This is a genomic window from Roseicyclus marinus (assembly GCF_036322625.1).
GTDB classification, from domain to species: domain Bacteria; phylum Pseudomonadota; class Alphaproteobacteria; order Rhodobacterales; family Rhodobacteraceae; genus Roseicyclus; species Roseicyclus marinus_A.
Genome location: NZ_AP027266.1, coordinates 2,376,882 through 2,486,078, shown reverse-complemented (window position 1 = coordinate 2,486,078; position 109,197 = coordinate 2,376,882). Strand labels below are relative to the sequence as shown.

115 protein-coding genes (2 of these 115 running past the window's edge) are annotated in these 109,197 nt (G+C 66.7%); 58 read left to right on the top strand and 57 right to left on the bottom strand.

What is annotated here, in order from left to right:
* The 8 genes from AABA51_RS11860 to AABA51_RS11825 form a co-directional block, all read right to left on the bottom strand.
* A protein-coding gene (locus tag AABA51_RS11860; protein WP_338272102.1) for a type II secretion system F family protein crosses the window boundary here: on the bottom strand, positions 1–278 show its 5' end (the start). 706 nt of this gene lie to the left of the window's left edge; only the first 278 of its 984 coding nucleotides appear in the window; its start codon is at positions 276–278; its stop codon lies off the left edge, out of view.
* 16 nt (positions 279–294) lie between these two features.
* Positions 295–1,260: a type II secretion system F family protein gene (locus tag AABA51_RS11855; RefSeq protein ID WP_338272100.1), complete on the bottom strand. Its 966-nt coding sequence runs from the start codon at positions 1,258–1,260 to the stop codon at positions 295–297.
* Between the two features lie 8 nt (positions 1,261–1,268).
* A complete protein-coding gene (locus AABA51_RS11850; RefSeq protein WP_338272099.1) occupies positions 1,269–2,723 on the bottom strand; it encodes a CpaF family protein in 1,455 nt (484 codons plus the stop codon).
* A 17-nt stretch (positions 2,724–2,740) separates the two neighbouring features.
* On the bottom strand, positions 2,741–4,105 hold the full coding sequence (locus AABA51_RS11845) for an AAA family ATPase (RefSeq protein WP_338272097.1): 1,365 nt from the start codon (positions 4,103–4,105) through the stop codon (positions 2,741–2,743).
* A 242-nt stretch (positions 4,106–4,347) separates the two neighbouring features.
* On the bottom strand, positions 4,348–4,992 hold the full coding sequence (locus AABA51_RS11840; RefSeq protein WP_338272095.1) for an OmpA family protein: 645 nt from the start codon (positions 4,990–4,992) through the stop codon (positions 4,348–4,350).
* A 1-nt stretch (position 4,993) separates the two neighbouring features.
* A complete protein-coding gene (locus AABA51_RS11835; RefSeq protein WP_425328808.1) occupies positions 4,994–6,367 on the bottom strand; it encodes a type II and III secretion system protein family protein in 1,374 nt (457 codons plus the stop codon).
* A 208-nt stretch (positions 6,368–6,575) separates the two neighbouring features.
* Positions 6,576–7,406 carry a Flp pilus assembly protein CpaB gene (gene cpaB, locus AABA51_RS11830; protein ID WP_338272094.1) on the bottom strand — a complete coding sequence of 277 codons (831 nt, stop codon included), beginning with the start codon at positions 7,404–7,406 and terminating at the stop codon, positions 6,576–6,578.
* Positions 7,407–7,625: 219 nt separating this feature from the next.
* Positions 7,626–7,865 carry a hypothetical protein gene (locus AABA51_RS11825; protein WP_338272093.1) on the bottom strand — a complete coding sequence of 80 codons (240 nt, stop codon included), beginning with the start codon at positions 7,863–7,865 and terminating at the stop codon, positions 7,626–7,628.
* 291 nt (positions 7,866–8,156) lie between these two features.
* Between AABA51_RS11825 and AABA51_RS11820 the strand changes: the two genes are divergently transcribed.
* Positions 8,157–8,963 carry a lytic transglycosylase domain-containing protein gene (locus tag AABA51_RS11820; RefSeq protein ID WP_338272091.1) on the top strand — a complete coding sequence of 269 codons (807 nt, stop codon included), beginning with the start codon at positions 8,157–8,159 and terminating at the stop codon, positions 8,961–8,963.
* Between the two features lie 7 nt (positions 8,964–8,970).
* Here the strand turns inward: AABA51_RS11820 and AABA51_RS11815 are convergent, their stop codons facing one another.
* From AABA51_RS11815 to AABA51_RS11780, 8 genes are all read right to left on the bottom strand, one after another.
* A complete protein-coding gene (locus AABA51_RS11815; RefSeq protein ID WP_338272090.1) occupies positions 8,971–9,381 on the bottom strand; it encodes an acyl-CoA thioesterase in 411 nt (136 codons plus the stop codon).
* Complete coding sequence (locus AABA51_RS11810; RefSeq protein WP_338272088.1) at positions 9,374–9,997, bottom strand: 3-oxoacid CoA-transferase subunit B; 624 nt, start codon at positions 9,995–9,997, stop codon at positions 9,374–9,376. Before AABA51_RS11810 ends, AABA51_RS11815 begins: the two co-directional genes overlap by 8 nt.
* A gap of 5 nt (positions 9,998–10,002) precedes the next feature.
* Positions 10,003–10,812 (bottom strand): hypothetical protein, encoded by an 810-nt coding sequence (locus AABA51_RS11805; RefSeq protein WP_338272087.1) that lies wholly within the window; start codon positions 10,810–10,812, stop codon positions 10,003–10,005.
* Entirely contained in the window at positions 10,809–11,852 is a 1,044-nt protein-coding gene (locus tag AABA51_RS11800; protein ID WP_338272086.1) for a GSCFA domain-containing protein, read from the bottom strand. The genes AABA51_RS11805 and AABA51_RS11800 overlap by 4 nt, the downstream gene beginning before the upstream one ends.
* A 7-nt stretch (positions 11,853–11,859) precedes the next feature.
* Entirely contained in the window at positions 11,860–12,561 is a 702-nt protein-coding gene (locus AABA51_RS11795; RefSeq protein ID WP_338272084.1) for a CoA transferase subunit A, read from the bottom strand.
* Between the two features lie 69 nt (positions 12,562–12,630).
* Positions 12,631–13,737 carry a class II histone deacetylase gene (locus tag AABA51_RS11790; protein WP_338272083.1) on the bottom strand — a complete coding sequence of 369 codons (1,107 nt, stop codon included), beginning with the start codon at positions 13,735–13,737 and terminating at the stop codon, positions 12,631–12,633.
* A 189-nt stretch (positions 13,738–13,926) separates the two neighbouring features.
* Positions 13,927–14,166: a hypothetical protein gene (locus AABA51_RS11785; protein ID WP_338272081.1), complete on the bottom strand. Its 240-nt coding sequence runs from the start codon at positions 14,164–14,166 to the stop codon at positions 13,927–13,929.
* Positions 14,167–14,175: 9 nt separating this feature from the next.
* Positions 14,176–14,568, bottom strand: coding sequence for a thiol-disulfide oxidoreductase DCC family protein (locus tag AABA51_RS11780; protein WP_338272079.1), 393 nt, complete (start codon positions 14,566–14,568; stop codon positions 14,176–14,178).
* Positions 14,569–14,693: 125 nt separating this feature from the next.
* Here AABA51_RS11780 and AABA51_RS11775 point away from each other — a divergent pair, with 125 nt between their 5' ends.
* Genes AABA51_RS11775 through AABA51_RS11765 form a run of 3 tightly spaced genes read left to right on the top strand, consistent with a single transcriptional unit; the run spans position 14,694 to position 16,051 of the window.
* On the top strand, positions 14,694–15,401 hold the full coding sequence (locus tag AABA51_RS11775; protein WP_338272077.1) for a M48 family metallopeptidase: 708 nt from the start codon (positions 14,694–14,696) through the stop codon (positions 15,399–15,401).
* A 45-nt stretch (positions 15,402–15,446) separates the two neighbouring features.
* A complete protein-coding gene (locus AABA51_RS11770; protein ID WP_338272076.1) occupies positions 15,447–15,740 on the top strand; it encodes a DUF6455 family protein in 294 nt (97 codons plus the stop codon).
* 26 nt (positions 15,741–15,766) lie between these two features.
* Positions 15,767–16,051 (top strand): DUF6455 family protein, encoded by a 285-nt coding sequence (locus tag AABA51_RS11765; RefSeq protein ID WP_338272075.1) that lies wholly within the window; start codon positions 15,767–15,769, stop codon positions 16,049–16,051.
* Here the strand turns inward: AABA51_RS11765 and cutA are convergent, their stop codons facing one another.
* Together cutA and rimO are read right to left on the bottom strand one after the other, a co-directional pair.
* Complete coding sequence (gene cutA, locus AABA51_RS11760; RefSeq protein ID WP_338272074.1) at positions 16,052–16,357, bottom strand: divalent-cation tolerance protein CutA; 306 nt, start codon at positions 16,355–16,357, stop codon at positions 16,052–16,054. It lies immediately after the preceding gene.
* A gap of 32 nt (positions 16,358–16,389) precedes the next feature.
* Entirely contained in the window at positions 16,390–17,757 is a 1,368-nt protein-coding gene (gene rimO / locus AABA51_RS11755; protein ID WP_338272073.1) for a 30S ribosomal protein S12 methylthiotransferase RimO, read from the bottom strand.
* 130 nt (positions 17,758–17,887) lie between these two features.
* Between rimO and AABA51_RS11750 the strand changes: the two genes are divergently transcribed.
* The 4 genes from AABA51_RS11750 to AABA51_RS11735 all read left to right on the top strand — a co-directional run bounded on the left by AABA51_RS11750 (position 17,888) and on the right by AABA51_RS11735 (position 22,596).
* Positions 17,888–19,975 carry an AsmA family protein gene (locus AABA51_RS11750; RefSeq protein WP_338272072.1) on the top strand — a complete coding sequence of 696 codons (2,088 nt, stop codon included), beginning with the start codon at positions 17,888–17,890 and terminating at the stop codon, positions 19,973–19,975.
* 13 nt (positions 19,976–19,988) lie between these two features.
* Positions 19,989–20,483, top strand: a complete 495-nt coding sequence (locus AABA51_RS11745; RefSeq protein ID WP_338276559.1) for a transglycosylase SLT domain-containing protein — start codon at positions 19,989–19,991, stop codon at positions 20,481–20,483.
* A gap of 211 nt (positions 20,484–20,694) precedes the next feature.
* Entirely contained in the window at positions 20,695–21,819 is a 1,125-nt protein-coding gene (locus tag AABA51_RS11740; protein ID WP_338272070.1) for an iron-containing alcohol dehydrogenase, read from the top strand.
* Positions 21,820–21,855: 36 nt separating this feature from the next.
* Positions 21,856–22,596, top strand: a complete 741-nt coding sequence (locus tag AABA51_RS11735; protein ID WP_338272068.1) for a transporter substrate-binding domain-containing protein — start codon at positions 21,856–21,858, stop codon at positions 22,594–22,596.
* Between the two features lie 15 nt (positions 22,597–22,611).
* On the opposite strand, the gene AABA51_RS11730 is transcribed toward AABA51_RS11735, so the two are convergent.
* Positions 22,612–23,829, bottom strand: coding sequence for an amidase (locus AABA51_RS11730; protein WP_338272066.1), 1,218 nt, complete (start codon positions 23,827–23,829; stop codon positions 22,612–22,614).
* Between the two features lie 216 nt (positions 23,830–24,045).
* On the opposite strand from AABA51_RS11730, the gene AABA51_RS11725 reads away from it, so the two are divergent.
* A complete protein-coding gene (locus AABA51_RS11725; protein ID WP_338272065.1) occupies positions 24,046–25,008 on the top strand; it encodes a Gfo/Idh/MocA family protein in 963 nt (320 codons plus the stop codon).
* A gap of 84 nt (positions 25,009–25,092) precedes the next feature.
* Here AABA51_RS11725 and AABA51_RS11720 read toward each other — a convergent pair whose 3' ends face one another.
* Complete coding sequence (locus AABA51_RS11720) at positions 25,093–25,710, bottom strand: GcrA family cell cycle regulator (RefSeq protein ID WP_338272064.1); 618 nt, start codon at positions 25,708–25,710, stop codon at positions 25,093–25,095.
* A gap of 123 nt (positions 25,711–25,833) precedes the next feature.
* Positions 25,834–26,760 carry a DMT family transporter gene (locus AABA51_RS11715; RefSeq protein WP_425328807.1) on the bottom strand — a complete coding sequence of 309 codons (927 nt, stop codon included), beginning with the start codon at positions 26,758–26,760 and terminating at the stop codon, positions 25,834–25,836.
* A gap of 88 nt (positions 26,761–26,848) precedes the next feature.
* Here AABA51_RS11715 and AABA51_RS11710 point away from each other — a divergent pair, with 88 nt between their 5' ends.
* Positions 26,849–28,033: a DUF2235 domain-containing protein gene (locus tag AABA51_RS11710; protein ID WP_338272063.1), complete on the top strand. Its 1,185-nt coding sequence runs from the start codon at positions 26,849–26,851 to the stop codon at positions 28,031–28,033.
* 15 nt (positions 28,034–28,048) lie between these two features.
* Here the strand turns inward: AABA51_RS11710 and argF are convergent, their stop codons facing one another.
* From argF to metF, 3 genes are all read right to left on the bottom strand, one after another.
* Positions 28,049–28,975 carry an ornithine carbamoyltransferase gene (gene argF / locus AABA51_RS11705; RefSeq protein ID WP_338272062.1) on the bottom strand — a complete coding sequence of 309 codons (927 nt, stop codon included), beginning with the start codon at positions 28,973–28,975 and terminating at the stop codon, positions 28,049–28,051.
* 81 nt (positions 28,976–29,056) lie between these two features.
* A complete protein-coding gene (locus tag AABA51_RS11700) occupies positions 29,057–30,247 on the bottom strand; it encodes an aspartate aminotransferase family protein (protein WP_338272060.1) in 1,191 nt (396 codons plus the stop codon).
* A gap of 165 nt (positions 30,248–30,412) precedes the next feature.
* Positions 30,413–31,285, bottom strand: a complete 873-nt coding sequence (gene metF / locus AABA51_RS11695; protein ID WP_338272059.1) for a methylenetetrahydrofolate reductase [NAD(P)H] — start codon at positions 31,283–31,285, stop codon at positions 30,413–30,415.
* Positions 31,286–31,378: 93 nt separating this feature from the next.
* Between metF and AABA51_RS11690 the strand changes: the two genes are divergently transcribed.
* The 3 genes from AABA51_RS11690 to AABA51_RS11680 all read left to right on the top strand — a co-directional run bounded on the left by AABA51_RS11690 (position 31,379) and on the right by AABA51_RS11680 (position 33,931).
* A complete protein-coding gene (locus AABA51_RS11690) occupies positions 31,379–32,284 on the top strand; it encodes a LysR family transcriptional regulator (protein WP_338272057.1) in 906 nt (301 codons plus the stop codon).
* Positions 32,281–33,051 (top strand): glycerophosphodiester phosphodiesterase, encoded by a 771-nt coding sequence (locus AABA51_RS11685; RefSeq protein WP_338272055.1) that lies wholly within the window; start codon positions 32,281–32,283, stop codon positions 33,049–33,051. The genes AABA51_RS11690 and AABA51_RS11685 overlap by 4 nt, the downstream gene beginning before the upstream one ends.
* 82 nt (positions 33,052–33,133) lie before the next feature.
* Positions 33,134–33,931, top strand: a complete 798-nt coding sequence (locus tag AABA51_RS11680) for an inositol monophosphatase family protein (RefSeq protein ID WP_338272053.1) — start codon at positions 33,134–33,136, stop codon at positions 33,929–33,931.
* Here AABA51_RS11680 and AABA51_RS11675 read toward each other — a convergent pair.
* From AABA51_RS11675 to fsa, 4 genes are all read right to left on the bottom strand, one after another.
* Positions 33,928–34,614, bottom strand: coding sequence for a CDP-alcohol phosphatidyltransferase family protein (locus AABA51_RS11675; protein WP_338272051.1), 687 nt, complete (start codon positions 34,612–34,614; stop codon positions 33,928–33,930). The two genes, AABA51_RS11680 and AABA51_RS11675, sit on opposite strands and share 4 nt — an antisense overlap.
* Before the next feature lie 60 nt (positions 34,615–34,674).
* Positions 34,675–35,598: a tyrosine recombinase XerC gene (locus AABA51_RS11670; protein ID WP_338272050.1), complete on the bottom strand. Its 924-nt coding sequence runs from the start codon at positions 35,596–35,598 to the stop codon at positions 34,675–34,677.
* A gap of 1 nt (position 35,599) precedes the next feature.
* Positions 35,600–36,331, bottom strand: coding sequence for a DUF484 family protein (locus AABA51_RS11665; RefSeq protein ID WP_338272049.1), 732 nt, complete (start codon positions 36,329–36,331; stop codon positions 35,600–35,602).
* Between the two features lie 68 nt (positions 36,332–36,399).
* Positions 36,400–37,056, bottom strand: a complete 657-nt coding sequence (gene fsa, locus AABA51_RS11660; RefSeq protein ID WP_338272047.1) for a fructose-6-phosphate aldolase — start codon at positions 37,054–37,056, stop codon at positions 36,400–36,402.
* Between the two features lie 75 nt (positions 37,057–37,131).
* On the opposite strand from fsa, the gene AABA51_RS11655 reads away from it, so the two are divergent.
* The 4 genes from AABA51_RS11655 (at position 37,132) to AABA51_RS11640 (ending at position 42,408) form a co-directional block, all read left to right on the top strand.
* Positions 37,132–39,336, top strand: a complete 2,205-nt coding sequence (locus tag AABA51_RS11655) for a primosomal protein N' (RefSeq protein WP_425328806.1) — start codon at positions 37,132–37,134, stop codon at positions 39,334–39,336.
* 68 nt (positions 39,337–39,404) lie between these two features.
* Positions 39,405–40,490, top strand: a complete 1,086-nt coding sequence (hisC, locus tag AABA51_RS11650; RefSeq protein WP_338272046.1) for a histidinol-phosphate transaminase — start codon at positions 39,405–39,407, stop codon at positions 40,488–40,490.
* On the top strand, positions 40,487–41,422 hold the full coding sequence (locus AABA51_RS11645; RefSeq protein ID WP_338272044.1) for a prephenate/arogenate dehydrogenase family protein: 936 nt from the start codon (positions 40,487–40,489) through the stop codon (positions 41,420–41,422). Before hisC ends, AABA51_RS11645 begins: the two co-directional genes overlap by 4 nt.
* A complete protein-coding gene (locus AABA51_RS11640; protein WP_338272043.1) occupies positions 41,419–42,408 on the top strand; it encodes an extensin family protein in 990 nt (329 codons plus the stop codon). Before AABA51_RS11645 ends, AABA51_RS11640 begins: the two co-directional genes overlap by 4 nt.
* A gap of 16 nt (positions 42,409–42,424) precedes the next feature.
* On the opposite strand, the gene AABA51_RS11635 is transcribed toward AABA51_RS11640, so the two are convergent.
* Complete coding sequence (locus AABA51_RS11635) at positions 42,425–43,426, bottom strand: DUF2125 domain-containing protein (protein WP_338272042.1); 1,002 nt, start codon at positions 43,424–43,426, stop codon at positions 42,425–42,427.
* 80 nt (positions 43,427–43,506) lie between these two features.
* Between AABA51_RS11635 and AABA51_RS11630 the strand changes: the two genes are divergently transcribed.
* From AABA51_RS11630 to AABA51_RS11620, 3 genes are all read left to right on the top strand, one after another.
* A complete protein-coding gene (locus AABA51_RS11630; RefSeq protein ID WP_338272041.1) occupies positions 43,507–44,043 on the top strand; it encodes a gamma-glutamylcyclotransferase in 537 nt (178 codons plus the stop codon).
* 82 nt (positions 44,044–44,125) lie between these two features.
* Positions 44,126–45,388, top strand: a complete 1,263-nt coding sequence (locus AABA51_RS11625) for a biopolymer transporter ExbB (RefSeq protein ID WP_338272039.1) — start codon at positions 44,126–44,128, stop codon at positions 45,386–45,388.
* A 6-nt stretch (positions 45,389–45,394) separates the two neighbouring features.
* The gene (locus tag AABA51_RS11620; RefSeq protein ID WP_338272038.1) at positions 45,395–47,122 is read left to right on the top strand and encodes a peptidoglycan -binding protein; all 1,728 of its coding nucleotides are present in this window, start codon (positions 45,395–45,397) and stop codon (positions 47,120–47,122) included.
* A gap of 86 nt (positions 47,123–47,208) precedes the next feature.
* On the opposite strand, the gene AABA51_RS11615 is transcribed toward AABA51_RS11620, so the two are convergent.
* The 3 genes from AABA51_RS11615 to gloB form a co-directional block, all read right to left on the bottom strand.
* Positions 47,209–48,198 carry a M23 family metallopeptidase gene (locus AABA51_RS11615; protein ID WP_338272037.1) on the bottom strand — a complete coding sequence of 330 codons (990 nt, stop codon included), beginning with the start codon at positions 48,196–48,198 and terminating at the stop codon, positions 47,209–47,211.
* A gap of 79 nt (positions 48,199–48,277) precedes the next feature.
* Positions 48,278–50,614 carry an ATP-dependent Clp protease ATP-binding subunit ClpA gene (gene clpA / locus AABA51_RS11610; RefSeq protein ID WP_338272036.1) on the bottom strand — a complete coding sequence of 779 codons (2,337 nt, stop codon included), beginning with the start codon at positions 50,612–50,614 and terminating at the stop codon, positions 48,278–48,280.
* A 196-nt stretch (positions 50,615–50,810) separates the two neighbouring features.
* Positions 50,811–51,593, bottom strand: a complete 783-nt coding sequence (gene gloB / locus AABA51_RS11605) for a hydroxyacylglutathione hydrolase (protein WP_338272035.1) — start codon at positions 51,591–51,593, stop codon at positions 50,811–50,813.
* 67 nt (positions 51,594–51,660) lie between these two features.
* On the opposite strand from gloB, the gene AABA51_RS11600 reads away from it, so the two are divergent.
* The 7 genes from AABA51_RS11600 (at position 51,661) to AABA51_RS11570 (ending at position 58,378) form a co-directional block, all read left to right on the top strand.
* Positions 51,661–52,428, top strand: coding sequence for a methyltransferase domain-containing protein (locus tag AABA51_RS11600; protein ID WP_338272033.1), 768 nt, complete (start codon positions 51,661–51,663; stop codon positions 52,426–52,428).
* A gap of 300 nt (positions 52,429–52,728) precedes the next feature.
* On the top strand, positions 52,729–53,289 hold the full coding sequence (locus tag AABA51_RS11595) for a F0F1 ATP synthase subunit delta (protein ID WP_338272031.1): 561 nt from the start codon (positions 52,729–52,731) through the stop codon (positions 53,287–53,289).
* Position 53,290: 1 nt separating this feature from the next.
* Complete coding sequence (atpA, locus tag AABA51_RS11590; protein ID WP_338272030.1) at positions 53,291–54,829, top strand: F0F1 ATP synthase subunit alpha; 1,539 nt, start codon at positions 53,291–53,293, stop codon at positions 54,827–54,829.
* A 12-nt stretch (positions 54,830–54,841) separates the two neighbouring features.
* Positions 54,842–55,720 (top strand): F0F1 ATP synthase subunit gamma, encoded by an 879-nt coding sequence (locus AABA51_RS11585; RefSeq protein ID WP_338272029.1) that lies wholly within the window; start codon positions 54,842–54,844, stop codon positions 55,718–55,720.
* Positions 55,721–55,736: 16 nt separating this feature from the next.
* Entirely contained in the window at positions 55,737–57,161 is a 1,425-nt protein-coding gene (gene atpD, locus AABA51_RS11580; protein ID WP_338272027.1) for a F0F1 ATP synthase subunit beta, read from the top strand.
* A 280-nt stretch (positions 57,162–57,441) separates the two neighbouring features.
* Entirely contained in the window at positions 57,442–57,858 is a 417-nt protein-coding gene (locus tag AABA51_RS11575) for a F0F1 ATP synthase subunit epsilon (RefSeq protein WP_338272026.1), read from the top strand.
* Between the two features lie 169 nt (positions 57,859–58,027).
* Positions 58,028–58,378: an H-type lectin domain-containing protein gene (locus AABA51_RS11570; RefSeq protein ID WP_338272024.1), complete on the top strand. Its 351-nt coding sequence runs from the start codon at positions 58,028–58,030 to the stop codon at positions 58,376–58,378.
* A 203-nt stretch (positions 58,379–58,581) separates the two neighbouring features.
* Here AABA51_RS11570 and AABA51_RS11565 read toward each other — a convergent pair whose 3' ends face one another.
* A complete protein-coding gene (locus AABA51_RS11565; protein WP_338272023.1) occupies positions 58,582–59,610 on the bottom strand; it encodes a ribose-phosphate pyrophosphokinase in 1,029 nt (342 codons plus the stop codon).
* Between the two features lie 113 nt (positions 59,611–59,723).
* On the opposite strand from AABA51_RS11565, the gene AABA51_RS11560 reads away from it, so the two are divergent.
* Both AABA51_RS11560 and AABA51_RS11555 read left to right on the top strand, forming a co-directional pair.
* Complete coding sequence (locus tag AABA51_RS11560; protein ID WP_338272022.1) at positions 59,724–60,326, top strand: 2-hydroxychromene-2-carboxylate isomerase; 603 nt, start codon at positions 59,724–59,726, stop codon at positions 60,324–60,326.
* A complete protein-coding gene (locus AABA51_RS11555; protein WP_338272020.1) occupies positions 60,323–61,090 on the top strand; it encodes an alpha/beta hydrolase in 768 nt (255 codons plus the stop codon). Before AABA51_RS11560 ends, AABA51_RS11555 begins: the two co-directional genes overlap by 4 nt.
* A gap of 70 nt (positions 61,091–61,160) precedes the next feature.
* On the opposite strand, the gene AABA51_RS11550 is transcribed toward AABA51_RS11555, so the two are convergent.
* The 6 genes from AABA51_RS11550 to AABA51_RS11525 all read right to left on the bottom strand — a co-directional run bounded on the left by AABA51_RS11550 (position 61,161) and on the right by AABA51_RS11525 (position 66,561).
* A complete protein-coding gene (locus AABA51_RS11550; RefSeq protein WP_338272019.1) occupies positions 61,161–62,207 on the bottom strand; it encodes a threonine aldolase family protein in 1,047 nt (348 codons plus the stop codon).
* Positions 62,204–62,650, bottom strand: a complete 447-nt coding sequence (locus AABA51_RS11545) for a YcgN family cysteine cluster protein (RefSeq protein WP_277826952.1) — start codon at positions 62,648–62,650, stop codon at positions 62,204–62,206. The genes AABA51_RS11550 and AABA51_RS11545 overlap by 4 nt, the downstream gene beginning before the upstream one ends.
* Positions 62,647–63,573, bottom strand: coding sequence for a bifunctional riboflavin kinase/FAD synthetase (locus AABA51_RS11540; RefSeq protein WP_338272018.1), 927 nt, complete (start codon positions 63,571–63,573; stop codon positions 62,647–62,649). Before AABA51_RS11540 ends, AABA51_RS11545 begins: the two co-directional genes overlap by 4 nt.
* 122 nt (positions 63,574–63,695) lie before the next feature.
* Positions 63,696–64,139, bottom strand: coding sequence for a MaoC family dehydratase (locus tag AABA51_RS11535; RefSeq protein ID WP_338276553.1), 444 nt, complete (start codon positions 64,137–64,139; stop codon positions 63,696–63,698).
* 378 nt (positions 64,140–64,517) lie between these two features.
* The gene (locus tag AABA51_RS11530) at positions 64,518–65,390 is read right to left on the bottom strand and encodes a TIGR01459 family HAD-type hydrolase (protein WP_338272017.1); all 873 of its coding nucleotides are present in this window, start codon (positions 65,388–65,390) and stop codon (positions 64,518–64,520) included.
* A 247-nt stretch (positions 65,391–65,637) separates the two neighbouring features.
* Entirely contained in the window at positions 65,638–66,561 is a 924-nt protein-coding gene (locus AABA51_RS11525) for a manganese-dependent inorganic pyrophosphatase (protein ID WP_338272015.1), read from the bottom strand.
* Positions 66,562–66,792: 231 nt separating this feature from the next.
* Here AABA51_RS11525 and AABA51_RS11520 point away from each other — a divergent pair, with 231 nt between their 5' ends.
* From AABA51_RS11520 to AABA51_RS11500, 5 genes are all read left to right on the top strand, one after another.
* Entirely contained in the window at positions 66,793–67,104 is a 312-nt protein-coding gene (locus tag AABA51_RS11520; protein ID WP_277826960.1) for a co-chaperone GroES, read from the top strand.
* 45 nt (positions 67,105–67,149) lie between these two features.
* A complete protein-coding gene (gene groL / locus AABA51_RS11515) occupies positions 67,150–68,781 on the top strand; it encodes a chaperonin GroEL (protein ID WP_338272013.1) in 1,632 nt (543 codons plus the stop codon).
* A 335-nt stretch (positions 68,782–69,116) separates the two neighbouring features.
* Positions 69,117–69,962 (top strand): NAD(P)-dependent oxidoreductase, encoded by an 846-nt coding sequence (locus AABA51_RS11510; protein ID WP_338272012.1) that lies wholly within the window; start codon positions 69,117–69,119, stop codon positions 69,960–69,962.
* Positions 69,955–71,088 (top strand): alpha-D-ribose 1-methylphosphonate 5-triphosphate diphosphatase, encoded by a 1,134-nt coding sequence (locus tag AABA51_RS11505; protein ID WP_338272011.1) that lies wholly within the window; start codon positions 69,955–69,957, stop codon positions 71,086–71,088. The genes AABA51_RS11510 and AABA51_RS11505 overlap by 8 nt, the downstream gene beginning before the upstream one ends.
* Complete coding sequence (locus AABA51_RS11500; protein WP_338272009.1) at positions 71,085–71,951, top strand: DMT family transporter; 867 nt, start codon at positions 71,085–71,087, stop codon at positions 71,949–71,951. The genes AABA51_RS11505 and AABA51_RS11500 overlap by 4 nt, the downstream gene beginning before the upstream one ends.
* Here the strand turns inward: AABA51_RS11500 and AABA51_RS11495 are convergent.
* Positions 71,921–72,370 carry an NUDIX domain-containing protein gene (locus tag AABA51_RS11495; protein WP_338272008.1) on the bottom strand — a complete coding sequence of 150 codons (450 nt, stop codon included), beginning with the start codon at positions 72,368–72,370 and terminating at the stop codon, positions 71,921–71,923. The two genes, AABA51_RS11500 and AABA51_RS11495, sit on opposite strands and share 31 nt — an antisense overlap.
* Before the next feature lie 77 nt (positions 72,371–72,447).
* On the opposite strand from AABA51_RS11495, the gene AABA51_RS11490 reads away from it, so the two are divergent.
* A complete protein-coding gene (locus AABA51_RS11490) occupies positions 72,448–73,212 on the top strand; it encodes an alpha/beta fold hydrolase (RefSeq protein ID WP_338272007.1) in 765 nt (254 codons plus the stop codon).
* A 66-nt stretch (positions 73,213–73,278) separates the two neighbouring features.
* On the opposite strand, the gene AABA51_RS11485 is transcribed toward AABA51_RS11490, so the two are convergent.
* The 3 genes from AABA51_RS11485 to AABA51_RS11475 form a co-directional block, all read right to left on the bottom strand.
* Positions 73,279–74,349, bottom strand: coding sequence for a 5-(carboxyamino)imidazole ribonucleotide synthase (locus tag AABA51_RS11485; protein WP_338272006.1), 1,071 nt, complete (start codon positions 74,347–74,349; stop codon positions 73,279–73,281).
* Positions 74,342–74,830 carry a 5-(carboxyamino)imidazole ribonucleotide mutase gene (gene purE / locus AABA51_RS11480; protein WP_338272005.1) on the bottom strand — a complete coding sequence of 163 codons (489 nt, stop codon included), beginning with the start codon at positions 74,828–74,830 and terminating at the stop codon, positions 74,342–74,344. The genes AABA51_RS11485 and purE overlap by 8 nt, the downstream gene beginning before the upstream one ends.
* A gap of 79 nt (positions 74,831–74,909) precedes the next feature.
* Positions 74,910–75,137, bottom strand: coding sequence for a YdcH family protein (locus tag AABA51_RS11475; RefSeq protein WP_338272004.1), 228 nt, complete (start codon positions 75,135–75,137; stop codon positions 74,910–74,912).
* Positions 75,138–75,350: 213 nt separating this feature from the next.
* Here AABA51_RS11475 and AABA51_RS11470 point away from each other — a divergent pair, with 213 nt between their 5' ends.
* A complete protein-coding gene (locus AABA51_RS11470; RefSeq protein ID WP_338272002.1) occupies positions 75,351–75,785 on the top strand; it encodes an Hsp20 family protein in 435 nt (144 codons plus the stop codon).
* A gap of 4 nt (positions 75,786–75,789) precedes the next feature.
* Positions 75,790–76,017, top strand: a complete 228-nt coding sequence (locus AABA51_RS11465) for a DUF1150 family protein (protein ID WP_338272000.1) — start codon at positions 75,790–75,792, stop codon at positions 76,015–76,017.
* 287 nt (positions 76,018–76,304) lie between these two features.
* On the opposite strand, the gene AABA51_RS11460 is transcribed toward AABA51_RS11465, so the two are convergent.
* Positions 76,305–77,963: an NAD+ synthase gene (locus AABA51_RS11460; RefSeq protein WP_338271999.1), complete on the bottom strand. Its 1,659-nt coding sequence runs from the start codon at positions 77,961–77,963 to the stop codon at positions 76,305–76,307.
* Positions 77,964–78,201: 238 nt separating this feature from the next.
* Here AABA51_RS11460 and AABA51_RS11455 point away from each other — a divergent pair, with 238 nt between their 5' ends.
* The gene (locus tag AABA51_RS11455; RefSeq protein WP_338271998.1) at positions 78,202–79,722 is read left to right on the top strand and encodes an MORN repeat-containing protein; all 1,521 of its coding nucleotides are present in this window, start codon (positions 78,202–78,204) and stop codon (positions 79,720–79,722) included.
* 95 nt (positions 79,723–79,817) lie between these two features.
* On the opposite strand, the gene AABA51_RS11450 is transcribed toward AABA51_RS11455, so the two are convergent.
* The gene (locus AABA51_RS11450) at positions 79,818–80,699 is read right to left on the bottom strand and encodes an NAD(P)H-binding protein (RefSeq protein ID WP_338271997.1); all 882 of its coding nucleotides are present in this window, start codon (positions 80,697–80,699) and stop codon (positions 79,818–79,820) included.
* Positions 80,700–80,804: 105 nt separating this feature from the next.
* On the opposite strand from AABA51_RS11450, the gene AABA51_RS11445 reads away from it, so the two are divergent.
* Positions 80,805–81,185 carry a winged helix-turn-helix transcriptional regulator gene (locus AABA51_RS11445; RefSeq protein ID WP_338271996.1) on the top strand — a complete coding sequence of 127 codons (381 nt, stop codon included), beginning with the start codon at positions 80,805–80,807 and terminating at the stop codon, positions 81,183–81,185.
* A 4-nt stretch (positions 81,186–81,189) separates the two neighbouring features.
* Here AABA51_RS11445 and AABA51_RS11440 read toward each other — a convergent pair whose 3' ends face one another.
* Positions 81,190–83,253: a bifunctional sulfate adenylyltransferase/adenylylsulfate kinase gene (locus AABA51_RS11440; RefSeq protein ID WP_338271995.1), complete on the bottom strand. Its 2,064-nt coding sequence runs from the start codon at positions 83,251–83,253 to the stop codon at positions 81,190–81,192.
* A 158-nt stretch (positions 83,254–83,411) separates the two neighbouring features.
* On the bottom strand, positions 83,412–84,383 hold the full coding sequence (trxB, locus tag AABA51_RS11435; protein ID WP_338271994.1) for a thioredoxin-disulfide reductase: 972 nt from the start codon (positions 84,381–84,383) through the stop codon (positions 83,412–83,414).
* A gap of 200 nt (positions 84,384–84,583) precedes the next feature.
* On the opposite strand from trxB, the gene AABA51_RS11430 reads away from it, so the two are divergent.
* Positions 84,584–85,084 carry an Lrp/AsnC family transcriptional regulator gene (locus AABA51_RS11430; protein WP_338271992.1) on the top strand — a complete coding sequence of 167 codons (501 nt, stop codon included), beginning with the start codon at positions 84,584–84,586 and terminating at the stop codon, positions 85,082–85,084.
* Positions 85,081–86,745, top strand: coding sequence for a tetratricopeptide repeat-containing sulfotransferase family protein (locus tag AABA51_RS11425; protein WP_338271990.1), 1,665 nt, complete (start codon positions 85,081–85,083; stop codon positions 86,743–86,745). Before AABA51_RS11430 ends, AABA51_RS11425 begins: the two co-directional genes overlap by 4 nt.
* A gap of 90 nt (positions 86,746–86,835) precedes the next feature.
* Here AABA51_RS11425 and AABA51_RS11420 read toward each other — a convergent pair whose 3' ends face one another.
* From AABA51_RS11420 to lgt, 4 genes are all read right to left on the bottom strand, one after another.
* Positions 86,836–86,967: a hypothetical protein gene (locus AABA51_RS11420; RefSeq protein WP_338271989.1), complete on the bottom strand. Its 132-nt coding sequence runs from the start codon at positions 86,965–86,967 to the stop codon at positions 86,836–86,838.
* A gap of 293 nt (positions 86,968–87,260) precedes the next feature.
* A complete protein-coding gene (pgeF, locus tag AABA51_RS11415; RefSeq protein ID WP_338271988.1) occupies positions 87,261–88,028 on the bottom strand; it encodes a peptidoglycan editing factor PgeF in 768 nt (255 codons plus the stop codon).
* On the bottom strand, positions 88,019–89,110 hold the full coding sequence (locus AABA51_RS11410; RefSeq protein WP_338271987.1) for a class I SAM-dependent methyltransferase: 1,092 nt from the start codon (positions 89,108–89,110) through the stop codon (positions 88,019–88,021). The genes pgeF and AABA51_RS11410 overlap by 10 nt, the downstream gene beginning before the upstream one ends.
* Positions 89,107–90,018: a prolipoprotein diacylglyceryl transferase gene (gene lgt, locus AABA51_RS11405; protein ID WP_338271986.1), complete on the bottom strand. Its 912-nt coding sequence runs from the start codon at positions 90,016–90,018 to the stop codon at positions 89,107–89,109. Before lgt ends, AABA51_RS11410 begins: the two co-directional genes overlap by 4 nt.
* A 123-nt stretch (positions 90,019–90,141) precedes the next feature.
* On the opposite strand from lgt, the gene AABA51_RS11400 reads away from it, so the two are divergent.
* Positions 90,142–90,384, top strand: coding sequence for an accessory factor UbiK family protein (locus tag AABA51_RS11400; RefSeq protein WP_338271985.1), 243 nt, complete (start codon positions 90,142–90,144; stop codon positions 90,382–90,384).
* 351 nt (positions 90,385–90,735) lie between these two features.
* Here AABA51_RS11400 and AABA51_RS11395 read toward each other — a convergent pair whose 3' ends face one another.
* The gene (locus AABA51_RS11395) at positions 90,736–91,266 is read right to left on the bottom strand and encodes an REP-associated tyrosine transposase (RefSeq protein WP_338271984.1); all 531 of its coding nucleotides are present in this window, start codon (positions 91,264–91,266) and stop codon (positions 90,736–90,738) included.
* Positions 91,267–91,562: 296 nt separating this feature from the next.
* Between AABA51_RS11395 and AABA51_RS11390 the strand changes: the two genes are divergently transcribed.
* The 5 genes from AABA51_RS11390 to AABA51_RS11370 all read left to right on the top strand — a co-directional run bounded on the left by AABA51_RS11390 (position 91,563) and on the right by AABA51_RS11370 (position 94,917).
* Positions 91,563–92,066 carry a YbjN domain-containing protein gene (locus AABA51_RS11390; RefSeq protein WP_338271983.1) on the top strand — a complete coding sequence of 168 codons (504 nt, stop codon included), beginning with the start codon at positions 91,563–91,565 and terminating at the stop codon, positions 92,064–92,066.
* A 29-nt stretch (positions 92,067–92,095) separates the two neighbouring features.
* Positions 92,096–92,908 (top strand): pyrroline-5-carboxylate reductase, encoded by an 813-nt coding sequence (proC, locus tag AABA51_RS11385; RefSeq protein ID WP_338271982.1) that lies wholly within the window; start codon positions 92,096–92,098, stop codon positions 92,906–92,908.
* On the top strand, positions 92,905–93,246 hold the full coding sequence (locus AABA51_RS11380; protein WP_338271981.1) for a tRNA-binding protein: 342 nt from the start codon (positions 92,905–92,907) through the stop codon (positions 93,244–93,246). Before proC ends, AABA51_RS11380 begins: the two co-directional genes overlap by 4 nt.
* Positions 93,243–94,190: a D-glycerate dehydrogenase gene (locus AABA51_RS11375; RefSeq protein WP_338276552.1), complete on the top strand. Its 948-nt coding sequence runs from the start codon at positions 93,243–93,245 to the stop codon at positions 94,188–94,190. Before AABA51_RS11380 ends, AABA51_RS11375 begins: the two co-directional genes overlap by 4 nt.
* Positions 94,191–94,365: 175 nt before the next feature.
* Complete coding sequence (locus tag AABA51_RS11370; RefSeq protein WP_338271980.1) at positions 94,366–94,917, top strand: class I SAM-dependent methyltransferase; 552 nt, start codon at positions 94,366–94,368, stop codon at positions 94,915–94,917.
* A gap of 40 nt (positions 94,918–94,957) precedes the next feature.
* On the opposite strand, the gene AABA51_RS11365 is transcribed toward AABA51_RS11370, so the two are convergent.
* Entirely contained in the window at positions 94,958–95,560 is a 603-nt protein-coding gene (locus AABA51_RS11365; RefSeq protein ID WP_338271979.1) for a thymidine kinase, read from the bottom strand.
* Positions 95,561–95,771: 211 nt separating this feature from the next.
* On the bottom strand, positions 95,772–96,908 hold the full coding sequence (locus AABA51_RS11360; RefSeq protein ID WP_338271978.1) for a beta-ketoacyl-ACP synthase III: 1,137 nt from the start codon (positions 96,906–96,908) through the stop codon (positions 95,772–95,774).
* A gap of 138 nt (positions 96,909–97,046) precedes the next feature.
* Here AABA51_RS11360 and AABA51_RS11355 point away from each other — a divergent pair, with 138 nt between their 5' ends.
* On the top strand, positions 97,047–98,336 hold the full coding sequence (locus AABA51_RS11355; RefSeq protein ID WP_338271977.1) for a lipoprotein-releasing ABC transporter permease subunit: 1,290 nt from the start codon (positions 97,047–97,049) through the stop codon (positions 98,334–98,336).
* Positions 98,329–99,012: an ABC transporter ATP-binding protein gene (locus tag AABA51_RS11350; RefSeq protein ID WP_338271976.1), complete on the top strand. Its 684-nt coding sequence runs from the start codon at positions 98,329–98,331 to the stop codon at positions 99,010–99,012. The genes AABA51_RS11355 and AABA51_RS11350 overlap by 8 nt, the downstream gene beginning before the upstream one ends.
* On the opposite strand, the gene AABA51_RS11345 is transcribed toward AABA51_RS11350, so the two are convergent.
* Together AABA51_RS11345 and AABA51_RS11340 are read right to left on the bottom strand one after the other, a co-directional pair.
* Positions 99,009–99,959: an alpha/beta fold hydrolase gene (locus tag AABA51_RS11345; RefSeq protein WP_338271975.1), complete on the bottom strand. Its 951-nt coding sequence runs from the start codon at positions 99,957–99,959 to the stop codon at positions 99,009–99,011. The genes AABA51_RS11350 and AABA51_RS11345 overlap by 4 nt on opposite strands.
* Entirely contained in the window at positions 99,959–100,249 is a 291-nt protein-coding gene (locus AABA51_RS11340) for an SCP2 sterol-binding domain-containing protein (protein ID WP_338271974.1), read from the bottom strand. The genes AABA51_RS11345 and AABA51_RS11340 overlap by 1 nt, the downstream gene beginning before the upstream one ends.
* Before the next feature lie 80 nt (positions 100,250–100,329).
* Here AABA51_RS11340 and AABA51_RS11335 point away from each other — a divergent pair, with 80 nt between their 5' ends.
* The 7 genes from AABA51_RS11335 (at position 100,330) to AABA51_RS11305 (ending at position 106,760) form a co-directional block, all read left to right on the top strand.
* The gene (locus tag AABA51_RS11335) at positions 100,330–100,887 is read left to right on the top strand and encodes a tetratricopeptide repeat protein (RefSeq protein ID WP_338271972.1); all 558 of its coding nucleotides are present in this window, start codon (positions 100,330–100,332) and stop codon (positions 100,885–100,887) included.
* Between the two features lie 46 nt (positions 100,888–100,933).
* Positions 100,934–103,927, top strand: coding sequence for a helicase-related protein (locus AABA51_RS11330; RefSeq protein ID WP_425328842.1), 2,994 nt, complete (start codon positions 100,934–100,936; stop codon positions 103,925–103,927).
* Positions 103,924–104,298: an RNA-binding S4 domain-containing protein gene (locus tag AABA51_RS11325; protein WP_338276550.1), complete on the top strand. Its 375-nt coding sequence runs from the start codon at positions 103,924–103,926 to the stop codon at positions 104,296–104,298. Before AABA51_RS11330 ends, AABA51_RS11325 begins: the two co-directional genes overlap by 4 nt.
* A gap of 144 nt (positions 104,299–104,442) precedes the next feature.
* Entirely contained in the window at positions 104,443–104,778 is a 336-nt protein-coding gene (fdxA, locus tag AABA51_RS11320; protein WP_338271970.1) for a ferredoxin FdxA, read from the top strand.
* A 279-nt stretch (positions 104,779–105,057) separates the two neighbouring features.
* Positions 105,058–105,570, top strand: coding sequence for a CarD family transcriptional regulator (locus tag AABA51_RS11315; protein ID WP_277827037.1), 513 nt, complete (start codon positions 105,058–105,060; stop codon positions 105,568–105,570).
* Between the two features lie 119 nt (positions 105,571–105,689).
* Entirely contained in the window at positions 105,690–105,959 is a 270-nt protein-coding gene (locus AABA51_RS11310) for a glucose-6-phosphate isomerase (RefSeq protein ID WP_338271969.1), read from the top strand.
* 114 nt (positions 105,960–106,073) lie between these two features.
* Complete coding sequence (locus AABA51_RS11305; protein ID WP_338271968.1) at positions 106,074–106,760, top strand: D-lyxose/D-mannose family sugar isomerase; 687 nt, start codon at positions 106,074–106,076, stop codon at positions 106,758–106,760.
* Between the two features lie 54 nt (positions 106,761–106,814).
* Here AABA51_RS11305 and purD read toward each other — a convergent pair whose 3' ends face one another.
* Positions 106,815–108,077, bottom strand: a complete 1,263-nt coding sequence (purD, locus tag AABA51_RS11300) for a phosphoribosylamine--glycine ligase (RefSeq protein WP_338271966.1) — start codon at positions 108,075–108,077, stop codon at positions 106,815–106,817.
* Between the two features lie 60 nt (positions 108,078–108,137).
* On the opposite strand from purD, the gene AABA51_RS11295 reads away from it, so the two are divergent.
* A complete protein-coding gene (locus AABA51_RS11295) occupies positions 108,138–108,374 on the top strand; it encodes a hypothetical protein (RefSeq protein WP_338271964.1) in 237 nt (78 codons plus the stop codon).
* Positions 108,375–108,377: 3 nt separating this feature from the next.
* On the top strand, positions 108,378–109,197 hold the 5' portion of the coding sequence (gene xseA / locus AABA51_RS11290; RefSeq protein ID WP_338271962.1) for an exodeoxyribonuclease VII large subunit. It continues 749 nt past the right edge of the window; the window shows 820 of its 1,569 coding nt (coding positions 1–820); the start codon lies at positions 108,378–108,380; its stop codon lies beyond the right edge, outside the window.

Below are 109,197 nucleotides of genomic sequence, written 5' to 3'. Positions count from 1 at the left end.
TGGTCCTGCGGTTCGAGATATTGGGCGAACCGGTCGAGCCGGGCATCGGACCCACCCGCGCGGCGCAGACTGGCGGCATCGACCCCGCTGCCGCTCTCCTCCAGCCGCAACGCCTTGAGCTTGTCGAGCGGGTCCTTGCGCTTCATCAGCATCGGCGGCAAGGCCATCAGCACCAGAAGCACACCAAGCGCCCCCGCCGCGATCAGCGGTCCCAGATCGCCCAATTGCGCGACAAGAAAGGCGTTGAGGCTGTCGAACAGCGCCTGGATGGTGGACATCGCGCAATCTCCGGGTTCAGACCTTGATGTTCACGAGCATCTTCATGAAGATCATGTTCATCAGAAGCATGACCCCGACCACGATGCAGGCGGGCAGAAAGACGGGCGTTCCCATCACGTCGTCGTAATAGTCGGGCTGCATCACGTTGATCCCCACAAGCGCCAGCAGCGGAAAGACCGACAGAAAGGTGCCGGACCATTTCGCTTCGCCCGTGATGGCCTTGACCTTGCGGATCAGCTTGAAGCGCGCGCGGATCACCTCGGACAGACCCTGAAGGATCTCGGCAAGATTGCCGCCCGCGGTCTGCTGGATGCCCACGGCGACGGCCATGAAGCGCAGATCCTGGCTGTCGAGCCGTTCGGCCAGGGCGCGGATCGATTCCGACACGTCGCGGCCATAAGCGGCTTCATCCGCGATGATGCCCAGCTCGGAGGCCAGCGGATCGGCGATTTCGCGCGAGACGGTGTTGATCGCCGACACGAACGGATGCCCCACCCGCAGGCTGCGCACCATCAATTCGATGGCATCGGGCAATTGCTCGTCGATCATCGCAAGGCGTTTCTTGGCCTTGGAATTGACCCAGTAGAACACGCCTCCCACGCCCATCCCGACCGAGATCAGAAGCCGCAGGGGCAACGCGGTCGCGGTCAGAATGCTCATGCCCACGAAAGCGGCCACCGACAGGGCGACCATCACAAGGATCAGCTGCCCCGGCGAAAAGGCGATATTCGCCTTTTGCGCCTTGTCCGCGATGAGGGCGTAAAAGGGGATCGGCGATGCGCCCTTGTGCAGGTCCAGCTCCTTGCGCAGCTTGGCCAGAACGTCTTCGCGCGACGATCCCTTTTCCAGCATCGCAAGCCGGCGGTTGACCCGCGCATTCAGGCTGATCGATTTGCCGAAGATCGCAAGGTAGATACCTTCGACCAGCATCACGATGCCGACGAAGATACCGATATAGATAAGCGGTTCGGGGGACAGCATCTTGGGGCCTACTCCGGCATCTTCGGATCGTAGATCGTCGCGGGCAGGTCATAGCCCCATTGCCGGAACCGTTCGGCATAATGGGACCGCACACCGCAGGCCGTGAAATGCCCGATGATCGTGCCATCGGGCTTGAGCCCCGTGCGCTGGAAGCGAAAGATCTCCTGCATCGACACCACCTCGCCCTCCATGCCGGTCAGCTCGGTGATCGACACCATCCGCCGCGACCCGTCCTGCAGGCGGCTGGCCTGCACGATCAGGTTGACGGCGCTCGCGATCTGGGACCGGACGGCCTTGAGCGGCATCTCGATCCCGGCCATGGCGACCATGTTCTCCAGGCGCGAAACCGCGTCGCGGGCATTGTTGGCGTGGATCGTGGTCATCGACCCGTCATGGCCCGTGTTCATGGCCTGCAGCATGTCGATCACTTCCTCGCCGCGGGTTTCGCCGACGATGATCCGGTCGGGCCGCATCCTCAGCGCGTTGCGCAGACAATCGCGCTGGGTCACGGCGCCCTTGCCCTCCACGTTGGGGGGGCGGCTTTCCATCCGGCCCACATGCAGCTGCTGCAGCTGCAATTCGGCCGTATCCTCGATCGTCAGCACCCGTTCGCGGTTGTCGATGAAAGACGACAGCGCGTTCAGCGTCGTGGTCTTGCCCGAGCCGGTTCCGCCCGACACGATCACGTTGAGCCGGGTGGCCACCGCCGCTTGCAGATAGGCGGCCATCTCCTCGGAAAAGGCGCCGAAACGCACCAGGTCGTCGATCCCGAGCTTTTCCTTCTTGAACTTGCGGATCGACACCAGCGACCCGTCGACGGCCACGGGTGGCACCATCGCGTTGAACCGCGACCCGTCCTTGAGACGGGCGTCGACATAGGGGTTGGATTCGTCCACCCGGCGGCCCACGGCCGACACGATCTTGTCGATGATCCTGAGCAGGTGGCGCTCGTCCTTGAACCGCACCTCGCTCAGCGACAGCTTGCCCGCGCGTTCCACGAAGACCCGGTTCGGCCCGTTCACGAGGATGTCGTTGACATCCGGGTCCTTCAGCAGCGGCTCCAGCGGCCCCAGACCCGTCACCTCGTCGAACAATTCGGTATTCAGCGTCTGGCGGTCCTCGCGGTTCAGGACCACGCCCATCTCGTTGAGCTGTTCGGACACGATGGCGGTGATCTCGGCCCGCAGCTCGGCTTCCTTGGCGGTTTCAAGCGCCGACAGGTTCAGGTTGTCCAGAAGCCGCGAATGCATCTCGGTCTTGATCTCGTCCAGACGCTTGCGCCGCTTGAAATCCTTGTCGCCGTCGCTCACCTGCGCGGGCGTGCGCGGGGCCTCGGCCACGGGGCTGGGCTTGCGCAACACGGTGCTGGCCGGGGCGGTCGGCATGGCGACCGGGATCGGCCGTGTGGCCTGCACGCCGGGCGTGGCGTCGGATTGCGCGCCTTTCTTGTACTTGGCAAACATCTGTCAGCCCCCCGTCCTTACCGGCCCACCTTGGCCCCGCCGAGCATGGCCTTGTGCAGGCCCTTGGCGAGTTTCCCGATCTCCTTGCGCAGGGCATTCCGCTTGGCGCTGAGCGCCAGCGGCTGCCCGTGGTCGCCCGCCTGCGCCACCTGCTTGCCGCCATCCGGCAGCCAGGTGGTGATCTTCACCCCAAGACTTTCGCCAAGCTTCCGGGCGCGGCTCTTGCCGTTCAGATCGGTCAGGCCCGGTGCCCTGTTCAGCACGAAATTCAGCTTTTCGACCGGCAGCCCTTCGCCCCGCAGCGCCTTGAGGAAGCGCATCGCGTTCTGCGCCGAGCGCATGTCGAGCTCGAGGGTCGCGAAATAGACATCGGCCCGGTTCAGCACCGTCTCGGTCCACATCACCATCGTATGGGGCATGTCGACGATCACGATGTCGAAACACTGCGTCGCAAGGTTCAGCAGCGCCTCCATCTCCTCCGGGCCGATCAGGTCCAGCGGCAAAAGCTCGGGCGGGGCGGGAAAGACGGAAATCTTGCCCTCGTATCCCAGAAGGGCTTGCTTGAACCCCTCCACATCCATGCTCTGGGCCTCTTGCAGCAGCTCGATGACCAGATCGCGGCGCGGCAGGTCCAGAAAGGTCGACACGCTGCCCGCCTGCAGGTCGAAATCCATCAGGCAGACGCTCGGAGCCTTGTCCTTGGTGGCGGTCGCCAGTTCCCAGGCCAGGTTCACGGCCAGCGTGGATGCACCCGTGCCGCCCGCCAGACCCTGCACGGCAAAGACGGCGGCCTGACCCTCCAGACGCGGCCCGATGACGGCAGGTGTGATCGCGGCCGCGGTGTCTTTCTGCGGCTCGGCGGGGGGTGTTGCGATCTCGGGGGTGGCTTCGGGCTCCGGGGTCGCGGCGTCTGTTTCCGTCGCGGCATCGGTCTTTGCATCCGCCAGCCGCAGCACGGTCGGGGCCGGGGGCTTGGGGGCGCGGATCTTGTCGATCGCATCGCGCAACGCCCCCTCGGCCAGGGGATAGGGCACGAAATCATCCGCCCCCAGCCGCAGCAATTCCCGAAGCGCCGCCGGGGTCAGCTCGTGGGCGATCAGCACGATACGGATGCCGCGCGCCTTGGCCGCAACGATCAATTCCCCGACATGCCCCAGGTCCCGAACCTCGTCCGGGGTCACGGCCAGGGCCAGGAATTCAAGCCTTTCGGCATCGGGCTGATCCAGAAACGACCGCGCCTCCTCGAAGCTCAGGTCACCCCAGGCTTCGCCCAACTCCGTCTCCATATCCTCGATCAGAAGCGCGAAACGGTGCACGTCCCGCGACACCGTGCAGGCGATGATGAGGGCTGGTTCCGATCGCAAGGCAAGTCCGCTGCTCATTCCCGTTGTCCTCTGCTGCCCGGTTTTCCCGGGACCTCTTGATCACCGACCGCTCGAAGCTCCGGCGATTCTCCGCATCAGTGCGTGATGGGGACCTCGACGCGGTTCTCGATGCTTGGACAATCACCGCGAAAAGAGGCAACAATGGGACCAAAAAGCGGGTTTTCGTTTGCATTTGCGGGCTTATCGATCCGCTTTTGGAAACGGCACCCTGCCGTTTTCCGACCGCGTGACCCGGCCCGCTATTGCGCGGCGCTGCCGCCCACGTAGCTGCGATAGGCGATCTGGGCGTAGCGGCCATCCAGCACTGCCGGGTGCCTTTCGACGAAACCCGTGACCTCGGTGACCGTGCGCCGGTTGCGCCGTTCCTCGGTCTGGGTCGCGACGATGGGCTGGGTTTCGCCCAGCGACACCAGCGCGTCGAGGCGTGATCGTTCAACCCCAAGCGCCACCAGATGGTGGACAACCGCCCGCGCGCGCCGCTGCCCGAGCCTCTGGTTGTAGCCCGCGCTGCCCACAAGATCGGTATGCCCGTAGACCGAGAAACGGACCTCGGGGAATTGCCGCATGAACGCCGCCTGATGGCGCAAGACCGCCTCTGCCTCCGCATCCAGCCTGGCCGAGTTGAAGGCAAAGGTGACGGTGGTCGGAACCTCCTGGGCAAAGCGCTGGCTCAGCACCTGCGCATAGTGCAGCTGCCCGCTGTGGTAGAGCGCATTGTTCGTGGTCGGGCTGCCAAAGCCCGCGTCGCGGATCTGCGCCCCGGCTTCGCGGTTCCAATCCCCGCCGGTCCCGGGCCCGCAGGCGGCAAGCGCCGTCAGCACAGGCAGGGCAAGGCCGATGGCGCGGACCCTTTGAGCGGTGAGCGTTCTGGCGACCAGTTTCATCTCAATCCAACACATAGCCATAGGAGCCGGTGAAATCCTGCCGCGCCACATCGCCTGCGGCGGTGCCCGCGCGCGGTGCGCCGGCCGTGCGGCCCAGCAGGAACAACTCCCGCTCGGTGGGGATCGTCACCCGGTCCGTCGGCAGCGCCAGCGCCTCGCCCCGCACCGGGCGCACCAGATGGGCGGTCACGATGATGACCAGTTCGGATTGCTCGCGCTGATAGCTCGACGACCGGAACAGGGCCCCAAGGATCGGGATGTCGCCCAGCCATGGCACCTGGCCGATCTGGTCGCGGAAATCGTCCTGCAACAGGCCCGCGATGGCAAAGCTTTCGCCGTCCCGCAGCTCCACCGTGGTCGAAGCTTCGCGCGTGCGCAGCCCCGGCACGGCCCCGGTGCCCGGAATGGTCGTGTCGATCGAACTGACCGTGCTCGCCATGGACAGGTTGATGATGTCGTCATCGACCACGGTCGGCGTGAATTGCAGGTTGATCCCGAATGGCTGGAACTGGACGCTCACCTCGCCGCGTTCGTCGCGGACCGGAACCGGGAATTGCCCCCCGGCAAGAAAATCGGCGGTCTGGCCCGACAGGGCGGTCAGGTTGGGCTCGGCCAGCGTCCGCACCAGCCCCTCGGTCTCCAGCGCCTCGAGCAAGATGTTGAACTGGAACCCGCTGCCGTTCAGCCCAAAGCCCAAAAGACCGCCGGGCGCGTTGGGTGTGGGCGGAAAGGTGACCTGGTTTCCGGCATTCAGCGCGGTGATGTTGCCGCCCGACGCGTTCAGGCCCGTCATGTTCAGGCCCAGCTCCTGGCGCACCGTCCGGCTCATCTCGGCAAAGCGCACCTGAAGCATCACCTGCTGGCTGCCCCCCACCACAAGCAGGTTCGACACCCGCCCCGGCGTGTAGCGCTCGGCCAGCTCCATCGCCCGTTCGACCACCCGCCCGGAACTGACCGTGCCCGACAGCACGATGCCGTCATTGGCCGTGCGGACCTCGATCGGCTCTTGGCGCAGGATTTCCCGCAGGCGTTCGCGCAATTCGGCGACATCGGGCACGACCTGCACCTCGACATTCGCGATCAGCGCGCCATCGGCCCCCAAAAGCGTCATCGTCGTCCGCCCCGGCGCGCGGCCCAGCACGTAGATCGAGCGTTCCGTGAGCGTCGCGATATCGGCGATGGCCGGGTTGGCGACGCTGATTTCCGAAAACAGAAGATCGCTTTCCACCACCACGGCGCGGTTCATGGGCACCGACAGCGTGGCCGATGTCTGGCCTTCGACCACCCGCAGGCTTTGGGCCGTCACCATGACGGCAGGTAGCGATGCCAGCGCCGCAGCCAGAAACGCCGCGCGCAGGAGCGTCATCATGCTCATTGTGATCCCGCCTCATTGATCACGTCGTGGACCGGTGTCTTGCGCACCGCATGGCCGGGACCGTGAACCAAAAATTAACTTTAGGCAATATTTCTTAAGTCTTTAGTCGTAAATTTGTGGCGTTGGCGCAATCATGACTGAACGATTAACCAAGGGCCGCAAGGCTCAACGCCCCGCGGCCCCCACCGGTTTTTCGCCATGTTGCCAGTCAGTTGGTGCAAGGCACCCGCGTTTCCACAACCTCCGAACCCCGGCGGTTGCGCACCGTGCAAATCCGCGGCGCGGCCGGTGCTGCGGCGATTTCCTCCCGTTCACCAAGCAATTCATCGCGCGAAACCTCGACCGTTTCGCTGGTCGTGGCATCGTTGATCCCCACAAGGGCAAGGGTCAGCCGCCCCGAGGCCTGCGCCTGCGTCAGGGCCGCGATATCGGTCGGGCGCGCGGCAAAGGTGATCGTGCGCGCGATGATCGGGTTGTTGCGGTCGCTGTCCGCGGTCTGGTCCAGCGCGATGATCTCGAGGCTGGAGCGGATCAGGCGGGTGACCCCATCGCCGTCACGGCCCGTCCCGGTCCAGTAGACATCGACCCGGTCGCCCGGACGCAGGAAGCCCGACACGCCCGCCACCACGTCGATCTGCAGCGTAAACGCCTGCGTTCCTTCCTCGAGGCGCGAGGCGACGCCGGCATCCTCGCCCGGGGCCGTGACCTTCATCGCGAGAAGGGGCTCGTGACGTTCCATCATGCGCAACACGGTGCGCGGGCCCGGATTTCCGGCCGGAAAGATCTGTTCCATGGAGGTGAAGGCGCCGAAGGGCACGTGATCTGCGGGCCACCGCACCGAGGCCACATCCGTGCGCGACAGCCGCTCACCGTAGCGCAGCTGCCGGGTGACGACGAAAACCTCGGTGGTGGGAACGATCGCCTGCCGCTGTTGGGCCAGGGCCGTCTGATATTGGCCGAAGCGGTCCATCGCGACCTTGACCGCAAAGCCCGCAAGCCCGAGGCCCAAGAGCAGCACCAATCCGAAAACGAGTCTCATCTGCGTGATCCTTTCGTCAAACCGTGCGCGGTGGCATCAGATGCGCCTTGGCCCGGTACCTGTCCTTGGGTGTGTCTTTACGGTCAATTTCGGCATTCTTGTGGTCGTGACGCGGAATTCACGCGGCACAGGCTTTCTGTCGCTGCGCGACCCACCGAAAGCAGAACGGCCGCGCCCTGTTTGGCGCGGCCGGTCCGTCAGGCGTGAAGCCGTGAGATATCAGCCTTCGGGCGTCACTTCGGGCTCGGGCGTCACTTCGGGCTCAGCCGTTGCAAAGCTGGTGGTGATGCCCTGACCAGTCAGCTGCGTGCTGATGTCGGTGGACAGGTTCTGGATACCGCCCGAAACAACGCCCATGACGGCGATGCCGAGGCCCACGAGGGCGGCGGTCAGCACGACCCAGTCAACCGTCACGGCACCGGATTCGGACTTGGCGAAATTCTTGATCAGGTTGGTCATCTTCTATCTCCTGCTGAGGTTAGGTCTTGCGTTGCGCCCTTGGCCGTTTGGCCGCTTGGGATGGGCTCTTTTTGCTGGTGAATCGGGGCAGGATTTGGGCCCGTTCTGGCAATGATTTGGGATTCTCTCGGGTGCTTTAAGGGCAGATTCACCCTGCATTTCGTGCTATGTGATCCGCCCAAGGGCAGAAAAAGCCAATGAAACAAGGCAGCCCCGGGCAGTTGAATGGTAGGCAGGTCCAAGATGTGGCACCCGTGTATGTGCGCCCTTTCGCTTGTGTCGGCATTTTTGATGGCCGGCGCGAGCCATGCCCAGAATCCTGCATCCGACCCCGCGCAGGGTGCCGCGATCCGGCGCGTGGCCGCGCCCTCGGAGGGTCAGACCGGACCGCGCATCACGATCCAGATCACCGCCGAGGAACATGCCCGCAATTCGACCGCCCCCGCCCCGGCAGCCAGGCTCGTGCCCCTGATCGAACCGGGCGTGGAGGGCATGGGCACAATCGGCGCGTCAGATTGGTTCTGGCAGGCGATCTCGCCCAGGCTTCCGGCCGATACCGCGCGGTTCTGGGCGGCGCAGGATCTCTTGGCGGCGGCACCGGAGGCGGCGGATCTCGACATCCCGCGCCTGGGCACCTTGCACCGCATCATCGAAAGCCATGGGACTGACATCTTGATGGCGAGCATCGGCACCCAGGTTTCGCCCGCTCTCGTCCTCGCGGTGATGGCGGTCGAATCCTCGGGCCGCCCCGATGCGCGCAGCCCTGCAGGGGCGCAGGGATTGATGCAGCTCATCCCCGATACGGCGGCGCGCTTTGGCGTGACCGATCCCTTCGATCCGCGCCAGAACATCGCGGGCGGTGTCGCCTATCTTGACTGGTTGCTTGCGGAATTCGACGGCGATCCGCTTCTGGCGCTTGCGGGATACAATGCGGGCGAAGGGGCGGTGCAGCGCAACAACGGCGTGCCCCCCTTTGCCGAGACCCGCGATTACGTGCCCAAGGTTCTGGCCACATGGATGGTGGCGCGCAGCCTGTGCCGCACCCCGCCCGAGCTGATCTCGGACGGTTGCGTGTTTCAGCCCATCGCGGTCAACTGATCCGGGCTCAGGCTTCGGGCGGCAAGGGGCGCGTCACCCCCGAGGCGGAAATCGCGACAAAGGTGAAATCGCCCTCTGTCACCAACATGCGTTCGCCGGTCCGCTGGCGCCGCACCCAGGCCTCGATATGCATGGTGATGGAGGTGCGCCCGGTCCGCGTGATCTGGCTGTAGACCGAAAACAGGTCGCCGACGAGAACCGGCGCGTGAAAGCGCAGCGCCTCGATCGCGACCGTCGCGCAGCGCCCCTGTGCGCGGTCCATCGCGGTGGTGCCTGCGGCGATGTCCATCTGGCTGACGACCCAGCCGCCAAAGACATCACCGCCCGAATTGGTGTCGGCGGGCATCGGCACGGTCTGTAGCGTCAGCGTGCCTTGGGGGGTCCGCTCCGCCGTGGATGCGGCAACCGGATCAGACAAGCGTGGCTTCCGTGGCGGCGCGCAGATCGGCCTCGGTCACGCCATCGGCCAGTTCGAGGATCTTCAGCCCACCCTCGACCACCTCCAGCACACCCATGTTCGTGATGATCAGGTCCACGACACCGGTGCCCGTCAGCGGCAGGGTGCATTCCTTGAGCACCTTGCTCTCGCCATGCTTGTTGGCGTGATCCATCACGACGACAACCCGGCCCACGCCCGCGACCAGATCCATCGCGCCGCCCATGCCCTTCACCAGCTTGCCGGGGATCATCCAGTTCGCCAGATCGCCCTTTTCGCTGACTTCCATCGCGCCGAGGATCGCCATGGCGATCTTGCCGCCCCGGATCATGCCAAAGCTTGTCGCGCTGTCGAAATAGGCGGTGTGGGGCAATTCGGTGATGGTCTGTTTCCCCGCATTGATCAGGTCGGCGTCCTCTTCCCCCTCGATGGGGAAGGGGCCCATGCCCAGCATCCCGTTTTCCGATTGCAGGGTCACGGTCATGCCCTCGGGGATGTAGTTCGACACCAGCGTCGGGATGCCGATGCCAAGGTTCACATACATGCCGTCGCGCAGTTCTTTCGCGGCGCGGGCGGCCATCTGGTTCCGGTCCCACATGGGCGTCACTCCTTGATCTGAGGTATCGGGGCGGCCCCGGTCATGTCGGGGCCTAGGGCTAGCGCAAAGGCGCGGAAAAGCGAAGCACCAAACGCGGCATTCATGTGCCGGTGATCGTCCAGCACGCGGCCTGCCGCGCGGAAATCCATCGCCCCTGCACCGAATTCGGGCCGGGTGAGAAACGGAGCGGCGATCGTGTCTTGGGGTTGCGGCACATAGGTCATGCCGCGCGCCGCCAGCGCCTGTTCCAGCGCCTCGTTGTAAAGCGCCTCGATCCGCGCGGCCTCCGGGTGGTTTGCGACCGAGGCGAAGGGTTCCAGCCGCAAGGGTCCCCGCCGTGTCACCACCGTGGTGGGATAGGGTGCCCGCGCGAGGAACAGGGGCGTCACGCCGCGAAACTGTCGCGCCAGATCATCGGCGCGCAGGGCGATCGCCTCTTCCATCGCGGCGCGGAAGCCGGGCAGGGACAAAAGCGGCTTGTCCCGGCGGATCGGCCAATCGACCACGTCGTAATTGCCCGCCACGAACAGCACCGAGGGCAGGCCCATCGTGTCGGCGATCACCAGGGTCGCATCAAAGGTGCTCAGGTCGATCCCTTCTGCCCCGTTGATGCGCCGTGCAAGCTTGCACAGATCGTCATCCCTTTGGGAAGGCTGGAAAATCCCCGCCTCGTTAACCGCACATTCAGCAAATTTTCCGCCCGGAAGCCCCCAGAATGTCACCGCAAGCTCCGGGTGAGCCATGGCAATGGCGGGGCTTGCGTATTTCAGCGCGCCGATGTTGGAGGTTCCGATGACAGCGATCCGGCGCGTCATGGGCGGAACGCGTCCAGAAGCACGTCCTCGCAGATCGGGTCATCTTCGGGATCGGGCGTTTCTGCGGCCGCAGCCTCGGGCTGAGCGGGTAGACCGTGCGATGCAAGGAACAGGCCCATGATCCCCTCGACCACCTCGGGGCGGACGCTGCGCAGGTCCGGGGCGAAGGCACCAGAGGCATGGGCGGGCGACATCACCAATTCGTAGGAGGGGAAATAGTCGATCGCCGCCGAACTGTCGCGCAACAGGTCGCATACCACGCGCAGCACGGATTTCGACCGCATCGTCGCCGCCAACACATGATCGCCGCTCGCCGTGGCCGCCAAGGGCACGGGCGACACGGTCAGGATCCATTGCATGGCGGGATTGATCTCGGCCAGCATCCGTTCCAGCGCCGTGAAATCCTCCAGGATTTCGGCGACACCGTGGTTGCGGAAGGCGAAGACATCAGGGTCGTACTCCCCCGCGATGGTGCCCGGGGCCGTGGGATAGATCGTGCCCGTTTCGCGATGTTCCCAAGCTTCCGTGAGGCCAAGGGTGAACACCATCACCTCGGCCTCTTCGACGGCGCGGGCCAGCGCGATCAGGTGTTGGGCGCGCATCTCTTGCACCTGGTCGCGGCTTGCCAGCCCTTCGGGTTCCACGCCGGGGCGCAGCGCATCCCAGAACCGGCCGTCCCTTTCCCAGATGGGAAGTGCCGGGTTGAAAAGCCCCAGCATCTCTTCGATCAGCTGCCGAAACTGGCGGACCGTGTAGATATTGCCGAAACGCGCCGCATAGACCCCATAGCCAAAGCGTTTCGCCGTCTCGGGCGGCATCCCGCGCAGGGCGGGTTCGCTATCGATCACGCCAAGGCCCGCGCGCTTCATCGCGCCGCCCACATGCTGGGCGAAACACGAGCCCGCGGTGAAGACCCGCGTTTCCGGGGTCAGGGCAGATCGCGGCTTGTAGAGATCGGGCAGATCGAACGGCCCCACCCCCGCGACGCCGCCACGCCAGAAGGCGCGTTGCGGCAGGCCGCTGTAGGGGGAGCGCGCCATTTTGCCCTCAGGCAGCGCGGGGGCGAACGGTCCGCTGCTCGATCCGCTTCTCGTGCTCACCCTGGATCAGGCGATGCACATAGATGCCGGGCAGGTGGATCATGTCGGGGTCAAGCGATCCCGTCGGCACGATCTCCTCCACCTCCATGATGCAGATCTTTCCGCACATCGCAGCAGGCGGGTTGAAGTTGCGGGCCGTCTTGCGGAACACCGCATTGCCCGTCTCATCCGCCTTCCAGGCCTTGACGATCGACAGATCCGCGAAAATCCCGCGTTCCAAGATGTAATCCTGCCCGTCGAAAGTCTTCACCTCCTTGCCCTCGGCGATCACGGTGCCGACGCCCGTCTTGGTGTAGAAACCGGGAATCCCCGCGCCGCCCGCGCGCATGCGCTCGGCCAGCGTCCCTTGGGGGTTGAATTCCAGCTCCAGCTCTCCGCTCAGATACTGGCGCATGAATTCCGCGTTTTCGCCCACGTAGGACGACATCATCTTGCGGATCTGGCGGGTGGCCAACAGCTTGCCCAAGCCGAAATCATCGACGCCCGCGTTGTTCGAGGCCACGGTCAGATCCTTGACGCCCGATGCCACGATCCCGTCGATCAGCAGTTCCGGAATACCGCAGAGGCCAAAGCCCCCCGCCGCGATCAGCATGCCGTCAAACAGAACACCGTCGAGCGCATCCGCCGCGGAAGCGTAGACCTTTTTCATCGTAAGCATCCCCTGATCTGGTGGTCGCCGCGCACCCTGCCGCCGCGTTGCGGCGAAGTCAACTTGGCCTCACGCCTCCAGCGCCGCTTCCATCTCGGCAATCAGGGTCGAACAGTAATGCTCGAACCGGGGGCCGGGCTGCTGGCTGTCGATCCGATCCTTGAGCGGGTCGGGCGCGGTGATCTGGCTTCCCGAAAGCGCCTCCAGCACGGCATGGCCACAGAAGGGCACATGCGCCTCGGAATAGCCGCCTTCATGGGTCAGAACGAGCTTGCCCTCGCACAGTTCCGATGCCGCCTCCATCGTCATCTCGGTCATTGCGCGAAAGGTCTCGGACCCCGCCATCATCCGGCCCAGCGGATCGACCCCCGAAGCGTCGAAACCACAGGCCACCACGATGGCATCGGGCTGGAACGCATGGAGTTGCGGGATCACCAGCCGCTCGAAAGCCTCCAGATAGGTGGCATGGCCACCGCCGGGGGGCAGGGGGATGTTGAGGTTCAGCCCCTCGCCCGCGCCCGCGCCGCGATCTTCGAAATCCCCGGAATCGCGCGGGTAATTGCGTTCCTGGTGGATCGAGATGGTCAGCGTATCGGCGCGTTCGTAATAGATCGCCTCGGTCCCGTTGCCGTGATGCACGTCCCAGTCGATCACGGCGACCCGGTCGGCCAGCCCTGCGGCGCGTGCGGCCTCCAAAGCAATGGCGATATTGTTCAACAGGCAAAAGCCGTTGGGAAAATCGGGCAGGCAGTGGTGGCCCGGCGGGCGCGACAGGGCATAGGCATTGTCGAGCCGCCCCTGCAGCACCTCGAAAAGCGCGGCCTTGGTCAGACCTGCGGACAGCGCCGCGATATCGTAGCCATCCGGGCCAAAGGGTGTTCTCAGGCCCAGTTCGCCGCCCCCCTCCGCGCTTTTGCGGCGGAACATGTCGAGATAGCTTTGCGGATGGATGCGGCGCAAATCCTCCTCGGTCGCGGGGTCGGCATCGGGCGTGGCAAGCGCGCGCATCAGCCCCGTCACCTCGACAAGGTTCTTGAACCGGCGCTTGGTTTCGGGGTTTTCGGGCAATCCGCCCGCTGTCGAAGGCTGCATCAACCCGCCGACCGGGACAAGGAAGCTGTAATTCCCGCCCGAATGCCAAAAGCAGCGTTCATTGACGAAAAATCCGGTGGCCATGGCGTCCCTTCCCCTGTTGCGGGGCAAGTATGGCGGCTGGGTCAGGGGGCTGTCCATGGCGATCTTTGCCTGTGGACAAGGCTGGGGACAGGTCGCGCTGTTGCAAGGCTGATTACGGTTCTCGTCAGGATCGTCAGAAAAGATGTCAGAAAGTCACAAGCGCGCCCGACGAAAACCGGGCTGTGCGTCTCAGCCCTTTTCCAGACGGTAGACCCCTTCGGGCAGGTCCAGCGCCGCAGCCAGGTCGCGCACCTGTGCCAGCGACAGGGTGATCACCTGTTCCCGATCCGTGCGTGGATCGTATTGCGTGACCGTGATGCATTCCGCAAAGGCCGCGATGCTCACGTCTTCTTGCAGCGGTTGGCCCGCCTCGCCGTCATCGACAAGGGTGATCAGCGTCGCGTCGAATTCGTGTTCGATGGTGAACATGGGGACAGCCTAGGCCTGCCCGTCCCTCTGGGCAAGGCCCTGCCTTTCGCGGCGCATCTGGCGGCGATAGAGCCACGGGGCCGCGATCCGGTTATAGGCGAAATCGGCCAATCCTCTTATCCCCGGCATCTGGACCAGCCGCGCCAGCCATCCCATGCCGGGCAGCACGGCCCAGATCGCCGCAAAGGCGGGAATGCCGCTTACGATACGCCCATCGGGCAGTGCAGCATGAAGCCGCCGCTTGGCCTGATCCGCCGTCAGGGCCCAATCGCCCAGATCCGCGCTGTTCAGATCCTCGAAGGACAGGGGCGCGCCAGCCGCCGTCGCGCGCTTGCGGTAATGCGTGATCTCGGCCCGGCAGATCGGGCAGCGATCATTGTAAAGGATGCGTGTCTGCGCCATGGCAGGCCAGCTAGCTGGCATCGCGTCGGGGTCAACCGGCTTACAACCCCGTGAGGGGGGCTGGACCTCGCGGTGCGAACATCTAGGCTTTGGCCTCCTGACCCGTCCTCTGCCCCGAGCCTGCCATGCGCCTGCCGCCCCTCATCGTTCTTGCCGCGCTTTTGGTGTCGGGCTGCGTGCAGGTCATGGTGCCGCCGCCCCCGCCGACGCCCGATATCGCGGCCCGCGCGCGGCAGGCGGTTCTCAATTTCGGCGAGGTGGTGGAGCGTGTGGAACCCGTCGCCGAACAGGTCTGCCGCGAACAGACCCCCGACCAGCCGTGCGATTTCGTCATCTATGTCGACCGCGCCCCCGAAAGCGGCGTCAACGCCTTTCACACGCTCGATCCCACGGGGCGGCCTGCCATCATCTTCACGCTCGGCCTGATCGCGGTGGCGCGCAACACCGATGAACTGGCCTTCATCATGGGGCACGAAGCGGGCCATCACATCGGCCGCCACTTGCCGCAGGCCCGGATGCAGGCGGCCCAGGGCGCGCGGGTGTTTTCCGATCTGGCGCGGGCGCGCGGGGCCACGCAGGTCGAGGTCTCCGAAGCAGCCCAGATCGGGGCCATCGTCGCCTCCCGCGAATTCGGTCAGCGCGCCGAGCTGGAGGCCGATGCCATCGGCACGATCATCGCGGAACGCGCGGGCTATGACGCATGGGTCGGGGCGGGGTTCTTCACCCGCATCCCCGATCCCGCCCGCGACTTTCTGTCGACGCATCCGCCCAACGCGGCCCGGATCGACGTGGTGCGCCGTACCTTGCAGGCGATCCGCGGCCCGGGCGCTTGATCTGGGTCAAGGCGGCAACCCACTCCCGATCTAGTCTTGCTCCGTATGGGGGATTCCCCCGACAGGGCAGGAAAGGGTCCGGCGATGCCGTCCGACAAGACACGAGACCATCACGAAGCTTTGATGGGCCGCATGGCCCGGACACTCGGCGCCGATCTCGACGATGCCGAATTGCGGGGCGATCTGCCGCCCGAGATGCGCGATGACATGCTGTCGGCCTGCACCGGCTGCGCGGATCCCACCGGTTGCGCCCATTGGCTTTCCCGGCGGTCCGAGGCCGAGGCCGCACCCGGCTTTTGCCGCAACCGCGATATCCTTCAGGCCCTCGCCGCCGAATGAATGCCCCCGCCGATGGAGCGCGCCCGGTGAGCGATGCCAACCCCCATCCGCTCGGCCCCGAGAATCGTCACTACTGGCTGGCGGTGACCATGTCCCGCAAGACGGGGGCCGACATGCAGCGCGCGCTGGAGGAGGGGGTGATCGACCACGCGGATTGGGCGGCCTTGGTGCATCGCTGCCGGGGCTGCGGTTGGTCCGACGGGTGCAACACGTGGTTTGCCGCGCAGGGCGACGCGGCGGCCGAGGTCCCGACGACTTGCCCCAACGCACCCGTCTTTGCCCGCGTCCTGGCGGCATTGGCCCCCGCCTGATCAGCGCGTTTCCCGGGCGAGCCAGGCGGCGGCTTCGGGCGTCGTTTCCAGCTTTTCCCAGGTGATGACGGGCAGGTCATAGGGATGCTCGGCCTCGATGAAGGCGACCAGCGCCGCACGCGCCGTTTCCGCCGTCTTGAAGATCACGAGCACCTCGTCATCCTCCGCGATGCCGCCGTCCCAATGATAAAGGCTGCGCAGCCCCGGCATGATATTGACGCAGGCGGCAACGCGTTCCAGCAGGGCCGCGCGGGCCAGACGCTCGGCGCTGGGCGCGTCGGGGCAGGTGGTCGTGACGTGGATCATGCCCGCAGTCTACGCAGCCATGGGCCAGGGTCTCAAGCGCGGATGCGGCCCCAAAGGTCGTATTCCCCGGCCTCTTCCACCTCGACCTCGACCATGTCGCCGGGGGCAAGCCCGTCGAATCCCTCGTCGATGAAAAGGTTCCCGTCGATCTCGGGTGCGTCCGACATGGTCCGGCAGGTCGCGCCGTCCTCGTCCACGGCATCGACCAGCACCGTCAGATTGCGCCCGACCTTGGCCGCGAGCTTTGCTTCGGAAATGGCCTGCGCCTTTTGCATGAAACGGTCCCAGCGATCCTGCTTGACCTCTTCGGGCACATGATCGGGCAGGGCGTTCGACCGGGCACCCGCGACATTCTCGTATTGGAAGCAGCCCACGCGATCGAGCTGCGCCTCCTCCAGCCAGTCGAGCAGGGTCTGGAATTCCGCCTCCGTCTCGCCGGGATAGCCCACGATGAAGGTGGAGCGCAGCGTGATGTCAGGACAGTCGCGCCGCCATGCCGCGATTTCATCCAGCGTGCGCGAGGCAGCGGCGGGCCGCGCCATGCGCCTCAGCGTGTCGGGATGGGCGTGCTGGAACGGGATGTCGAGATAGGGCAAAAGCCCGTTCGAGGGGTCAGCCATCAGCGGGATCAGATCGCGCACATGCGGGTAGGGATAGACATAGTGCAAGCGAATCCAGGCACCCAATGTGGATAAATCTCTGGATAGATCGAGAATTGGAAACTTGCTGTCGCGCCCTTTCCAGTCCGTGCCATAGGCGCTCGTGTCCTGGCTGATCACCAGAAGCTCTTTCACGCCTGCCTCGACCAGCTTTTCGGCCTCGCGCAGAACGGCCTTGGCCGGGCGCGATTGCAGACGGCCACGCATGTCGGGAATGATGCAGAACTTGCACTTGTGATCGCAGCCTTCGGCGATCTTGAGATAGCTGTAATGGCGCGGCGTCAGCTTGACGCCTGCAGGCGGCAAAAGGTCGATGAACGGATCGGGCGCGGGCGGTACGGCGGCATGGACCGCATCGAGCACCTGCTCGTATTGATGCGGGCCCGTCACCGCCAGAACCGAGGGATGCGCGCCGGTGATATACTCCGGCTCGGCGCCCAGGCACCCGGTCACGATCACCCGACCGTTTTCGCGCAGCGCCTCGCCGATCGCCTCGAGGCTTTCGACCTTGGCGCTGTCCAGGAACCCGCAGGTGTTCACGATGACGGCCTCCGCGCCCGCGTAATCGGGCGAGATCGCGTAGCCTTCGGCGCGCAGCCGGGTCAGGATGCGTTCACTGTCCACCAGCGCCTTGGGACAGCCAAGACTGACCATGCCGATCCGGGGTTGTCCGGGGCGGGCGGTGTCGGGCACCTCGGCGCGGGCGAGGTCGGGGCGTAGCTGGGGCGGGTTCTGGCTCATGGAATGCGCAGATAGCGCGGACCGCGTCCTTGCGAAAGAGGGCAGCGCGGACCGGCGCCTGGCCGAGCGAAAGGGGTGCACAAGCCCCGCCGCTTCGCGGTAGGATCGAAGGGATGTGTAAAAGGGGGCGATGATGCGGTGGGTTTTTCGCGCGTTCGGTGGGTTGGTGGTCGTTGCGGTCCTGATGTTCGGGGCCTTGTTCGCAGTGCCCGCCGACAGGATCGCCTCGGTCGCGGCGGACCGGCTGTCGCAGACGCTGGGCCGCGAGGTGCGCCTGTCGGGCGAGGTGCGCCCGACGCTCTGGCCCTATCTGGGTGTCCGGGCCGAAGGACTGCGCGTCGGCAATCCCGATTGGGCGGGCGATGCGCCCTTGATCGCCGCCGAAGCGCTCAGCCTGCGCGTGCCATGGTCCGCGGCGCTGGCCGGTGAGGTTCGGATCGAGGAAATCACGCTGATCGCGCCCGAGATCACGCTGGTCCGGGCCGCCGATGGCCGCGTCAGCTGGAGCTTTGACGCGGCGGGCGTGCCGGAAGGGGTCGCGCCCTCCAGCAGCACGGCAGAGCCCGCGCCCGGCACCACAACCACACCGACCGCCGATGCCGAGCGGGTTCTTGCCGTCACGGCGGCGGAAATCAGCGGTGGCCGGTTCACCTATCTCGATCAGGGGAGCGGGGATCGGCTCAGCATCGACGATCTGGACGCGCGATTGAGCCTGCCCGCCGAGGGCGCGGCCACCATCGCGGGCAGCGCCACGGTCAACGGTACCGCGCTGGATCTCGACGCCCGGATCGGCGATCCGCGCCGCCTGTCCGGGGGCGGAATTTCCGCGATCACGGCTGCGCTGGACTGGGCCGGGGGCGCGGCGCGGTTCGACGGGCAGGCGGGGCTGCACCCCTCCTTTGCGGGTGATCTGGACATCGACGCGACGGATCTGGGGCCATTGCTGGCGATCCTCGGGGCCGCGATGCCCGACCTGCCCCAAGGCTATGGCCGTGATCGGCTTGCGTTTTCCGGCGAGGTCACGCTGACGGCGGAGGGGTCTTTGCACCTGAGGGGGGGCGCGCTCGGGCTTGACGATACCGCCTTGGCGCTGGACCTCGACGTGACGCCGGGGGCCGACCGGCCCATGGTGCGCGGTGCCATCAGCGGCGCGAGGCTCGCCCTGCCCGACGCGGGCGGCGCGGCACCGGCACCGGCGTCCGGCGGTGGCGCCACGGCAAGCGGCTCCGGGACAAGTGGCGCTGGTGCGGCGGCGGCTTCCGCGTCGGGCTGGTCGCGCGCGCCCATCGATGTTTCGGGCCTGTTCGCGGTCGATGCCGAGCTGGTTCTTGCCGTCGAACGGCTGGAAGGCGCGGGCGTGACGCTTGGCCCGGCGCGTCTGCGCGCGGGGTTGAACGCGGGGCGGCTGGTTCTCGATATCGAGCGGATCGGGACCTATGGCGGTGTTCTGGCAGGTCAGTTCGTGGTCAATGGTCGGGGCGGATTGTCGGTGCGGACCGACCTGATCCTTGCCGATGTCGATCTCAATCCCTTGCTTGCGGATCTTGCCGGTTACGACCGGCTCGAGGGGCGCGGGAGCCTTGGTTTACAGGTGCTTGGCGTGGGCAACGACATGGCCACGCTGATGTCGAGCCTTGAGGGCGAAGGCGATTTCGCGCTGGGCACCGGGGCGATCCGGGGGCTGGATCTGGCGGGGATGATCCGCAATTTCGACCCGTCCTTCCGGGGGGAGGGTGCGCGCACGGTCTATGACGGGGTCAGCGCCAATGTCACCTTTTCGCAGGGGGTTATGAGCAATGACGATCTGCGGCTCGACGCGCCATGGGGCGAGGTCACGGGGGCGGGTCGGGTGAACATCGGCGCGCAGACGCTGGATTACCGGCTGACGCCTGCCGTGCTGCGCGCAGAGGCCGGCGCGGCCTTGCGCGTGCCGATCCTGATCACCGGATCCTGGGCCGATCCGAGCATCCGTCCGGACCTGGAATTCCTTGCAGAGCAAGAACTTGCCGAAGAAGCCGCGCGGCTCGAGGCGGAAGCGCGGGCGCGGCTTGACGCGGAGGCTGCGCGGTTGGAGGAAGAGGCGCGCAACCGGATCAACGAGGCGTTGGGAACGCAATTCGACGCGACGACCACCGAGGAGGCGGCGCGCGACGAGTTGGAGCGCCGCTTGCGCGAAGAGGCGGAACAGCAACTTCTGCGCCTGTTGGGGCGCAACTGACCGGGGAATGGCGATGCGTGTCTTGAGGGGTCTTGCGGCGGTTCTGGCCGTATGTGTCGTGGCGGCTTGCGGGGGCGGACAAGAGAGCGGGGGGGCGCAGAGTGGGCCCGCGGGTCTTTATCCCGGCGAGACGCCGCAGATGCGCGCGCTGGTTGAGCGTTACGCGCAAGTCCATGATATTCCAGAGGCTTTGCTGCATCGCGTGATCCAGCGCGAAAGCGATTACCGGGCCGATGCGCGCAATGGTCCCTATTGGGGGCTGATGCAGATCCTGCCGCAGACGGCCAGTTCGATGGGTTTTGAAGGGCCGCCCGAACGGCTGCTCGATCCGGAGGTGAACCTGACCTATGCGGGGCGCTACCTGCGCGGCGCGTGGCTGGTGTCGGATGGCGATATCGACGAGGCGGTGATGTGGTATGCGCGGGGATATTACTTCGAGGCGCGCGACCGCTGCCTTTTGGTCGAGACCGGGTTGAACGACCGCGAGATTGCCCGGCATTGCCGGTGAGGGGCGTCGGTTTTGGGTCGGGATGCCGTAGGGAAAGCGTCGTGCATCCGTAACGACAGCTCTCACACCGCCAAAGCCCGGTGCCCCCGGCCGGGCCCGAGGCGGAAACCGCCATCCCGATGGGATATCCCGCGCGGGGCGGATGGACATTTCCGGCAGGTCCGGCCCTAGATGGCGGCGCGGTCGCAAGCCGGACCATCAAGGGGGGATCATGAGCGTCATCACATATCTGACCGATATCGAATTCGGGCCCGGCGCGATCGCCGAGGTCGCCGGGCGGCTGGAGCGCCTGGGCGTGACACGCCCCTTGCTCGTGTCCGATCACGGCGTGGCGGCGGCGGGTCTGGTGGCGCGCATCCGGCCCTATCTGCCGCAGGAGGTGGCGACATTCCTTGACGTGCCGTCGAACCCGACGGAGGAGGCGGTGCTCGCGGCGCTCGATCTCTACCGCGCGCAGGGCTGTGACGGGGTGGTGGCGCTGGGCGGCGGGTCGCCCATCGATCTGGCCAAGGCCGTGGCCTTGCTGGCGCGCCATGACGGCCCGCTGGCGCAGTTCGCGCTGATCGAAGGCGGCTTGGCCCGGATCACGGCCGCGGTCGCGCCGGTCATCGCGGTGCCGACGACCGCGGGCACCGGGTCGGAGGTGGGGCGCGCGGCGCTGATCACGCTCGCCGATGGCCGCAAGCTGGGGATCGTGAGCCCGCATCTGATCCCCAAGGCCGCGATCTGCGACCCGGAGCTGACGCTGGGGATGCCGCAGGCGCTGACCGCTGCCACGGCGCTCGATGCGCTGTCGCATTGTCTGGAAACCTACCTGTCGCCCCGCGACAACCCGCCGGCCGAAGCCATCGCGCTGGACGGGGCGGCGCGGATCTGGGGGCATGTCCTGCGGGCCTTCGAGGATGGCAGGGATCTGGCGGCGCGGCATGCGTTGATGATGGGGTCCTTGCAGGGCGGTCTGACATTCCAGAAAGGGTTGGGTGCGGTCCATGCGCTGTCCCATGCGCTGGGCGGCTTGAAATCGCCCAACCTGCATCACGGCACGCTCAATGCGATCCTGATGCCTGCGGTCATGCGGATGAACCGCCCCGCCGCGCCGGAGAAATTCGCCCGGATCGAAAAGGCGCTGGATCTGCCGCCCGGCGGGCTGGAGGAGGCGCTGGAGGCGTTGAACCGGCGATTGGGGATACCCGTGGGCCTCAAGACGCTGGGCCTGCGCGAAGAGCAGTTCGAGATCGTCATTCGCGGCGCGCTGGCCGATCACAGCCACCCCACCAACCCCGCCCCCCTGACCGCCGAGGATTATGCCAGCCTGCTTGAGGCGGTCCATGTCTGAGGGCGGGGCGGCGCATATCACGAAGGGACAGGGCAGATGAGCGGACCCCAGATCGATCCGGCCATCATCGCGGAGCTTGCGCCCACGGGCCGGTTGCGCGCGGGCATCAACACCGGGAATTTCCTGCTGGTGAGCGGGCAGGGGGCGGATGGCAGGCCCTATGGCGTGTCGCCCGATGTGGCCGCCGAGATCGCGGGCAGGTTGGGTGTGCCGCTCGATCTGGTGTCCTATCCCGACCCGGGGCTTCTGGCCGATGCGGCGGAGCGCGGGGAATGGGATATCGGCAATATCGGGGCCGAGCCGCAGCGGGCGCGCACCATCGCCTTTACCGCCGCCTATTGCGAGATCGAGGCGACCTACCTGGTGCCTGCGGGGTCGCCCATCACGCGCATCGAGGAGGTCGACCGGCCCGGCCACCGGATCGCCACCAAGGGGCGGGCGGCCTATGGGCTATGGCTGGAAAACAACCTGCGCCACGCGGAGCTGGTGCGGACCGAGAGCATCGACAGCTCGTTCGATGTTTTCGTCGAACAGGGGCTTGAGGCGTTGGCGGGATTGCGGCCCCGGCTGATCGCGGATGTGGCGCGCCTGCCCGGGGCGCGGATCCTCGATGGACAATTCAGCGCCGTGCAGCAATCCGTGGGCACGCCGCGCGGCAATGCGCGGGCGGCAGCCTGGCTGGCCGATGTGGTGGAAGAGCTCAAGGCTTCGGGCTTTATCGCCGCGCGCATCGCCCATCACGGCGTCAAGGGTTTGAGCGTCGCGCCACCGGCCTGACGCGCCGGGGCCGGATCAGGTGAGCGCGGCCTCGAGCCAGGCGGCGGCGCCAAGAAGCCTTTGGTCGCTGCCCGGCCCCCCCACAAGCTGCACCCCGATGGGCAGGCCCAGCGGCCCCGTGCCGGTGGGCAGGTGCAGGGCGGGACCACCAAGCAGCGTCCAGACGCGGTTGAACTGCGGATCGCCCGTGCCGGTGCTGGCCAGGGGCGCTTCGCCCGGGGCGCTGAGGGTGAGGAGGGCATCGAACGGGGCCATCACAGCGTTCAGGGCAGCGCCCAGCGTCTGGCGTGTGTCGAGGGCGGCCAGATAGGTCGCAGCATCCATCGGGGCCGCCGCATCGAGATAGGCGCGCAAGGGATCGCTGAGGAGGTCGGGGTGAACCCGCCGCTCATGGGCGAGCGCGCGGACGCCTTCCCAGGCCATGATGGTTTTCTGCGCGGCCATCAGCGGGTGCCAGCCATGGTCGCCGGTCAGGGTTTCGACCGTCGCGCCGGCCGCAGCGGCGGCCTGGGCCACGCGCTCAAGCTCGGCCAGAACGCAAGGATCGGCGCTTGTCGCATCGGGTGTCGGCCAGAGCGCGAAGCGGGGCGTGCGGGGCATGGGGGGCTGCATCAGGTCGGCGCGGCCTGCCATGACGCCGACGAAAAGCGCGGCATCGGCCACGTTTTTGGCAAAGCCGCCGATCGTGTCGAGCGTTTCGGCAAAGAGCGACAGGCCGCTGCGGCTGATCGTGGCGAAGCTGGGCTTGTAGCCCACGACCCCGCAAAAGGCGGCGGGACGGATGATGGAGCCCGCCGTCTGCGTGCCGGTCGCAAGGCTGGCCCCGCCCGCGGCAACCGTCGCGGCCGACCCGCTGGAGGAGCCGCCGGGCGTATGGGCGGTGTTGCGCGGGTTGCGGGTTGGGCCGGGGGTCAGATGGGCGAATTCCGTGGTCACCGATTTGCCGATGACAAGGCCGCCTGCCGCGCGAATCGCGGCGACCGCCGCCGCATCGCGGGTCGGACGCCTGCCCGCGTGGATCGGGGAGCCGCAGGCGGTGGGCATGTCGCCCGTGTCGAAGATATCCTTGATCGCCACGGTATGGCCGCTGAGGGGGCCATGGGTGCCGGTTCGGTCGAGCCTCTGCGCCTCGGCCAGGGCGATGTCGGGGTCGAGGCAGGCATAGGCGTGAAGCCTGCTCTCGTCTTGGGTGATGCGGTCGAGCGCGGTCTTGGCGAGCATGAGGGTGGACATCGCGATCTCCGGATCAGGGCGGGTGGCCGGGACGATAGAGCATGTCGCGCAGAAGTGGGAACGGGTTTTGCGCTTTCCGGAGATGCGAAATCAACAGGTTGGAGCGCGGCGCGTGACGGCGCACGAAGGCTGTGCGCTGCAACGCCCGGTTTGCCTTTGGGCCAGATCCGGGCGTAAAGCTTTGGGGAAAGACAGGATCAGGAACGGGGTGGGGCAATGAGGGTTGCAACGGCGATCATCGGGTTGGGCATCATGGGACGGCGGATGCTGGAGCATATGCTGCGCCATCCCGGATACGAGGTGGTCGCGATCTGGGACCCGGACCCGCGGGCCTGCGAGGCGGCGCTGGCGCTTGCGCCGGATGTGCCCGTTGCGGCCAGTGCCGAAGCCGCGATGGAGCGGGCGGAGCTGGTCTATCTGGCCTGCCCGCCGGTGCCCCGAAAGGCCCATGCGCTGACAGCGCTTGGTGCGGGCAAGGGGGTGTTTCTCGAAAAGCCGCTGGGCGTCGATCTGGCCGAAAGCGAGGCGCTGGTCGCGGCCTGCCGGGCAAGCGGGCGTCCGGCGGCGGTGAATTTCACCCAAGCCGCCGGTGCCGCCCTGACCGGCGTTTCACAAGCGGCGCGCAGCGGTGCCTTGGGCGATCTTTTGGGGGTGGATATCGTCGTGACCTATGCCGACTGGCCCCGCAGCTGGCAAAAGGCGGCCGATTGGCTGCGGTTCCGCGAGGAAGGCGGGATGACGCGGGAGGTCATCTCGCATTTCCTGTTCTTTTCGGAGCGTATCCTTGGCCCCTTGTCGCTGGTCTGGGCAAGGCCGTCCTATCCGGCGGATGCGCGGCTGTGCGAGACGCATATGCTGGCGCGGCTGGAGACGGCGGAGGGTCTGCCCGTGACGGTCATGGCAAGCGTCGGCGGCGCGCAGCCCGACCGGCAGGAGCTGACCGTCAAGGGAACGCGGAGCAGCCGGCGGGTCACCGATTTCTACGTCGATGCAAGCTCGGATGGCGGCCCGTTCGCGGAGCTGTCCGAACGCCCCGCCGATCCGCGCGCCGTGAGCCTGAGGGCGCAGCTGGACGATCTGTTGCTGTGCATGGCGGGCAAGCCCAACCGGCTGGCCACGCCCGAGGAGGCGCTGCGCGTCCAGACGCTGATCGAGGGCATGCTGCGCGGCGCGGGGTGACGCACCGGGCAAGGCGGTTCTGCCGGGATGAGGTGGGGCGGCGGGATCGGTCGCCGCGCCACGCGCCACGGAGGATAAAGCGCCTTAGCGCCGCCGGTCGCGGCGGGAGGACATCGGCTGGAAGGCCACGCCGACATGCGCCTCGCAATAGGGTTTGCCCTGTTGCACGGGCAGGCCGCAGAAATAGAAATCCTCGGTCGCGGGGTCGCCGATGGGCCATTTGCAGGTGCGTTCGGTCAGTTCCATCAGGCTGATGCGCTTGGCCGATTTCTCGACCTCCTGCACCTTGGCGAGCGCTTCGGGGCTGATTTCATTGGCCGAAGGCTGCGGCGGCAGCGGCTGGCCCGCGGGCACGATGGGCTTGCGCAGCGGCGTCACGTTGGAGGGGCGCGGCGCGGGTTCGGGTTCGCTCACCGCTTCGGGGGTGTCGAGATCGGCGGGCGTGGCGCGCGGCTCGGCCTTGCGGGGCTTGGGGGCTGCGGTCGCGGCCTCGGGTTCGGGGGCTGCGGCCTCGGGCTTGTTGGGGGCGGGGGTCGCGGTCTGGGTGCCGCCGCCCGCGCGGTTCGACAGGCCAAGGCGATGGACCTTGCCGATGACGGCATTGCGCGTCACACCGCCCAGTTCCTTGGCGATCTGGCTGGCCGATTGACCCTCGGTCCACATCTTTTTCAGCAACTCGACCCGTTCGTCGGTCCAGGACATGCCCGTCTCCTGCTTTGTCGGCCATCGCGGCCCGCCCAAGACCCAGCCATATGGCGGCTTTCGGCCCGGAATTGAAGCCCCATTCTATAGGCGTGAGGTCGCGGTGCAAGGGCTGGCAATGCGTCAGTCCCTGCGCCGGTGCACGGTTTCGCGCCAGGCCAGAAGCGCCGCGCCCGCGATGATGGTCGCGGCCCCCCCAAGGCTGAGGGGCGAGGGGATCACGCCAAAGAGCAGCGCATCATAGAGCGCGGCAAAGACCAGCGTCAGATAGGAAAAGGGCGTGATGAAGCTGGCATCGGCACGCGCCAGCGCATTGATGAAGAACCCCTGCGCGCAGGCCATGACAAGCCCGATGCCGACCATGCCCGCCCATTGCGCGGGGGTGGGCGTCTGCCAGACCCAAAGCGCGGCACAGGCGGCGATGGCCAGACCCATGGAATTGTTCACGACAAGGATCTGGAGCGGCTTTTCGCGGCCCGAGAGGCGTTTCATGAAGATCAGCTCCAACCCCAGCGCCAGCGCCGCCCCGAGCGCCAGAAGCGCGCCTGCCTGCATCGCCGACGTGCCGGGACGGATCAGGATCATCGCGCCCGCGATCGCGATGACGGCGGCCAGCCAGCGCCAGGGTCCGACCCGTTCGCCCAGGATCGGGATGGCCAGCAGCATGGCAAAGACCGGGTTCACGAAGGAAATCGCGATCGCATCGGAGAGCGGGATCGCGGCGGCGGCGGCGAACATGAGCGTGACGCCCGACCAGCCGCAGAGCGTGCGGGCGGCATGGGTCTTGAGGTCGGGCCGGGTCAGGCGCGGGCGGCGCAGCGCCAGCACGGTCATGATCGCGATCCAGGCAAAGAGAAAGCGCCCGAAGCTGACCTGCATCGGGTGCAGCGGGGGCCCCAGCGCATCGGTGCCGAGCGCCTTGGCGATCAGCGTGGTGCCCGCCAGAAGCGCCGTGGCGCAGAGCATCAGCGCAACCGCCAGCCCCGGTGCGGGCCGGTGAAGCGCCGGTGGCAGAGCGGCGGGCGGGATCGGTCCGGGAACGGGGGCCATGGAGGTTCTCCGCAGGGGGCGGTGCGCGATCTGTGTGCTATCGTGAGGCCGGGCACAAGCGGTAGAGGCAGGACGGAGGCATCGGGCCATGAAACGCATCGTCATCCTGTGCGATGGCACCTGGAACGGGTCCGAGACGGCGATGCCCACCAACGTGGTGCGGCTCGCGCGGGCGATGAAGCCCGTGGGGGATGACGGCATCGTGCAGGTGCCGATCTACCTGGCGGGTGTCGGCACGGGGCAGGGGGTGACGCGCGCCGCGCGGGTGAGCGACCGGGTGCTGGGCGGGGCCTTTGGCTGGGGGCTGATGGAGAATGTCATCGCGGCCTACCGGCATCTCGTGTTTCTCTACGAGCCGGGCGACGAGATCTACGTTTTCGGCTTTTCGCGGGGGGCCTATACGGCGCGGTCGCTGGTGGGGTTCTTGCGGTCCACGGGCATCATCGACCGCGACCGGATGCATCTGTTGCCCGAGGCCGAGGCGCGCTATCGCAAGCGGCGCGATCCACGCACCCATCCTAATTCCAGCCAGAGCCATGAATTCCGCGCCCGCCTGTCGCTGCGCGTGGTCACCGGGCAGTCCGAGGCCGATTGGCGCCTGATCGAAGGCATGCCCGAAGCGCCCCGGCTGCGTGTCGCCTATCTGGGCGTCTGGGATACGGTCGGCGCGCTGGGCGTGCCCCGGCATCTGGCGGTCGCGCCGCTCTTGAATGGGGAGAGCTACCAGTTTCACGACACCGACCTGTCGAGCCTTGTCGTCAGCGCGCGCCATGCCATCGCGCTCGACGAACGCCGCCGGACGTTCGAGCCTGCGCGCTGGAGCAACCTCGACCGTCTGAACGGGGACCGCCGGGGCGAGGATGCGCCCTACCAGGAGCGGTTCTTTGCCGGCGATCACGGATCGGTCGGGGGTGGGGGCGATATCCTCGATCTGTCGAATATCGCGCTCGAATGGGTCGCGGAGGGGGCGCGGGCGGCGGGTCTCGGCCTTGACGGGCAGGAGATGGCGCAGATCCGCAGGGCGCAGAACCCCCATGGCCCGTTGCGCAATGTCCGGGTGGCGCCCGGGGGCGTCGTCGATTGGCTCACGCGGCGCAACCCCAGGGATCGCGCGGGGCCCGACAGGGTGGAGGAGCTGCACCCGAGCGTCCATCTGCGCTGGGCGGCCGAGGCCAAGGGCGCGGGATTCCGGCCCTATCGTCCCGGCAGCCTTGCGCATCTGGCGGCGGAGCTGGCCGCGATCCATGCCCCGAGGCTGGAGGGGGAGGGGTAGGGGCCGGGTGAGCCCTCAGACCCCGAGGCACCAGCGCATCACGGCCTTTTGCGCGTGAAGCCGGTTTTCCGCCTCGTCGAAGACCACCGATTGCGGGCCGTCCATGACGGCATCGGTCACTTCCTCGTTCCGGTGCGCGGGCAGGCAATGCATGAAGAGCGCATCGGGTTTTGCATGTTTCATCAGCGCCTCGTTCACCTGGTAGGGGCGCAGCTGGTTGTGGCGGCGTTCGCGGGTGGTCTGGCTGTCATGCATCGACACCCAGGTGTCGGTGACGACCAGATCGGCCCCCGCCACGGCGCGGGCCGGGTCGCGGATGATCTCGACATTGGCACCCTTGGCGCGCGCCTCTTCCAGGAAGACCCGTTCGGGGTCGAGCGGTTCGGGGCCGGAAAAGGTCAGGTCGAAGCCGAATTGCCCCGCCGCATGGGCGAAGCTGGCAAAGACATTGTTGCCGTCGCCGCACCAGACGACCTTTTTGCCGGCGATGGGGCCGCGATGTTCCTCGTAGGTGAGGATATCGGCCATGATCTGGCAGGGATGGGTGCGGTTCGTGAGCCCGTTGATCACGGGGACGGTGGCGTGATCGGCCATTTCGAGCAGCACGTCTTCCTCGTAGGTGCGCAGCATGATCATGTCGACATAGCGCGACAGAACCCGGGCCGTGTCGGCGATGGTCTCGCCATGGCCGAGCTGCATCTCGGAGCCGGTGAGGACCATGGTCTGCCCGCCCATCTGCCGCACGCCCATGTCGAAGCTGACGCGGGTGCGGGTGGAGGGTTTCTCGAAGATCAGCGCGACCATGCGCCCGGCCAGCGGCTGGGTGTCGTCGGGCGCGCCCTTGGGCCTGCCTGCGCGCGCGGCTTTCATCGCGGCGGCCTGGTCGATCATGGCGCGCAATTCGGTGGGCGCTGTCTTGTTGATGTCGAGGAAATGGGTCATCGGCGGTGCCTTTCGGCTGGCGGCGGGCGCCGGGGGGCCAGCCCCCCGGACCCCCGGGATATTTGCGAAACGAAGAAGGGATCAGGCCGCCGCGATCTTTCGGCTGACGGCGGTGGCGGCGGCATCGAGACGGTTGATGCCTTGCGCGATTTCCTCTTCGGTGATGGTGAGCGCGGGCAGGATGCGCAGGACATTGTCGGCGGCGGGCACGGTCAGGACGGCCTCGTCATAGCCTGCGGCGACGATATCGGTATTGGGCGCGCGGCATTTGAGGCCGAGCATCAGGCCCGAGCCGCGCACGGCTTCGAAGACATCGGGATGGGCGGCGACGAGCCCCTCGAGTTTCTGGCGCAGGAAGCCCGCTTTCTGGCGCACCTCCTCGAGGAAGCCGGGCTTGGTGATTTCGTCCATCACCGCGACGCCCACCGCGCAGCCCAGGGGATTGCCGCCATAGGTCGAGCCATGGGTGCCCGCCGTCATGCCGCGCGCGGCCTTTTCCGTGGCAAGGAGCGCGCCGAGCGGGTAGCCGCCGCCGATGCCCTTGGCGACCATCATGATATCGGGCGCGATGCCCGCCCATTCATGCGCGAAAAGCCGCCCCGTGCGCCCCACGCCGCACTGGATCTCGTCGAAGATCAGGAGAAGGCCGTATTCGTCGCAGAGATCGCGCAACCCCTTGAGGCAGGCGTCGGGCAGGGTGCGGATGCCGCCCTCGCCCTGCAGCGGTTCGACCATGATCGCGCCCACGTCGGGGGCCTGTGCCGCTTCGCGCAGCGCGTCATGGTCGCCGAAGGGCAGGTGCCGGAAGCCGGGCAGGAGCGGGCCGAACCCCTTGGTCAGTTTCTCCGATCCCGCCGCCGAAATCGCGGCGATCGAGCGGCCGTGGAAGGCACCCTCGAAGGTCAGGATCGTGGTGCGCTCGGGCGTGTCGCTGTCGGCCCAGTATTTGCGCGTCATCTTGACGGCCAGTTCCGTCGCCTCGGTCCCCGAATTGCAGAAAAAGACCGTGTCGGCGAAAGTGTGTTCGACAAGCCGTTCGGCCAGCGCCTCCTGCTGGGGCACAACATAGAGGTTCGACGTGTGCCAGAGCGCGTTCGCCTGATCGGTCAGCGCCTTGACCAGCGCCGGATGCCCGTGGCCGAGCGACATGACCGCGATGCCGGAGGCGAAATCGAGGAACCGTCGCCCATCGGCCTCCACCATCCACGAGCCTTCGCCCTTCACGAAGGACAGCTTGGCGCGGTTGTAGCTGGGCAGGACAGGCGAGATCATCTCCGTCTCCATGACTGGACTGAAAGGCCCTGCATTGCGCAGGGAATGGCCCAAGTCAATTGACGGAAGCTGATGGGGTCAAGTGGGCAACGTGATGGAGGCCAGCTTCTCTGTTTCAAAAATATCCCGGGGGAGCCCCAAGGGGGCGGGGGCAGAGCCCCCTCTTCACGCCACCTCGGAGAGCGCGACCTTGGGGGTCACACCCAGCGCCGCGCAGACATCGCGGGTCAGGTCGGGGGCGTTGAGCGTGTAGAAATGCAGATCCTCCACCCCGCCCGCGATCAGGTCGCTGCAAAGCTCAGTCGCAAGCGCGGTGGCCAGAAGCTGCTCACGCCCGTCGCGGCCCGCCTTGTCGAAGGCTTCGTCGAGCCATGCGGGGATCGGCGTGCCGCACATTTCGGCGAATTTGCGCACGCCCTTCCAGGAATTGATCGGCAAGATGCCGGGGATGATGGGGGCATGGATCCCCGAAGCCGCACAGGCATCGCGGAAGCGGAAGAAGGTTTCGGCCTCGAAGAAGAACTGCGTGATGGCCGAGGAGGCGCCCGCGTCGATCTTGCGCTTCAGGAAATCGACGCAATCCTGCATCGATTGCGCTTCGGGATGCGGGTCGGGATAGGCGCCGACGCGCAGGTGGAACTTGCCGGTCTTGGCCAGCGCCTCGATCAATTCGATGGAATTGGCGAAACCCTCGGCATGGGGGGTGAAGCGGCCCTGGCCTTTGGGCGGGTCGCCGCGGAGCGCCACGATCTGGGTCACGCCGGCCGCCGCATAGCTTTCCGCGATCTCGAGTGTTTCCTCGCGCGTCGCATCTACACAGGTCAGATGCGCCGCGACCTCGACCCCGTAATTGGCATGGATCGTCTTGACCGCGTCATGGGTCAGCGCCCGCGTGGTGCCGCCCGCGCCATAGGTGACCGAGACGAAGGTCGGGGCCAAGGGCGACAGGACGTTCAGCGTGTCCCACAGGCGGAACGAAGCCTCCAGCGATTTGGGCGGGAAGAATTCGAAGGAAACGCGGGGCGTAACGGGGGACATGGCGATTCTGATCCTTGATGTGTCGCCATCGGATGTCGCATAGAGTATGCCTTGCGACAAATTCATAATCTTCAAGATCAATATGAGTTTCACATGCATCTCGAGTTTCGCCACCTGCGCACGATCAAGGCCATCCACGAGGAGGGCGGGCTGGCGCGTGCCGCCGACCGGCTGCACATCACGCAAAGCGCGCTGTCCCACCAGATCAAGGGGTTGGAGGATCAGGCGGGGCTGGAATTGTTCGTGCGCCGCTCCAAGCCCATGAAGCTCTCGGCGGCGGGGATGAAGCTCTTGCGGCTTGCCGAGGAGGTGTTGCCGCGCATTGCAGCGCTGGAGGAGGAATTCGACAGCCTGCGCAAGGGCAAGTCGGGGCGGCTGCATATCGCCATCGAATGCCATGCCTGTTTCGACTGGCTCTTGCCGGTGCTGGAGGCCTTTCGCATCGGCTGGGCCGATATCGATGTCGACATCCGCCCCGGTCTGCAGTTCGAGGCGCTGCCCGCCCTGATGCGGGAGGAGGTGGACCTCGTCGTCTCGTCCGATCCGGAGAAGCTTTCGGGCGTCGATTTCACGCCCTTGTTCGATTACGAGCCGGTCTTTGTCTGTGCCGCCGATCATCCGTTGGCGGCAAAACCCTGGATCGAGGCCGAGGATTTCGTCGATCAGGCGCTGATCACCTATCCGGTGGACCGCGCGCGGCTGGATGTGTTCAGCCAGTTGCTGTTCCCGGCGGGGGTGGAGCCGAAATCGATCCGGCAGGTGGAATTGTCCGCCGTGATCCTGCTTTTGGTCGCGTCCGGGCGCGGGGTTGCTGTTTTGCCCGATTGGGTGGTGCGCGACACGGGCAAGCACCCGTCGCTCGTCACGCGGCGGCTGACGGAAAAGGGCATCACGCGGCGGCTTTACGGGGCGACGCGGTCCGAGGATACGGCCAAGCCCTTCATGGCGCAGATGCTGCGGCTTTGCCGGACCGAGCCGCCCAAGCTGCAACGCGCATGAGGCCCCCGCGTCATCCGTTTCTCGACCATCCGCGCCCCTTGGCGGTGGCCCATCGCGGCGGCTCGCTCGAGGCGGAAGAGAACACGATGGCGGCCTTCGCCCGCGCGGTGGGCCTGGGCTATACCCATGTGGAGACCGATGTGCATGCGACGCGCGACGGTGTGGCGGTGATCCACCATGATGCGACGCTTGCGCGGATGACGGGCGATCCGCGCGCCATCGCCGATCTGGATTGGGCCGACCTGGCGCGGGTCCGCACCCATGGCGGGGCCGCGATCCCGCGGGCGGAGGAGCTTTTGGCCGCCTTTCCGTCGCTTCGGGTCACATTCGAGTTGAAATGCGACCGTGTGGCGGGGCCCTTGGCCGAGGTGATCGGCCGGGCCGATGCCTTGGACAGGGTCTGTGTCGGGTCCTTTTCCGCGGCGCGCACGGCGGCTGTCCGGGCGCTCTTGGGGCCGGGTCTGTGCTGGTCGCCCGCGCAGGGCGGGGTTCTGGCCCTGTGGCTGGCGGGCTGGGGTCTGCCCATCCCGCGCCCCGATTTCGGCCTGGTGCAGGTGCCCCCCGTCCACAAGGGCATCGCGGTCGTCACCCCGCGCCTGATCCGGGCGGCGGTGCGGCGCGGGATCGATGTGCAGGTCTGGACGGTCGATGATGCGGCCGGGATGGAGCGGCTTGTCGACATGGGGGTGGGCGCGATCATGACCGACCGGCCCAGCCTTTTGCGCGAGGTTCTGATCCGGCGCGGGCAATGGTCGGGCGGGGTGTGATCCCGGCCTGTCGGATCAACCCGCTTGGCATTCGCGGGCGCGGCGCTTATACGCGCGCCCTGACCGATCGGAGAGACCAGACATGCAGGGCAGTGCGAACCTCAACATCATGCTCAAGGCCGCCCGCAAGGCGGGGCGCAGCCTGGTCAAGGATTTCCGCGAGGTCGAGAACCTTCAGGTCTCCTCCAAGGGACCGGGCGATTTCGTGAGCCGCGCCGACCGCGCCGCCGAAGAGATCATCAAGACCGAGCTGATGGAAGCACGGCCCAATTACGGGTTCCTCGGCGAGGAAGGCACCGTGATCGAGGGCATCGACCCGACCCGGCGCTGGATCGTCGATCCACTGGATGGGACCACCAATTTCCTGCACGGGATGCCGCATTGGGCGGTGTCCATCGCGCTCGAACACAAGGGCGAGATCGTGGCGGGCGTGGTCTATGACCCGGCCAAGGACGAGATGTTCTATGCCGAAAAGGGCGCGGGCTGCTGGCTGAACGACAGCAAGCGGCTGCGCGTGTCGGGACGGACCAAGATGATCGAGAGCGTTTTTGCGACCGGCGTGCCCTTTGGCGGCGGGCGTTACCTGCCTGCGACCTTGCAGGATCTGGCGCGCTTGATGCCGACCTGCGCGGGTGTGCGGCGCTGGGGGGCGGCGGCGCTGGACCTCGCATACGTGGCGGCGGGCCGCTACGAGGGCTATTGGGAACGCGGGCTGAATGCCTGGGATATCGCGGCGGGCATCTTGCTGGTCCGCGAGGCAGGCGGGCTGGTGCAGCCGATCCGCGAGGGGCAGAGCCTGCTCGAGGATGGCCATATCGTGGCCGGGGCCGAACCGATCTTTGACCAATTCGCCAAGGTGATCCGCGAGCGCGAGGCTTAATCCCGGGCCGGGATCAGCTGCTGCGCGATGCCTGCGAAAAGCAGGTAGATCGAGGTTGCCGTCACGACACCGGTCAGCGCCGGGTTCGCGGCAAATCCCGTCAGGGCCGCATAGGCGATGGCCCCGGTCCAGATCAGCGCCACGGGCAGCGTCACGACCCGCCAGCGCGCCGTGCGCACGGGATGGACGAATTTCAGGTTCAGGAATTGCGCGACGCTCAGCGCGATGACGAGCGTCAGGATGACCTCCCACGCGGGCACGGTCACCAGTAGCGCGAGCGTCACCATGTTCCAGCAGCCGGGAAAGCCGCGAAACGATTTGTCGGCGGTTTTCATCCGCGTATCGGCGAAATAGAGCGCCGAGCCGAAGGGGATGAGCAGCACCACGAGCCAGCCCGACCATCCCGGCAAGAGCCCCGAGCCATAAAGCGCATAGGCGGGGATCATCACATAGGTCAGGAAATCGATGATCAGGTCCAACAGCACGCCATCGATGATCGGCGCGTTTTCGGTCACGCTGTAGCGGCGCGCGAGCGGCCCGTCGATGCCGTCGACGATGAAGGCCACGGTCAGCCAGATCGTCATCATCGCCCAATCGTGCTGGGCTGCCGCCAGAAGCGCCAACATGGCGAGCGAGGCACCGGCGGCGGTGAACAGGTGAACGGAATAAGCTCGAATGCGCATGGAAAGTCTGATGGCCTGTTGTGACGCGCTTGGCAACAGGGGGGTGACGGTTTTGTGACGTCAGGCGCGGGGATGGGCGGCGGCATAGACCTCGAGCAGGCGGGCGGTATCGACCGCCGTATAGGCCTGTGTCGTCGACAAGGAGGCATGGCCCAGCAATTCCTGGATCGCGCGCAGATCGCCGCCCGCGTTCAACAGATGCGTCGCGAAACTGTGGCGGAGCGCATGGGGCGTGGCGGTGGCGGGCAGGCCAAGCTGCATGCGCGCCTGTTCCATCACCTTGGCCACCAGCCGCCCGTTGAGCGGCCCGCCGCGAATGCCGCGAAAGACGGGCGTTCCGGGGGCCAGGTCATGGGGGCAAAGCGCGGCATAGCGCGCCACGGCCTCGCGGGCGGCGGGGAGGACCGGCACCTCCCGGTCCTTGCCGCCCTTGCCGCGGATGCGCAGCACCTCGCCCAGGGGCAGAATGCGGGCATCGAGCGCCAAGGCCTCCGACCGGCGCAGGCCGCAGCCATAGAGCAGCGTCACGATCGCGGTGTCGCGGGCCGAAACCCAATCGCGGGCGTCTTGGCTTGCGATGGTGTCGATCATGTCGCGCGCGCCCTCGACACTGAGCGGGCGGGGCAGGCGGCGGCCATGCTTGGGGGCGCGCATCGACAGGATGGGCGTCGCGTCGAACCCGTCGCGGTCCGCCCACCAGCGGTAGAAGGATTTCACCGCCGACAGGCGCCGCGCAAGCGAGCGTGACCCGACCCCGCGCCCGCGCTGCGCGGCCATCCAGGCCCGCAGGTCCGACGCGGTCAGCCCGCGCAGGGCGGCCGGACCGGGGATGCCGCCCAGGTGCTGCGCCTGGAATGTCAGGAAATCGGTGAGGTCGCGGGCATAGGCATCGGTCGTGGCCTGCGAGGCCGCGCGCAGGCTGCCCAGATCGGTCAGCCAGCCCGCCATCAGATCGCGGGTGCCGGGGCTGAGCGCGAGGCTCATCTCAATCCAGCCAGCGCCGCATCAACCGTTCGAAGACACCGGCGAAAAAGGTCAGAAGATCGGTGCCCTGGCTGGGGCGGAACTGGTGCGGATCCTCGGATCCCATGACCAGCATCGCGGGCAGACGGCCGGGGCCGAGATCGAGCATCATCAGCGCCTCGGATTTGATCCAGGCCGCATCCGCGCCAAAGATCGCCGCGCTGCCGTCGCCCACCTGCCGCAGCGTGACCTGCCGATGCGGCACGGCCCGACCGGCGGTGATGTAGCTTTCGACGAAACCGGGGGCCACGATGGTCAGCACATCCTCGAGCTTTTGCACATGGGGGGCGGCTGTGGCCGTCGCCTCGGGGCTTTCGAGCACCAGCCGCACGCGGTCGATCCGCAGGGTCGCGGCCACGTCGGTGGCCAGCGTCGTCAGAAAGGCGGTGAACTCCGTCTGGTCCAGCAGCGACAGGATCGCCCGGTGCATCTGGTTCGTGCCGGCAAGGTTTTCATAGGCGGCGGCGATGACGGAGCGGTGGGTGTCTTCGAGCCGGTCGAGCCGGTTCTCCAGCCGCTCCATCGCGATGCCGCGCATGTCGACGATATTGCCGCCCATCTGCCGGTCATTGGCCGCGATGAGCGCGCGCATCAGGTCACGGTCATCGAGAACGAGGTCGGGATCCGCGATGATGCGGTCCCGCCAATCGTCATCGGCATAGGTCGACAGATGCTCGGGTTCGACGCTGCTCACGGGTGCTGCCCCTCGGATTTTCTTGTTCGTTGCCCGCGACCTTACAGCAAGATCGCGGGCCAAGAAAGTCAAAGGATGGTCTGGCCCGTCTTGGCCCAATCCTTGAGGAAGGCGTCGAGCCCCTTGTCGGTCAGGACATGGGAGGCCATCGCCTTGATCACGGCGGGCGGTGCGGTGGCGACATCCGCGCCGATCAGCGCGGCCTGTTTCATGTGGTTCGCGGTGCGGACCGAGGCTGTGAGGATCTCTGTGGAGAAATCGTAATTGTCATAGATCTGGCGGATTTCCCCGATCAATTCCATGCCGTCGAGGTTGAGATCGTCCAAGCGCCCGACAAAGGGCGAGATGAAGGTCGCGCCCGCCTTGGCCGCCAGAAGCGCCTGGTTGGCCGAGAAGCAGAGCGTGACATTGACCATCCGGCCCTCGCCCGTCAGCACCTTGCAGGCCTTGAGCCCGTCCCAGGTCAGCGGGACCTTGATCGTGATGTTGTCGGCGATCTTGGCCAGCTCGCGGCCTTCGGCGATCATGCCGTCCGCATCGAGCGCCACGGTTTCCGCCGAGACGGGACGGCCGGGGATCATCGCGCAGATCTCGGCGGTCACTTCCTTGATGTCGCGACCGGATTTGGCGATCAGCGAGGGGTTCGTGGTGACGCCGTCCACCATCCCCAGATCGTTCAGCTCGCGGATGGCGTCCACATCGGCGGTATCCACAAAGAATTTCATCTGGCCGGTTCCTTTCGATCCGAATACGTGATGGTTTGGCGGCCTTCTAGCCTAGGGGAGCGCTAACGGAAAGCCATGTATCGGGGTGCCATGGTCGAACATTTCGAGGAGGGCGCGCTGATCGGTGTGCTGACGCCCGAACCGATCGACCGGGTGCTGGATTACCGCGCGCCCGAGGGGGGGTGCTGGCTGGGCGCTTTCGTCGAGGTGCCGCTGGGGCCGCGCCGGGTCCTGGGCGTGGTCTGGGGGCCGGGGCAGGGCGACTACGACGCGGCCAAGGTGCGTGCCGCCGGCCGGGTGCTCGATGCCGCCCCCATGCGCGAGGAATTGCGCGTGTTTCTTGAAAAGGCCGGGGCCTATACGCTGACGCCGCTGTCGCAGATGCTGCGGCTGGCCACCCGCGCGCCGGGCCTGTCCGATCCGCCCTCGATGCGCAAGATCTACCGGCTGGGGCAGGGCACGCCCGCCCGCATGACCGATGCGCGCGCCCGCGTCATCGCCACCCTGGTCGACTATGGGGGGCTGGGGTTCACGCTCAAGGAACTGGCCGACATGGCCGGTGTCACGTCTTCGGTCGTCAAGGGTCTGGCGGCGCAAGGCGCGGTGGAAGAGGTCGACACGCCCCGCGATGCGCCCTTTTTGCCGCTCGACCCCGATCTGCCGGGCAAACCCCTGACCGAGGATCAGGTGGCGGCGGCCGATGCGCTTCGCACAGGCATCCGAAGCGGTCGCTACGCCACGACGCTCCTCAAGGGGGTCACCGGCTCGGGCAAGACCGAGGTCTATCTTGAAGCGGTCGCTGAATGCCTGCGGCAGGGGCGGCAGGCGCTGGTTCTCTTGCCCGAGATCGCGCTGACGAGCGAATTCCTGACGCGGGTGCAGGACCGCTTCGGGGCGAAACCCGCCGAATGGCATTCGGGCGTCACCATGACCGAACGCCGCCGGGCGTGGCGGATGGTGGGACAGGGTGGCGCGCAATTGGTGGTGGGGGCGCGCTCGGCGCTGTTTCTGCCCTTCCGCGATCTGGGGCTGATCGTCGTGGATGAGGAACACGACACCTCCTACAAGCAGGAGGAGGGCGCGCTCTACAACGCCCGTGACATGGCGGTGCTGCGCGCCTCGCTCAATGACGCGCAGGTGGTGCTGGCCTCGGCCACGCCCTCGCTCGAGACATGGGCCAATGCACAGGCCGGGAAATACGCGCGCCTTGACCTGAAGGCGCGCTTCGGCACCGCCGTTCTGCCCGACATGCGCGCCATCGACATGCGCACCGAGGATCTGCCGGGGCAGGCGTGGATTTCGCCCAGCCTGCAATCGGAGGTCGGCAAGCGGTTGCAGGCGGGCGAACAATCGCTTCTTTTCCTCAACCGTCGTGGCTATGCGCCGGTGACGCTCTGCCGGGCCTGCGGGGCGCAGGTGGGCTGCGATCATTGCGATGCGCGGATGGTGGAACACCGGTTCCAGAAACGGCTGGTCTGCCACCAATGCGGCGAGACGAAACCGCTGCCCGAAACCTGTCCCGCCTGTGGCGTCACGGGCAAGATGGCCGCCGTGGGGCCGGGGGTGGAACGCATCGCCGAAGAAGCGGCGCGGGTGTTCCCCGATGCGAGGCTCGCGATCCTGTCCTCCGACCTCTTCGGGTCGGCCCGCGCGCTCAAGGCCCAGATCGAGGAGATCGCATCGGGCGAGACCGACATCATCATCGGCACGCAGCTGGTGGCCAAGGGGCACAATTTCCCCCGGCTCACGCTGGTGGGCGTGATCGATGCGGATCTCGGCCTGCAAGGCTCCGACCTGCGCGCGGCGGAACGCACCTTCCAGCTGATGCGGCAGGTCTCGGGCCGGGCGGGGCGGGCGGAGGCGCCGGGTCTGGCGCTGTTGCAGACATTTCAGCCCGAACACCCGGTGATCCGCGCGATCCTGAGTGGCGACGAAGAAGGCTTCTGGCGCGCCGAGGCCGCCGAGCGCGAGGCGGCGGGCATGCCGCCCTATGGGCGTCTGGCGGGCATCATCATCTCGGCCGAGGATGCGGCGGCGGCCTTTGACCTTGGCACGCGGCTGGCGCGCAGCGACGGGCCGATCCGCGATATCGGCGGCATGGTCTATGGTCCCGCGCCCGCGCCCATCGCCCGTGTCCGGGGCCGCCACCGTGTGCGGCTTCTGGTCAAGGCCCCCAAGGGCGCGGCCGTGCAATCGGCCATCGCGCGCTGGATTTCGCCGATCCGGCTTTCGGCCAAGCTGCGGCTATCGGTCGATATCGACCCGCAAAGCTTCTACTGATAGCGGTTTTCTTGGGGCTGGAAGCCCGCTAGAGAAACCCGACCACGCCCAATTCACCGGTGCATCCCATGACCGCCCCGATCCGCCCGCAACCCGGCATTCTCGACATCGCGCTCTATCAGGGCGGGCAATCCGCGCTGCCGGGCCATGACGCGCCGCTGAAACTCAGCTCGAACGAGAACCCGTTCGGGCCGTCGCCCGCCGCCCTGACGGCGATGGCAAGTGCGCTGGGCGAGAGCCACCGCTACCCCTCCACCGATCACGCGGGCCTGCGCGCGGCGATCGCGGAGGTGCACGGCCTTGACCCTGACCGCATCGTCTGCGGCGTGGGCTCGGACGAGATCATCCATTTCCTGTGCCAGGCCTATGTCGGGCCGGGGCTGGAGGTGATGCATACCGAACATGGGTTCGCCATGTATCGCATCAGCGCGCTGGCCGCAGGGGCCACGCCCGTCGAGGTGCCCGAGCGTGACCGCCGCGTCGATGTCGAGGCGATCCTTGCCCGGGCGACGGATGCCACGCGGCTTGTCTTCATCGCCAATCCGGCCAATCCCACCGCGACATTCCTGCCGATGGAGGATCTGACGCGGCTGGCCCATGGCCTGCCCGCGACCTGTATCCTTGTCCTGGACGGGGCCTATGCCGAATTCGTGGATGGCTATGACGGCGGCAAGGCGCTGGTCGAGGCGCGCGAGAATGTCGTGATGATGCGCACCTTTTCCAAGGCCTATGGTCTGGGCGGCCTGCGCGTCGGCTATGGCTATGCGCCCCGCGCGATCGTGGATGTCCTGAACCGCATTCGCGGGCCGTTCAACCTGTCGGGCGTGGCGCTGGCCGGGGCCGAGGCTGCGGTGCGCGATCTGGATTGGGTCGCGGAATGCCTGCGGGTGAATGCCACTGAGCGCGCGCGGCTGACCGGTGGGCTGCGCCAGCTTGGCCTCGGCTGCGACGAGAGTTTCGCCAATTTCGTCCTTGTCCGCTTTGCCGACGAGGCCGAGGCGCTGGCCGCCGACGCCCATCTCAAGCAGGCGGGCATCATCGTGCGCCACCCGAAAAACTACGGCTTCCCGCAGGCTTTGCGCATCACCGTGGGCAAGCCCGAGGATAATTCCCGCGTGCTGGGCGCGCTGGCAGACTTCAAGGGGGCGGCATGAGCGTGATCTACAATCGCGTTGCGCTGATCGGTCTGGGGCTGATCGCGGGCTCGATGGCCCATGCGATGCGGCGGGCCGGATTGGCGGGCGAGATCGTGGGGACGGCGCGGTCCGCCGAAACCCGTGCCGTGGCGCGCGAGATCGGGCTGTGCGACCGCGTGACCGATAGCGCGGCCGAGGCCGTGGCGGGCGCCGATCTGGTCGTCCTGTGCGTGCCGCCCGGCGCCATGGGGGCCGTGATGACCGAGATCGCGCCGCATCTGGCCCAGGGTGCCACCGTCACCGATGTCGGGTCGGTCAAGCGCGATGTGATCGCGCAGGTCGCCCCGCATATCCCCCAGGGCGTGCATTTCGTGCCGGGCCATCCGCTGGCGGGCACCGAACATTCCGGGCCGCGCGCAGGCTTTGCCGAGCTTTTCGACAACCGCTACGTGCTTTTGACCCCGGAACCGGGGACAGAGGCGCAGGCCATTGCGCGCCTCCGCGCGCTCTGGGAAGGCTGCGGTGCCAAGGTCGAGGAGATGGACGCCGACCACCATGATCTGGTTCTGGCCGTCACCAGCCATACGCCCCACCTGATCGCCTATACGATGGTGGGCGTGGCCGATGACCTGCGGCGCGTCACCGACAGCGAGGTGATCAAGTATTCCGCCGCCGGTTTCCGCGATTTCACCCGTATCGCGGCCAGCGACCCCACCATGTGGCGCGATGTCTTCCTGACCAACAAGGATGCGACGCTGGAAATCCTTGGCCGTTTCACCGAAGAGCTGTTCGCCCTGCAACGCGCGATCCGGCGCGGCGATGGTGATCATCTGCATGCCTATTTCACCCGGACCCGCGCGATCCGGCGGGGCATCATCGAGGCGGGACAAGATACCGACGCCCCAGATTTCGGCCGGTCCAAGGCGAAACGCGAGGTGTCCGGCACGTGATCAGGCGCGGCGCGCCATACCTCGCCGCGCTTGTGTCGCTGGCGCTCGGGGGGGCGGCGCTGGCCGAGGCTCCCGACCGATCGCCCCGGCCTTTATTCCGCCCCGGCGCACAGGCGGCAGCCCCCGCGCCGGTTGCCCCGGCTCCTGCCGCCGAAAGCGTCACCCGCGTTGCGATCAACGCCGGACCACAGGCCCCGGCGCGCTCCCTGCGCCCCGTGTTGCGCGGCGGCGCGCCCGCGCCCGCAGCGGTGGCGGCAGCGCCCGAGGTCGCGGCCCCGCCCGCACCCTCTGCCATCCTGCCCGAGGCCATCGCGACCCTTGTCTTCAACGGTGGTGTGGCGACCGAGCGCGCCATCCCGCGATCCTTGCGCCCCAGGCTCCGCCCCGATGGGCTGGAACAAAGGGTGCGCGCCACGGCCACCCGCCAGATCCCCGGACGGGTGACGCAACCGGGCCGCGCTTCGGACAATCTGTGCGGGGTTCCGGGTCTGGTCGGGGAAAGGCTGGCACCGATCACGGGCCGCACGCGCGGCTGCGGCATCGCGGAACCCGTGCGCCTGCGCGCGGTCGACGGCATCACGCTCAGCACCCCCGCGACGGTGAATTGCGAAACGGCCCGCGCGCTTCAGACCTGGGTCCAGCGCAGTGTCGTGCCGACCGTGGGGCGCACCGGGGGCGGGGTGGCCTCGCTCCGGGTCGTGGCCTCCTATGCCTGTCGCACGCGCAACAACCAGCCCGGCGCGCGCATCTCGGAACATGGGCGGGGCAATGCCGTCGACATCGCCGGGATCGGGCTGGCCAATGGGGACGAGCTGACGGTTCTGAGCGATTGGGGCGGGGGGCGTGACGGGCGCATGCTGCGCGACATGCACCGGGGGGCATGCGGACCCTTCGGCACGGTGCTGGGCCCCAATTCCGACCGGTTCCACCGCGACCATTTCCATTTCGACGTGGCGAGCTACCGGTCAGGCCCCTATTGCCGTTGACCTACCGCGGACCTGTCTACCGCAGGCGCAGGCGCGGTCCCTCGCCGATGGGCAAGGGGCCGAGGAACATGAACCCCGCCTCCAGCCGCAGCGTCACGTCCAGATCCTCGCGCCGTCCCGACAGGCTGGCCAGGAACCCCAGCCCCGTCTCGACCGAGGATCGCAACCCCGCAGGCAGGACGCCCGCGCGTTCGGCCATGTCGAGCATCGCGGGCCAATTCTGCGCCCGGATCGCGATTTCGCCGGTGGGCCGTCCCTCGGCATCGACATCCATGGCCCCCGACAGCCGCACCATCAGGTCGCCCCATTCCGCGCGCGCCTCCGTCAGGTCGATCCGGGTGGGCTGGGGGCGCGCGACCTCGATCGCGGACAGATCCCATGGCCGGTCAAAGCTCACCACGGCCTCGGTCAGCACGACGGGGATCGCCGCGGGCAACACGCCGGCGGGATCGATCCGGGCCCGCACCTGTTCGGGCGGGGTCAGGTCGGTCGCCCGAAAGCCGATGGCGTAGCGCGCGGTTTCGCCCGGCTGCAAGATCACCGTGGCGGACCCGTCTGCCAGATGGCTTTGCCAGCCCAGCGTGCTGTCGATCACCAGATCGCGCATCCGCGTTTCCGACGCCTGAAGCGCAAGATCGGCGCCGGGCCGCAGGTCCAGCACCGAGGCCAGATCGCCCGCGCGGATCGTCAACCGCTCATAGGGGGAGGCGAGGGTATGGGTCTCGGGCCAGATCGCCTCGATCCGGCCGGGGTCGAACACCGCCTGCCGCAGGGTGAAGGTCGGGGCAGACCACGCCAGGCCCGTCGCGGGATCGGCCAGTGTCAGATCGGACAGGTTGATCACGAATTCGCTCGGAAAGCCCGAAACAGACACGTCTTGCCGGCTCACGACCCAGCCTTCGGCTTCGCGTGCGTCCAGCCAACCGGTCACCGCGCGCTGCGTCACCCCCGCCCAGCCAAACCAAGCCAGCGCGGCAAGTGCGGCCACGCCAAGGCATGCAACCAAGACCCGTTTCATCCCCCGACCCCTATCGTCCAGATGCCGACCCCGCTATAGCGCCCCGAAAGGGGACTGGCCATGCGGGAGACGAGGGGCAGATGAACGATCTGTGGGTCTTTGGATACGGATCGCTGCTCTGGGATCCGGGTTTTCCGGTCGCCGAAACGCGGGTGGCGCGGCTCCATGACTGGCATCGCAGCTTCTGCATGTCCTCGATCCACCATCGCGGCACGCCCGAGGCACCGGGTCTTGTCCTTGCCCTCGATTTCAAGCCCGGCGCGGTCTGTCATGGTATCGCGTTTCGCGTGGCGGCCCCTCATGCCGACGATACGCTGGCCTATCTGCGCGAGCGGGAATTGATCTCTTCGGCCTATCTGGAAACCCGGCAGCGGGTCGTTTTTGCCGATGGCGGGGCGCAGGAGGATGTTCTGACCTACGTGATCGATCCCGCCCATGAGCAATATTGCACCCTCCCCCTCGAGGAGCAGGCGCAGATCATCGCCCGCGCCGTGGGCGGGCGCGGCCCCAATGACGCCTATCTGAAAAACACGGCCCTGCATCTGCACGAGCTGGGCCTGCCCGATCCCGATCTGGATTGGCTGGTCGCGCGCGTGCGCGCCCTGCAATCTGGTTGAGCCGGGCCGCATTGCGGCATTGGCTTATGGGTCGGGCGCGGGTAGATTGCCCACAGGCAACAGCAAGAACCGGGCCGGAGCCATGGCGAGCAGAGCAGATATGGGCGCCGCGGCGTCAGAACCGCGCATGACCCGGCAGGGGCCCGGCGGCCCCCGCATCACACGTCCCACGCAACAGATCGTGCTGATGATCCTGATCTGTGCCGCTGTCGCGGCGGGCGGCGTGCTGGTCTGGCCGCAGGTCCAGCCGGTCTTCATGGCCTCGCCCATCCTGAACGGGACCATCGGCATCGTCTTCATCATCGGCGTCTTCGCCTGTTTCTTCCAGGTGGCGCAGCTGTTTTCCTCGGTCGCCTGGATCGAGCAGATCGCGGGCATCGCCCCGCAAGAGGCAAGCGAACGCCCCCCCCGGCTTCTGGCGGCGATGACCGGCATCGCGCGGGTGCGCGGGCGCGGCCTGCAGGTCACGGGGGCCGCCGCGCGCTCGATGCTCGACAGTGTCGGCAGCCGGATGGAAGAAAGCCGTGACATCACGCGCTACATCGCCAACCTGTTGATCTTCCTCGGCCTTCTGGGAACGTTCTTTGGTCTGGCCACCACGATCCCCGCCGTGGTCGACACGATCCGCTCCCTGCAGCCGACCGCGGGCGAAGAGGGCGTGGCCGTCTTCGCCCGGCTCATGAACGGGCTCGAGGATCAGCTGGGCGGCATGGGCACGGCCTTTGCCTCCTCGCTGCTGGGTCTGGCCGGATCGCTCGTCGTGGGGTTGTTGGAGCTTTACGCAGGCCATGGCCAGAACCGCTTCTACCGCCAGCTCGAGGAATGGCTCGCCTCCATCACCCGCGTCAGTTTCGCCAGCGGCGAGGGCGAGGGGGGCGGCGTCGACCGCAGCGCGATCGCCACCGTGCTGGACCACATGGTCGACCAGATGGACACGCTGCAATCGCTCTTCGCGCAATCCGAAAGCCGCCGCGCCGCGACCGAGGAGCGGCTCTTGCAGCTTGCAGGCTCCATCGATGCGCTGACCGCGAAACTGGGTCCGGGCCCCGCGCAGGCGACCGAACGCCTGGCCGCAGCCCAGGAACGCCTGTCGCAAGTGCTGGAAGAGGGCCAGCGCGGCGGCGGCATCGACGACGAAAGCCGGATGCGCCTGCGCTCCATCGACGTGCAATTGCTCAAGATCTACGAAGATCTCGGCGCGGGCCGGAACGAGGATGTGCTGGCGCTGCGCGGCGACATCACCGAACTGACCACCGCGTTGCGCGATCTGGTCACCGCCGCGCGCACGCCCGCGCGCCGCCCGCAGGCCCCCGCCACGCCCCCGCCCCCCGCCGGCGCGGAGTAAGCCGCGATGGCCTTTCAGCGCCGCGCCAGCAACAGCATGTCGGGCACGATCTGGCCCGGGTTCGTCGATGCGATCACCTCGCTTCTGATGGTGATGATCTTTGTGCTGTCGATCTTCATGGTCGTGCAATTCGTCCTGTCCGAACAGATCACGAGCCAGGATGACGAACTCAACACCCTCAACGCCCAGCTCAATTCCCTGGCCGAGGCGCTGGGGCTGGAGGAAAACCGCGCCGCCGCGCTGGAAAGCCGGGTGGCCACGCTGACCGGATCGCTGGCCAGCGCCGAACAGCAATTGAGCGCGCAGCAATCGCTCATCGCCTCGCTCACGGCCGAAACCAATGCACAGGCCGCCCGCATCGCCGATTTCGAGGCGCAGGTCGCCTCCCTCATCGCGGCCAATACCGATCTGACCGCCGACCGCGATGCCACCGCCGCCGAACTGGCCGAAACCCTCGATGCGGCCGAGGCTTTGCGCCTTGCGCTGGCCAGCGCGCGCGCCGAGATCGACAGCGCCGCCGAAGAGGCGCGGCTTGCCGCCGCCCGCCGCGAGGCGCTGGAGGCGCTGGTTGCCGATCTCGAGGCCGACAGCGCGGCGCAATCCGACACGATCGCCCGCCTCGAGACGCAGATTTCCGAACAGGAGGCCGCGCGGCTGGTCGATGCCGCCGCCGCCGAGGCGCTGCGCGCGCGGCTGGAAAACGCCGATGCCGAACTGACCGCTATGACCCTCGCGCTCGAGGAACAGCGCCGCAGGGCAGAGGAAACGCTGACGCTTCTGGCCGCTGCCCGCGCCGCCGAGGCGGATCTGGAAACGCGGCTCGCCGCCGCTCTCGACCTCAACGCCGAGCTTCCCGCCGAGAACGAAACGCTGCGCGAAGATCTGGCCGCCGCCCTGGCCGCCCGCCTTGCCGCCGAAACCGATCTGGAGACTGCCCTGACCGAGGCCGAACAGCGTGCCATCCTTCTGGCGCAGGCCAATGCCGAACTGGACAGGGCCGAGGCCGCATCGGCCGAAAGCGCGCGCCAGGTGGCGCTCTTGAACGAGCAGGTGGCAGCCCTCCGGACGCAGCTGAACGGGCTTCAGGCGCTCTTGGACGACAGCGCCGCCCGCGATGCCGAGGCGGATATCCAGATCGCCAATCTGGGCGCGCAGCTCAACCAGGCGCTGGCCCGCGTGGCGCAGGAACAGCGCGCGCTTGCCGCCGAACAGACCCGCGTCGCCGAGCTCGAGGCCGCCGAGGCCGCCCGCCTTGCCGCCGAGGCCGAAGAGCTGGAACGCTACCGCTCCGAATTCTTCGGGCGGCTGCGCGAGCTTTTGGAAGGGCGCGAAGGGGTCAGGATCGAAGGCGACCGGTTCGTCTTTTCCTCCGAGGTGCTCTTCGATCTGGGGTCCGCCGATCTGGCCCCCGAAGGGCTTGACCAGATCCGCAGCGTCGCGGGCCTGCTGTCCGATGTGGCGCAGGACATTCCCGATGGCATCGACTGGATCCTGCGCGTCGACGGCCATACCGACAACCAGCCGATCCGGGCGGGCGGTGCCTTTGGCTCGAACTGGGAATTGAGCCAGGCGCGCGCGCTGTCGGTCGTCTTGTTCATGTCCGAGGAACTGGGCTTTCCGCCCGAGCGGCTGGCCGCCACGGGCTTTGGCGAATACAGCCCCATCGCCGACAACGGCAGCGCCGATGGCCGCGCGCAGAACCGGCGGATCGAGCTGAAACTGACCGAGCGCTAGAGCATGTCGCGCAAAAGCGGGAACCGGTCTTGCGCTCCCCGGACATGCGACATCAAGGGATTAGAGAATGGCGCGGGTCTGCGCCGTCACGGCGTGACCAGCACCGCCGTTTCGGCCCGGTCGATCTCTGTGCCCGCGCGGCTCAGCACCACCTCTCCCCGGTAAAGCCCCGGCGGCCAGCCCTCTGCCGGGGTTCGCCGCCCGCTGGCGCGAAACAGCTGCGCCTGGGCGCGCTCCAGCACCACCTCCTGCGCGTGGACCTCTGCCCCCGTGGCATCCGTGATCCTGAGCGTCACGACATCGCCCGCGCGCCCGCCATGGACAAAGCCCCAGATCACCAGCGCCGCGCCCCGCGCCTCGATCGCGCCGGTATCGGCCCGCCCCGCCGCGATATCGGCCAGTTCCGGGATGGCTTCCGCAAACCCCGCCGACAGGATGCCGCCGCCGGGGTTTTCGACCCGTTCGGCCCAAAGCCCCGCAGGTGGCGCGTCGCAGCTGTCGCCCGTTTCCGCATCGAAAGGATCGATGACCTGTCCCTCGTGCCGCAAGATGAATTCCAGATGCGGAAATTCCGTCTGCCCCGAATAGCCGATCAGCCCAAGCGGCGTGCCCGCCGCGACCGTCTGCCCCTCCTGCACAAGGATCGACCCTTCCATCAGGTGGCAATATTGCGTCTCCCACCCCTCCGCATGGGTCAGCGCCACGCCATTGCCGCAACCCTGGCCCGGCTGCATCGTGGCGGTTCCGCCATCGGGCACGCCATCGCGCAGTCCCCGCACCACGCCGCCCGCCGCCGCGATCACGGTCACGCCTTGCGCCATCGCCTCCAGATCGGCGGTGCGGATATCGGTGCCGGTATGGCCGTCATAGCTTTGCGGCCCGCAATCAAAGGCGCGCGCGCCGGGGCCGGGGTCGTGATCGACGAATTGTTGCAGGAAACAGGTCTCGCCAAGCCGGCACTCCACCGGGAACAGCAGGGCAGGGGCCTCCTGCGCTTGGGCGCTCAGGGCGCTTGCCAGCAGGACCGCAGCGGCGCGGGTGGCATGGCCGGGAACGGAAAACAATCGTGGCACCATTTACGCCTTGCCCCTCGCCTCTTGCACAAAGGCCCGACCCATTTCTGGGCCGGGCCTGTCTGTTCCATGGCCTGCCGGATCAATCCGCCGTCAAAAGCGGCGGCTTCTTGGAGCCGATGCGCGGACGCCCCGGTTCCTCGATCCTCAGGTCGATCTTGCCATCCTTGACGCCGACCTTGACGTTGCCGCCCTTGGCCAGCTTGCCGAAGAGCAGTTCCTCGGCCAGCGGCTTCTTGATGTGCTCCTGGATCACGCGGCCCAGCGGGCGGGCGCCCATCCGGTCGTCGTAGCCCTTGTCGCCCAGCCATTCGGCGGCGGGACGGGTCAGTTCGATGGTCACGTTGCGATCCATCAGCTGCGCCTCGAGCTGCAGGACGAACTTTTCCACCACCTGCAAGATGACCTCTTTGGGCAGCGCGCCAAAGGAGATGACGGCATCCAGCCGGTTGCGGAATTCCGGCGTGAAGGTGCGCTCGATGGCGGCCGTATCCTCGCCCTCGCGCTTGTCGCGGCCAAAGCCGATCGCGGCTTTCTGCATGTCGGCCGCCCCGGCATTCGAGGTCATGATCAGGATCACGTTGCGGAAATCGACCTTGCGCCCATTGTGATCGGTCAGCGTGCCGTGGTCCATCACCTGCAACAGGATGTTGAACACATCGGGATGCGCCTTCTCGATCTCGTCAAGCAGCAGCACGCAATGCGGATGCTGGTCGATCCCGTCGGTCAAAAGCCCGCCCTGATCGAACCCGACATAGCCCGGCGGTGCGCCGATGAGCCGGGAAACCGCGTGTTTCTCCATGTATTCCGACATGTCGAACCGCAACAGCTCAACGCCCAGCGTATCGGCCAGCTGCTTGGCGACCTCGGTCTTGCCGACGCCCGTGGGCCCCGCGAACAGGTAGTTGCCGATGGGCTTTTCGGGCTCGCGCAGGCCCGCCCGCGCCAGCTTGATCGACGAGGCCAGGGCCTCGATCGCGGCATCCTGGCCAAAGACCACGCGCTTGAGCGAGACCTCCAGGTCCTTGAGAACCTCGGCATCGTCCTTGCTGACGTTCTTGGGGGGGATGCGGGCGATCTTGGCGACGACTTCCTCGATCTCCTTGGCGCCGATGGTCTTGCGCCGCTTGCTTTCCGCGACCAGATGCTGGGCCGCGCCCGCCTCGTCGATCACGTCGATCGCCTTGTCGGGCAGCTTGCGGTCATTGATGTAGCGCGCGCTCAATTCCACCGCCGTCTTGATCGCATCGGCGGTGTATTTGACGCTGTGGTGATCCTCGAAATAGGGCTTCAACCCTTTCAGGATCTTGATCGCATCCTCGACCGAAGGCTCGTTCACGTCGATCTTCTGGAACCGGCGCGACAGCGCGCGGTCCTTTTCGAAATGCTGGCGGAATTCCTTGTAGGTCGTGGACCCCATGCAGCGCAGCTTGCCGCCCTGCAGCGCGGGCTTGAGCAGGTTGGAGGCATCCATCGCCCCCCCACTGGTCGCACCTGCACCGATCACCGTGTGGATCTCGTCGATGAACAAGATCGCGTCGGGGTGATCCTCCAGCTCCTTGACCACGGCCTTCAGCCGCTCCTCGAAATCGCCGCGATAGCGGGTGCCCGCCAAAAGCGCGCCCATGTCGAGCGAATAGATGGTGGAATTGGCCAGAACCTCGGGCGTGTCGCCTTCGACGATCTTCTTGGCCAGACCTTCGGCGATGGCGGTCTTGCCCACGCCGGGATCGCCCACCAGAAGCGGGTTGTTCTTGCGGCGGCGGCACAGCACCTGGATGCAGCGCTCGACCTCGTGGGCGCGGCCGATCAGCGGGTCGATATCGCCCTTGAGCGACTTGGCGTTCAGATCGACGCAATATTTCGCCAGCGCCGATTCCTTGGCCTCGCCACCTTCGCTGCCCGAAGCGGGGGCCGCGCGGCTTTCCTCCTCGGGGTCGGTCGCGCCGGTCACGGGGCGGCTTTCGCCATAGGACGGGTCCTTGGCCACGCCATGGGCGATGAAATTCACCGCGTCATAGCGCGTCATGTCCTGCTCCTGCAGGAAATAGGCGGCATTCGATTCGCGCTCGGCAAAGATGGCGACGAGCACATTGGCCCCCGTCACCTCGGTCCGGCCCGAGGATTGGACATGGATCGCGGCGCGCTGGATCACGCGCTGGAAGGCCGCCGTCGGCACCGCCTCCGACCCGTCGATATCCGTCTCCAGCGTCGACAGGTCGTCGTCGATGAAAGCGGTCAGCGTCTCGCGCAGCGCGTCGATATCGACCGAACAGGCCAGCATGACCTTGCGCGCATCGGGTTCGTCGATCAGCGCCAGAAGCAGATGCTCCAGCGTTGCAAGTTCGTGGCGGCGCGCATTCGCATTGGCCAGCGCCGCGTGAATGGCCTGCTCAAGTGTTGTCGAAAAAGACGGCACCAGCGTGCTCCTTTCCTCGTGCATCGGGTGGGCCTCTGCCTCACGCCGATCATGGCCTCATGGTCTTAAGCTTTGCTTTCTCCGGGCGTCTTTCAAGGAGAATTTGCTCAAGGTCTCGTGTCCGCCCGCGGTCTGGCCCTCTATACCTTGGCCGCGGAGCTATTGCCTAAATTTTGTGCACATGCCCGGTCCCATTTCAGAACGCATCCTTCAGGCTGCGGATGCGTGCAAAGACAGCGGCAGGATCTGCGCCCGCCATGTCGAGGCGGCGGGCGATGGCGGGGTCGGCGGCGCGCAGGAACGGGTTGGTGGCCAGTTCCTCGGCCAGCGTCGATGGTACGGTGGGCCGGTTCGCGGCACGCGCCGCGTCGACCTCCTTGCACCGTGACATAAGCGCCGGATTGTCCGGATCAATGGTGATCGCAAAGCGCGCGTTGCCGGCGGTATATTCATGGCCCGAACAGACCAGCGTGTCCGGGGGCAGGGCGGCCAGTTTCGACAGGCTTGCCCACATCTGATCGGGCGTGCCCTCGAACAGCCGCCCGCATCCCAGCGCCATCAGGCTGTCGGCGGTGAAAACCGCCTGCGCCCGGGGAAAATGATAGGCGACATGCCCGAGCGTATGGCCCGACACGTCGATCACATGGCCCTGCAACCCGCCGATGGCGAGGCTGTCGCCCTCGGCCAGCGCATGGTCGAGCGCGGGCAGGCGATGGGCATCGGCAGCCGCCCCCCAAACCTGTGCCCCTGTCGCCGCGCGCAGCGCCTCCACCCCGTCGACATGGTCCCAATGGTGATGGGTGATCACGATATCGCTCAAGGTCCAGCCCCGTTCGGCCAGCGCCGCCTCGATCGGTCCCGCCTCGGGCACGTCAAAGACCGCCGTGGCCCCGGTCGCGGGATCGTGCAGCAGATAGGCGTAATTGTCCTTCAGGCAGGGAACGGTGACGATTTCGGGCTGGGTCGGGGTCTCGGGCATGGATATTCCGTCTCGGTTCCGTAATGCTGCGGGGGTGCCACCCTCGCGCACCCAACGAACTAGTGCAATGCATCTCGACGTCACCGACCTGCGCCAATTCTATTACCGGACCCGTCTGGGCCGGATCGCGCAAAAGGCGATCCGCGACCGGATGCTGGCGCTCTGGCCCGAGGCGCAGGGCCAGACGGTGGTGGGCTTCGGCTTTGCCGTGCCGCTCCTGCGCCCCTACCTGGCCGAGGCGCGGCGCGTCGTGGGTCTCATGCCCGCCGAACAGGGCGTCATGCCATGGCCCGCCGGGATGGAAAATGTCTCCACCCTCTGCCGCGAGGGGCAATGGCCGCTCCAGACCGGGGTGGCCGACCGCATCGTCTGCCTGCACGGGCTGGAAACCTCCGAACATCCCTCCGAGGTGCTCGAGGAATGCAAGCGCGTGCTGGGGCCGGGGGGCAAGGCGCTCTTCATCGTGCCCAACCGCTCGGGCCTCTGGGCGCGGCGCGATGCAACGCCCTTCGGCTTTGGCCGCCCCTATTCGCTGGGCCAGCTCGAGGCGCAGATGAAACGCCACGATTTCATGCCCGAACGCCATGCCGCCGCCCTCTTCGCGCCGCCCTCCCAGCATCGGTTCTGGCTGCGCTCGGCGGAACTGGTCGAACGTCTGGGTGCCACGATGTCGAGCTATTACGCAGGCGGCGTGATCCTGCTCGAGGTGTCCAAACGCGTCTACGCCCCCACCCGTCCGGGCCTTGCCGAACGGGTCCGCCAGCCCCTCAAGGTGCTCGAAGGCGCGCCCGCACCTGCGGGGGCGACCCACAGGGGGGGCGACGGCCCCGCCTGACGCCTCCGCCCGCCGCAGTGCCGCGTCAGAATCGTCGCGCCGGAGCCGCGCGCGGGCCACGCCAAATCGCCGCAGACTTGCCACCCAGTGTCGCACCATGCGCCGCAACCGGGCCGCGTCCTTGTTTTCTTGGGTCTTCCGATGCCGCCGCCCCGATCCTATCGCGGTTGCAGCATTGCGGGTGCTCTGCTAAACGGCGGGCGATTTATGGCGGTGCGGATGCTATCCCCCGCCGTTGAAGACGAACCCGGAGGCGTTGCCGCGCTCTGTCCGGGATAGCTGCATGATGAAAGGGTGGACGTGAGCGAACCTGCTTCAATCTCGACCGGCATCGCCGCGCGTTACGCGACCGCGTTGTTCGACCTGGCCAAGGAGGAAGGCGCGCTTGGCCCCCTCGAATCCGATGTCGCAGCCCTCGAGGGCGCATTGGCCGACAGCGCCGACCTGCGCGACCTGATCGCCTCGCCGATCTACGGGCGCGACGTGGCCGCAGCCGCCATCGGCAAGGTGGCCGACGCGATGGGCCTCAATGCCATCACCGGCAACACGCTGCGCCTGATGGCGCAAAAGCGTCGCCTCTTCGTCCTGCCCGCGCTTCTGGTCGCGCTGCGTGCGCGCATCGCCGACCACAAGGGCGAGATCAGCGCCGAGGTCGTTTCCGCCAAGGCCCTGACCAAGGCGCAGTCGGACAAGCTTTCCAAGGTTCTCAAGGCCGCAACCGGCCGCGAGGTGAACCTGAAATCGACCGTTGATGAAAGCCTCATCGGCGGTCTTGTCGTCAAGGTTGGCTCCACCATGATCGATACCTCGATCAAGGCAAAGCTCAACGCACTCCAGAACACGATGAAAGAGGTCGGTTAACATGGCGATCCAAGCTGCAGAAATCTCTGCGATCCTTAAGGACCAGATCAAGAATTTCGGACAGGACGCCGAAGTGGCCGAAGTTGGCCGCGTGCTGTCGGTCGGCGACGGGATCGCCCGCGTCTACGGCCTCGACAACGTGCAGGCCGGCGAGATGGTGGAATTCCCCGGCGGCATCCGCGGCATGGCGCTGAACCTCGAAACCGACAACGTCGGCGTCGTGATCTTCGGCTCCGACCGCGACATCAAGGAAGGCGACACCGTCAAGCGCACCAAGTCCATCGTGGACGTCCCCGCCGGTGACGCGCTTCTGGGCCGCGTTGTCGACGGTCTGGGCAACCCGATCGATGGCAAGGGCGAGATCAAGGCTTCCGAGCGTCGCATCGCCGACGTCAAGGCGCCGGGCATCATCCCGCGCAAATCCGTGCACGAGCCGATGGCCACCGGCATCAAGGCCATCGACGCCATGATCCCGATCGGCCGTGGCCAGCGCGAACTCATCATCGGCGACCGTCAGACCGGCAAGACCGCCGTGGCGCTCGACACGATCCTGAACCAGAAATCCTACAACGACGCCGCAGGCGACGACGAAAGCAAGAAGCTCTACTGCGTCTATGTCGCCGTCGGCCAGAAGCGCTCGACCGTGGCCCAGCTGGTGAAGAAGCTCGAGGAATCGGGCGCGCTGGAATACACGATCGTCGTGGCCGCCACCGCATCCGACCCCGCGCCGATGCAGTTCCTGGCCCCCTATGCCGCGACCGCCATGGCGGAATATTTCCGCGACAACGGCCGCCATGCGCTGATCATCTACGATGACCTCTCCAAGCAGGCCGTCGCCTACCGCCAGATGTCGCTCCTCCTGCGCCGTCCGCCGGGCCGCGAAGCCTATCCGGGCGACGTGTTCTACCTGCACTCCCGCCTGCTCGAGCGGTCGGCCAAGCTGAACGAAGACAACGGTTCGGGCTCCTTGACGGCTCTGCCCGTCATCGAAACGCAGGGCGGCGACGTGTCGGCCTTCATCCCGACCAACGTGATCTCGATCACCGACGGCCAGATCTTCCTTGAAACCGAGCTTTTTTTCCAGGGCATCCGCCCCGCCGTGAACACCGGTCTGTCGGTGTCGCGCGTGGGCTCCTCCGCCCAGACCAAGGCGATGTCGTCCGTCGCGGGCCCGGTGAAACTGTCGCTCGCCCAGTATCGCGAGATGGCGGCCTTCGCCCAGTTCGGGTCCGACCTCGACGCCTCGACCCAGCAGCTGCTGAACCGCGGCGCGCGCCTGACAGAGATGATGAAGCAGCCGCAGTATTCGCCGCTGACCAACGCCGAGATCGTGACCATGATCTTTGCCGGCACCAACGGCTATCTCGACAAGCTGCCCGTCTCCGAGGTTGGCCGTTTCGAGGCTGCGCTCCTGCAATTCATGCGCACCAAGAAGGCCGATGTGCTGGACTGGATCACCAAGAGCGACCCCAAGATCAAGGGTGCCGATGCCGAGAAACTGAAGGCTGCCATCGACGAATTCGCCGCCGATTTCGCCTGAGGTTTCTGACAGATGCCCAATCTCAAGGACCTCAAGAACAGGATCGCGTCGGTCAAATCGACCCGCAAGATCACCAAGGCGATGCAGATGGTCGCCGCCGCGAAACTGCGCCGGGCGCAGGACGCGGCGGAGGCTGCCCGCCCCTATGCCGAAAAGATGGAGGCCGTCATGGGCGGCCTCGCCAAATCCGTCGGCAATTCCGAAGGCGCACCGCGTCTTCTGGCGGGGACCGGCAAATCGGATGTGCACCTGCTCGTCGTCATGACGGCGGAACGCGGCCTGTGCGGTGGCTTCAACTCCACCATCGTGCGCAAGGCCCGCAGCCATGCCGAAACGCTCCGCGCGCAGGGCAAGACGGTCAAGATCCTGACCGTCGGCAAGAAGGGCCGTGAACAGCTCAAGCGCGACCATGCCGACAAATTCGTCGGTCACGTCGACCTGTCCGATGTCAAGCGGCTGGGCTATGCCGATGCCGCCCGCATCGCCACGGATGTTCTGGGCCGCTTCGACGCGGGCGAATTCGATGTCGCCACGATCTTCTTCAACCGCTTCCAGTCGGTGATCAGCCAGGTGCCCACGGCCACCCAGATCATCCCGGCACAATTCGATGCGGTCGAGGATGCGGGCGACAGCGGGTCGGTCTACGATTACGAACCCTCCGAGGAGGCCGTTCTCGAAGACCTGCTGCCGCGTGGCGTGGCCACCCAGATCTTCACCGCGCTGCTCGAAAACGCCGCCTCCGAACAGGGCGCGCGGATGTCCGCGATGGACAACGCGACCCGCAACGCGGGCGACATGATCGAGCGCCTCACCATCGAATACAACCGTTCGCGTCAGGCCGTCATTACCAACGAGCTGATCGAAATCATCTCGGGCGCCGAAGCGCTCTAAGAACCGGAGACACGACATGGCAAATGCAGTCGGAAAAATCACCCAGGTCATCGGCGCCGTCGTCGACGTGCAGTTCGGCGATCACCTGCCCGAGATCCTCAACGCGCTTGAAACCGACAACGGCGGCAAGCGCCTCGTGCTCGAAGTGGCCCAGCACCTGGGCGAAGGCACCGTGCGCACCATCGCGATGGACGCGACCGAAGGCCTCGTGCGCGGTCAGGAAGTCAAGGACACCGGCGGCCCGATCATGGTCCCCGTGGGCAACGCCACCCTTGGCCGCATCCTGAACGTCGTCGGCGAACCCGTGGACGAAGGCGGCCCGGTCGAGGCCGAGGAATACCGCGCCATCCACCAGCCCGCCCCCGAATTCAACGACCAGTCGACCGAGAGCGAGATCCTCGTGACCGGCATCAAGGTCGTCGACCTCCTCGCCCCCTATTCCAAGGGCGGCAAGATCGGCCTCTTCGGCGGTGCCGGCGTGGGCAAGACGGTTCTCATCATGGAACTGATCAACAACATCGCCAAGGTGCACTCGGGCTACTCGGTGTTCGCAGGCGTGGGTGAACGCACCCGCGAAGGCAACGACCTCTATCATGAGATGATCGAATCCAACGTGATCAAGCCCGACAACCTGACCGAATCCCAGGTGGCGCTTGTCTACGGCCAGATGAACGAGCCTCCGGGCGCACGTGCCCGCGTGGCGCTGACCGGCCTGACGCTCGCCGAACAGTTCCGTGACCAGTCGGGCACCGACGTTCTGTTCTTCGTCGACAACATCTTCCGCTTCACCCAAGCGGGCTCCGAGGTGTCGGCGCTTCTGGGCCGCATTCCTTCGGCCGTGGGCTACCAGCCGACGCTCGCCACCGACATGGGCGCGATGCAGGAACGCATCACCTCGACCAAGCAGGGTTCGATCACCTCGATCCAGGCCGTCTACGTTCCCGCGGACGACCTCACCGACCCCGCGCCGGCCACGACCTTCGCCCACCTCGACGCCACGACCGTTCTGTCGCGCGCCATCTCGGAACTGGGCATCTACCCGGCCGTGGACCCGCTCGACTCGTCCTCGCGCCTGATGGACCCCAAGATCCTCGGCGAAGAGCATTACAAGGTCGCCCGCGACGTTCAGGGCATCTTGCAGCGCTACAAGTCGCTTCAGGACATCATCGCCATCCTCGGGATGGACGAACTGTCCGAAGAGGACAAGCTGACCGTGGCGCGCGCCCGCAAGATACAGCGCTTCCTGTCGCAGCCCTTCGACGTGGCCAAGGTCTTCACCGGTTCGGACGGTGTGCAGGTTCCGCTCGATGTCACCATCGCCTCCTTCAAGGCCGTGGTCGCGGGTGAATACGACCACCTGCCCGAAGGTGCCTTCTACATGGTCGGCGGCATCGACGAAGTGATCGCCAAGGCCGAGCGCATGGCGGCAGACGCCGCCTGATAGCTTTGCCCCCATGCCGCGCCGCGCGGCATGGGGGCAGTCAAACCAACGGCGGAACCGCCCGTCGGCTGGGGGCAACCCACCCCACCACGGCGGAACCGTCCGTAGGGTGGGTGAAACCCACCATCCAAGGCGGAACCGTCCGCACGGTGGGTGAAACCCACCACCTCAACGGCGGCGCTTCCCGAAAAGTGGGTAACCCCCACCAACCGGGCGGCAAAAACCCCGCCACCCCGCATGGGTGGGTCCCCCCACCCCCTGCCATCAAGGAGAGCCGCGAATGGCTGCCAAGTTGCAATTCGATCTGGTCTCGCCCGAACGGCGTCTGGCGTCCGTCGCGGTCGAAGGGGTGCAAATCCCCGGCACCGATGGCGACATGACCGCGATGGCGGATCATGCGCCGATGATCACGACGCTGCGTCCCGGCGTGCTCCGTCTCGACGGGGCCGAGGGCGGGGCCGAGACCGCCTATTTCGTCACCGGCGGTTTCGCCGATGTGGCCGGGCCGACCGTCACCGTTCTGGCCGAACAGGCCCTGCCCGTGAGCGAAGTCACCGCCGAGGTCATCGACGGCTTCATCGCCGAGGCGCGCGCCGCCCATGAAAAGGCCCTTGCCGCCGGTCCCGACGGCCCGGCCGATGCCGCGGCCAAGCTCGTCTCCGACATGGAAGCCGCGCGCGGTCTCATCCTCGGCTGAGGCCTCGAGACATTTGGAAAGACACAGGCCCCCGCGCACCGCTGCGGGGGCCTTTTTCGTGACGCGGGCGGCTGAGTTTCCGGTATCACCGCATGGCGCAGGCGCGAAATCCCGGTATCATGCCACTCCGTGACCCCGTCTCGCGGTCGCGCAGGGAGAACCCGAACGCATGAAACGCCTGACCCACCACCAGATCGGCGCAGATCAGGGCTCGGTCCTGATGTTCAGCGATTTCGCCGACAATGGCCCGATGTGGACAGGCGACGGCCCGCGCGAAAAGCGTGTCGCGGTCAGCTTTGCGGGCGCGTTCCGCGCACCGCCCATGGTGCATGTCGGCATCTCGATGTGGGACACGGACGGCCAGACCAACCAGCGCGCCGATCTCCGCGCCGAGGAGGTGACGGAAACGGGCTTCGACCTCGTCTTCCGCACCTGGGGCGACAGCCGCATCGCGCGCATCCGCGCCGATTGGATCGCCTTCGGCACCGTCCTGGGCGAGGATGACTGGGACGTGGATTGAGGCCTGCGCCGTGGCGCTGCGCCTGTCACGACGCACCAGACCCCGCGCAACCGACCGTAGGGTGGGTGAAACCCACCAAAAGCCCCAGCCATCCGCGACCATGGTGGGTTGCACCCACCCTACGCCACCACCCCACCCAAGATCACACGGGTCCTGTGTAGGGTGCGCCTGTCACGGCGCACCAACCACCCGAACCGGGCCCCTTACCGCCCCCACATCCCCTTGGGATAGAGCCCCTCGTAGATCGGGACGAGCGTCTGCGTATCGAACAGCGACGACACGCTCGTCCCGTTCCAGATGTTCAGGATGGCTTGGGCGAACATCGGTGCTGTCGGCACGATGCGGATATTGGCGCAGGCCCGCGCCGCCGCGGGCGCTTCGATCGTATCCGTGATCACCAGCGTCTTCAGAACCGACGCGCTCACCCGCTCCACCGCGGGGCCCGACAGCACGCCATGGGTCGTATAGGCGTGAACCTCCGTCGCGCCCGCCTCCATCAGCACTTCGGCCGCCTTGCACAGCGTGCCCGCCGTGTCGCACATGTCGTCCACGATCAGGCATTTGTGGCCCGCCACATCCCCGATCACCGTCATCCCCGCGACCTCGCCCGCCTTCTCGCGGCGCTTGTCCACGATGGCCAGCGGCGCGCCGATCCGTGTGGCAAGCTCGCGCGCGCGCGCCACGCCCCCCACATCGGGCGACACCACCATCACATCCGACATGTCGCCGCCGAACTGGTGCAGGATATCCAGCGCAAAGATCGGCGAGGCATAGAGGTTGTCCACCGGAATATCGAAGAACCCCTGGATCTGGGCGGCATGCAGATCCATCGTCAGGATCCGCTCGATCCCCGCCGTGACCATCATGTTGGCCACCAGCTTGGACGAGATCGGCGTGCGCGCCTTGGTCCGCCGATCCTGCCGCGCATAGCCGAAATAGGGGATGACGGCCGTGATCCGCGCCGCACTCGACCGCCGCAGCGCATCGGTGATGATCAACAGCTCCATCAAATTGTCATTGGCGGGCTTGGAGGTCGGCTGGATGATGAACATGTCCTCGCCCCGGACATTCTCGAACACCTCGACAAAGATTTCCCCGTCGTTGAAGCGTTCCACCCGCGCATCGACCAGCCCCACCTGCATCCCCCGATGCATCGACATCCGCCGCGAGATCGCATTGGCAAGCGTCAGGTTCGCATTCCCGGAAATCAGCTTCGGGTCTTGTGCAGGCATGATCCGTTGTCCTCTTGGCAGCAGGTTCCGCACAGATCCCCCCGCGCGGAATGTTGACACCCCCTAACACCCGTCTAGGCTCCGCGCAAAGCCGAAAACGGGAGGCGGCCACCATGGCCCATATCGACTATTTCTTCTCCACTGTCTCGCCCTACACCTATCTCGCCGGTCTCAGGATGGAGGAGGTGGCCGCGCGCCACGGCGCCACCATCACCTACAGGCCGATGGACCTGATCGGCGGCATCTTCCCCCGCACCGGCGGCGTCGCGGTCAAGGAACGCCACCCCGCCCGCCTCGACTACCGGCTTCAGGAACTCCACCGCCACGCCGCGCGATACGGGCTGCCCCTCGACCTCGATCCGCCCTATCGCGCGATCAATCCCGCGCCCTCCTCCTACGCCTTCATCGCCGCGATCCGCGCGGGCGGCGGCGATCTGGGCAAACTGGTGCACGAATTCACCGCCGCCGTCTGGCGCGACAAGCGCGACATCGCCGAGGATGACGTGATCGCCGATTGCCTTGCCGCCGCAGGCTTCGACCGGGGGCTCGCGGGCATGGGCATGCTCGCCGGTGCCGAGGATTACGTCCGCAACACCGAGGACGCCATCGCAAGCGGCGTCTTCGGCTCGCCCTTCTACATCGTCGACGGCTCCGAGAAATTCTGGGGTCAGGACCGGATCGAGGATCTGGATCTCTTCCTCGCCGGAAAATTGTGACGGGTTTTGCGCGCCGCTGGGGGCAGGGGGGCGCGCCTGCTCTCCTCCTCCATTGCTCGCTCGCCCATTCCGGCGCATGGGATGGGGTGGCGCGCGCGCTGGCCGACCGGCTGACGCTCACCGCCCCCGATCTTGTAGGCCATGGGCGCGGGCCCGCGCGCGATCCCGCGCGCGACTACCACGATCACGCGACCGAAGCCGCCTTGGCCCATCTACCCGAGCGGCCCACCCATCTGATCGGCCACAGTTTCGGCGCGACCCTCGCGCTGCGCCTCGCCCTCGACCATCCCGAACGCATCGCCAGCCTGACCCTGATCGAACCCGTGCTCTTTGCCGCCGCGCGGGGTGGCCCCGGCTGGGCCGCCAATATCGCCGCGATGGCGGGCATCGGCCCGCGCCTTGCCGCGGGCGATGCAATGGGCGCAACCCGCGACTTCCTCGCGCAATGGGGCGGCGGCGTGCCCCTCGACGCCATGCCAAAGCCGCAACAGGCCTACATGATCGACCGGATCTGGGTCGTGCCCGCCAGCGCCCCCGCGCTGGAGGAGGACAGCGCCCGCCTCCTGCCGCGCCTGGGGCAACTGGCCTGCCCGGTCCTCTTGGTCGAAGGCGCGAACTCGCCCCCCGTCATCGCGGAAATCCAGTCAGGCTTGGCCACAGCGATCCCAGAGGCCCGTCGCGCCATCGTCCCGGGCGCGGGCCATATGGTTCCCATCACCCATGCAGGGCCCGTTGCGCAGGACATCCGGCACCTTCTGGGGTGAGGTGGCGGAACCCTCGGTTTTCCGTCTTGGAAACCTCGAGGTTTCCAAACCGTTTTCCCCGGGGAAAACGCTACCCCGCCCAAGCCTCCAGAAGACGGTCCACATCCTCAGACGTCTTGGCCCAGTCGCAAACGATCCGGCAGCGCAGCGCCGCATCCCCCGGCCCGTCCGCCACCGTCCCGCCAAAGGTGTAATATTGCGCCCCGGCGGCAAAGGCGCGGGCATGGGCCGCGCGGGGAACCTCGACAAAGGCGAGGTTCCCCGCCACCGGATGGCACAGATGCGCCCCCTCCACCCGCGCCAGACCCTGGACCAGCTGCGCCATCCGCGCATTGGCGGCATGCGCCATCTCAAGCCACAGGTCATCCTCGCAATAGGCGACCATCTGGGACGACAGGTAGCGATGCTTGGAAAACAGATGCCCGCCGCGCTTGCGCCGCAACTCCAGCTCGCGGCCATGGGCGGGGTCGAAGAACACGACCGCCTCCACCCCCATGCAGCCATTCTTGGTGCCGCCGAAACTCACGGCATCCACGCCCGCCTTCCACGTCATCTCGGCCGGGCTGCACCCCAGCGCGGCACAGGCATTGGCGAACCGCGCGCCATCCAGATGCAATGCCAGACCATGCGCCTTGGCCGTCGCGGCAATCGCGCGGATCTCGTCCAGCGTATAGACCGTGCCGCGCTCGGTGATGTTGGTGATCGTCACCGGCCCCGGCTGCGCGCCATGAACGCCGCGCGCCTTGCATTGCACGATCGCGGCCTCCAGCGCCTCGGGGGTGAATTTCGCATCCGCCCCGTCGATCAGGATCGTCTTGGCCCCGGAATAGAAATCCGGCGCGCCGCATTCATCCTCCTCGACATGGGCGATGCGGTGGCAGAACACGCCGTCCCAGGGCCTCGCCAGACAGGCCAGCGCCAGCGCATTTGCGACACTGCCCGTCGCCACGAATTCCACCGCAGCCTCCGGCGCCTCGAACAGATCGCGCACGGCGTCCCGTGCGGCTTGGGTCGTCGCGTCATTGCCATAGGGCATGGCATAGCCGTCATTGGCCGCCATGACCGCCGCCATGATCCTGGGATGCACCGGCCCGGTATTGTCGCTGGCAAAGATCATGTGCCCGGCTCCTCGATGATGTAATCTTCCCAATCTTCCTCGGGCACCTCGAATTCCGGCACCGTCAGGCCGCGCATGCTCACGCCCGCCTCATGCACGCTCTCGGGATCGCCCGACACCAGCGGATGCCACCAGAAAAGCGGCTTGCCCTCGTGGATCAGCCGATAGGCACAGGTCGCTGGCATGAAATAGGCGACATCCTTCATCGTCGCGGGCGTCAACTGGATGCATTCGGGCACCAGCGTCTTGCGGATCGCATATTGCCCGCAGCGGCAGCTTTGATCGTCGAGCAACCGGCAGGCCACGCGCGTCAGCGCGACCTCGCCCGTCTCCTCGTCCTCGAGCTTGTTGAGACAGCACTTCCCGCAGCCATCGCACAGCGCCTCCCATTCCTCGGGCGTCATCTTTTCGGGTCGCACCCGTTCCCAGAACCGCTCCCTCATGTCCGGGCCAGCGCCTCGCGCGCGGCGGCGCTGTCTTGGTCCATCTGCGCGATCAGCGCGGGCAACCCGTCAAAGCGCATCTCGCCCCTCAGGTAGTCGACCAGCCCCACCGACAGCTGCCGCCCATAAAGGTCGCCCTTGAAATCAAAGAGAAAGGTCTCGAGGTTCGGCGTCTGCCGCTCGAACATCGGCCGGATGCCAAGGTTCGCGACCCCGCGATAGGTGCCCTTGTGCGGCCCCTCCAGCACATCGACCAGCACCGCATAGACGCCGAGCTTGGGCACATGCAGCCCGTCCAGCGCCATGTTCGCCGTCGGATAGCCCAGTTCCCGCCCCCGCTTGTCGCCATGCAGAACCGGCCCCTCGATCCGGTGCCAATGGCCCAGCATGGCGGCAGCATCGCGCGGCCGCCCCTCGCTCAACGCCGCCCGGATCGCGGTTGACGAAACCGCCCCATCCCCGCCTTCCAGCAGATCCGCCACCGTCACATCGAACCCGTAACGCGCGCCGAAATCGCGCAGCATCTGCGCGGTTCCGGTCCGTCCCTTGCCGAAACAGAAATCCGCGCCGACAACGACATGGGACAGGCCCAAGCCCCCCGCCAGCACGTCGCGCGCGAAATCCTCCGCCGACAGCCCCGCCAGATGTCGGTCAAAGGGCAGCTCGGCCAGGATCTCGACGCCGAGCTTTTCCAGCCGATGCGCCCGGGCGCTTGCGTTCATCAGCCGAAAGGGGGCCGCCTCGGGCGCGAAAAAGGCGCGCGGATGCGGCTCGAAGGTCACCACGCCCAGGGCCACGCCCGGTCGCCGCGCCAGATCGATCACATGCCGATGCCCGCGATGCACCCCGTCGAAATTCCCGATCGCGGCAGAGGCGCCGCGGTCCTCGGGACGTGTATACTGGGGGTCGTGCAGGATGCGCATGGCAAGACGGGTAGCCGCCCCCGCGCCGATGCGCAAGCGGCCCGCGCCCTTAACCTTTCCGCAAGAAAGAGCGCGCGATCTTAACCTTTGGGCAAGAAAGGGACCGCGCCCTTAACCTTTGATCAATCGAATTTCCGCGAGGGGGCCAGCACCACGGCCTCGCCCTTCAGCACCACGGTCTTGCCGACCCGGCATTGCGTGGCCAGCGTCACCCGCCGCCGCCCGTGGTCGATCTCGGTCACCTCGACCTCGGCCTCGACCATGTCGCCGGGCCGGACGGGTGCCATGAATTTCAGCGTCTGGCCCAGGTAGACCGTGCCATGCCCCGGCAATTGCTCCCCGATCACCGCCGAGATCAGGCCCGCGGTCAGCATGCCATGGGCGATCCGCCCCTCGAAGATCGTGTCGCGGGCATAATCATCATCCAGATGCACCGGGTTCCGGTCGGTCGAGACCTGCGCGAAGAGCTCGATATCGTGATCGGTCACCAGTTTTTGCAGGGATCGGCGCATCCCGATCTCCAGATCCTCGATGACGATCGTGCCGGTGGTGATGTTGTCGAGCATGGCGGGCGACTCCTGCATGATGGCCGCCTGATACCCGATTCCGCCCCGGTTCTGCAATGCAGAAAGAAATAAAGCTGCGCAAAATTCCCAAAATGTCGCAATTATATTGCGCGCTCGCCCTCATTTCATCTTCCCCCAAATACGGTCCCTCCCGCGCCCCACAAGCCCCCACGACCATACCCTGCGTAGGGTGCCGCCTTCAGGCGCACCTGCTTGCCTGGAGCGCGCCGCGTTCACGCGCAGTCACGCGCCGCTCTCTAACCCTTTGATTTCGCATGTCCGGGGGCGCAAAACCGGTTCCCACTTTTGCGCGACATGCTCCCTGATTTCGCATGTCCGGGGAGCACAAAACCGGATCCCGCTTTTGCGCGACAGGCTCTAGCGCAACATCCCGATCGTGTAGCTCGGCTCCAGCTCGGCCTCCGTCAGGAAGCGCGCAAGGCGCGCGGGGTCGGGCTGGTCCACCGTCCCCGTCTCCTCGCGCGCAAGCCCGCCCGAGATGAACAGCGTGTCGATGCTTTCGCCCAATCCCCCCAGCACATCGGTCAGGATGCCGTCGCCCACGGCCAGGATGCGATCATCGGGGATGGTGCGGCCCAATTGCTCGAGCCTGCGCCGCGCAAGATCGTAGATCGGCGGATGCGGCTTGCCGAAATAGAGGCTTTCGCCCCCCATTTCCGTGTAAAGCCGCGCCAGCGCGCCCGCGCACCATTCCCGCGTCTCGCCCCGGTCGACCACGATATCGGGGTTCGCGCACAGGAGTTTCAGCCCCCGGCTCTTGGCCAGAAGGAACTGCGGGCGCATCACCGCCGGATCCGCCATCGGGTCGAAGGGACCGGTGCAGACGATCCCCTCGGCCTCCTCGAGCGCGACCTTCTCGATCTCGACGGGGTTCTCCAGAAGCTGCAGCTTTTCGAAGAAGGGCGCGTCATGCGGCTCGCCGATATGCCAGACCCTGGAGCCCACGACGCCTTCGAACATCGCCTTGCGCGCGCTGTCGCCCGAAGTGGCGATCACGTCCCAGCAATCGCTGGGCACGCCCAACCGGTCGAGCTGCTTGGCCACGCTGGCGCGCGGGCGGGGGGCATTGGTGACCAGCACCACGATGCCCCCCTGCGCGCGATAGGCTTGCAGTGCCGCGACCGCTGCCGGAAAGGCGCGCATTCCGTCATGCACGCAGCCCCAGAGATCGCAAAAGAGCGCGTCATAGGAGGCGGAAATCTCGGCGAGGCTGTCGATGATGCGGGTCATGGGGGCGCTCCTGCGGCAAGGTCAGGGGCGGTTTAGGCGCTGGCGCGCGGATCGTCGAGGGATTGCGCCGCCTGTGGCGTCGCCCGGGCACGATTTTTCGGACGAAAAATCGTGCCCGCGCCCCGGGACCATCGGCAGTGAGAGCGGGGAAGGGGGCGGGGGGCTCTGCCCCCGGTCGCGCCTTGCGCGCCCTCCCCGGAGTTTTTTCGCCAAGATGAAGGGAGGGCCCGCAGAAGGGGCCCGCCTGTCAGAGGGCGAGGTTGGGGATGATCTGCTTCTTGCGGCTGACCACGCCCGGCAGGACGATCGTATCGGCCCCGCCCGCATCCGCGCCGAAGCTTTTCGCCGCGACCTGCGCCACGAGGTCATTGGGGACCAGAAGCGTCGATTGCTCGTTCAGGATGTCGACGACGAACAAGAGCACCTGGTCCGCGCCATCCTCGGTCGCGACCACGGGCATGGTTTCCATCAGGCTCGCCTTGCGCGACAGAACCGTCTCGGGCGAGGTGGTCTCCAGCACGCTGACGCGGAAGGTCTTGCCGCCGACCTCGTAGGTCTTGCTGTCCATCCGCAGGAGTTCCGCATCCGAGAAGGCCGAGACATCGGATTTCGCCGCGAACATCTCGGCGGCGTATTCGGGGATCGAGAGGCCCAGATCGGCGGCCAGCGCCTCGGCCACGGCGCGATCTTCGGGCGTGGTGGTGGGCGAGCGGAATTCCAGCGTGTCGGACAGGATGCAGGTGAGGATCGTCGCCTTGATCCAGGCGGGCGCCTGGGCGATGTCTGCGCCGATCATCTTGTGCAGGATGGTGGCGGTGCAGGCCAGGGGCTCCATCCGGATCTCGATCGGGCCCTTGGTTTCCAAGCCGCCGACCAGCTTGTGGTGGTCGATGATGGCGCGGATATCGGCCCCGTTGATGCCCTTGGGCAATTCGGCGGGGTTGTTGGTGTCGACGATCACGACGGGCTGGCCCGGCTCCACATCCGCGATGATGCGCGGCTTGGGCAGGTCCCAGCGCGCAAGCAGGAAGGCCGCTTCGGTATTGGGTTCGCCGAGCAGGACGGCCTCGGCCTGTTCCTTGCGGATCTCGTTCAGGTACCAGGCCCAGATGATCGGCGAGCCGGTGGAATCGGTATCGGGGGACAGGTGGCCGAAAACAAGCGTGGTCATGGAGCTTTTCCGCGAATTGGGGGCAATGTCGGGGGCCTCATAGCGAAGCGGGGCGGGCTTGTCAGGGGGCAAGTGCGCCGCAGGTCGGTTGCGGGCCTGCCCGGGATGAAATCCGGCCCATCCCCCTGTTGACACCGGCCCGACCCCTCCCTATCTCCGCGCTGTTGGCACTCACCGAGGTCGAGTGCCAACATCAGAATTGCAACCGAACCCGAGAGGAGTGTTCGAGAGATGGCATTCACACCGCTTCATGACCGTGTGCTGGTCCGCCGGATCGAATCCGAAGAGAAGACCAAGGGCGGTCTGATCATCCCCGACAGCGCCAAGGAAAAGCCCTCCGAGGGCGAAGTGATCGCTTGCGGCCCCGGCGCGCGCAAGGATTCCGGCGAGCTGATCGAGATGGCCGTCAAGGCCGGTGATCGCGTGCTGTTCGGCAAGTGGTCGGGCACCGAAGTGACGATCGATGGCGAAGAGCTGCTGATCATGAAGGAAAGCGACATTCTGGGCATCCTCGATGCCAAGAAGGCAGCCAAGGCCGCCTGATCCTTTCCGACCAACCGAAACGCAAATTCAAGGGAGCTATCCAAGATGGCTGCTAAAGACGTACGTTTTTCCACCGACGCCCGGAACCGCATGCTCAAGGGTGTCAACATCCTCGCCGATGCGGTCAAGGTCACGCTGGGCCCCAAGGGTCGCAACGTGGTGATCGAGAAGTCCTTCGGCGCGCCCCGCATCACCAAGGACGGTGTGTCGGTCGCCAAGGAGATCGAACTGGAAGACAAGTTCGAGAACATGGGCGCGCAGATGGTGAAGGAAGTCGCTTCCCGCACCAATGACGAGGCCGGCGACGGCACCACCACCGCGACGGTTCTGGCCCAGGCCATCGTCAAGGAAGGCATGAAGGCGGTTGCCGCCGGCATGAACCCGATGGACCTCAAGCGCGGCATCGACATGGCCACCTCCAAGGTCGTCGAGCACATCAAGGCCGCTGCCCGCGACGTGACCGACAGCGACGAAGTCGCCCAGGTCGGCACCATTTCCGCCAATGGCGAAAAGGAAATCGGTCGTCAGATCGCGGATGCGATGCAGAAGGTCGGCAATGACGGGGTCATCACCGTCGAAGAGAACAAGGGCCTCGAGACCGAGACCGAAGTCGTCGAAGGCATGCAGTTCGACCGCGGCTACCTGTCGCCCTATTTCGTCACCAACCCCGACAAGATGGTCGCGGATCTGGATGACGCGCTGATCCTGCTGCACGAGAAGAAGCTCTCGTCGCTGCAGCCGATGGTCCCCCTGCTCGAAGCCGTGATCCAGTCGGGCAAGCCGCTCCTGATCATCGCGGAAGACGTGGAAGGCGAAGCGCTGGCGACCCTCGTGGTCAACAAGCTGCGCGGTGGCCTCAAGATCGCCGCCGTCAAGGCACCGGGCTTTGGTGACCGCCGCAAGGCCATGCTGCAGGACATCGCGATCCTGACCGGTGGCCAGGTCATCTCCGAAGACCTCGGCATGAAGCTCGAGAGCGTCACGCTCGACATGCTGGGCCGCGCCAAGAAGGTCCTGATCAAGAAGGACGACACCACGATCGTCGACGGCGCCGGCAACAAGGCCGAGATCGAGGCACGCGTTGCCCAGATCCGTCAGCAGATCGAGGAAACCACCAGCGATTACGACCGTGAGAAGCTGCAGGAACGTGTGGCCAAGCTCGCAGGCGGCGTCGCCGTCATCCGCGTCGGCGGCATGACCGAGATCGAGGTGAAGGAGCGCAAGGACCGCGTCGATGACGCGCTCAACGCGACCCGCGCCGCGGTTCAGGAAGGTGTCGTGGTCGGCGGCGGTGTGGCGCTCGTTCAGGGTGCCAAGGCGCTCGAAGGCGTCACCGGCGACAACTCCGACCAGAACGCCGGTATCGCCATCGTGCGCAAGGCGCTCGAAGCACCGCTGCGCCAGATCGCCGAGAACGCAGGCGTCGACGGGTCTGTCGTGGCCGGCAAGATCCGCGAATCCTCGGACAAGAGCTTTGGCTTCAACGCGCAGACCGAAGAATATGGCGACATGTTCAAGTTCGGCGTGATCGACCCGGCCAAGGTCGTGCGCACCGCGCTCGAGGATGCGGCATCCATCGCGGGCCTCTTGATCACCACCGAAGCGATGGTGGCCGACAAGCCCAAGAAGGATGAGCCCGCAGGCGGCGGCATGCCCGACATGGGCGGCATGATGTAAGAGTGAATTTCCGCAAGGAAATTCGCGCGTAACCCCGACAGGGTCGTTTCCATCGGAAACGATCCCGAGAGGGGAAAGCGTCACAAGGCAAAGGGGCCCACGGGCCCCTTTGTCATGTCCGGACCTCGCCGGTCCGCAAAAACCGCCCGCCGCCTACGCCCCGCGCGCCTCTAGCGTCTTCAGGATCGCCAGAGCCTCTTCGGCCCGGGCGGCAGGCACGAAAACATGAAGATGCCGCGCTGCCATCCCCGCTGGCAAGACGCCGGGCGGTTGTGGGGCAGGCGGGCGCGTGCCATGGTCGCCGCGTTGCGGCACGGACAAACTCGGGGCAGGACATGGACAGGATCGGCGTGATCGGCTTGGGCCGGATGGGCGCGGCAATGGCTGCGCGTTTCGCAGGGCAGGGGGCCCCCGTCACCGGCTGGACCCGCAGCAGCCGCGCGGTGGATGGTGTGCCGATGGCCCCCGATCTGGCGGCCTTGGTGGCAACCTCGGACGTGCTGATCCTCAGCCTTTACGATGATGCGGCCGTCACCGAAACGCTCGACCGGCTCCTGTCGCTCGAGATCGCGGGCAAGCTGATCGCCGAAACCAGCACCGTCGTTCCCGCAAATCTCACCTCGCGCGCCGACAGATTTGCCGCCACGGGCGCGATGGTCGTCGATGCCCCCGTCTCGGGCGGGCCGGAAATGGTCGCAGCGGGCAGTTGCGGCTTTTTCATCGGTGGCGCGGCCGATGCCGCCGCCCGTGCGCAGGCGGCCCTTTCGGCGCTGACCGACCGCATCTTTCACGTCGGGCCGCTTGGCACGGGCCTTGTGATGAAGGTGGTGAACAACGCACTGATGCAAAGCTACACCGCCGGATTGGTCGAACAATTGCAGGTCGCAGCCCGCGCGGGCCTGCCGCTCGAAACGGCGCTGAAGATCCTGTGCGGCGGGCCTGCGGGCTTGCCCATGGTGCGCGACCGTCTGCCCCGCATCCTGGGCGCCGATGACAGCGTCGGCTTTCCGATCAGCGGTGTGGCCAAGGACAATGCCGTCTTTCGCCGTATCGCCGCCGAGGCCGGGGTGGCGACCCCCACGCTCGACGCCTTCGCCGCCCTCCTTGACGAGGCCAAGGCCGCAGGTCTTGCCGATGCCGATATCGCGGCACTGATGCGACGGGGCTACCGCGATGCATGACCTGCCGCCGCTCCGTCTGACCGGGGCCGAGGTGCTCTTGTCCGATGGGTTCGCCCGGACCGACCTGTCGCTGGCCGAGGGCAAGATCACGGGCGGCGGCGGGCGCGCGATCGACCTTTCGGGGTTTCGCATCCTGCCCGGCATCATCGACCTGCATGGCGACGGGTTCGAACGCCACATGGCGCCCCGGCGTGGCGCGGTCGAAACCCCCGCCATGGGTCTGGCAGCGCTCGATGCCGAATGCGGGGCATGTGGCATCACCACCGCCATCCTCGCCCAGTTCTGGAGCTGGGAAGGGGGCATGCGCGGCCCCGATTTCGCCATGGCCCTTGCCGAGGCTTTGGCCGCGGCCCGGCCCCTGACCGACATGGCGCTGCAATTGCGCGTCGAAACCCACATGCTCGACACGCTCGGCGCGATGCGCGATCTCGTGACCCGCTTCGGCATCCGCTACGTCGTCTGGAACGATCACCTGCCGCACAAGGAACTGGCCGCAGGCAAACGGCCCCCCCGCCTGACGGGCCAGGCGCTCAAGGCCGGCCGCTCGCCCGAGGCGCACCACGCCCTGTTGCAGTCGCTACATGCCAATGGCCCTCAGGTTATGGAAACCCTCGCCCCCATCGCCGCCGCCTTCGCCGCGCAGGGCATCCGCATGGCCAGCCATGATGACCACACCCCGGCGGATAGGGCCAAGTTTCGGGCGATTGGCGCGCATATTTCCGAATTCCCCGAAACCCTCGCCGCCGCCGAGGCCGCCAAGGCCCATGGCGATCCGGTCATCATGGGCGCGCCCAACGTGGTGCGCGGTGGCTCGCACAGCGGCAAGATCGCGGCCGAGGCGCTGGTCGAAGCGGGGCTCGTCGACGCGCTCGTCTCCGATTACCACTACCCCTCGCTCGCCCGCGCGGCCCTGCGTCTGAGCGAGCGCTACGGATGGTCCAAGGCATGGTCCCTCGTCTCGGACGGGCCCGCGCGGCTGATGGGCTGGACCGACCGGGGCCGCATCGCCGAAGGGTTGCGCGCCGATCTCGTCATCCTTGACGAAAGAAACCGCATCGCGGGCACGATTGCGGGCGGGCAGGTGTCGTGGATGGCCGGTCCGCTGGCCGCGCGGTGGCTGGCATGAAGCTTGTCGCCCTCACCGCGCTCGTCATGGTGGCCTTTGCCGCCAATTCCGTGCTGAACCGCGCCGCCGTGGGCGCGGGCCAGATCGGCGCGCTCGATTTCGCGCTGGTGCGCGCCGTGGCGGGGGCCGCACTTCTGGTGCTCCTGATCCGGCTCCGCCATGGCAGCCTGCCGCTCTTGCAGCCGCGCCGGATGCTCGGCGGGCTGATGCTGACCACCTATCTGGTCGGGTTTTCACTGGCCTATCTGGCGATGGATGCGGGGCTGGGGGCGCTGATCCTGTTTGGCGGCGTGCAGGTCACGATGTTTGCCGGCGCGCTTGCCCTGGGCGAACGCCCGCCTGCCCGGCGCTGGATCGGAGCGGCGCTGGCGCTGTCTGGCCTTGCCTGGCTCGTCTGGCCCGGTGGCGCGGTGTCCCTGCCCCTCTGGGCCGTCGGTTCGATGGGGTTCGCCGCGCTGGGCTGGGGCATCTATTCGCTGATCGGGCGCGGCTCCTCCGATCCCTTGGGCGATACGGGGGCGGCTTTCGTCTGGGCGACGGTCGCGGGGTTCGTGGCGCTTCTGGTCCAGTCGGGGGGCAGTCCGGTGAATGACGCGACCTGGGCGGGGCTTGCGCTTGCGGTGACATCGGGGGCGGTCACATCGGGGCTTGGCTATGCGCTCTGGTACGAGGTGCTGCCGCGCATCGGCGCTTCGGTCGCGGGGCTGGTCCAGCTGTCGGTCCCTGTCATCGCGGCGCTTGGTGGCGTGATCTTCCTGTCCGAGGCCCCCAGCCTGCGCATGCTGGGTGCGGGCGCGCTGGTTCTGGGCGGCATCGCCTGGGGTCTCTGGCCTCAGCGGACGAGCGGTTCCAGCGCGTCGTAATGCACGATATCGGACCAGGCCACATCGGGCAGGCTGTCGGGCTTGTAGCGGTAGCGGTGCATCTCGTGCCGGGCGACCAGGTGGCGTTCGGTCACGATCCCCTCGGGGTCGGTCCAGTGGGCCATCGGGTCCCCCGCCACCAGATGTACCCGGAAATAGATGTCGACCTGGTGGAAATCATGCCCCGGCGCGTGGAATTCATTGACCATGCAAGGCGCGCCGACCGCGATGGTCAGCCCGGTTTCCTCGTGGAATTCCCGGATCAGATTGTCGGGAAGCGAGCTGTGCATCTCCACCCCGCCACCCGGCGCGCACAAAAGATCGCTTTTCCCGCCGCCCCAGGCATTGACCAGAAGCAGGCGGTCTTCGATCAGCAACAGGCCGCGAACGGCCAGACGGGGGCGGGCATTCGGTGACATGGGCGCAGAGTGACGCAGCGTCGGGGCGGCGACAATCCCCCTCGCGGCGCAGGGCAGGCGCACCTATGTTGCAACCCATGATCCGTATCCTGCCCGTGCTCTTTCTTGGTCTTGGCCTATTCGTATCCGCAACCCATGCGGAGGAACCGCCCGTGGCCGGGGCACAGGATTGCGTGATCTTGCTCCATGGCCTTGCGCGGACGGAAAACTCGCTCTTCCTGATGGAAGAGGCGCTCGAGGCCGAGGGCTACATGGTCGTCAACCAGGGCTATCCCTCGACCCGCGCGCCCATCGCCGATCTTGCGGCGGCAACACTTGTTCCGGCCGTTGCCGCCTGTGGCGACAGGCGGGTGCATTTCGTCACCCATTCCATGGGCGGCATCCTGCTTCGCTACACGCTCGCCCAAGGCGGTGCGCGGCCTGCATCGATGGGGCGCGTCGTGATGCTGGCGCCCCCCAATGCCGGATCGGAGCTTGTGGATGTGCTGGGCCGGCTCGACGCTTTCGAATGGATCAACGGCCCCGCCGGACAGCAGCTTGGCACAGGCCCCGCCGATCTGCCGAGCCGCCTGCCGCCCGTTGATTTCGACCTTGGCGTGATCGCGGGCAACCAGACGCTGAACCCGATCTATTCCGCCCTGATCCCCGGCGAGGATGACGGCAAGGTCGCCGTCGACAGCACGCGGGTCGCGGGCATGGCGGGCCATATCACCCTGCCGGTCACCCATACCTTCATGATGAACAACCCCCGCGTCATCGCCCAGACCATGGCCTTTCTGCGCGACGGGGCCTTTGTCGCGGATCTCGACTATATCGGGGCGCTGGAATCGCTCATCGAATGAGCGCGGCGCCCGATGGCAGGCGTTGGGCCGTGCATATTTGGGGAAAGATGAAGGAGCGGCCGCGCCTCAGGCTGCGCCGGTCACGCGGTTGATGTGACCCATCTTGCGGCCCGGCCGCGCCTCGGCCTTGCCGTAGAGATGGACCTGAACGCCGGGTTCGGCGGCAAGCTGGCCCACGCGGGCCACATCCGCGCCGATCAGGTTTTCCATCACCACATTCGCATGGCGCGCCCCGTTGCCGAGCGGCCAACCCGCGATGGCGCGGACATGCTGTTCGAACTGGTCGACAGCGCAGCCCGCTTGCGTCCAATGGCCCGAATTATGGACACGCGGCGCGATCTCGTTGACGACAAGCCCCTCGGGCGTGACGAACAATTCCACGCCCATCACGCCCACGTAATCGAGCGCGTTCAGGATGCGCGAGGCGATCAGCACCGCATCGGTCCGCAGCTTGAGCGGCAGGGCGGCGGGCACCGTCGTGGTCGACAGGATGCCGTCGACATGGACATTCTCGCCCGGATCGAAGGCGGCGACGCTTCCGTCCCGGCCACGCGCGGCGATGACGCTGATTTCCTTGGAAAAGCGCACGAAGCCCTCGGCGATGGCAGGCGCCCCTTCGAGGCTGGCAAGCGCGGCCTCTGCCGCCTCGGGCGCCATCACGCGGGCCTGTCCCTTTCCGTCATAGCCGAAGCGGCGCGTTTTCAGGATCGCGGGCGTGCCCGTGACCGAAAGCGCCGTCGCCAGATCGCCCGGCCCGTCGATGGGCGCGAAAGGGGCCGTGGCAAGGCCGAGGCCGGACAGGAAGGTCTTTTCCGTCAGCCGGTCCTGGCTCACCTCCAGCGCGCGGCGGTCGGGGAAAAGCGGCGTGGTTTCGGCCAGCACGTCGAGCGCCTCGGCCGGGATATTCTCGAATTCATAGGTGATGAGATCGCACCCCTGCGCAAAGCGGCGCAGCGCCTCGAGATCCTCGTAAGGGGCGGTGGTCAGCGCATGGGCCACATCGGCGGCAGGGGCCGGACCCGGTTCATAGATATGGCAGCGATAGCCGAGCCGCGCCGCCGCCATCGACAGCATCCGGCCCAGTTGCCCCCCGCCGAGGATGCCTATGGTCGCGCCGGGCGCGAGCGGCTCAGTCATCTTGCGGCTCCTCGGGGATGGAGGCCGACAGCGCCGCGCGCCACGCGTCGAGCCGTTCGGCCAAGGCGGCATCCGACGTGGCCAGGATCGCCGCCGCCATCAGCCCCGCATTGGCCGCGCCCGCCGCCCCGATCGCCATCGTGGCCACCGGGTAGCCCTTGGGCATCTGCACGATGGAATAGAGCGAATCGACGCCCGACAGGGCCTTGGTCTGGACCGGCACACCGATCACCGGCACCCTCGTTTTCGACGCCATCATGCCGGGCAGATGCGCCGCGCCGCCCGCGCCCGCGATGATCACCTTGAGCCCCCGGCCCGCCGCCGCGCGCCCATACTCCCACAGCCTGTCCGGCGTGCGATGGGCCGATACGATGCGCGTCTCGTAGGGCACGCCCAATTCGTCCAGAATGCTGGCGGCCTCGCGCATCGTGGGCCAGTCCGACTGGCTGCCCATGATGATTCCCACCTCGATCTCGGCCATGCGCCTTGCCCTCCGACCCCGGATTGAGCGCCGCACTATAGCCGCGCGCGCCCCGGGCGCAATGCGGCGCGGGCCCCGCTCAGGCGATGATGTCGGGGGTCAGTTCATCCTCGATCCGCGCGATCTTGTCCTTGAGCAGAAGCTTGTGCTTTTTCAGGCGCTTGAGGGTCAGCTGGTCGGGGTTCACCGCGTCATGCAGCGCCGCGATCGCATCGTCGAGATCGCGATGCTCGCGCTTGAGCACCTCGAGCTTGATGCGCAGCACATCCTCGTGCGTGAGTTCGCTGGGGCCTTTGGGGGCATTCATGCCGGGCGGTCCGATCGCTTTGTCTTCTTGGGGCCGAAGCCGCAGTCTAGCGCGCCGCTCCGTCTGCGCCAAGCCTCGGGAGCGGGGCAGGCGGGATGATGACCGGGCCTTGCACGCGGGCCGCAAGCCTCCATATCTTGGGGGTGGGCGCGCCGCCGAAACCGGGGCGCGTGCCGCATGTGCAGATCGCTTAATCGCAAGGATGTGCCCCGCATGACGAAACTGACGCTCGGATCGCACCCGTTCCTTCTGGGGTTCGATCAACTGGAACGCCTGGTGGAACGCACCGCCAAGGCAGATGCCAATGGCTACCCGCCCTACAACATCGAACAGAAGGGCGAAAACGCCTATCGCATCACGCTGGCCGTTGCAGGCTTTGCCGAGGATGACCTGACCATCACGCTCGAGGATCGCCAGCTCGTGATCCGCGGTCGTCAGGCCGAGGCGGGGGCCGAGCGCGTCTTTCTCCACCGTGGCATCGCCGCGCGGCAGTTCCAGCGCAGCTTCGTGCTGGCCGAAGGGGTGGAGGTCGCGGGGGCCTCGATGGAACACGGGCTGTTGCACATCGACCTGCGCCGCAGCCAACCCGAAACCGTGGTGCAGACGATCCGCATCAATGGCGCGGGTCCCAAGCGAAAGGAGGGCTGAACAGATGACCATAGATCACGACGCCGCCACGCCGCAGGGCCGGCCCATCGTCTATATCCGCCCCGTCGCCGTGGCCGACCTGCCCGACGAGATCCGCGAACAGGCCAAGGGGATCGAGACGCTCTATGCCATCGGCAGCGAAACCGGCGAACGGCTTGCACTGGTCAAGGACCGCAAGCTGGCCTTCGTCGTGGCCCGCCAGAATGACATGACACCCGTCAGCGTGCATTGAGGGGGCGCGTCTGGTGGGGTCCACCCACCCTGCGGCATCCCCCTTGGGTAGGGTGCCGCCTTCAGGCGCACCTTGATGTCCTGACGATCACGACCGTAGGGTGGGTGAAACCCACCACTGCCGTTCATGCCGATGCACGATTGGTGGGTTCCACCCACCCTACGTCACCGCCCCGTCCCCCGCGCGTCCCACACCGATCACGCCCGTAGGGTGGGTGCAACCCACCACCGCCGTTCACGCCGATGCACGTCCGGCGGGTTCCACCCACCCTACGCCACCGCCCCGTTTCACCCCTCGTCGCGCCACCGGTTCGCGATCGGATAGCGCCGGTCCAACCAGAACGCCCGTTCCGTCAACCTTGCCCCCGGCGCCGACTGGAAGCGCTTGTATTCGCTGATGTAGACAAGGTGTTCGACCTTCTTCACCACGTCCCGGTCATGGCCCATGGCGACCAGATCCGCGACCGACGCCTCCTTGTCGATCAGCATCTCGAGGATCTCGTCCAGCACCGGATAGGGCGGCAGGCTGTCCTCGTCCTTCTGGTTCTCGCGCAATTCGGCGGTGGGCGGCTTGTCGATCACGGCCGCCGGGATCACCATGCCCCCCGGTCCCTTCATCCACCCGGCATGATGGGCATTCCGCCAGCGGCAGGTCTCGAAGACGCGGGTCTTGTAAAGATCCTTGATCGGATTGTAGCCGCCCGCCATGTCGCCATAGATCGTGGCATAGCCCACCGCGACCTCGGACTTGTTGCCGGTGGTCAACAGCATCTCGCCGAACTTGTTGGACAGCGCCATCAGCATCACGCCGCGCAGGCGCGACTGGATGTTCTCCTCGGTCAGATCGGGCGCGCGCCCCTCGAACATCGGCGCGAGCGTTCCCAGCACCGCCTCATGCGCCGCCCCGATCGGCACGGTATCGAGCTTCACCCCCAAAAGCCGCGCCACCGCCTCCGCATCCTCGAGCGAGGCTTGCGAGGTGAAGCGCGAGGGCAGCATCACGCAGCGGACATTCTCCGCCCCCAGCGCATCCACCGCGATGGCCGCGACCAGCGCCGAATCCACCCCTCCCGACAGGCCCAGAAGCACGCGGGAAAATCCCGTCTTGGCGCAATAATCGCGCAAACCCGTCACCATGACGCGATAATCGGCCTCCCAGGGTCCCGGCAGCGTGGCCTTGTCGCCCGGCACGGCCTGCCATCCCTCGGGGCCGCGCTCGAAATCGACATGGAACAGCCCGTCGTCAAAGGCGGGCATCTGGCAGGCCAGCACCCCATGCGGGTTCAGAACGAAACTCGCCCCGTCGAACACCTGGTCATCCTGCCCGCCCACGAGGTTCACGTAAGCCAAGGGCAGCCCCGTCTCGATCACGCGCGCGACCATGATCGCCTGCCGCGTGTCCATCTTGCCCCGGTGATAGGGCGAGCCGTTGGGCACCAGCAGGATCTCCGCCCCCGTCTCGGCCAGCGTCTCGGTCACATCCTCGAACCACGCATCCTCGCAGATCGGAATGCCGATCCGCACGGGCCCCACCCGGACCGGCCCCGACGGGTCGCCCGCATGGTAATAGCGCTTCTCGTCAAAGACCGTGTAATTGGGCAGATGGTGCTTCAGCACCTGCGCCGTGATCTTGCCGCCCTGCAAGACGAAATAGGCGTTGAAGGGCTTGTCGCCGCCGGGCAGCGGCGCGCCGATCCCGATGGCGGGCCCCTCGGCACAGTCGCGCGCCAGATCGGCCAGAACCCGGCTCGCATCGGCGGCAAAGGCCGGTTTGCCCACCAGGTCCTGCAACTGGTAGCCGGTCAAAAACATCTCGGGAAAGGCCACCATGTCGGCCCCGGCCTCCCGCGCCTGTGCCCATGCGGCGCGCGCCAGCGCGGCATTGCCCCGCAGATCGCCCACACTCGGGTTCAATTGTGCAAGGCTCAGCCGGAACCTCTCGGCCATGTCGGCCCCCTTCGCGCTCAGTGTCGCGGCAGATGTAACAGAAAGCGCCCCGAGGCCAAGGGGCAGGCCCGCCCTTCTCCCCGCAAGGCCCACGCGACGGCCCCAGCAAAGCCCCCGCAAAGCCGTTGCGGAGACGCGCCCGACCCCCTAGCCTGCGCGCCAACCAGACCCAATGGCCTCGGGCAACAGGGAGGCGACAGCCGTGTTCAGCAAGACCCAAGCCATGGCACGCCCCGCCATGCTCCTTTCCGCCACCTTCCTCTGCGCGGGCCTCCTCTCCGTCACGCCTGTTCCCGCCCAACAGGCAGAGCCCCAGGCGCTGCCCGCCGATCCCGCGGCAGGCGCCCTTCCGCTCGTCACCGACATCCAGCAATACGACAATGGCGGGATCTACGAAGGCCAGTTCCGCAACGGCGTCCAGCATGGCCAGGGCACCTATCGCCTGCCCAACGGCTATGAATATTCCGGCGAATGGGTCGATGGCGAGATCCGCGGCCAGGGCCGCGCCACCTTCCCCGACGGCTCGATCTACGAAGGCGCCTTCGTCGCGGGCCGCCCCGAGGGACAGGGCCGCATCACCTTCGCGGATGGCTCCACCTACGAAGGCGACTGGGCCGAGGGGCGCATCCACGGCACGGGCACTGCCCTCTATTCCAACGGGATCAGCTATACTGGCGATTTCGTGAACGCGCTCCACCACGGACAGGGCGTCATGACCGGCCCCGGCGGCTACCGCTACGAAGGCCAGTGGGAAGAGGGTCAGAAACAGGGCCAGGGCACCATCACCTATCCCGATGGCGCGACCTATACGGGCGGCTTCGTCGCGGGCCAGCGCGCGGGCACGGGCCGGCTCGTCATGCCCGATGGCGTCATCTACGAAGGCGATTGGGCCGATGGCCAGATCACCGGCACCGGCACGCTGACCCAGCCCAATGGCGATGTCTACGAGGGCACGCTGGCGGGCGGCCAGCGCCAGGGCACGGGCACGGTGCGCTATGCCAATGGCGATGTCTATGAGGGCGAGTTTCGCGACGACCAGCGCCACGGCAGCGGCATCTTCACCGCCACTGACGGTTTCGTCTATGTCGGCGAATGGGTCGAGGGGCGCATCTCGGGCCAGGGCCGCGTCACCTATCCCGATGGCTCGATCTACGAGGGCGGTTTCGCCAATGACCTGCCCCATGGCACCGGCACGATCACCTATCCCGATGGCGCGGGCTATACCGGCGACTGGGTCGAAGGCGTGATCCAAGGCCAGGGCACCGCCACCTATGCCAACGGCCTCACCTATGTCGGCCAGTTCCTCAACGCCCGCCAGCACGGGCAGGGCGTGATGACCCATCCCGACGGCTACCGCTACGAAGGGCAATGGGAAAACGGTCTCCGCCATGGCCAGGGCCGCGCCACCTATACCGACGGCTCCGTCTATGACGGCACCTTCGTCGCGGGCGAACGGTCAGGGCAGGGGCGGCTCACCATGCCCGAACCCAATGCCTTCTCCTATATCGGCGAATGGGCGGATGGCGACATCAACGGCTTCGGCATCGCCACCTATGCCAATGGCGATGTCTACGAGGGCCGCTTCGTCGATGGCCGCCGCGAAGGCGAAGGCACGATGCGCTACGCCAGCGGTGAGGTCCTGCGCGGCACCTGGGAAAACGGCCTGCCGACCGAAGGGGCCGCGGTCGACGGCCCGACCCCCGCCGCCGATCCCGACACGACCGAGGCGACGACCGCCCCCGCCGCCCCCGCCCAGTAAGGCCCGAAGCGTCAGGGCCTTTTCCGGCCCCACGCCCCCTTCATCTTGGCCCAAAAACTCCGGGGTCCGGGGCAGCGCCCCGGTCCCTCGGCATCTCACCCGCGCAGGCGCTGGGCGTTTTCCCCCAACCACTGGGCCAGGCTTTGTGGCTTGCGTCCCGACAGCCGCTCGACATGGTCGGTGACCTTGTCCATCCGCCCCTCGCGCGCGGCGCGGTCCGCCCCCACCAAAAGCGCCGCAAGCGGCCCGGGAACCTCCGCATCCCTCAGCGTGGCCTCCAGGGCCGCATCCGCCATCGGCACGACCGCGATGGCACTGCCAAGCGCCGCATTGATCGCGGCGATCTGGTCCTCGACGCTCTGCGCCTCGGGGCCCGACAGGTCATAGGTCGCGCTCTGTGTCTCGCCCAGGAGCGCGCCTGCCGCGGCGGCGGCGAAATCCGCGCGTGCGCCATGCGCGATGCGGCCTGCGCCCGCGGCGGTCAGCTGCGCGCCATGGGCCAGCGCGCCCGGCACGCTCAGGGCCAGGTTCTCGAAATACCAGTTGTTGCGCAAGATCGTGTAGCCCATCCCGCTGGCCTTGATCGCCTCCTCCGTCGCCAGGTGATCGGCGGCGAAAAAGATCGGATGATCGGCTGTGGGTGCAGGCATCGAGGTATAGACCACATGCCCCACCCCGGCGCGCCGGGCGGCTTCGACCGCCGCGCGGTGCTGGCGCGCCCGCGTGCCCGCCGCATCGATCGCATCGGTCGAGATGATCAAGAGCCGCTCGATCCCGGCAAAGGCGGCCTCGAGGCTTGCGGCATCGTCGAAATCGACGCGCAGGGGCGTGGCCCCGGTGATCTCCAGCGCCTCGGGCCTGCGGCTGCCCGCGCGCAGCTCCGTGGCCCCCCGCGCGATCAGCTCGGCCAGCACAAGCCGCCCCAGCGCGCCGCCCGCGCCGGTGACGAGGATGGGGGAATGGCGATGATCCGTCATGGCAGTCTCCAGTCTTGTTTCCGTTGCTGGTCTCAGTTAGAGACTGCGCCGAACCCTCGCCAGAGGGCATGTTCACGGCCCAAGGTAACATGGGGGGAACCGCGCATGACGACGGCTGACACGACCATGACGCGCCTTGCCGATTGGGCGGGCGATCTTGACGCCTGCCCGGTGCGGCAGGTCCTGGACCGGATCGGGGATCGCTGGTCGCTGCTCTTGCTTCTGACGCTCAAGGACGCGCCGCAGCGCTTCAACGCGCTGGGCCGTGCCGTGCCCGACATCTCGCGCCGGATGCTCTCGACCACCCTCAAGACGCTGGAGGCTGACGGGCTGATCTGGCGCTCGGTCGAGGCGACGACCCCGCCTGCCGTGACCTATGGCCTGACGCCGCGCGGCCTGTCGCTGATCGACGCGCTTGGGCCCTTGATGGAGTGGGCCATCACCCAGACGCCTGCGATCCTTGCGGACCGCAGGCGGGCAGGATGACGGCTCAGGCCGCGATCAGCCCCATGCTCTCGAGCTTCAGCAGCACCTGCTGGGCGCAGTAATCCACGTCCATGCCTTCCGTATCCACCACCAGTTCGGCGGCGGTCGGTGCCTCGTAAGGGTCGGAAATCCCGGTGAATTCCTTGATCTTGCCCTCACGCGCCAGCTTGTACAGCCCCTTGCGGTCGCGCCGCTCGCATTCCTCGAGAGAGGTCGCAACATGCACCTCGATGAAAGCGCCGAAGCTCTCGATCATCTCGCGCACCGCGCGGCGCGTGGCCGTATAGGGCGCGATGGGCGCGCAGATCGCGATCCCGCCGTTCTTGGTGATCTCGGAGGCCACGTAACCGATCCGGCGGATGTTGATGTCGCGGTGCTCCTTGCTGAACCCCAGCTCGCTCGACAGATGCTTGCGCACCACGTCACCATCCAGAAGCGTCACCGGCCGCCCGCCCTGTTCCATCAGCTTGACCATGATCGCATTGGCGATGGTCGACTTGCCCGACCCCGACAGGCCGGTGAAGAACACGGTGAACCCCTGCTGGCTCCGCGGCGGAGAGGTGCGGCGCAATTCCTTGACCACTTCGGGGAAAGAGAACCATTCCGGGATCTCCAGCCCTTCGCGCAGCCGCCGCCGCAATTCGGTGCCGGAAATATCAAGGATCGTGTCGCCCTCGGGCACCTCGTTCGCGGGATAATATTGCGCCTTTTCCTGCACATAGACCATGTGTTTGAAATCGACCATCTCGATGCCGATCTCGGCCTCATGCGCCTTGAACAGCTCCTGGGCATCATAGGGGCCGTAGAAATCCACGCCCTGACTGTTCTTGCCGGGGCCCGCATGGTCGCGGCCCACGATGAAATGGGTGCAGCCGTGGTTCTTGCGGATCAGCCCGTGCCAGACCGCCTCGCGCGGGCCGGCCATCCGCATGGCGAGATTGAGCAGGCTCATATGCGTCGTCGCGGCAGGATACTTGTCCAAGACCGCCTCGTAGCAGCGCACGCGGGTGAAATGGTCCACGTCGCCGGGCTTGGTCATGCCCACGACCGGGTGGATCAACAGGTTCGCCTGCGCTTCCTTGGCCGCGCGGAAGGTCAGTTCCTGGTGCGCCCGGTGCAGCGGGTTGCGCGTCTGGAACGCCACGATCTTGCGCCAGCCGAGCTTGCGGAAATAGGCGCGCAATTCGTTGGGCGTGTCGCGCCGCGCGCGGAAATCGTAATGCACGGGCTGCTGGATGCCCGTGATCGCCCCGCCCAGGTAAACCGGCCCCGCCACATGGTGCAGGTAATTGACCGCCGGATGCGCCACGTCATCGGCCCCGAACACCATCAGCGCCTCGCGCGCCTTGTTGGGGATGTACTTGTCCCCGATCGACAGGATGGCAAGGATCACGCCCTCCGCATCGCGCAGCGCGATATCCTGTCCCGGCTCGACCTTGGCGGCGAAATCCTCCGACACATCCAGCGTGATCGGCATCGGCCAGAGCGTGCCATCGGCCAACCGCATGGTTTCCACCACGCTCTCGTAATCTTCCTGGCCCAGGAACCCTTTCAGCGGGTTGAACCCGCCGTTCATCAGCAATTCCAGATCGCAGGTCTGGCGCGGCGTCAGGTCCCAGGACACGAGGTCTGCGGCCTCCCGCTTGAGCTTCTGCGCGCTGTCGGCCGAGACATAGAGTTCGGGAACGGGGGCAAGGTGGTTCTGCATCATCAGGGTCCTGGACTTGAGAAAGGAAAAACCGCTCCCCGTGCCGGTCAGTTCGGCATGGAGCGCGTCGTACTCGGCAAGCTTGCGGGCCAGAAAGCGGTCGGTCAGACGCACCTTCTCCGCCGCGCCCCGCGCCGTCAGGGCATAGGCCACGCGCGCGCGCCGGTCGGCGCTGTCACGCTGGGCCAGACGCACCAATCCCGCCTCGGTCACGGCGCGCAACAGCGCATTGAGCCGGCCAAGACTGATGTCCAACGCCTCCGCCGTCGCCCGCTGTGACGCCTCGGGGGCGATGTCCAGCTGGCGCAGCAGCCGGAACAGCAGGTCTTCCTCGGGCAGGTTGGGGGCGGGGGTGGTCATGGGCGCATCTGGTTTGTTCATTTCTGAACATATACCTCTGCCGCGCCTTGCGAAAGGGGTTTGTTCAATCTTGAACGAACTATCGCCGATCCTGCAACAAAAAGCCCCCGCGCCAGCGGCGCAGGGGCTTTTCCATCAAATCTCGGGTCTTTCGGGGCTTATTCCGCCGCCGCAGCCGTCGCCTCCGCTTCGTGCTCGGCCAGCCATTTCTCCGCATCCAGCGCCGCCATGCAGCCCATGCCCGCGCTGGTCACCGCCTGGCGATAGACGTGATCGGTCAGATCCCCCGCCGCGAAAACGCCCGGAATGCTCGTGCGCGTCGTGCCCGGCTCCACCTTCACATAGCCGCCGTTGTGCAGCTCCAGCTGGTCCTTCACCAGGTCATTCGCGGGCGCATGGCCGATGGCGACAAAGAACCCCTTGCAAGGCACTTCGGTGATCTCGCCCGTCTCGACATGGCGCGCGCGCACGCCTTCGACGCCGCGCGGATTGTCGCCGCCGATCACCTCGTCGATCTCGTGGTTCCACAAGACCGCGACCTTGGGGTTCTTGAACAGGCGGTCTTGCATGATCTTTTCCGCGCGCAGGCTGTCGCGGCGATGGATCAGCGTCACCTTGGAGGCGAAATTGGTCAAAAACAGCGCCTCTTCCACCGCCGTGTTGCCGCCGCCCACCACGACGATCTCCTGACCGCGATAGAAAAACCCGTCACAGGTGGCACAGGCCGATACGCCAAACCCCTTGAAATGCTCCTCCGACGGCAGGCCCAGCCACTTGGCCTGCGCGCCGGTGGCCAGGATGACCGCATCCGCCGTATAGGTCGTGCCGCTGTCGCCCTCCGCCACGAAGGGGCGCTTGGACAGGTCCAGCGACTGGATATGGTCGGAAATGATCTCCGTCCCCATCTCCTTGGCATGGGCTTCCATCCGCACCATCAGGTCGGGGCCCATGACGCTCGCATCCCCCGGCCAATTCTCGACATCGGTGGTGATCGTCAGCTGCCCGCCGGGCTGGATGCCTTGGACAAGGATCGGGTTCAGCATCGCGCGGCTGGCATAGACACCGGCGGTATAGCCCGCAGGGCCCGAACCGATGATCAACAGGCGGGTATGGCGGGTTGCATCACTCATCGGCGTCTCCTGCTTTGGATCGGGGTCTGGCACTTGCCCCTCCCTGCATATATTTCCGCAACGCGCCGGGCGAAAGCCCTGCGTCAGAGGGTTGCACGCCGGGCCGATATGCTCCATTTGTTGCGCGGGTGTGAAATAAAGTTGCGCGATCCGGGCCGCTCATGGTCAGAATCGGAAATCGCGCGAGGGGACCGGACCAGATGCCACAGACCAAGCTCGACCCGATCGACCGCAAGATCCTGTCCGAGTTGCAAGATGACGGGCGCATGACCAACGTGGAACTGGCCAAGCGCGTCGGCATTTCCGCGCCGCCCTGCCTGCGCCGTGTCCGCACGCTCGAAGAGGCGGGGTTCATCCGTGGCTACCATGCCGATGTCGATCCCCGCATGCTGGGCTTCGAGGTGCAGGTTTTCGCCATGGTGGGCCTGCATTCACAGGCCGAGGCCGATCTGATCGCCTTCGAGAATCGCTGCCGCGACTGGCCGCTCGTGCGCGAATGCCACATGCTCAACGGCGAGATCGATTTCATCCTGAAATGCGTCGCCCCCGACCTTTCGACCTTTCAAAGCTTCCTGACCGGCCAGCTCACCGCCGCGCCCAACGTGGCCAGCGTGCGCACCGCGCTGGTGATCCGGGGGGCCAAGGATGCCCCCGGCGTGCCCTTCGACGTGATGGAAGATCGGCTGGGCCAAACCGCATGAATGCAGCGCCGATCACGGTCGCGCCCCAGCAGATCCCGGCCGCCTACCAACAGGCCCTGCGCCTCCAGAACGCCGGTCAGTTGCAACAGGCCGCCCAGATCTACGCCGCCATCCTGCGCGCGCGCCCCTTGGCCGAACCCTGTTTCCAGCTTGGCCATATCGCCGCCCGCACCGGCCGCCGCGCCGAGGCGGCGACATGGTTCCGCCGCGCGCTCGACCTCAAACCGCGCCAGCCCGAGATCTGGACGGCCCTGATCGACGTGCTCGACGGCACCGAAAAAGCCAAGGCCGTGGCCGAGGCGCAGCGCCTTGGCCTCATCCCCTCCGACAAATCCGCAACCGCGCTGCGCAAGGCGCTGGCCGAGCTCACATCCGGCGACCGGCGCAAGGCCGACAGGCTTTTCCGCAAGGCGCTCGAGGCGGGCGGCGATCCAATCCCCCTCCATGAAACATGGGCCCGCGCCCTGTTCGACCGCAAGGAGACGGAGGCCGCGCTCAAGGTGCTTGCCGAGGGTCTGGCCAAGGCGCCCGCCGATCCCCGCCTGCTCCTCACCCGCGCCTCGCTTCTGGAAACCTCGGGCCGCATCGACGCGGCGGAAACCGATCTTCTCGCCGTTCTCGACGCGCGCCCCTACAACCCGCATGCCTGGCTGGCGCTGATGCGCGCGCGCAAACAGCCCCCCGGCGCGCCCCATGTCGCCACGCTCGAACAGCGCCTGCCCGAGGCTGCAGCCGATCCAGAGGCCACGCGATACATGTCCTACGCGCTCGCCAAGGCGCTCGAAGACCAGAAACGCGACGCCGAGGTCTTTGCCCATCTCGACCGCGCCAATGCCATGACGCGCCGCAAATTCCCGTGGAATTTTCAGGAAGATCACGACTTCCTCCGCGATGCCATCGCCGCATGGACACCGCGCGCCCGCGGCCATTCCGGGGCCGCGCCCATCTTCGTCACGGGCCTGCCGCGCTCGGGCACGACGCTGGTGGAAACCATCCTCGCCGCCCATCCCGACATCGCCGCAGGGGGCGAGGCGGGGGTGATGACACCGATCCTCCACCCCGCCGTGCAGGGCTGGTTCGCCAAGGGCACGGAGTATGACGCGTCGGCCATCGGACAGGCCTATGTCGCGGGCATGGCCGAAAAACTGGGGGCCGAGGCGCAGGGCCGGCGCACCACCGACAAATCCATCTCGACCTATGCGACCATGGGCTATGCGCTCGACACGTTGCCCGACGCCCGCTTCGTCATCCTCGAACGCGACCGGCGCGACGTGGGCCTGTCGATCTACAAAAACCTCTTTCGCGACGGCACCCATCGCTATTCCAACGATCTGGGGGATATCGCCCGCCAGATCCGGCTCTTCGACGCCGCCGTCACCGCCTGGCGCAAACGCATTCCGCAGGCGATCCATGTCGTCGATTACGAGGCGCTGACCGCCGATCCCGAACCGCATGTCCGCGCGCTTCTCGACTTCTGCGACCTGTCCTTCGATCCGGCCTGCCTGACCCCCGAACGCACCGAGCGGCAGGTCCATACGCTCAGCTCCGTCCAGGTCCGCCAGCCCATCAACCGTGGCTCGGTGGGCGCGTGGAAACGGTTCGAGGGGCCGCTTCAGCCGCTCATCGCGGCGCTTGACGCCACGCGCTACGATTTCGGGTAACGGCATACACAGAAACGGAAAAAGGGCGGCCGTTCTGGCCGCCCTCTTGCAAGCATCCGCGCCTTGGGTCCGCGCGGGATCGGGTCCGCCTTATTCGGCGGCCTCCAGCTGGGCCGGTTTCTCGGCCCGCCGCTCGGCCCGCTTCGCGCGCGACCAGGGCATCTCGATCTGCTCCTTCTGGGCTTCCACCAGAACCGCCTTCATCCAACGCCGCGTTTTCATCTGCCTCATCCTTTTTGCCGGTGTGTGTCTCTGCCCGTTCCTCGGGCTTGAGACAGAATTTGCCCCGGCTTTCCGGCAGGGTTGCGGCAAAACCCTCAAGGACCGGTAAATCTTCGGGGCCTTTTCTGGGCAGGAACCCCTGCGCAAATGCGGTTGTTTTCCTGCATTTTCCGAAAATTCGCGGGGCCGCCCCCGCCGCACTTGGGCAAAGCTGCGGCACCTGCCGCCCCGATCCTGCCAAATTGGCCAAGGCACCAAACCCGAAAGCGGCAAGATCGCCCGATTTGTCCCGCCTAGAGACGAATCGCCGAGATCAACCGCCCGTAATCCGCCTCGCCCCGATGCGTCGCGCGGCGGTAGGAATAAAACCTGTCCGGGTCGCCATAAGTGCAATGGCGCGTCCATTCCGCCCCGCCCAGATCCAGCGCCCTCAGCCGCATCAACCCGTAGCCCGGCAGATCGAACAGGTATTTCCCATCCGCCCCGTTGACGAAAAACCGCCCGTTCGCCCGGTCCTCGTCCACGAAGCGCTCAAAGAATTCCTGACCCACCTCGTAGGCGCGCTGGCTGATCGCGGGTCCGATCACGGCGTGGATCTTGCCGCGTCGGGCGCCGAGCCGTTCCATCGCCTCGACCGTCGCCTCCAGCACCCCGTCAAGCGCGCCGCGCCACCCGGCATGGGCCGCCCCGATCACGCCCGCCTCGCGGTCGGCGAACAGCACCGGCTGGCAATCGGCGGTCAGAACCGCGATGGCGAGCCCCGGTGTCGCCGTCACGACCGCATCGGCGCGCGGCTTGTCGCCGGGCGGGGTCTCCAGATGCACGGCCACGGCGGAATGAATCTGGTGCACCGTCACCAGCTTGTCGGGGGCCACCCCCATCGCATCGGCCACCCGGTCGCGGTTCATCGCCACGATCTCGGATTGGTCCGACGACCCGCCCCCGCAATTCAACCCTTCGAAAATCCCCGAAGACGCGCCGCCGCGCCGGGTGAAGAACCCATGCTGCACGCCCTCCAGCAGCGGCGAGGTCAGGATGTCGAGGGTCGCGGTCAGGGGCATGTCGGGCCAAGATCAGGGACAGGGTCCAGGGCAGGGGGCAGCGGGCTGCCCACGGGCGTCAGGGCAAGCGTGCGGAAAAGGTGTCCCATCTCGGACGGGTGCGTCAACCGCCTGTGTGCGGCGACATGCGCCTCCAGCGCCGCACCCGTCAGCCCGCGCGCAAGCGCCTGCGCCCGCGCCGTGATCCCCAACCGCTCCAGGAACACGCCCTGCGGCACCAGCGCGCTGGCCCGGGCAGGGCTTGCGGCCCGTGCGATCGGGCCAAAGGCCACATGCGCCGTCAGATCGGCCAGCCCCGGGGCCTCCAGCGGATCGACGGGGTGATGGGCGCGCAGCGCCTGGAACGTATCCCCGATGCTTTCGGCATCGCCGTAATCCACGATCAGCGCCGCACCGCCATGGGTGGCGATCCGCCGCCCGATCTCGCCCGCGATGGCCTCGGCGGGGGCGCAGGTCTCCACGATCTGGCCCTCCGTCACCTCCCGCCGATGCGCCAGCGCACCGACCGGCGTGGCAGGCCCAAGGCCAAGGATCAGCCGCTCACCCTCGGCCCCCACCATCCGCTCGTGCCACTCCTCACCCTTGCCCTTCAGGAATTGCCGGATCGGCAGCGCATCGAAAAATTCGTTCGCCACCAGCCAGATCGGCCCCTCCGGCAGATCGGCGATACTGTCGTGAAAGACGGGCGCAAAGCCCGACAGCGCCGCCCCCTGCGCCGCCCGCAACACGGGCGAGGCTTCGACCAGATGCAGGCGCAGCGCTGCATGAAACCCCGGCACCGCGCGCGTCGCCCTCAGCGCATCGGCCATCAACGTGCCGCGCCCCGGCCCCAGCTCGGCCAGCACGAAAGGGTCGGGCGCGCCCTGATCCATCCAGACCTGCGCCAGCCACAGCCCGATCAACTCCCCGAACATCTGGCTGATCTCGGGCGCGGTGGTGAAATCCCCCGCCTGGCCCAGGGGATCGCGCGTCGCGTAATAGCCATGCTCGGGATGAAGCAGGCATTCGCTCATGTAATCGGCGAGCGTCATCGGCCCCATCCGCGCGATCCGCGCGATCAACCGATCCTTGAGCGCGCTCATGCCGCCCGCCGCGCGCGCGCGACCAGCCACAGCCCCGCCGCGATCATCGGCAGGGACAGGATCTGCCCCATCGTCACGCCCAGATCGGGCGACAGCGCCAGCGCAAAACCAACCGGATTGTCCGGCCCCACGAATTGCGCATCGGGCTGGCGCACGAATTCCACCGCGAACCGCGCAATCCCGTAAAGCGCAAAGAACATCCCGGTCACGGCACCCGGCCGTTTCAGCCAACCGCGCGACCGCGCAAGCCACAACAGGACCGCGCCCATCACCAGCCCTTCGAGCGTGGCCTGGTAAAGCTGCGAGGGGTGGCGCGCGCACATCTCGCCCAGCTCCGTCATCACGATGCCGACGGGCCCCGCACAAGCCTGCGCGGCCTCGCCGGGAAAGATCACGCCCCAGGGCAGATCCGTGGGCCGCCCCCACAATTCCGCATTGATGAAATTGGCAAGCCGCCCAAGGCCCAGGCCGATGGCCACCACCATCGACATCGCATCGGCCAGTTGCAGGGGGGGCACCTTGTTCATCTTGCAAAAGACATAACCCGCCACCGCCACCCCGATCAGCCCGCCGTGAAACGACATGCCGCCCTGCCACAGCATCAGGATCTGGCCGGGATTCTGCAGGTAATATCCCGGTTGGTAGAACAGGACGAACCCGATCCGCCCGCCCAGGATCACGCCCAGAACCACCGCCGTCAGCAGCGCCTCGACCTGGTCGGGACGCATCGGCGCGGCGTCATTGGGCCAAAGGGCCGGGCGTTTGACCGCCTGCACGATCAGCCACCATCCCGCGACCAAGCCCACGATATAGGCCAGCGCATACCAGCGCAGCGCGAACTGGAACTCGCCGATGGCGATGCTGAACAGCTCGGGCGACAGGTCGGGAAAGGGAATCGCAAGGGGCATGGGGCGGCAGGGGCTCCGGGGATCGGGTCGCGGCCATGGGTGGTCGCGGCCTGCGGCGAAGTCAACCTTGATCCCGCGCCGTCATGGGGCCATATCCCTCCTGACGTTGAAGGAGCCCGGCCCATGCAGACCCGCAACAAGATCATGGAAGACATCAGCCAGCTGATGACCAACGCCATGGGCGTGGCGCAGGGCGCCCGCGAAGAGGCCGAGACGGCGATGAAATCGCTGATGGACCGCTGGCTCGCCGACCGCGATTTCGTCACCCGCGACGAATTCGAAGCGGTCCGCGCCATGGCCCAGAAAGCCCGCGAAGAGAACGAAGCCCTCAAGGCCCGCCTGGCCGCGCTCGAAGCAAAGGGCTGAGGCCGCCGGCGTCACGTCCCGTCGGTAGGCTGCGCCTTTCACCGCGCGCCAATATGTTGGCGTCACCTTTCCCTGCGTAGGGTGCGCCTTCAGGCGCACCAACACCCCGAAAACACCTCCGAACGGTTTACATGCAAGCTCCCGGTAGGGTGCGCTTGTCACGGCGCACCAACACGGCGCACCAACACGACGCGCCACCCCCTCGCACCTCCAAACACCGCAAGAACACCTCCGCACGACTGACACATCCGCTGCGCAGACGCCGCACCGTCATACAGCCTGCACGCCCGTCACACTCTCTCCCAACCCCAACCGTTCTCTCTGCACCATCGGTGCGCCTGAAGGCGCACCCTACGCAGTACCCAACGCAGCACCCAACGCCGTGCCCTCCCCATCGCCCGACAGATCCATCCCCCTGACCCCATCCCGGTGGATCGACGACCACCGCCAGTCGAACGGGTCCTCCACGAACCCATGCTTCACCGGGTTCAGCCAGCAATACCGCGTCAGCGCCGCCAATTCCTCCGCCGACCGCACATGGTGTTCCCAGTAGCGCCTTTGCCACAAACCCCGCTCCCGCCGCGCCGGATGGCTCGCCCGCGCACGCCCCTCGCCCGGCAGGGCCGCCGTGAACCGCGCCTTGATCACCCGCCACCGGTTGGGAAAATCGCTGTCACCCTCGGGCAGGGTCCAGATCATGTGCAGATGATCGGGCAAGATCACGCTCGCCTCGATCCGGAACGGCCGCTCCGCCATCGTCCGTCGCACGGCAACCCGCAACGCCTCCGCCCCCCGGACCAGCGTATCGGCCCCCCGCGCCTCCAGCGCGACGGTGAAAAAGATCGTGGCACCGGGGATGCGCGGGCGGCGATAGCTGGACATGGCCCCAGCATCGCCTCGAACGGTTAACCCCACGTTACCATTCCCCCGAAACCCTCCCCACAACCCTCGCCGCAATCCCTCCACACCCCACAATATCTTGTGGATACCCCAGCCCCTTGCGGAACTCTCCCTGTCCGTCACGAAAATACTGCTTTACAGATCGCCCCAAGAACCGCACCATATTTCGTAGGTGAAGGGCATCACGCCCCCACCGATATGAAAGGCACCCAGCCAATAGCGGGCGTCTTGGACAGGGACCCAAGGCCCGCACGGCTGCCGAACACGAGGCCTGGGCCATGTCGCATTCCGAGCAGTATCTGGACATCGAAGACCTCCACCCCATCGACATCGTCGAAACGCTCGCCTCCCACCACGAATGGGATTTCGACCGCGTCGCCGATGACCAGATCGCCATGGCGATCGAGGGCCAGTGGCGCACCTATTCCGTCACGCTCGCCTGGTCGGCCTATGACGAAACCCTGCGCATGATCTGCACCTTCGAGATGGAGCCGCCCGCCGAGAGCCTGCCCGCCCTCTACGAAACCCTCAACCTCACCAATGACCGGTGCTGGGCCGGGGCCTTCACCTACTGGGCCGCGCAGAAACTGATGGTCTACCGCTACGGCCTCGTGCTTGCGGGCGAACAGCTGGCCAGCCCCGACCAGATCGCCTGCATGGTGGAAACCGCCGTCATGGCCGCCGAACGCTACTACCCGGCCTTCCAGCTCGCCTGCTGGGGCAACCGCACCCCCGAAGAGGCGATGCAGGTCGCCATTGCAGAGACCTACGGCCGCGCCTAACCTCACCCCCCGAACCAAGGGGGGACAGGATGGATTTCGCCGATATCTCGAACCGTGGGCTGGTCATGCTGGGCTGCGGAAAGATGGGCTCCGCCATGCTCGAGGGCTGGCTGAACAACGGCCTGCCCGCGCGCGCCGTCCATGTGATCGACCCCAACCCCTCCGATTGGCTGCGGGCCACGGGTGTGGCGATCAACGCCGATCTCCCCGCCGACCCGGCCGTCCTCATGGTCGCCGTCAAACCCCAGATGATGCAGGCCGCCCTGCCGCAGGTCGCCCGCTTCGGCGGCGGCGGCACGCTGGTCCTCTCGGTCGCCGCCGGAACCCCCATCGCCGCCTATGAGGCCGCCTTCGGCCCCGCCACCCGCATCATCCGCTCCATGCCCAACACGCCCGCCGCCATCGGCAAGGGCATCACCGCGATCATCGGCAATGACGCGGCCACGTCTGCCGATCTCGCCCTCGCGGAAACCCTTCTCTCGGCCATAGGCCAGGTCGTCCGGCTCGAGACCGAGGATCAGATCGACGCCGTCACGGGCCTTTCCGGCTCGGGCCCCGCTTACGTCTTCCACCTGATCGACACGCTCGCCGCCGCAGGCGTGGCCGAAGGGCTCCCCGAAGCGCTCGCCATGCAACTGGCCAAGGCCACCGTCGCAGGCGCGGGCGCCCTCGCCGAGGCCGCGGCCGAAACCCCCGAACAGCTCCGCATCAACGTGACCTCCCCCAATGGCACGACGCAAGCAGGCCTCGCCGTCCTGATGCATCCCGAAACCGGCCTCCCCCCCCTCATCCGCGCCACCGTCGCCGCCGCCACCAACCGCAGCCGGGAACTCAAGGGATGACCGACCAGATCACCTTCGACGATTTCGCCCGCGTCGACATCCGCGTCGGCACCGTCACCCGCGCCGAACCCTTCCCCGAGGCCCGCAAACCCGCGATCAAGCTCTGGGTCGATTACGGCCCCGAGATCGGCACAAAGAAAAGCTCGGCCCAGATCACCACCCATTACACGCCCGAGGCCCTGATCGGCCGGCAGGTTCTGGGCGTGGTGAATTTCCCGCCCCGCCAGATCGGCCCCTTCCTGTCCGAGGCGCTGGTGCTGGGCCTGCATGACGCGGATGGCAAGGTCGTGCTGATCGCCCCCGACCAACCCGTCCCGAACGGAGAAAAGATGTGCTGACCCTCCTCGTCTCCCGCCGCCTGCCCGATGCCGTCATGGCCGAGGCCGAGGCGCGCTTTTCCGTCACCTGCCGCCCCGTCACAACGCCCATGGACCATGCCGAATGCGTGGCGGCGCTTCGCGAGCATGACCTGATCCTGCCCACGCTCGGCGATGCCTTCCGCGCCCCGGCCTTCGCCGAGGTGCCTGAACCGCGCGCGAAACTGCTGGCCAATTTCGGGGTGGGCTACAACCATATCGATGTCGCCGCTGCCCGCGCAGCGGGCCTTGCCGTCACCAACACGCCCGGTGCCGTGACGGATGCCACCGCCGATATCGCGCTCACCCTGATCCTGATGACCGCGCGCCGCGCGGGCGAAGGCGAACGGATGCTGCGCGCGGGCCAATGGACCGGCTGGCACCCGACCCAGATGCTGGGCATGCATGTCTCGGGCCGCACCATCGCCATCATCGGCATGGGCCGCATCGGCCAGGCCATCGCCCGCCGCTGCCATTTCGGCTTCGGCTGCAAGATCCTCTACGCCAACCGCTCGCCCAAATCCGTCGATTTCCCGGCCACCCAACTCCCCATGGCCGAGGCCTTGTCAAAGGCCGACATCGTCGTCCTCGCCACCCCCGGCGGGGCCGAGACCCATCACCTCATGGGCGCGCCCGAATTCGCCGCGATGCAGCCCCATGCGCTCTTCGTGAACATCTCGCGCGGCGACGTGGTGGACGAGACAGCCCTGATCGCGGCCCTCGCGCAGAACCAGATCGCGGGCGCGGGCCTCGATGTCTACGAATTCGAACCCAAGGTTCCGCAAGCCCTGATCGATATGGAAAACGTGACCCTTCTCCCGCATCTGGGCACCGCCGCCCTCGACGTGCGCGAGGATATGGGCCGCATGGCGCTGGCCAATTGCATCGCCTTCGCCGAAGGACGCCCGCTCCCGAACCCGGTCTGAGCCTCTTCATCTTTCTGCAAATATGCCGGGGAGCGCGAGGGGCAGAGCCCCTCGCAAGGTCTCGGCGCGTCAAAGGTCATGGCCCGAAGGCGCCCGAGACAGGCGCCGCAGACGTGCTGGAAAGCTCCCTGAATGCATGGTATCTGATCCCGCGTAAGAGTGGGATCGTGCCGTCGTGGAAATCAGAGTTCAAACATCGACGGCAACCCAACACGGACGATACCTGCCGATTTTCATCGACGCCAAGGCGAACTATGCCTCGGCGCCCGCGCGCATCCTGTCCTTTGGCTGCTCGACAGGGGTCGAAACCGAAACCTTGTCAGGTGTCTGGCCCGATGCCGTGATCGAGGGCGTCGAGATCAATGACGAGGTCCGTGCCATGGCCATCGAAACCTATCCGCACCGACGCTTCTTTCCGCCATCCGACCTCGCGGGGCAGTATGACCTCGTGACCGCGATGTCCGTGCTGTGCAGTTGGCCCGAAAAAAGCTACGGCATTCTGGATTACGGGATTTTCGTCGAAGCCTGCAAATCGATCGACCGTTGCCTGAAGCCGGGCGGATTGTTGATCTGCTACAACTACACCTACTCGCCGCTGAACGTGCTGACGGATTACGAGGCGCTGCCGGGCAATTCCTACGGCCCGAATTATGTCGCCTCCCGGGCGCCCGATGGAACGAACCTGCGCGCGTTTTTCTCGACGGTCTATTTCAGAAAACCGTCGTGACCGGATGCGGCCTCCACGCGAACCGGCGTGATCCGCATCGTCATTCCCCGGATTTCGTCTCCGGCCGATCCCCCGTCGCCTCGCGGAAATGCACCCGGCACAGGCTCACGTAGCGGTCATTTCCGCCCACCTCGATCTGCGCCCCTTCGGTCAGCGCGCGGCCCGTCTCGTCCACGCGGATCACCATCGTGGCCTTGCGCCCGCAATGACAGATCGTGCGCACCTCCCGCATCTCGTCGGCCAGCGCCAGAAGCGCCGCCGATCCCGGGAACAACTCGCCCCGGAAATCGACGCGCAGACCGTAGCACATGACCGGCACGCCCAGATCATCGACCGCGCGCGCCAATTGCCAGACCTGCTCCCGCGTCAGCCATTGCGCCTCGTCGATCAGCACGCAGGCGCAGGGCCCTTGCTCCAACCGCGCCGCGATCATCGCAAACAGGTCGCTCGTCGTGGCATAGGTATCGGCCTTTGCCGAAATGCCGATCCGGCTGCCGATCTTTCCCGTCCCCGCGCGGTCATCGAAATTCGCGGTCATCAGATAGGTCTGCATGCCCCGTTCGATGTAATTGTAGGAGGCCTGCAACAGCAGGGTCGATTTCCCCGCATTCATCGTCGAGTAATGGAAGTAGAGCTTTGCCATGGGCAGCCTTCTGCCCCGGAACCCATCCCCCGACAAGATCACCTGTCGCGCTCAGCCGGGTTTTCCGCCCCGGTCGTCGGCCCAATCCTTGACGGATCGTGACCGTCCCCGCGCCATGGTCACGATCCCTCAACACTCGGCCCCGGATCTTAACCCTTCGGCAAGAAATTCCCCTCGATCTTGACCTTTCCTTAACCCGTAGGGTGCGCCTTCAGGCGCACCTTCCCCCGCGCCGTTCCACGATCACCGATCCCACCGAATACCCGGCGCCAAAGGAACAGATCAGCCCCATGTCACCCTCGGCCAGATCGCCGGAATGCAGGGCAAAGGCGATGATCGACCCGGCGGAGGAGGTATTGGCGTAATCTTGCAAGATATTGGGCTGCTCGCCCGGCTCCGGATCGCGGCCCAGCACCTTCCTGCCGATGTAATCATTCATGGTCTTGTTCGCCTGGTGCAGCCAAAGCCGTTTCAGATCAACGGCTTGCACCCCGTCCTCTGCCATGTGCGCCGCGATATGCGCCGAGACCATCGGCAGCACTTCCTTGAAGACCTTGCGCCCGTTCTGCATGAATTGCATGTCGCGCCGGTCTTGCATGTGACCCTTGCGGGTGCGCCGCAGAAACCCGTTGTTGTTCCTGATATTGTTGGAAAATTCCGTGGCACACCGGGTCGAGCGGATGACGAAGCGGGGGCCTTTCGCCTCCCCCTCGCGCTCGATCAGAACGGCGGTCGCCACATCGCCGAAGATGAAATGGCAATCCCGGTCGCGCCATTCCAGATGCGCCGAACAGATCTCGGGCGAGATCACCAAGGCTTTGCGCGCGGACCCCGACCGGATCATGTCCGCCGCCGCCTGGATGCCGAATGTCGCCGAGGAACAGGCGACATTCATGTCGAAGGCAAAGCCGCCCGCGCCCAGAAGTTGTTGAATTTCCACGGCAATCGCCGGATAGGCGCGCTCGTGGTTGGAGGAAGCGCAAATGACCAGATCGACCTCTGCCGCAGCGACGCCCGCCATTTCCAGCGCCGCGCGCGCTGCGGCAAACCCCATCTCGGCCATGACACCCGGCTCCTCGTCGGCGCGCTCCCGCAGCCACGGATGCATGACCTTCGGGTCCAGAATGCCCGATTTATCAAGCACATGCCGCCGCTCGATGCCCGAGGCCGCGACGATGAACTCGGACGAGGAATAGGCTTTGGCCTCGACCTCTCCGGCGGCGATGGCCGCCGCATTCTCGGCATTCCACAGGTCGACATGCGCATTGAAGGCCGCGACCAATTCCTCGTTCGTGATGATCTCGGGCGGCGTGAAGACGCCGGTGCCGGTGATGGCTGGCTGGTGCATCCTGTCTCTCTCCATTCCCTGTCTCACAAGCGCGCGGAAGCTCGCCGGGGTCAAGATGCGCCGCAGCGGCAGTTTGGGCCCGCGCTTGACAGGACGACGAAACCGGGCAGGGTGCGCGGCAATCGAAAGGACCCGTTCTTGCCCCAATCCCCGCCGCCCTTTTCCCGGTTCGAACGCATGATCGCCTGGCGCTACCTGCGCGCGCGCAGGGCCGAAGGCGGGGTCAGCACCATGACGGTGATCAGCTTTCTGGGCATCATGCTGGCCGTGGCCGCGCTGATCGCCACGCTCGCCGTAAGGACCGGATTTCGCTACGAATTCGTCGGCACGATCCTGGGCGCCAACCCGCATGTCAGCCTCTATGACCAGGTGGAAATCGACGCCGATGGCCGTCAGAACCGCGTGTTCGAGGACTATGCCGAGGCCGCCGCCGCTGTCGCCGCCGTGCCGGGCGTCAGCCATGCCGCCGCCGTGATCCGGGGTCAGGTTCTGGCCGCGCACGAGGGGCGCAACGCCGGCGTCGAGGTGACGGGGATCGAGGCGGCGGATCTCGCCACCGTGCCGCTGGTCGCGCGACCCGAACAATCCTTTGGCGATCTGTCGCGGTTCGGGCAGGGCGACGGGGTCGCCATCGGCATCGGCGTGGCGCGCGAACTGGGCCTGCAACTGGGCGACCGTATCCGCCTGATCTCGCCCGATGGCGCGCGCACGCCCTTTGGCACAAGCCCGCGCGTGTCGGCCTACGAGGTGGTCTACATCTTTCAGGTCGGGCGCTGGGACATCGACCGCGTGCGCGTCTACCTGCCCTTTGCCGAGGCGCAGAGTTATTTCAACCGCGACGGCGTGGCCGACGAGATCGAGGTCTATCTCGACGATCCCGAGAACGTGAACGCCATGATCCTGCCCATCTTGCAAGCAGCGGGCGACGTGTCGATCTGGACATGGCGCGACAGTTCCGGGGCCTTCCTGCAAGCCTTGCAGATGGAGGACAACATCATGTTCATCATCCTTTCGATCCTTGTGCTGATCGCGACGCTGAACATCGTGTCGGGCCTGATCATGCTGGTGAAGAACAAGTCGCGCGACATCGGCATCCTGCGCACCATGGGCCTGTCCGAGGCTTCGGTGCTGCGTGTTTTCTTCCTGTGCGGATCGACCATCGGGGTAGCGGGAACCCTGGCGGGCGTGGCGCTTGGATGTGCCTTCGCCATATGGATCGACCCGATTTTCGATGCCGTGAACTGGGTGGCCGGGGGCGGGGTCTGGGACCCGTCGGTGCGCCTGATTTCCAGCCTGCCCGCACGGCTTGAATGGGGCGATGTGGCCTCGGCCATGGCGCTGTCGCTGGGGCTGTCCTTTGTCGTCACGATCTTTCCCGCCCGCCGCGCGGCGCGGATGAACCCGGTCGAGGCGTTGCGCCATGAATGAGCCCGTGTTGCGACTGGAGGGCATCGAGAAGGGCTACAACCTCGGCCGCCCCAACGAGGTGCGGGTGCTGCGCGGCGCAAGCGTCGATATCGCGCCGGGTGAGGTCGTGGCGCTGGTCGCCCCCTCGGGCGCGGGGAAATCGACGCTGCTGCATATCGCGGGGCTTCTGGATACGCCCGATGCGGGCCGCGTGATGATCGGCGGGCAAGACCTGTCGCGCGCCAGCGACCGCGCCCGGACCGAGGCGCGGCGCGGCCTTGTGGGCTTCGTCTACCAGTTCCACCACCTGCTGCCGGAATTCAGCGCGGTCGAGAATATCGTGCTGCCGCAACTGGCCCATGGCATCGCGCAGGACCCCGCCGAGGCGCGGGCGCGGGACCTTCTGGGCCGGGTCGGGCTGGATCACCGGCTGGAGCATCGCCCCGGCACGCTGTCGGGCGGCGAACAGCAGCGCGTCGCCTTTTGCCGGGCGCTGTCCAACGCACCGCGCCTGTTGCTGGCCGATGAACCGACCGGCAACCTGGACCCCGAGACATCGGATACGGTGTTCGACACGTTGATGGGATTGGTGCGCGAAACCGGGATGGCGGCGCTGATCGCCACGCATAATCCGGGGCTTGCGGCACGGATGGACCGGCGGTTGAAACTGTCGGGCGGGGTGCTGGTGCCGGCCTAGGCGGCGGCGTCGAAGGTTTCGAGGATCGTGGCCAGCGTCCGCGCGCGGATCGCGGGCGCCTCCATCAGCACCTCGTGCTCGGCGCCGGGGATCAGAACGAAACGCCCGCCGGGCCATGTCTGCATCCGGCGTTCCATCTTGTCGGGTTCGACGATCTTTTCGCGGCTGCCCACGATCGTGGCGCAGGGCAGGGCGGGTGCGGGCATTGCCATCAGCGTGGCGCATTCGGCCAGGGCCGCCTTGAGCCACAGGATCGACGGCCCCCCCAGCGTCAGGTCGGGATGCGTCTCGGTCTGGCGGGACATGTAGTCGAATTGCCCGCGATCCGTGGTCAGCGGGTTGTCGTCGAAGGGCATGGGCCGATAGGGCCCCGTGGTCGGCGCAAAGCTCCGCTCGATCCCCAAGGCGCCCGACAGGTTCAGGACCAGTCCGCGCAGCACCTTCAGGTGGGGTTTCATCTGGATGCCCCACATCGGCGCGGTGAAAACCGCAGCCTTGACGGGCAGCCCGTCATGCAGCGCCCTGAGCCCGATGGCCCCGCCCATGGAATGACCGATGAGGAACAAGGGGCCTGTCAGGTTCAAGGCGGCGATGGCATCGCGAAAGGCCGCGACATCCTGCCGGTATTCATCGAAGCTTGTCACATGACCCATGTCGCGGCGATGTCGGGGCCGGTCGGCCAGCCCCTGACCGCGCCAGTCGAAGGACACCATCCCGTAGCCCGCCGCCGCCAGATCGGCCGCGACGCGCCCGTATTTCTCGCAGTATTCGGTGCGACCCGGCATCATCAGGACGGTGCCCTTGGGTCCTTCGGGCCAGACCGCAAGCCTGAGCCGCGTGCCATCGGCGCTATGCACCCACCAGGCAAAAACGCCCCCCGGCCCTTCCGCGACATCGTCGAAGAAAGGGGCAGGGGTCAGCCCGCCGGGTGCAGCGCCCGAAGCCATCAGGACAGGGCCGAGCCCAGTTTCATGGCCGTGCCCATGTCGCCGTCGAGCTTCAGCTTGCCCGACATGAAGGCCATGGTGGGGTTGAGGCTGCCGCCAAGGATGCTCTGGAACGTGTCGGTGCTGGCGGTCATGGTCACGTCCGCCTCGTCGGCCTCGCTCGCCGCGCGCACGCCCGCGCCATCCACGATCACGGCGCCTTCGCCTTCGATCACGAATTTGGCCGATCCGTCGAAACCATCGCCCAGTTTCGCGGCCAATGCCTTTACCGCCTCGTCGATCACACTCATTTCCGCGTCCCTTTCCCTGATCATGTCGGTCGCACGGGTTTGATATGGAAGCCCCGCGCGAACATGCTAGCTTTCGCATCATGAAAAGGATGCGCATGTTCCACAACATTGCCCTTGCGGCACTTCTGTGCGCGGCACCGCTTGCGGGTCTGGCACAGGACAGGCCACGGTCGGACGATCTGCTGGATCGGCTCGCGCAGCCCGATTTGCGCAACTGGCCGGTGGTGGAGGAAGAAATCATCCTGCTCTGGTCGCGATCCGGATCGGCTTCGGCGGATTACCTGCTGGGCCGGGGGCGCGCGGCGCTCGAAGCGGGTGATCTTGCGGCCGCCTATGACCACCTGACCGCGCTCACCGATCATGCGCCCGAGTTTGCCGAAGGCTGGAATGCGCGCGCCACGATGTTCTTCGAGGCGAATCGCTACGGCCCTGCCATCGCCGACATCCAGCGCGTCCTTGCGCTGGAGCCGCGCCATTTCGGGGCGCTGACGGGGCTGGGCTACATGCTCGAGGAAATGGACCTGCTGGAAGAGGCGCTAGCCGCCTTTCGGGCGGCGCAGGCTATACATCCGCACCGCGAAGAAATAAACGACGCGGTAAACCGGGTCGAACGCGCGCTTGAGGGGCAGGCCCTCTGAACCCGCCCTGCCCGCCGTCGGGGGCGTGAGGAAAGTCAGCCAGATGATGGACGGCAGCACGACAGACAGGGGCCGCATCGCGGCGGTGCTGGGGCCGACCAACACCGGCAAGACCCATTACGCCATCGAACGGATGCTGGCCCATCGCACGGGCATCATCGGGCTGCCTTTGCGGCTTTTGGCGCGGGAGGTCTATGACCGGATCGTGGCGCTGCGCGGTCCTTCGGTCGTGGCGCTGGTCACGGGCGAGGAGCGCATCGTCCCCGAGCGCACGCAGTATTGGGTCTGCACGGTCGAGGCGATGCCCGTGGGTCTTGGCGCGGATTTCGTCGCCATCGACGAGATCCAGCTCTGCGCCGATCCCGAGCGCGGGCATGTGTTCACCGACCGGCTGCTGCATGCGCGCGGCTATCACGAGACCTTGTTCCTGGGGGCCGCGACCATGCGGGGGGCGATTGCCGCGCTGGTTCCGCGCGCGCAGTTCCTGAGCCGGGAACGTTATTCACAGCTTGTGTATACAGGTTCGAAAAAGATAAGCCGAATGCCGCCCCGTAGTGCAATCGTGGGGTTTTCGGTTGAAAATCTTTATGCCACGGCCGAGCTTTTGCGCCGCCAGAAAGGTGGCGCCGCGGTGGTCATGGGGGCGTTGTCGCCCCGCACGCGCAATGCGCAGGTCGAGCTTTACCAAAATGGCGACGTGGATGTCCTGGTGGCCACCGATGCCATCGGGATGGGTCTGAACCTCGATATCCGGCATGTCGCCTTTTCCGGCCTGCGCAAGTTCGACGGGCGGCGGATGCGCGAATTGATGCCCAACGAACTGGCCCAGATCGCGGGGCGGGCCGGGCGCTACACGCAAGACGGCACATTCGGCGTGACGGGCGAGGCGCCGCCCCTGGACGATGATCTGGCGCTTGCGATCCAGGAACATCGCTTTGCCCCGATCCGCAAATTGTTCTGGCGCAACTCCGATCTCGAATTCGGGTCGGTCGCCCGGCTTGTCGCCTCGCTCGAACAACCGGTGGAAGACGATTGGCTCTCTCGCGCGCGCGAAGCCGACGATCTGATGGCGCTCAAGGCGATCTCGGACCGCGAAGAGGTCCGGGCGCGGATCAACGATGCCCGCGATGTGCGGCTCTTGTGGGATGTCTGCCGCATTCCCGATTTCCGGGGCATCAGCCACACGGAACATGCCGAACTCCTGGGGCGTATCTTTGATTTCCTGCACGATCTGGGGCGGGTGCCGGACGATTGGCTGGCGCGGCAGGTCAAGCGGATCGACCGGACCGAGGGCGACATCGACACGCTGTCCAAGCGGCTCGCCTTCATCCGCACATGGACCTACGTGGCGCAACGCGACGGATGGGTGGACGATGTTGCCCATTGGCGCGGGGCCACGCGTGCCGTAGAAGACCGCCTGTCCGATGCGCTCCATGGTGCGCTGACGCAGCGATTTGTCGACCGGCGGACGAGCGTGCTGCTCCGCCGGTTGAAACAGAAGGAGAGCCTGGTGGCCGATGTGAACGACAAGGGTGAAGTGACGGTCGAGGGCCAGGTTCTGGGCCGGATCGAAGGGTTCCGTTTCCGCCAGGACCAGACCGCCAGCCCCGACGAGGCAAAAACCCTGCGCCAGGCCGCGATGGCGGCGCTCCGGCCCGAGTTCCACCTGCGTGCCGACCGTTTCTACAACACGCCCGACACCGAATTCGACGTGACCGAACAGGGCGGGCTGATGTGGGGCGATCAGGCCATCGGCAAATTGGTCAAGGGCGACGATCCCCTCAAACCCACCGCCGAAGCTTTTGTCGATGACGAGGCCGGGCCCGAGGTCGTGACCAAGGTCCAGCGCCGCTTGCAGCATTTCATCGACCGCCGCATCGCGGCCCAGTTCGAACCGCTTCTGGCGCTGTCGCGCGACGAGGCGGTGACGGGTCTGGCGCGCGGGGTCGCTTTCCGCCTGCGCGAGGGGTTCGGCATCGTTCCCCGCGCCGAGATCGCCGATGACATCAAGGCGCTCGATCAGGATGCCCGCGGCATGTTGCGCAAACATGGCGTGCGGTTCGGCCAGTTCACCATCTTTCAACCGCTCCTGCTCAAGCCTGCGCCGACCCGGCTGCGGTTGGTGCTGTGGGGGTTGTGGGCCGGGCTTGACGTCTTTCCCGAAAGCCCGCCGCCCGGCCTGGTGACGATCCCCAACGATGGTCAGCAGCCCAAGGGCTATTACGCGATGTCGGGCTATCGCCCGGCCGGCGCCCGCGCGATCCGCATCGACATGCTGGAACGGCTGGCCGACATGCTGCGCACCCGCGACACGCGCGCAGGGTTCGAGGCGACCCCCGACATGCTGTCGATCAGCGGCCTGACGCTGGAACAATTCGCCGATCTGATGGGCGGCTTGGGCTATCGCGCCGAACGCGGCGAACGGGCCAAGGTCAAACCCGTGCCTGCACCTGTGCCCGCACCCGAACCGGCCGCGACCGATGCGCCCGAAACGATGGACGAGAGCGTTCTGGGGGCCGAGGTGCCGACCGGGCTGGAGGGGGCGGATACCCCCGATCCGATGCCCGAACAGGCCCCGCCAGAGGTGCCCGCCGATACCCCGCCAGAGGTGCCCGCCGATACTCCGGCAGAAACCCCGCCGACGGCACCCGACGAGGTGCCCGGCGATGCCCCCGCCGAAGCCCCCCCCGAAAGCCGGCCCGAGGAGGCCGCAGCACCCGCCGAGATGGAGGTTTTCTACACCTTCACCTGGGCCCCGCGGCGTCAGGGCGGCGGGCCGAGGGGTCCGCGCCGGGGCGAGGGCGGACGCGAGGCGCGCGAACAGGGGCAGGGCCAAAGGTCCGGCGGCGGCCAGCCCCGTGGCGAGGGTGGCAAACCCCGTGGAAAGGGCGGCAAGCCCCCGCGCGGCAAGGGCGGCAAGCCCCAGCGCGAGGATGACGGGCCCAAGGTCTTTTCCGCCAAGCCCGAGCGCAAGAAGGATCGGATCGATCCCGACAATCCCTTTGCGCAGGCGCTGGCCGGATTGAGGGACAAGACCTGACGGACCTGCGCCCCACCGGACGGCTGGACAAATGGCTGTGGCAGGCGCGGTTCTTCAAGACCCGGAGCCTTGCAACCCGGCTGGTTGCCGAGGGGCAGGTGAGGGTGAATGCGACCAAGGTGTCCAAGCCCGCGACTGCGGTCGGGCCGGGGGATGTTCTGACCTTTGCCCAGGGCGACCGCGTCCGCGTCGTCAGGATCACGGCCTTGGGCATCCGTCGCGGGCCGGCCCCCGAGGCGCAGACGCTCTACGAGGATCTGACACCCCCTGCAGAAGACGCGGCCCCGGTCGAACGCAGCGGTCCCCGTCCGACCAAACGGGACCGTCGTGCGCTCGATGCCCTGCGGGACGGCGAGGGCCCTGACGCCTGATGCCCGGAATGCCGCAGCAAAAGCCCTTGCAAACTGTCAACCTGGGTTTACAGTCCGCTGATGAATGCGGCCTATCCGCCCGGTCTTGCAATGGCTTGGAGCGTGGCGTAGCAGACGGAACGAACGACCAGACGAGGATGACCGATGACCTATGTCGTGACGGAAAATTGCATCGCCTGCAAATACACCGATTGCGTGGAGGTCTGCCCCGTGGATTGTTTCTACGAGGGCGAGAACATGCTGGTGATCCACCCCGATGAATGCATCGATTGCGGCGTCTGCGAGCCGGAATGCCCTGCCGATGCGATCCGCCCGGACACCGAGCCGGACATGGAGAAATGGGTGGAATTCAACCGCAAGTATTCCGAAGCCTGGCCCGTGATCATCACCCGCAAGGACCCGCTTCCCGAGGCCGAGGAGATGGACGGCAAACCGGGCAAGATGGACCTCTTCTCGGAAGCGCCGGGCGAGGGCGGCTGAACCCCGATTCGCGGCTGACCGCGCGCAGACTGGCCCTGATTTTGGATCGGAGCCACGGAAATTCCCTGTAAATGCAGGGATTCACCTTGGTCCGTGGCAGAATCTGGAAATCGGCCTCCAATCGTGCTATATCACTCCTCATAACGTCTGTCCGTAACGCACACGCAGGTCTGCCAGCCTGCCCGGTTTTCATCGACACACAGGAACGCTTACGGAAAACCCCGGTTTTCCGGGGGTGTTTTTGTCGCGTGAGGGCCGGGAAATGGAAAGGAACCACGAATGACGAAGACCCGGAAGTCGCAAGAGTTCAGCCCCAACGATTATGTCGTGTATCCCGCTCACGGCGTCGGCAAGATCATGTCGATCGAAGAGCAGGAGATCGCTGGCCTCAAGCTCGAACTGTTCGTGGTTTCTTTTGAGAAGGACAAGATGACCCTGCGCGTCCCCACCGCCAAGGCGGTCGAGGTCGGCATGCGGTCGCTGTCTTCGCCCGATGTCGTGTCCAAGGCGATGGATACGCTCAAGGGCAAGGCCCGCGTGAAGCGCGCCATGTGGTCGCGCCGTGCGCAGGAATATGAACAGAAGATCAATTCCGGCGACCTGATCTCCATCGCCGAGGTGGTGCGCGACCTGCACCGCGGCGACGATCAGCGCGAACAATCCTATTCCGAGCGTCAGCTTTACGAAGCCGCGCTGGAGCGGCTGACGCGTGAACTGGCCGCCGTCAAGGGCATGGACGAGGCCGGCGCGCAAAAGCAGGTCGATGCCGTCCTGACCGCCCGCGCGGCGTAAAACCGCCGGAATTCCTTGGCTTTGGGCCGTCGCACCTTTGGTGCGGCGGCCTTTCTGTTATACTGGCAGGCGGGACCTGAACCCTGTCCGGCCCTTCGGCCGTAGCCTGAGGAAACGTCATGAAAATCCAGTTGTCCGCAACCTTGCTTGCCGCAGCACTTGCCCTTGCGGCATGCCAACCCACCCCCCAGGGCCAGACCGCGCTCGGCGCGGCCTTTGGTGCGGCGGGCGGTTTCGCCTTGTCCGAACTCGTTGATGCCAACCCCGAATGGACCGCTGTCGCAGTCCTTGGGGGTGCGGCTGCCGGTGCGGTCGTGGCCCAGAACCAGGCGACGCGCGAATGCGCCTATGCCGATGGTCGCGGCGGCTATTACGTGGCCCGCTGCTGATACACGTCGTGCGGGTCGGATCGCGGTCCGGCCCGCACGCACCACGCGCTCGCCCCTTGAAGAGATAGCCGCTTTGGGCGCAACTGCGCCGAGACAGCGGCAGGAGGGCGCGCGATGAAAAGATCCCGGATCAACGACATCATGGCCGAGGCGGATGACTTCATCCGGTCTTTCGGTTTCGTCCTGCCGCCTTTTGCCTATTGGACGCCCGACGAGATGCGCGCCAATGCCCCCCGCGCCCGCGCAGTGATCGACGGGCGCATGGGCTGGGACATCACGGATTACGGGCAGGGCCGCTACGACGAGATGGGCCTGTTTCTGTTCACCCTTCGCAACGGGCGACTGGCCGACCTGCAACGGGGCGGGGGCATGTGCTATGCCGAAAAGCTCCTGATTTCAAAGCAGGATCAGCTTTCGCCCATGCATCGGCACTATCTCAAGGCCGAGGATATCATCAACCGGGGCGGTGCGACGCTTGCCATCGAGCTTTACGGGTCCGCCCCCGACGGTGCCTTCGACGGCACGAAGGGCGGGCAGGTGATGTGCGACGGGATCGCCCACGATTATGCGCCGGGCGAGGTGCTGATGCTGGCCCCGGGCGAAAGCGTGACGCTGATGCCCGGCGATTGGCATGCCTTCTGGGGCGAGGGCGGCGATGTGCTGATCGGTGAGGTTTCGACCGTCAATGACGACGAGACCGACAATTGGTTCCGCGAGCCCATCGGCCGTTTCGCCGCGATCGAGGAAGATGTCGCGCCCAACCATCTCCTGGTGTCGGATTACGGGCGCTGGTTGGGGTGATCTGGCGCGAGGGTTTGCGTAGGGTGCGCCTTCAGGCGCACCAAAACGCTGTCCTCACAAGGCTCGCCAGCCGATATCCCGCCGGAACACGCCCTCGGGCCAATCGATCCCTTCGACCATCGCGTAGGCGCGGTCGCGCGCTTCTTGCAGCGTCGCGCCGCGCGCCGTGACGTTCAACACCCGCCCCCCGTTCGCGCGCCACGTGCCATCCGCCCGCGCAGTGCCCGCATGAAACACCATGTGATGCGAATCTTCGGGCGGGGCGTCCAGCCCGCCGATCACGCTGCCCTTGGCATAGCTGCCTGGATAGCCCTTGGCCGCCATCACGATTGTCATGGCGTGATCTTGTGCCCAGCTCACCTCCATCCCGGCCAGGCGTCCCTCGGCACAGGCCAGCATGAGATCCAGCGCCTGTCCGCCAAGCCGCATCATCAGCGCCTGGCATTCCGGGTCACCGAAACGGACATTGTATTCGACCAGCCGGGGTTCGCCGCCCTCGATCATCAACCCTGCATAGAGCACGCCCCGGAACGGCGTGCCGCGCCGGGCCATCTCGGCCACGGTGGGTTTCACGATACGCTCCAGCGCCGCCTCTGCCACGGCATCGGTCAGGACGGGCGCGGGCGAATAGGCCCCCATCCCGCCGGTATTGGGGCCGGTATCGCCTTCGCCGATGCGCTTGTGATCTTGCGCCGTGCCGATGGGCAGGACGTTTTCGCCATCCGACAGGACAAAGAAAGACGCTTCCTCGCCCGTCATGAATTCCTCGATCACCACCTCGGCGCCGGCCGCGCCAAAGGCACCGCCGAACATGTCGTCGATGGCGGCATGGGCCTCTTCGACCGTTTCGGCCACGACCACGCCCTTGCCGGCGGCCAGCCCGTCGGCCTTGACCACGATGGGGGCGCCCTGTGCGCTGACGTAATCGCGCGCGGCCGCCGCATCGGCAAAGCGCGCCCAGCCCGCTGTCGGGGCCGCACAGGCATCGCAGATTTCCTTGGTAAAGGATTTCGACGCCTCGAGCCGCGCCGCCGCCGCCGATGGCCCGAAGGCAAGGATGCCGGCCGCATCCAGTGCATCGGCCACGCCCGCGGCCAAGGGGGCCTCGGGCCCGATGATCACGAAATCGATGGATTCCTCGACCGCGAAACCCACCACCGCCTCGGGGTCGGTCACGTCGAGATCGGCGCAATCGGCGATCATCGCGATCCCGGCATTGCCCGGCGCCACGATCAGCCTGTCGCATTTGGGGTTTTGCAACACGGCCCAGGCCAGCGCATGTTCGCGCCCGCCGCTGCCCAGTATCAGGATGTTCACCTTTGCAATCCCCCTTGCTAGTCTTGCGCTGCATTACAAACGCACAAGGGCGGGCACAACATGGCACAGGCGGATTTCCGGTCGCAGGGCGCGCGCTTTGCCCGGTCCGAGCGCGGATCGGTCAAGATATCCGCAGCCCTTTTCGCCATCGCGCTCCTGTGCGCAGCCGGTCTTGCGGGGCTGGCGGCCATGGGCCGCGTCGATGCGCCCCCTCTCGTCTATCTCGTGCTGGGGGTCATCGTGCTGGCCGCCGGATGGGATCTTTGGCGCGAAAGCCGCAAGGACGGGGATCGTTGAAGCATGGATGACCTGATCGAGGAGGGCACACCGGACCCGAATTCCGGCAATGCGCCGGAATTCACCGTCTCGGAAATCTCGGGCGCCGTGAAACGCGCCATCGAAAGCGGCTTTTCCCATGTCCGTGTGCGGGGCGAGATCGGGCGGCTGTCCCTGCCGCGTTCGGGCCATGTCTATCTCGACCTCAAGGATGATCGCAGCGTCCTGGCCTCCGTGATCTGGAAGGGCACCGCCGCCCGCCTCGCCCATCCCCCCGAAGAGGGGATGGAGGTCATCGCCACCGGTCGTCTCACCACCTTTCCCGGGCAATCGAAATACCAGCTCGTGATCGAGGATTTGCGCCCGGCGGGGGCCGGCGCGCTGATGGCGATGCTGGAAAAGCGTCGCGCCATGCTGGCTGCCGAAGGGCTTTTCGACGAGGCGCGCAAACAGCCGCTTCCCTTCCTGCCCGAGGTGATCGGCGTCGTCACCTCGCCCTCGGGCGCGGTGATCCGCGACATCCTGCACCGGCTGCGCGACCGGTTTCCGCGTTCCGTCCTGATCTGGCCCGTGGCGGTGCAGGGCACCAATTGCGCGCCCGAGGTCGCCCGCGCAATCCGGGGTTTCAACGCGCTGCCCCAGGGCGGCCCGATCCCGCGTCCCGATCTTCTGATCGTCGCGCGTGGCGGTGGCAGTCTCGAGGATCTCTGGGGGTTCAACGAGGAAATCGTGGTGCGCGCCGCCGCCGAAAGCGCGATCCCGCTGATTTCCGCTGTGGGCCACGAGACGGACACGACCCTGATCGATTTCGCCGCCGATTGGCGTGCGCCCACGCCCACGGCAG

What these genes read in the sequence shown, in the direction of transcription:
- AABA51_RS11855 (WP_338272100.1), bottom strand. Translation starts at nt 1,260, where the DNA reads ATGCTGTCCCCCGAACCGCTTATCTATATCGGTATCTTCGTCGGCATC.
- AABA51_RS11850 (WP_338272099.1), bottom strand. Translation starts at nt 2,723, where the DNA reads ATGTTTGCCAAGTACAAGAAAGGCGCGCAATCCGACGCCACGCCCGGC.
- AABA51_RS11845 (WP_338272097.1), bottom strand. Translation starts at nt 4,105, where the DNA reads ATGAGCAGCGGACTTGCCTTGCGATCGGAACCAGCCCTCATCATCGCC.
- AABA51_RS11840 (WP_338272095.1), bottom strand. Translation starts at nt 4,992, where the DNA reads ATGAAACTGGTCGCCAGAACGCTCACCGCTCAAAGGGTCCGCGCCATC.
- AABA51_RS11835 (WP_425328808.1), bottom strand. Translation starts at nt 6,367, where the DNA reads ATGAGCATGATGACGCTCCTGCGCGCGGCGTTTCTGGCTGCGGCGCTG.
- cpaB (WP_338272094.1), bottom strand. Translation starts at nt 7,406, where the DNA reads ATGAGACTCGTTTTCGGATTGGTGCTGCTCTTGGGCCTCGGGCTTGCG.
- AABA51_RS11825 (WP_338272093.1), bottom strand. Translation starts at nt 7,865, where the DNA reads ATGACCAACCTGATCAAGAATTTCGCCAAGTCCGAATCCGGTGCCGTG.
- AABA51_RS11820 (WP_338272091.1), top strand. Translation starts at nt 8,157, where the DNA reads ATGGCCGGCGCGAGCCATGCCCAGAATCCTGCATCCGACCCCGCGCAG.
- AABA51_RS11810 (WP_338272088.1), bottom strand. Translation starts at nt 9,997, where the DNA reads ATGTGGGACCGGAACCAGATGGCCGCCCGCGCCGCGAAAGAACTGCGC.
- AABA51_RS11805 (WP_338272087.1), bottom strand. Translation starts at nt 10,812, where the DNA reads ATGACGCGCCGGATCGCTGTCATCGGAACCTCCAACATCGGCGCGCTG.
- AABA51_RS11800 (WP_338272086.1), bottom strand. Translation starts at nt 11,852, where the DNA reads ATGGCGCGCTCCCCCTACAGCGGCCTGCCGCAACGCGCCTTCTGGCGT.
- AABA51_RS11795 (WP_338272084.1), bottom strand. Translation starts at nt 12,561, where the DNA reads ATGAAAAAGGTCTACGCTTCCGCGGCGGATGCGCTCGACGGTGTTCTG.
- AABA51_RS11790 (WP_338272083.1), bottom strand. Translation starts at nt 13,737, where the DNA reads ATGGCCACCGGATTTTTCGTCAATGAACGCTGCTTTTGGCATTCGGGC.
- AABA51_RS11785 (WP_338272081.1), bottom strand. Translation starts at nt 14,166, where the DNA reads ATGTTCACCATCGAACACGAATTCGACGCGACGCTGATCACCCTTGTC.
- AABA51_RS11780 (WP_338272079.1), bottom strand. Translation starts at nt 14,568, where the DNA reads ATGGCGCAGACACGCATCCTTTACAATGATCGCTGCCCGATCTGCCGG.
- AABA51_RS11775 (WP_338272077.1), top strand. Translation starts at nt 14,694, where the DNA reads ATGCGCCTGCCGCCCCTCATCGTTCTTGCCGCGCTTTTGGTGTCGGGC.
- AABA51_RS11770 (WP_338272076.1), top strand. Translation starts at nt 15,447, where the DNA reads ATGGGGGATTCCCCCGACAGGGCAGGAAAGGGTCCGGCGATGCCGTCC.
- cutA (WP_338272074.1), bottom strand. Translation starts at nt 16,357, where the DNA reads ATGATCCACGTCACGACCACCTGCCCCGACGCGCCCAGCGCCGAGCGT.
- rimO (WP_338272073.1), bottom strand. Translation starts at nt 17,757, where the DNA reads ATGAGCCAGAACCCGCCCCAGCTACGCCCCGACCTCGCCCGCGCCGAG.
- AABA51_RS11750 (WP_338272072.1), top strand. Translation starts at nt 17,888, where the DNA reads ATGATGCGGTGGGTTTTTCGCGCGTTCGGTGGGTTGGTGGTCGTTGCG.
- AABA51_RS11745 (WP_338276559.1), top strand. Translation starts at nt 19,989, where the DNA reads ATGCGTGTCTTGAGGGGTCTTGCGGCGGTTCTGGCCGTATGTGTCGTG.
- AABA51_RS11740 (WP_338272070.1), top strand. Translation starts at nt 20,695, where the DNA reads ATGAGCGTCATCACATATCTGACCGATATCGAATTCGGGCCCGGCGCG.
- AABA51_RS11735 (WP_338272068.1), top strand. Translation starts at nt 21,856, where the DNA reads ATGAGCGGACCCCAGATCGATCCGGCCATCATCGCGGAGCTTGCGCCC.
- AABA51_RS11730 (WP_338272066.1), bottom strand. Translation starts at nt 23,829, where the DNA reads ATGTCCACCCTCATGCTCGCCAAGACCGCGCTCGACCGCATCACCCAA.
- AABA51_RS11725 (WP_338272065.1), top strand. Translation starts at nt 24,046, where the DNA reads ATGAGGGTTGCAACGGCGATCATCGGGTTGGGCATCATGGGACGGCGG.
- AABA51_RS11720 (WP_338272064.1), bottom strand. Translation starts at nt 25,710, where the DNA reads ATGTCCTGGACCGACGAACGGGTCGAGTTGCTGAAAAAGATGTGGACC.
- AABA51_RS11715 (WP_425328807.1), bottom strand. Translation starts at nt 26,760, where the DNA reads ATGGCCCCCGTTCCCGGACCGATCCCGCCCGCCGCTCTGCCACCGGCG.
- AABA51_RS11710 (WP_338272063.1), top strand. Translation starts at nt 26,849, where the DNA reads ATGAAACGCATCGTCATCCTGTGCGATGGCACCTGGAACGGGTCCGAG.
- argF (WP_338272062.1), bottom strand. Translation starts at nt 28,975, where the DNA reads ATGACCCATTTCCTCGACATCAACAAGACAGCGCCCACCGAATTGCGC.
- AABA51_RS11700 (WP_338272060.1), bottom strand. Translation starts at nt 30,247, where the DNA reads ATGATCTCGCCTGTCCTGCCCAGCTACAACCGCGCCAAGCTGTCCTTC.
- metF (WP_338272059.1), bottom strand. Translation starts at nt 31,285, where the DNA reads ATGTCCCCCGTTACGCCCCGCGTTTCCTTCGAATTCTTCCCGCCCAAA.
- AABA51_RS11690 (WP_338272057.1), top strand. Translation starts at nt 31,379, where the DNA reads ATGCATCTCGAGTTTCGCCACCTGCGCACGATCAAGGCCATCCACGAG.
- AABA51_RS11685 (WP_338272055.1), top strand. Translation starts at nt 32,281, where the DNA reads ATGAGGCCCCCGCGTCATCCGTTTCTCGACCATCCGCGCCCCTTGGCG.
- AABA51_RS11680 (WP_338272053.1), top strand. Translation starts at nt 33,134, where the DNA reads ATGCAGGGCAGTGCGAACCTCAACATCATGCTCAAGGCCGCCCGCAAG.
- AABA51_RS11675 (WP_338272051.1), bottom strand. Translation starts at nt 34,614, where the DNA reads ATGCGCATTCGAGCTTATTCCGTTCACCTGTTCACCGCCGCCGGTGCC.
- AABA51_RS11670 (WP_338272050.1), bottom strand. Translation starts at nt 35,598, where the DNA reads ATGAGCCTCGCGCTCAGCCCCGGCACCCGCGATCTGATGGCGGGCTGG.
- fsa (WP_338272047.1), bottom strand. Translation starts at nt 37,056, where the DNA reads ATGAAATTCTTTGTGGATACCGCCGATGTGGACGCCATCCGCGAGCTG.
- AABA51_RS11655 (WP_425328806.1), top strand. Translation starts at nt 37,132, where the DNA reads ATGTATCGGGGTGCCATGGTCGAACATTTCGAGGAGGGCGCGCTGATC.
- hisC (WP_338272046.1), top strand. Translation starts at nt 39,405, where the DNA reads ATGACCGCCCCGATCCGCCCGCAACCCGGCATTCTCGACATCGCGCTC.
- AABA51_RS11645 (WP_338272044.1), top strand. Translation starts at nt 40,487, where the DNA reads ATGAGCGTGATCTACAATCGCGTTGCGCTGATCGGTCTGGGGCTGATC.
- AABA51_RS11635 (WP_338272042.1), bottom strand. Translation starts at nt 43,426, where the DNA reads ATGAAACGGGTCTTGGTTGCATGCCTTGGCGTGGCCGCACTTGCCGCG.
- AABA51_RS11630 (WP_338272041.1), top strand. Translation starts at nt 43,507, where the DNA reads ATGAACGATCTGTGGGTCTTTGGATACGGATCGCTGCTCTGGGATCCG.
- AABA51_RS11625 (WP_338272039.1), top strand. Translation starts at nt 44,126, where the DNA reads ATGGCGAGCAGAGCAGATATGGGCGCCGCGGCGTCAGAACCGCGCATG.
- AABA51_RS11620 (WP_338272038.1), top strand. Translation starts at nt 45,395, where the DNA reads ATGGCCTTTCAGCGCCGCGCCAGCAACAGCATGTCGGGCACGATCTGG.
- AABA51_RS11615 (WP_338272037.1), bottom strand. Translation starts at nt 48,198, where the DNA reads ATGGTGCCACGATTGTTTTCCGTTCCCGGCCATGCCACCCGCGCCGCT.
- gloB (WP_338272035.1), bottom strand. Translation starts at nt 51,593, where the DNA reads ATGCCCGAGACCCCGACCCAGCCCGAAATCGTCACCGTTCCCTGCCTG.
- AABA51_RS11600 (WP_338272033.1), top strand. Translation starts at nt 51,661, where the DNA reads ATGCATCTCGACGTCACCGACCTGCGCCAATTCTATTACCGGACCCGT.
- atpA (WP_338272030.1), top strand. Translation starts at nt 53,291, where the DNA reads ATGGCGATCCAAGCTGCAGAAATCTCTGCGATCCTTAAGGACCAGATC.
- AABA51_RS11585 (WP_338272029.1), top strand. Translation starts at nt 54,842, where the DNA reads ATGCCCAATCTCAAGGACCTCAAGAACAGGATCGCGTCGGTCAAATCG.
- atpD (WP_338272027.1), top strand. Translation starts at nt 55,737, where the DNA reads ATGGCAAATGCAGTCGGAAAAATCACCCAGGTCATCGGCGCCGTCGTC.
- AABA51_RS11575 (WP_338272026.1), top strand. Translation starts at nt 57,442, where the DNA reads ATGGCTGCCAAGTTGCAATTCGATCTGGTCTCGCCCGAACGGCGTCTG.
- AABA51_RS11570 (WP_338272024.1), top strand. Translation starts at nt 58,028, where the DNA reads ATGAAACGCCTGACCCACCACCAGATCGGCGCAGATCAGGGCTCGGTC.
- AABA51_RS11565 (WP_338272023.1), bottom strand. Translation starts at nt 59,610, where the DNA reads ATGCCTGCACAAGACCCGAAGCTGATTTCCGGGAATGCGAACCTGACG.
- AABA51_RS11560 (WP_338272022.1), top strand. Translation starts at nt 59,724, where the DNA reads ATGGCCCATATCGACTATTTCTTCTCCACTGTCTCGCCCTACACCTAT.
- AABA51_RS11550 (WP_338272019.1), bottom strand. Translation starts at nt 62,207, where the DNA reads ATGATCTTTGCCAGCGACAATACCGGGCCGGTGCATCCCAGGATCATG.
- AABA51_RS11545 (WP_277826952.1), bottom strand. Translation starts at nt 62,650, where the DNA reads ATGAGGGAGCGGTTCTGGGAACGGGTGCGACCCGAAAAGATGACGCCC.
- AABA51_RS11540 (WP_338272018.1), bottom strand. Translation starts at nt 63,573, where the DNA reads ATGCGCATCCTGCACGACCCCCAGTATACACGTCCCGAGGACCGCGGC.
- AABA51_RS11535 (WP_338276553.1), bottom strand. Translation starts at nt 64,139, where the DNA reads ATGCTCGACAACATCACCACCGGCACGATCGTCATCGAGGATCTGGAG.
- AABA51_RS11530 (WP_338272017.1), bottom strand. Translation starts at nt 65,390, where the DNA reads ATGACCCGCATCATCGACAGCCTCGCCGAGATTTCCGCCTCCTATGAC.
- AABA51_RS11525 (WP_338272015.1), bottom strand. Translation starts at nt 66,561, where the DNA reads ATGACCACGCTTGTTTTCGGCCACCTGTCCCCCGATACCGATTCCACC.
- AABA51_RS11520 (WP_277826960.1), top strand. Translation starts at nt 66,793, where the DNA reads ATGGCATTCACACCGCTTCATGACCGTGTGCTGGTCCGCCGGATCGAA.
- groL (WP_338272013.1), top strand. Translation starts at nt 67,150, where the DNA reads ATGGCTGCTAAAGACGTACGTTTTTCCACCGACGCCCGGAACCGCATG.
- AABA51_RS11510 (WP_338272012.1), top strand. Translation starts at nt 69,117, where the DNA reads ATGGACAGGATCGGCGTGATCGGCTTGGGCCGGATGGGCGCGGCAATG.
- AABA51_RS11505 (WP_338272011.1), top strand. Translation starts at nt 69,955, where the DNA reads ATGCATGACCTGCCGCCGCTCCGTCTGACCGGGGCCGAGGTGCTCTTG.
- AABA51_RS11500 (WP_338272009.1), top strand. Translation starts at nt 71,085, where the DNA reads ATGAAGCTTGTCGCCCTCACCGCGCTCGTCATGGTGGCCTTTGCCGCC.
- AABA51_RS11495 (WP_338272008.1), bottom strand. Translation starts at nt 72,370, where the DNA reads ATGTCACCGAATGCCCGCCCCCGTCTGGCCGTTCGCGGCCTGTTGCTG.
- AABA51_RS11490 (WP_338272007.1), top strand. Translation starts at nt 72,448, where the DNA reads ATGATCCGTATCCTGCCCGTGCTCTTTCTTGGTCTTGGCCTATTCGTA.
- AABA51_RS11485 (WP_338272006.1), bottom strand. Translation starts at nt 74,349, where the DNA reads ATGACTGAGCCGCTCGCGCCCGGCGCGACCATAGGCATCCTCGGCGGG.
- purE (WP_338272005.1), bottom strand. Translation starts at nt 74,830, where the DNA reads ATGGCCGAGATCGAGGTGGGAATCATCATGGGCAGCCAGTCGGACTGG.
- AABA51_RS11475 (WP_338272004.1), bottom strand. Translation starts at nt 75,137, where the DNA reads ATGAATGCCCCCAAAGGCCCCAGCGAACTCACGCACGAGGATGTGCTG.
- AABA51_RS11470 (WP_338272002.1), top strand. Translation starts at nt 75,351, where the DNA reads ATGACGAAACTGACGCTCGGATCGCACCCGTTCCTTCTGGGGTTCGAT.
- AABA51_RS11465 (WP_338272000.1), top strand. Translation starts at nt 75,790, where the DNA reads ATGACCATAGATCACGACGCCGCCACGCCGCAGGGCCGGCCCATCGTC.
- AABA51_RS11460 (WP_338271999.1), bottom strand. Translation starts at nt 77,963, where the DNA reads ATGGCCGAGAGGTTCCGGCTGAGCCTTGCACAATTGAACCCGAGTGTG.
- AABA51_RS11455 (WP_338271998.1), top strand. Translation starts at nt 78,202, where the DNA reads ATGCTCCTTTCCGCCACCTTCCTCTGCGCGGGCCTCCTCTCCGTCACG.
- AABA51_RS11450 (WP_338271997.1), bottom strand. Translation starts at nt 80,699, where the DNA reads ATGACGGATCATCGCCATTCCCCCATCCTCGTCACCGGCGCGGGCGGC.
- AABA51_RS11445 (WP_338271996.1), top strand. Translation starts at nt 80,805, where the DNA reads ATGACGACGGCTGACACGACCATGACGCGCCTTGCCGATTGGGCGGGC.
- AABA51_RS11440 (WP_338271995.1), bottom strand. Translation starts at nt 83,253, where the DNA reads ATGACCACCCCCGCCCCCAACCTGCCCGAGGAAGACCTGCTGTTCCGG.
- trxB (WP_338271994.1), bottom strand. Translation starts at nt 84,383, where the DNA reads ATGAGTGATGCAACCCGCCATACCCGCCTGTTGATCATCGGTTCGGGC.
- AABA51_RS11430 (WP_338271992.1), top strand. Translation starts at nt 84,584, where the DNA reads ATGCCACAGACCAAGCTCGACCCGATCGACCGCAAGATCCTGTCCGAG.
- AABA51_RS11425 (WP_338271990.1), top strand. Translation starts at nt 85,081, where the DNA reads ATGAATGCAGCGCCGATCACGGTCGCGCCCCAGCAGATCCCGGCCGCC.
- AABA51_RS11420 (WP_338271989.1), bottom strand. Translation starts at nt 86,967, where the DNA reads ATGAAAACGCGGCGTTGGATGAAGGCGGTTCTGGTGGAAGCCCAGAAG.
- pgeF (WP_338271988.1), bottom strand. Translation starts at nt 88,028, where the DNA reads ATGCCCCTGACCGCGACCCTCGACATCCTGACCTCGCCGCTGCTGGAG.
- AABA51_RS11410 (WP_338271987.1), bottom strand. Translation starts at nt 89,110, where the DNA reads ATGAGCGCGCTCAAGGATCGGTTGATCGCGCGGATCGCGCGGATGGGG.
- lgt (WP_338271986.1), bottom strand. Translation starts at nt 90,018, where the DNA reads ATGCCCCTTGCGATTCCCTTTCCCGACCTGTCGCCCGAGCTGTTCAGC.
- AABA51_RS11400 (WP_338271985.1), top strand. Translation starts at nt 90,142, where the DNA reads ATGCAGACCCGCAACAAGATCATGGAAGACATCAGCCAGCTGATGACC.
- AABA51_RS11395 (WP_338271984.1), bottom strand. Translation starts at nt 91,266, where the DNA reads ATGTCCAGCTATCGCCGCCCGCGCATCCCCGGTGCCACGATCTTTTTC.
- AABA51_RS11390 (WP_338271983.1), top strand. Translation starts at nt 91,563, where the DNA reads ATGTCGCATTCCGAGCAGTATCTGGACATCGAAGACCTCCACCCCATC.
- proC (WP_338271982.1), top strand. Translation starts at nt 92,096, where the DNA reads ATGGATTTCGCCGATATCTCGAACCGTGGGCTGGTCATGCTGGGCTGC.
- AABA51_RS11380 (WP_338271981.1), top strand. Translation starts at nt 92,905, where the DNA reads ATGACCGACCAGATCACCTTCGACGATTTCGCCCGCGTCGACATCCGC.
- AABA51_RS11365 (WP_338271979.1), bottom strand. Translation starts at nt 95,560, where the DNA reads ATGGCAAAGCTCTACTTCCATTACTCGACGATGAATGCGGGGAAATCG.
- AABA51_RS11360 (WP_338271978.1), bottom strand. Translation starts at nt 96,908, where the DNA reads ATGCACCAGCCAGCCATCACCGGCACCGGCGTCTTCACGCCGCCCGAG.
- AABA51_RS11350 (WP_338271976.1), top strand. Translation starts at nt 98,329, where the DNA reads ATGAATGAGCCCGTGTTGCGACTGGAGGGCATCGAGAAGGGCTACAAC.
- AABA51_RS11345 (WP_338271975.1), bottom strand. Translation starts at nt 99,959, where the DNA reads ATGGCTTCGGGCGCTGCACCCGGCGGGCTGACCCCTGCCCCTTTCTTC.
- AABA51_RS11340 (WP_338271974.1), bottom strand. Translation starts at nt 100,249, where the DNA reads ATGAGTGTGATCGACGAGGCGGTAAAGGCATTGGCCGCGAAACTGGGC.
- AABA51_RS11335 (WP_338271972.1), top strand. Translation starts at nt 100,330, where the DNA reads ATGAAAAGGATGCGCATGTTCCACAACATTGCCCTTGCGGCACTTCTG.
- AABA51_RS11330 (WP_425328842.1), top strand. Translation starts at nt 100,934, where the DNA reads ATGGACGGCAGCACGACAGACAGGGGCCGCATCGCGGCGGTGCTGGGG.
- fdxA (WP_338271970.1), top strand. Translation starts at nt 104,443, where the DNA reads ATGACCTATGTCGTGACGGAAAATTGCATCGCCTGCAAATACACCGAT.
- AABA51_RS11315 (WP_277827037.1), top strand. Translation starts at nt 105,058, where the DNA reads ATGACGAAGACCCGGAAGTCGCAAGAGTTCAGCCCCAACGATTATGTC.
- AABA51_RS11310 (WP_338271969.1), top strand. Translation starts at nt 105,690, where the DNA reads ATGAAAATCCAGTTGTCCGCAACCTTGCTTGCCGCAGCACTTGCCCTT.
- AABA51_RS11305 (WP_338271968.1), top strand. Translation starts at nt 106,074, where the DNA reads ATGAAAAGATCCCGGATCAACGACATCATGGCCGAGGCGGATGACTTC.
- AABA51_RS11295 (WP_338271964.1), top strand. Translation starts at nt 108,138, where the DNA reads ATGGCACAGGCGGATTTCCGGTCGCAGGGCGCGCGCTTTGCCCGGTCC.